We start from the raw sequence: 84,739 nt of genomic DNA on the forward strand, positions 1-84,739 counted from the left end.
AGAGACGCAAGCGTTTTTAAAATCTTAGTCAATCGGTTGTCTTCTTTTTAAACTTTAAGCCACCTAATCTACTGATTTATATAATTTAAAATTTATTCATTATCTTTAAAAGCAATTTAGTTGATCTAAACATTAATTCAACACACTGTTATTCAATGAATTTTTATTAATATTGCTTTAATTATCAGCTAAAAATCTTGTGGAATAGGTCTTTTATTTATCATTTCCCTGTTATTTATCTTTTTATAAAAGCTGTTTCCTGTAATTTCTTCGATTTAAATTTAAACGCTTAGACGAAAACAACGGCTTTGAATCAATCAAAACCGTTGTTCCAACTGGTTAAATGACAGCCATCTATGAAGAGGTTGTCGTTCTAACAATATTCAGGAAATAAAGATGACGTTCATATTGGTCAATAATGTCCTGAATCAAGTCCTCCTGGGTCCAGTCCATCACATCATAGTTTTGACCGCCTTCCCGTAAAAGCACTTCCGCCTGAAAATAGCTGGCCGCATCCTCATCCGCCCGCCCTAGCATAAAGCTTGGTGGCACAGTTTCATGTGAAACCACTTTATAGGTGAAGTTAATTTCATGGTGATGGTCAACATGCAGTTGCAGGCCCTGTTCAATCTCCCGAATATCAACCTCTAAATGACGGCGTTTAAATTCACGCTGAATACTTTCAAATGCCTGACGCACCTGTGTATTGATATACTGCCGCACTTCAGCCTCGGTATGCGGATAGTGCATGATCAGGCCCAAACGCTGCTGCCAACTTCGTGGATTATGAATCGCCCGTGGGGTAATCCGTGCCTCCTGAATGGCGTTCATCTTGGTCACATCAAGCTTCAGGGCTTTTAACAGGCCCCAGCTCATCAGCAGCATCACAAAAGTAAACGGTAAGGCGCTCATGATAATGGAGGATTGCAAGGCTGATAGACCACCGACCAGCAACAAGATAATCGCCAACACCGCCATCAGCACCGTCCAGAACAGTCTTTGCCATGTAGGTGAGTTTTCGGTTTTTGCGGTCAGGTAGTCAGTGACCAATGCGCCTGAATCTGCCGATGTCACAAAGAATAGCATCACCAATACGGTTGCAAGCAGGCTCATCACAGTTGAAAAAGGCAAATGGTTTAGAAATTCAAACAAGGCCACCGATGAATCGTTTTGTACCGCCTGAATCAGGGTAGTATTGTGTTCTTGCAGAATACTGAACAGTGCAGCATTGCCCAGAAAGCCCATCCAGATAATGGTAAAACCCGTTGGGATTAACAGCACACCAATGATAAATTCACGAATGGTTCGCCCTCGTGATACACGGGCAATAAACATCCCCACAAATGGCGACCATGAAATCCACCATGCCCAATACATAATTGTCCAGCCACCAATCCAGCCATTCGGTTGGTAGGCATACAGGTTAAATGTCATGCCAAACAGGTTGGATATATACGAACCCATGTTTTGAATGGTGGTCTGGAGTAAATAGATACTTGGGCCAGCAATAAAGACAAAGGCTAAAAGTAGCAGTGCCAAAATCAGGTTTAGTTCAGAGAGACGCTTTACCCCTTTATCCAGCCCAAGGAATACAGATAAGGAAGCCAAGGCACTGACAAAAATAATCAGGATAACCTGAACATTGCTGCTCTGTTCGATGCCAAACAGGTAGTGCAAACCTGAGTTGATCTGGGTCACCCCAAAACCTAAAGAGGTTGCGACACCAAAAACCGTACCGATGGTGGCAAAAATATCAATGCTATCACCCAAAGGCCCATAAATTTTCTTACCGATAATCGGATACAGGGCCGAACGGGTTTTTAAGGGCAGATTATGGCGATAGGCAAAATAGGCCAGGGACAGTCCAACAATCGCGTAAATCGCCCATGCATGCAGACCCCAGTGGAAAAAGGTGATGCGCAAGGCCTGCTGGGCCGATGCAACGGTTTCAGGGTCGCCACTGGGTGGGCTGACATAGTGCATCACGGGTTCAGCGACCCCAAAGAACATTAGGCCAATGCCCATGCCTGCGGTAAACAGCATGGCGAACCAGGAAGCATTGCTGTATTCAGGCTGGCTGTGATCGGGTCCCAGCTTGATTTTTCCACTGGCCGAACAGGCAATATAAATCAGCAAGATCAGGAACACCGCAACGGACAGGACATAAAACCAGCTGAAGGAATCGGTGATCCACTGCTTTAGCTGCTGAGTGAGAAATTCAAACGAACTGGGTGCGATAATGACAATTGCCAAAAAAATCGCAATGATAATCACCGTGCTTAAAAACACGTTTGGATTGACATTCGCAAACTGCGAAGTTGGTTTGGAAGGCATGGTTACCCCACGTTATTTTAATGATCATGGACAGACCCTAGAGGGTCAAACAAGACATTCACAAGGTGAATAAAAGCGAGTTCAGTACATGCAAAACTCGACATTTATTATAGGAAACGTGAAAAATAACGCAGTTGTAATGCTGTAACAGGGCTATTCCCTATGGCTGGACTGCTTGGGTAAATGGGCAATATATTGCAGTGCGATCAGGCGTGACACCACCACCGCAAGGTACATCACCCCACCAAACATTTGCAGCATCGCCAGTACCCGTGCGGCTGGGCTAAGTGGCATAAGATCAGACAATCCCGTGGCGGATTGCAGGCTGAAACTGAGAAACAGCAAATCCAGCCAGCTTTGCAATGGCTGTACCTGATTGGGATTTTGAAAGCTATAAGGCAGGACAAGCTGGCAAATAGCATATAAAAAGGCAAAGCCCCAGGCGATTAGGGTAAAGACCGCTCCCGCAGCAAATAGCTCATCCTTGGTGAGGTAACGGTCGGCAAACATATAACGCAGCAGTCCATAGGCGGCATAAAAATAGGCAAGCGCCTCAAAGCTATAGGCCGTGACCTGAATGGCTGGGCTACCGTAGCCAATAAAAATCAGGATGGAAAACAGGAAAGCGCCACTGACAAAAACCAGTCCCCAAAAGGTAAATACAGGGGTCTGGCGAATTACCTTGGCAATAATCAGTAGCGCCAATACACCCAATGACCAGGTCAAGGCACGGTATTCACTGTCACCCGATGTGAGCATATATAAAATCAACAGGGCCAGTTGTACCAGTAACAGCCATGCGGATGGGAGTAAACGAAACGTTTTCCAAAATTCCCTCAAGGTTTGCATGTGGTTTTCCCAAGTATTGTTATGGTTTTCATTATGTTTATAGCATCATACTGCATCCAGAAAGGAAACAATCATTTTGGACAGTTCTTGTTGCAGGCGCTGCTCCTGAATCAGGAAATTATTTTTGCTGACGTAACGCATCATGGTAAACAGGGTGCTGTTAATGATCACGAATGACTTATGCTTGAGTGTTTCAAAGTCCCAGTGTGGATAGTAACGCCCAAACAGGTACATCCCAATTTCCAGAAAATGTCTTTCCAGCACCTGTGCCGCATCCGAGTCACTGTAGGCATGCCAGTTCTTTAAGATTTCAATAAAAAAACCCTGATCAGACTTCAACGATTCAAAGCCAAAGGCAATGCTTAATGTGATGACGTCCTGAATACTGGTTTGCTGTTGCAGCATCACCAACTGTTTCAATGCCTGCCCCAGATCCTCACTTTTACGTAGCAGCAGTTCCGCCACAATCTGTTCCTTGTTTTCAAAATACTGGTAAATCGAACCAACACTTACTCCTGATTTTTCAGAGATTTTCGGTGTGGTGACATGCAACACGCCATACTCAGAAATGCATTTTTGTGTACCCTGCAAAATGCTTTCCACAATCATTTTGGCACGTTGCTGCTGTGGTCTTTTTCTCATGCTCAGCCTCAAGGAAAATGCGAATTGAATACGAATATTTATTCATATTAAGCTTTGATTAAATAACAATCAGGGGCTTTATGCAATGCAAAGCATCGTTAAACCTAAACGTCTGGCTGCATTTGAAGACATGATTCAGTCGAATGTGAAATCCAAAATATTAAGCTATATGACTCGTCAGAATGTTCAGCCGAGTTATGGGGACTATCTGGCATTGAATACCGCCCTGCAAAGTGGTGATGAGCCGATGGATCAGGTGTTGCGCTGGGTGCTGCAAAATCCAAAACAGCACCGCAAGTATTTTGAAACGGCACTACATGAGGGTTTGGACAAGCTGCCTCATGAGATTCCTGAACTCAGCAATTTTTTTCAGCTCATTGAGCAAAAACCCGTTTGGTACGATCAAGGCAAGATTGATGAGGCACTGAAATTTACCTATCGGCTGGGTGTGAACAACGGCCTCATCCTGAGAGATGTCTCCCTCATGACAGGTTATCTGTATCCAGGCTTTAACCAACCATTGGTGTTGACAGGCGCATTAAAGAAAGAGGCAGGCACCCGTTTGGCCGAAACCACCAAATGGTGGGTTGACATCACCGAACAAGATGGTTTTGAACGTTTTAGCAAGGGCTTTACCTCAACGATTTTTGTGCGCTTTATTCATTCACTGGTACGCCATCAACTGCAAAAATCAGAAAAATGGGATGCTGAAACCTGGGGGCTGCCCATCAACCAATATGATCAGGCCATGACCAATATTGCCTTTAGCGGTGTGGTATTGCTGGGTATTCGGGCTTTGGGGATTTTCCCAAGCAAGCAGGAAGTTGACAACTTTCTACATTTCTGGAAATACGCAGGCTGGTTGATGGGCATTGAAGAAAAATGGCTGGTGGATAAAGAAGCTGAGGGCTGGAAAATGATTTACTGGATGCAGTTTGCGCACCCCCAAGCTGATGCCACCAGTGTTTCACTGGGTTCCAGTCTATCAAAAGAACCATTTGAACGAAAATATCGCTATCTGCGCTCTTTCCAGCAAAAACTGGCCTACAAGCAGCATCTGGAAATTACCCAGTTCTTTATTGGACGTAAAAAAATGCAAAAGCTGGGCCTGGCACCGCAATCGGCCTCATGGTTTGCCTATTATCTGATTGGTCGGAATTTAGCGCTGTATACAGGTGCCAAACATATTCCAAAATTAAATCATTTCCTTGAACAGAATGGACGGCATTTACAGAAAATTGGTCTGTCATTGTATCGCAATCAATCACAGCAACTGGCAAGCATGCATCAATAAACCATAAAAAAGCCCTCAATCGATGAGGGCTTTTTTGATCAGGGGTAATTAGTGATCTGATGCGCCAGAAGCACCGATTCCTGTCATTGAGCGAACAAACTGTGCATCAAACGCCTTACGTTCTTTCTCTGCACGTGCTGACTTGTCAGTGACTGAGAACAACCAGCAACAGAAGAATGAAAGTGGCATTGCGAATAATGCTGGACCATTGAATGGGTTTGGCGCAGTTTCAGAAATCGCCAGTGTATCCACCCACACCGCCTTGGACAGAATGATCAGGCTCACCGCACCCACCAAGCCAACCACACCACCAATCACGGCACCACGTGTCGTCAAGCCTTTCCAGAACATAGACAATACCAGCACAGGGAAGTTTGCACAGCACGCCACTGAGAATGCCAAACCAACCATGAACGCCACGTTTTGTTTTTCGAACAGGATACCCAAGATCATGGCAAAGATCGCCAAGCCTAAAGTTGCGATTTTTGACATACGCAATTCAGACTGAGGGGTGGTTTGGCCTTTCTTGAATACGTTGGCATAAAGGTCATGCGAAATTGCTGACGCACCTGACAGGGTCAAACCAGCCACCACCGCAAGGATAGTTGCAAATGCCACCGCTGAAATGAAGCCCATGAACAGGTCACCACCGACAGCATCACTTAAATGCACCGCAGCCATGTTGTTACCACCCACCAACTCTAATTTACCTGTCACTGCCGCTTTGGCAAGATCAAGGAATTGAGGGTTGTTTGAAACAAACAGGATTGCACCGAAACCGATAATGAATGTTAAAAGATAGAAGTAACCAATGAAGCCTGTTGCAACCACAACTGATTTACGTGCTTCCTTTGCATCTTTCACGGTGAAGAAACGCATCAGGATATGTGGCAAGCCTGCTGTACCAAACATCAAGGCAAGACCAAGTGACAGTGCATCAATCGGGTTTGCGGCAAGCTTGCCTGGCCCCATGATTTTTGCGGCTTCATCCCAGCTCATGCTGTGTGCCTGACTATATACACCAATCGCCTGATTAAACATATTGGTGAAACTAAAGCCAACCGCTTTCATCACCATGAATGCCATGAATGTCGCACCACTGAGCAGCATCACCGCCTTGATGATCTGTACCCATGTGGTTGCCAGCATGCCACCGAAGATCACATAGGCCATCATCAACAGACCCACGATCACCACAGCAATATTGTAGTTCAGGCCGAAAAGCAGCTTGATCAACTGACCCGCACCCACCATCTGTGCGATGAGATAGAATGCCACCACAACCAGTGAACTGAATGCCGCCAGGGTACGAACTGGCTTTTCTTCAAGACGGAACGACACTACATCAGACAGGTTGAATTTTCCAAGGTTGCGTAGACGTTCAGCCACAAGGAACAATACGATTGGCCAGCCCACCATGAAACCCAGTGAATAGAGCAGACCATCAAAACCTGAGCTAAACACCATTGCGGAAATACCGAGGAACGATGCCGCTGACATATAGTCACCCGCAATCGCCAGACCATTCTGGAAACCACTGATCCCACCGCCTGCCGTATAGAAATCCGCAGTACTGGTGGTCTGCTTTGCCGCCCACTTGGTAATAAACAAGGTGAAGCCAACAAAGATCGTAAACATGATGATTGCATGCCAGTTGGTGGCCTGCTGTTCTGCCGCACCCAAATCTGGACTGGCAAATGCGAGACTTGAGCAACATAGGCTTGCAAACGCAAACACTGCCGCCTTGATTGATGTTCCATTCATCTCAGTGCATTCCTTTTTCATGTGCAATCGCCTCAACTTCCTTGAGGGCCTCTTCATTCAGTTGGTCAAGCTTGTTGTTGGCAATGTAGGAATACACACCACACAACACAAATGACAGCACAATAATGCCTAAACCGAGGGGCATCCCCCACGTGGTGATACCGCCGCTAAATGAACTTGCCAAAAATTCTTTGTTATAGCCAACCAAAAGCATAAAACCAACGTAGATAAACAGCATGATTGCTGTTAATGTCCAACTCAGTGTGCGTTTTTTGCTGACCATCTCTTGAAACTTTGGATTATGTAGAATTCGATCTACCTGTGAATCATCCATAACCAACTCCTTATTTTTGTGTCCAACCGTGGACCCCTTTTTCGAATGGGATTTTTCATTATTCAAATTAGCAAGATTCCACTTGACTCGTAACTTAGACTTTGGTCTCTAAATGTAATCTTGTTTTAACGCACGTTCCGCGCTTCGCGGTATGATAAAAAATGGGACTTGATCACGTGAGCAATATGAACAGTTGGCTGATTATTGGGGTACTTGCCCTGTATATTGTGGTGCTATTCGGCTGCGCGTTTTTCGGAGAGAAACACGCCAGCCGCCTTAGCCCGCGCGGCCGCATGTTGCTGTTCAGCCTGACCCTGGGTGTGTACTGCTCATCATGGACTTTCTACGGTGCCACAGGCGCAGCCGTCCGTGAGGGGGTGATTTTCCTGCCGATCTATCTGGGTCCGCTGTTGTTTATCTGGTTCGGTTATGACATCTGGAGACGGCTGGGCCGTATTCGCCAGCACCACGCCATTTCCTCGATTGCCGACTTTGTCGCGGCCCGCTACGGAAAAAGTGGCAGTCTGGCTGCGCTGGTCACCATCCTTGCCGTGATTGCCATTGTGCCCTACCTTGCCCTGCAACTCCGTGCCATTGCGCTGAGTGCATCAGTGATTCTTGAGCAAAATGCCCATATCCATACCACCACCAACAGTGTGCTGGTGCTGACAGGCGTACTTGCGATCTTGGCAATGATCTTTGGTACACGTCATATTGCCCATACCGAACAGCATGGTGGCCTGATGCTGGCGGTGGCGTTTGAATCTTTTGTCAAGCTGTTTGCTCTGCTCTGCGTCGCGGGTTTCTTTTTATTGCAGTCGCCTGAAAACATCAGGCAGGTCAGCAGTGATGTCAGCCAGCATTTTCATGACCTCCAGCAGCTTGGTGTACCTGAAACATTCTGGATTCAAACCCTGCTCGCCGCACTGGCAATGATTTGCCTGCCACGCCAGTTCCATGTGGCGGTGGTCGAGTTACGGGATGAAAAGCATATTCGTGGCGCACGGCGCTGGTTTGCAGCCTACTTAATCCTGACCATCATTGCGATTATTCCAATTGCCAGCTGGGCGCTACACTCGCTGCCTGAGTCACTGGGTACACCTGATGTTGCGGTATTGGCCCTGCCGCTCAGCTATCAACAGGACTGGTTGACCCTGCTGGCATTTCTGGGCGGTTTCTCCGCCTCCACAGGTATGCTGCTGGTGGCATCTGTTGCCCTCTCGATCATGCTCAGCAATGACCTGATCATGCCTGCGTTGTGGCGCTTTAAGATTATTTCCCGACAAGACCAGCAACTTCCCAGAGTGCTGAAACTGACACGGCGCTTCAGTATTGTCAGCGTGATGTCATTGGGGTTTTTATTCTTCCATTTCTTCAATGACATTAACCAGCTCTCGGTTTTTGGCCTACTGGCATTTAGTGCCGTTGCACAGTTCTCGCCAGCCTTGATTGGTGGTCTTTACTGGCGTGGCGCAAGCCGTCAGGGGGTTTATGCAGGCCTGTTGATCGGTTTTGCCATGTGGAGCTACACCTTGCTTTTCCCAACAGTGTTGCGCAGCCTGCCTGAGCATTATCAGGCTTTTGCCCAGCATTTGTTGATGTTTGGCCCTTTTGACATCAATGGCTTGCGTCCAGAAGCCCTACTCGGCTTTGAGTCCTTTGCACCCCTGACCCACGGGGTGCTATGGTCTTTGGGATTGAATGTGGTTTCATATATCTGGGTCTCACGCCTGTATCGTCCCAGTGTTGCTGAACAGATTCAGGCTGAAAGCTTTTTTTACTATGAAAGCAAGCCCCTGCCATCCGCCCAGTCCAATACCGACCTAACTGACCTGCACCAGAATGCGGCTCGTCTGAAAGTGGGTGACCTGCTGGCACTGGCAAAACGGATTACGGGGGACCGCCCAACCACACAGGCATTCCAGCAGTTCTGTGAGCAGAACCATGTCATCCTCAATGAAAACCATGTGGCAAATGGCATGTGGTGGCGTTTTACCGAACAGTATCTGGCGGGAATTATTGGCGCGGCCTCTGCCCGTACCTTACTCACGACTGCCATGATCAATAACGGCCTGGCTTTAGGACAGGTGGCGAATATTCTGGACCAGGCCTCCCAGTGGCAGCGCTTTAACCAAAACCTGTTGATGACCATGATTGACCATATGACTCAGGGGGTCAGTGTGGTGGATAAAAATATGTGTCTGGTGGCGTGGAACAATCAGTACCTGAAACTGTTTGATTATCCCAAAGATCTGGTTTATGTGGGATGCCCGATTGCTGATTTAATCCGTTATAACGCCGAACAGGGTGAATGTGGACCAGGTTCGGTTGAAGAGCATGTAAATAAACGGATTCACTGGATGAAAGTCGGCAGTGCGCATGAATTTGAACGGATTCGCAAGGATGGTCTGGTGATCCAGATGCGCGGCAACCCAATTGAAGGCGGCGGCTTTGTCACCACCTTTGCCGATATTACCGCGTTCCGTGAAAATGAGGCGGTGCTGGAAGAACGGGTCAATGACCGTACCCAGCAGCTTGCCAATGCCCTGACCGAACAGAAATTGGCACTGGAACAGGCCGACAAGGCCAACCAGTCGAAAAGCCGTTTCCTTGCCGCAGCAAGCCACGACCTGCTACAGCCCATGCATGCCGCACGCCTGTTCAGCACTGCACTGGAGCAGAGCGTCGAAAAAACTGAGGACATACAAACCTTGCAGCAACTGGACCGTGCCCTGTATGGCGCGGAAAGCATGCTGTCTGCCCTACTGGACATCGCACGTCTGGAGGGTGGAACCATTCAGCCAAAACGTCAGGCCTATTCACTGCATGACCTGTTAAATGATCTCGAACTACAGTTTAAGTCGATTGCCGCACAGCGCAATATCCAGTTGTCTGTTCACGACACCAGGTTCTGGGTAGATACCGACCCGCAATGGATGCGCCGCATTATCCAAAACTTTGTCAGCAATGCCCTGCGCTATACTGCACAGGGTCGTGTGGTGGTGGGTGTGCTGCGTTCGGCACAACGTCCAAAGCATATTCGGATCGGGGTTTGGGATACAGGCCCTGGGATTAATGAACAGCAACGCGTGAAACTGTTTCAGGAATTTGAGCGTTGCGGTCATACCTCGCCCTGGGGTGAGCAAGGTCTGGGATTAGGACTTGCAATCGTGCAGCGTATGACCAGCCTGCTGGATTTCCCAGTTCATGTCTATTCAGAACTGGGCAAAGGTTCCTGCTTTATCATTGAAGTGCCATTGGCTGAAGCGCCACAGCAACAAGCCCCTACCCCACAGTTGACCGCGCTGCAACACACTGCTTATAAAGTGCTGTGTCTGGACAATGATGAAACCATTCTGCAAGGCATGCGTACCTTGTTGAGCAAGTGGGGCTACCAGATTTTTACCGCGACTGAACCTGCGGAGGCGCTCAGGCTGATTGAACAGGAAGACATTCAGGTCTGGCTGATTGACCAGCATCTCAACAATGAGCAGCGCGGACTGGATTTCATTGAAAAATATCGTCCAGCCCATATTCCTGTTGCCCTGATTACTGCGGATTCCGATCCAGAACTTCCCCAGTGCCTAAAGCAACAGAATATTGTTTTGCTGAGAAAACCCCTGAAACCTGCTGGATTGCGCGCATGGTTATCAGGCTTAAAAATCATGCCAATGGGCTAGACAATCTGAACTCAACTTAAATATTCTTATAACTTTTGAAAATGATAAATATCTTTGTGGAATCTTGCCGAGTTCTCATCCAATTTCAGGATAAGCCGTCGGCTGGACCTACTTTTGTTTCGGCATGAGGAGCGAAGCTCCGCAAGGGCAACCATCTTGCGCAGCTACATCGCTGCTCACCGCAAAACTCGTTGACTACCATCAGCTAATGAATAAATCGCAGAAACAGTACCTTAATTAATGGCGTCCTGTCTCAAACAATTGCGGATGACGTTTCCGAGTATCACATTTCTTACCAAACTCAGGCTAAATAGCAAAATATTTTTCCTGATAGGCAAAAACCATCAAAACCACAGGATTTTCTGAATAATAAATTGACCAAAGTGCTCAAATGATTTTTGACTATGGCAAAAACGTTCACTTACATTAGTGAACGTTTGTACACTTACTTACAATTATACAATTCATTGTTTTTACTTATTATTTTTACCATAAAAAACCCACCTACAACTTTAGTCGTATTCTACTTGCATCCACAAACACGCAAAAATTGATCAACTTGATAGAAGCCGTTTTTCATGCGTTTAGGTTTCTAGCAAAACTATCACAAAGGACATTGATCATGAATAGTAGCCACTCCACCTCTGAGCATACCTCACAACAATTTTACCGCCAATACAGTGCCAACGCCTTATTACCAGAACTAGACTGGCAAAACGTCTTTGCGCAAAGCAAACTTAACGATACCCATTTACGCGCACTGAATACGATTTACCAAGCTGCTGTTCCACTTGCGTTGAATGTTTTCCATGAACTGAACTTTGATGTGTTCGCACCCGCCGCCTACCATCCGCAGGGTTTGGGGTTGTTCGAAAAACTGGCGCAGCAGGAAGAAAATTTCCTGAACATCCTTGAAACTGAGTCAGCACATCTGGACCATGAAACACGCCATCAAATGTGGAGCATGCTGTTACGTGGCGGTGCGGTACTGGTGTTCAAGGCTTGGCTGGGTCATGTAAAAACGGGCGGCAGCCAACTGGATAAAACCCAGTTTGATGAGCTTTCCGACCTGCTGTTCATTAAAACCCGTCCTGAGCAGTTAGCCCAGCGTTTAAAGGTGGACTCAAGTGCAACACTGCCGCATATTTTTCTGATGCATGAAAATGAGGTGTTTCTAGACCACTTCAACAGTCTGGAAACAGCCGCCCTATTCGTTGACCTGGGTGTATATGATGCGGCGTTCCTGAGTTTACGTGATGACCGCGTGGCTGAATATCTCAAGGCCAAGGGCTATGTCACCCAGGAACAGATTGATGATCTGCAATGCGCACTCAACCCTTTGTACTGCGACAGCTTAATGCCAAAACAGGATTGTTTGGCTTAAGGTGAATAAAACAAGGTGGATATCTCCACCTTGTTTCTCAAGATGATTTAGAACTTCATGCTCATCCGCATCCAGTAGTTGCGTCCAATATTGTTGAACTGCTCACTGGCCGCATAACCAAACATGGAGGCACCCGCCTTGTTTAAATGTTCGGTGTAGGTTTGATTCAGCACATTATCCACACCAACCGAAACATCAACAGCATCCGTCAGCTTATAAGTCCCATTCAGGGCCAAGGTGTTGAATGCCTTGCTTTCATTCATGTCATAACCGACCACATTGCCCTCATTCAGGCTAATGCGATCCTGTTTGGCAACCGCACGCCACAATAAACCTAGACTATATTTCTCCTCGACATAGCGCAGATTTACACGTGCCTCCAAAGGCGCAATCTGGGGAAGTGGACGGTCATCAGAGGTATTTTTACCCCATGCATACATACCTGACACGTCAGCCTGAACATGATCGCTAAATTGATAGCCAATGCCAGCCTCGGCCCCTGCAATCGTTGCATCCACATTACGTGCCAAAGGATAGCGCTCATTTGCCCCATTGTATTGCAGCAAAATAAAGTCCTTGATTAAACCTGCGTAAGCCGAAGCCCAAGTATTCCATGCACCATGCTCTGCCTGAAAACCAACATCCAACTGCGCAGTACGTTCATTGTTCAGGTTGTCCAGATTATCGAGCATGCGATAGGTGGTCATTCCCATCATGTCGGTTGAGCCAACACCACGATCTGTTGAGGTGCTATACAGTTCCCAGAAATCTGGGCTACGCTCCACATAACCCAGCCCTGCGTAAGTTTTGAAACCATGTTCAGGCAAGGTTTTTTCGATACGGATAAAACCACTTGGGTTGCTATCACTGCGACTCTTGCCATTTTTTAAACTGTCAATCTTGACCTGATCCACACGCGCACCCGCAACCCATTTTTGATCAGGATCAATGTTGTACGTCCATTCACTAAAAGCACCATAAGACTGGAACTTGAGGTCATTGGCAAATGGCGAGTTCATACTTGGCATTGCATACATGATCATGTTGCCACCATGTGTGTTGCGCTGGCTATCCACGCCAGACACCACACTGAACCTGTCCCAGTCCGTGGTTACCGCCAGACGTGAGTTTAAGGTACGGCGGGCAACCTCCATCTCCATTTTATTGGGTACGGTCATCTGCATACCATGCATATTCATTGTCGTCATGGGTGCGGCGCGCAAACGGAAATTATCCATGATGTGGTCGTTATAACTATAGTCAACCTGTGCTTCGACTTTCTTAATCACATCAGTCAGGTTTTTCTGTTCGGCATGTAGCCCCAGACTTTCACGTTTGAACTGTGAACCATCCATGCTGCGGCCTGCATAGGCAGCCTCACCATCACCCTTGCCAGCACGGAGTTCCAGCCATGAGTCGTCGGTTGGTTTCCAGCCCAGTGCAAGGTCAGCATTCCAGCGTTTCCAGTTTGAGTGAACCGACTGACCATCCCCATCCTGATAATCATCCGCCACAGAACGGTTGGCATTTAAACGGGCATATTTGCTTTCATCACCAATAGCAGCTTCCACATTGTGATCCAAACGCCCATAAGACCCAACAACGACACTCGCTTGTCCACGATAGGGCTTTTCCTGGGTTAACTTTTCAGGCTCGCGCTCAAAAACAACGGTTGCAGCCGAACCTGTATTGGCATATTGAACGGTCTGAGGTCCTTTAATCACTGTAATTTTGTCAAAGCTTTCAGGCTGAATATAAGAAGTGGGTGCATCCATACGCGCTGGACATGCACCCAGGTTTTCTGTGCCATCGGTGAGAATTTTAATGCGTGAACCAAACATGCCCCGAAAGGTGACATCCCCATTGGTTCCACCATTTTTAATGGCATTGAAACCCATGATACTTTGTAGATAATCCGCCCCATCCGTTGCGGGAATCGGCTGGATCGGTTGCTTGGGATCAGCCTGAATTACCAAGCCATTGCCTTGATTGGGCTGTTGTGCAGTAACCACGATGGGTGCAAGTGAAACATGCGCCTGCCCATGCTGAACAGGTTCTGCCCACACCATTATCGTATTTGAAGCAGCCAGGATCGCAACCGTCAGCGGTTGTAATAAAAATTTAGGTTGAGCCATCATCGGTCTCTCTTAAAACATAGATAGAACAGGGTCAGAGTTATAAAAAACCCTAACGAAAATAAAGTTTTAATTTATGCAAAGAGTGGCGGAGCTCGCCCTTGGGGCAAGAGGAACAACCGTTGCAGTGCAAAATAAACATGCTTAAAGGCTTGTTGATAAGCAACTAAACGGATTTGGATACGGACCAGCACCTCTTTCACACCAAATTCAGGCGGCAATACCAGATTGGCATAGACGGTACAGTACTGGCATTGATGGTTTGGATCGTGGTGGTCATGCTGTGGTGCCGAGCCATCGGCCTGTACAAGCTGATGTGTATGGTGATGACCATGATGCGCTGGACTTTCGACCATCTGGCTTTTAGGCAGCAACAATGCCTGGGTGATGGTCTCACAGACAGGTGCGATCTGGTATTGCTTCGGCAGCAGGGGTTGCAGGAAAACCGCAATCTGTAAACAGACCGCGGTAAATGCAAGCAACATTCCACAACGAAACAGGGATGGCATGTTCAAATGATCGTTACAGCCTAACGTTTGACCGCAACTTTCTCTTTTTCGCGCTGGCGCACCACCTTTTCCACTTTTTCACGTGCACGCTGTCGCTTTAATGGCGATAAATAGTCAACAAAAAGCTTGCCATTTAAGTGATCCATTTCATGTTGGATACAAACAGCGAGAAGTCCGTCAGCTTCCAGCTCAAACGCTTGACCTTCAAGGTTAATTGCCTCGATTTTTACGCGTGACGGACGCTCAACTTTATCGTATATTTGAGGCACGGAGAGACAGCCTTCTTCATAAGGCTGTGTATCTACAGTCAGTGGAGTGACTTTTGGGTTAATGAACACCAACGGTTGGTTTTTCTCTTCAGAGAGGTCCATGACAATAAGCTGGATATGTTGGTCAACCTGAGTCGCCGCCAAGCCTATACCTGGTGCCTCGTACATGGTTTCGAACATATCCGCTGCAAGCTGACGAATCTCATCAGTGACTTCTTCGACTGGCTTGGCAATGGTACGAAGACGGGGATCAGGAAAACTTAAAATAGGTAATAAGGCCATACTGTTCCTCACTTATGCCATTGATCAAAAAACCAACTGAAAGGAATGCTTGATCAAAAAATTGTGTGTAAAGTCGTTATTATAGCGCAACTACACAGATAATTTTTAGGAATTATGATAATGAAAAAGGTTTTAAACGGCATACAATCATTTCATGCCTTGGGGTTAAAAAAACAACTGATTGCCGCTGCAATTTGTGCTGGATTGGGCATGAGCATCAACCTGACCCATGCAGCAAGCCCGAATGTCAGCCCACCGTCCGTGAAAGCAGGCGCACCGCATGTCTATGTGGTGAAAAAAGGCGATACGCTTTGGGACATTTCAGGCAAGTTTTTAAGCAAGCCGTGGCGCTGGCCTGAAATCTGGGCAAGCAACAAGCACGTTAAAAACCCACACTGGATTTATCCAGGTGACAAACTGCTACTCTGTAGCCTGAACGGTAAACCTTTAATTGGTAAGGATGAGGGTGATGGCTGTGATGGCATTATCCGCCGCTATACAGGCAACAACGCATCCACCTTGCGCCCACAGGTGCGCATTGAGGCGTTGAACAACAGCGTTCCTGTCATTCCATTGGCCCATATCCAGCAATGGCTGGAACGCACCTCGGTACTTCCAGCCGATGCGATTGCCAACACACCGTATATTCTGGGTACAGCAGACAACCGTGTTCTTGCAGGCAAGGGCCAGAGCGTTTATGTCCGTGGTCAGGGTCTTGAAAATGGCCAACGCTATGGTGTGTTCCGTGAGGGTGAACCATATGTGGTGCTGGATGAGAAAGGCAAGAAACAGGTGCTTGGCCTTGAGTTGACCCAGGTGGCTTCGGGTGTCGCCATTCGCAACGAAAATGACATCACCACGGTTGAACTGACCGACAGCTACAATGGTGAAGTCCGTCGTGGCGACCGCGTCATGGCTGAACAGGATGCCATGCTGCCTACCCTGTTCTATCCAACCGATGCAGGTCAGGTCAAAGACGGCGGCAAGATCATTCGTGTCATGGGTTCAATTGGAACTGCTGCGAAAAACGGTGTGGTGACCGTAGACCGTGGTACGGCTGATGGTATTGAAATCGGACAGGTTTTCAGTACCTATCAGGATGGTGAAACTGTTCGTGACCCTAAAACCAAGGAAACCGTTAAACTTCCTGGACAATATGTAGGCAGCGTCATGATCTTTAAGAGCTTTGACCGTATCAGCTATGCCTATGTGCTGGAAAGTGAGCTACCAATCAAGATTGGTTCAAACATCAAGCCACCTCGTCTTGACGACTAAGTCCTAAAGACCCATGTTGGATCAATTATCACCTCAGCACTACGCCACTGTGTTGGTGTGGTATTTGGTTCAACATTCCCTCTCCAGTTTTCCAAAAATTCTTCATCACTTTGGCAGTTGTGAACAGGCAACTCAACCCAACCGCTTTGCAGAATGGCAGCAACTTGGCCTACATGCCAGTCATTTAAAACGTTTGCAGGAATTCCAGACTGCACAGGGACAGCAGCAGTTTGCACAGATCGTTCAACTCATTCAAAAACACAGTGACTTCATCTTAACGCCTGACGATATCGGCTATCCCACCCAACTATTGCCCTATTCAGACCACCCACCAATTTTATTTGGGCAGGGACAGGCATCAGCACTGCTGCAACCTCAAATCGCTGTAGTCGGTAGCCGCAAGCCTAGCCCCCATGGACGGCAAATGGCCTATGACTTTGGCTATTATTTAAGTGAAAAAGGCTTTTATATCAGCAGTGGTCTGGCACATGGCATTGATGAGGCAGCACATCGTGGTGGACTGGCGCATCAGCGAACCATTGCGGTGATGGGCACAGGGCTGGATACCATTTATCCTGCCCAGCATAAACAATTAGCTGAAGAAATTCGTCAATCAGGCGCAATTGTGACTGAGTTCTTGCCTGCCACCCTGCCTTTAGCCGCGTTTTTTCCACGGCGTAACCGTATTGTCAGTGGGTTGAGCCTTGGCGTGTTGGTGGTGGAGGCGGCATTAAAAAGCGGTTCCATCACCACGGCAAATGCAGCGGCAAATCAGGGCAAAATGGTCTTCGCCATTCCTGGACATATTTACAGCGAGCATCATCAAGGTTGCCATCAACTGATTCGGGAGGGTGCAACCCTGGTTGACCATCCTGAACAGATCATTGAAGACCTGGCTTTACCAACGCAATGGCAAGCCCAGCAACAACGTGTTGAAGAACCCAAAGAAACAGCACCTCCACCACCCAGCCTGCCTACGCACCTGATCGAACTCTATCAGATACTGGACTGGGTTGGACAAGACCTCGACCAACTTGCCCAGCGCTATTCAGCATCAATTGCTGATCTCACCGCCCAGTTAATGGAACTGGAATTGCTTGGTTTATGTATTCAGCAAGGTGGACGCTATTTACGTTGCCGCCCAATGCATTAAACTAGCAACATCCATTCCCTTAGTCTCAGTTTTCGCATGATCACATCCTCCATTTCCGAAGCGGCACAACTATTAAAACAGGGTGAAGTGCTTGCCTATCCCACTGAAGCGGTCTGGGGATTGGGCTGTGATCCATTCAATGAACAGGCGTTTCAGCACATTCTGGAACTGAAGCATCGTCCAGTGGAAAAAGGGGTGATTTTACTGGCTGGGCATCTTGATCAGGTTGAACACTTGCTACAAAGCTTAACAGCCGACATTCGCCAGCAAGTCATTGCAAGCTGGTCCGACCGTTTGCCGACAGAGCGTGCCACCACCTGGCTGCTCCCTGCCGATCAGCACATTCCAGACTGGATTAAGGGACAGCATCCCCTCGTCGCGGTACGTGTGACCACCCATCCCCTGTGTGTTGGGCTGTGCAACATCTTTGGTGGCTTTATTGTTTCAACCAGTGCCAATCCTGCGGGTTTAACACCTGCGCATAGCCTGCAACAGGCACAGGATTACTTTGCCTCATCGCTGCATTATTTAAAGGGTGATCTGGGACTGAGCCAGCAACCGAGCCGAATCTTAAATGCACTCACAGGCGAAGTGATTCGTGCTTAGTACATTAATCATGTAATTCGGTGAAGAGCAGACAAAAAAAAGCTCAGTTATATAGGGATAACTGAGCATAAAAAGGATGTGGATAATCACATCCAGAGGGTTCACAAATTCGGTAAGCAACTTCTTCATTCTCATAACGAATCAGCTTGCTGTGGGCGGTATTATGGAACAATTGTTCAACTTATACAAATATATTATTTATCTAACAAAAAATGTGAAAAGCGTACCATTTTTGTCACTTTCATTATTTTAATAAAATTATATTTCTATTTTTATTCAGCTTTTTTGAGATGACAAATTTAGTCACACTTTAAAATATATTTGTAAATCATATAGAAAGAATGATCATTAGATAAATTTTTTGGTGTGTTTGTTTTTATTTTCAACAAACACACCGCTTATTTGACCTTAATTGGCTGATTCAACCATTCTGGCTGGTGCTTTTACGGTTTTCTTCTGTGCCATCACAATACCCACCAGAATCATCACACCACCAATGCTATGGTAAATCGTCCATTGTTCAGACAACCAGAGGCTGGCAATAATCGCGGTAAACACAGGCATCAGGTTCATAAAAATACTGGTACGGTTTGGGCCAATCGCCTGTACTGCCAACATCCACAACAATGGTGCGATCAACGATGGAAAGATACCTGCATACAGTACACTACTGACATTACTGGCATTGATACTGTCCAGACCAAACCAGAGCACAAACGGCAGATGGTAAAGTAGTGCAAAGGCTATCTGGACATAGAGGCTGGTCATCAGTGGAACCTGTAGTTGCCACTTTTTCAGGAACACCCCATAAAAGGCATAGAATGTCACCGCAACCACCATCAGGGCATCACCCCAGTGTCCACCCTGTTGCAGCAGGCTCGACAAGTGTCCCTGGCTGATAATGTAAATCAGGCCAGCAAAGGACAATACGCTGCCCAGGATGGCAAACAGATTTGGCTTATCCTTTAAAATAAAGTAGGCAATAAAGATGGTGAAAATCGGCACAAAGGCATTCACGATTCCCATGTTGGTGGCCGTGGTGTAATGCGCTGCGGTATAGGCAAGACCCTGATACAGCACCATGCCAAAGGCACTGAAAATTGCCAGCTTACCCAACGACTGACGAATCAGCCCACGCTGCTGCCACACCTTTGGCAACATAAACGGCGTTAGAATAATAAAGGCGATCAACCAGCGGTAAAAGCTAATGCTCACTGGGGAAATATAGTCTGCAACGTAGCGGGTCACCGCAATGTTCAGTGACCAAATCAATACCGCGATCAGTGGCAATACAAATGCCCATTTCTGATATTTTGTTAACTGACCCATCATCATTCTCACAATATCTCAGCAATGTCCCTATTGTGAAAGATGTCCAAAATAATTGAAATATCGAATTTCAGACATTTATATCGCGGTTAAGACATGCCTGTTTTAAAACAGTTCCCAGACACGCATAGCATGTTCCACCACCTTATGCAGTTGCCCTGCTGTTGCTCCATCCCGTGCCTGTAGGGTGAGGCCCTGCACCACAGTGGCATAGAAATCCGCTATTTCTTGTATAGGCGCTGTGGTTGGCAAGTCGCCATCAGCAACGCCCTGCTGAAGTCGTTGCAATAGTTTTTGTTTGGTTTTCAGGCGCTTTTCCAGAATGTTTTGCTGTACCTCCTGTGCATTGTCGGAACAGTTCATGGTTGCCACAACCAGCATACAACCCGCAGGTTTATTGGGCTGGGCCAAACGCTTGACGTTGTCATACAGATAAAGCTCAAAGGCAACTTTCGCCGTTTTGGCCTCTGCAAAGATGGTTTCGATGGGACAGGCTTCATGGGCCAGATAATAATCAATACATTTATGGAACAGCCCTGCCTTATCCCCAAAGCTGCTGTACAGGCTCGGTGCGGTCAACCCAAGCGTCTGGGTGAGATCGCTCATTGAAGTGGCTTCATAGCCATGTTCCCAAAACAACAACATGGCCTTTTCCAGTGCCTGCTGCTCATTAAAGCACTTGGGACGGCCACGCTTCTTTTTCTGCGTGTCATCACAAGGGACGGCTAAAGACTCAGATGCATTTGTCATAAGGGTCACAATTATTTTCATAACGATCATTATTAAATTAATTGACGCAGCAATTTTTATCAACTATTTTATTTTATAGCGATCGTTATAAAATCTTAACCTATTCTTTAGCCCTTTTGCCAGATGATGGGCAAATCAGGAAATTATTATGGAACATTCTCCCACTTCCGAAATTCGACCCATAGATTCCACCCAGACACAGGGTAGCTGGTTTGCCATACTGGCAGTGGCTATTGGTGCCTTTGCACTGGTCACCAGTGAATTCCTGCCCGTTGGTGTACTGAATAGTGTGGCAACAGACCTGAACATTTCTGTGGGTACAGCAGGCCTGATCATCACCCTGCCTGGGGTGATGGCTGCAATTGCCGCGCCGCTACTTCCCATTTCAGTCAAACAGCTTGATCGCCGCTATGTGCTGATCCTGCTCACGGCGATTATGGTGATTGCCAATACCATCACCGCCTTTGCCGATAGTTTTCATGTATTGTTACTCAGCCGTCTGGTGCTGGGCATTTCAATTGGTGGATTCTGGGCCACCGCGATTGCCCTCAGTGGCAAGCTTGCACCCTCTCATTTACCCATCGCCAAAGCCACTGCTGTGGTGATGGCAGGTGTCACCTTTGCAACGGTTCTGGGTGTTCCGATTGGCACCTGGCTCAGTGAGTTCTACGGCTGGCGCAGTGCCTTTGGTATCACTGCGGGTATTGGACTAATTGTGCTGGTGCTGCAATTTATCTTTCTGCCTGAATTAAAACCTGATTCAGCCATCCACTTTCGAGACCTGCCTGCATTATTACGCACACCCAAGGCACGCAGTGGCATGCTGATCGTGCTGCTGATCGGCCTGGCGCATTTCTGTGCCTATAGTTATCTGGCACCATTCTTTAAAAATATTGCGGGATTCAATGGCACTACCATTAGCTCGCTGCTGTTGCTTTATGGGATTGCAGGTATTTTTGGCAATGCCTTTGCAGGCTATAGTGGCAACCTCAATGTGCGCTATACCCTGGCCTTTGTCAGCATCTGTTTTGCGATTGTGTTCTTTGGCTTCCCTGTATTTGCAGTACATGAATTTGGTGCGATTGTACTCACCGCCCTATGGGGCTTTGCATTCGGGGCTTTCCCAACAGCCGCCAACATCTGGATGTTTGTGCATGCACCACATGCCGTTGAGAAAGGCATGCCGCTGTTTGTGGGGATGTTTCAGGTGATGATTGCGACAGGCTCGTTACTGGGCGGATATGTGGTTGATCATTTCAATGAAAATATCTTAATTTATGGGGTAATCAGTTTTGTTGTCTTGGCCTTGATGAGTATCTTTACCCTGGCAAAAGGCCTGAACAACCCTAAAGTCACCTGTGAAAACTAAAAAGGCACCCAGATGAAGCATGATGATGCTGAGCAATTTCCCTTTCTGAATGGTATAGAAGTGCATGAATTTCTGTACCAAAAGGATGATATTGTCAGCCCACATTCCTCACTCTGGGGCGATTTCAATTTTAGTTTAAATGGTACGCTGGAATTTGACATTGAGGGGCAATACTATCTTTCCCCACCCAGTTATGGACTATGGTTGCCACCGCGTACTGAACATCAGTCGCTTCCCGTTGAACATGAAATCCACTACATCTGTATTCGTTTGCATCCAAAATTCGGACAATATTTAGGTGATGCGTGCCGTTGCTTTAGTATTGAACCCTTTTTCCGTGGCTTGGTGGTACAGATTCTGGAACAGCAGAAACAGGATACACGACCTGAATACCTTGAACACTTGCTACAGGTATTGTTTGACCAATTGAGGCAAGCGCCTGCTTATTCACATTATTTACCACAAAGCACCCATCCAGTTTTGTCGCCAATTCTGGAAAAACTCTCCAATCCCGATTTATTTAATGCCAGCCTCCAGCAGGTGCTACAGGACTTTGCCGTGAGTGAGCGTCATGTCTTGCGCCTAAGCCAGCAGGAGTTGCAGCTTTCGCTATCTGAATGGCGCAATCGGGCCAAGATCATCTTTGCCATTAACCAGATTCGTCAGGGCATGACCATCAAGCAACTGGCATTTGCCTTAGGCTACCACCACAGTTCCAGCTTTATTGAGTTCTTTAAACGCTATACAGGCCAGACTCCCATCCAGCTTAAAAACGCCTCCATTTAAAGAACGCCCTGTTTTCATGGATTATTTGTATGGATTCATCTCAACAGCATTGCACTCTGGCTGAATAGCAGTTAAAACAAACAGGTCTTGCACAACAACAAATTAGGATAATCACATGAGCCAATCGGTTTACCACATTCCAGTTAAGGACATTAAGGGTCAGGAGGTTGACCTTGATCAATATCAGGGTAAAGTCCTATTGATCGTCAACGTTGCGTCAAAATGTGGTTTGACACCACAATATGAGGGTTTGGAAAAACTTTATCAGGCCAAAAAAGATCAGGGTCTGGAAATTTTAGGTTTCCCTGCCAATAACTTCTTAGAGCAAGAGCCAGGCACAAACGATGAGATTGAACAATTCTGCTCTCTCAACTATGACGTGCATTTCCCACTTTTTGCCAAAATCTCTGTTGCAGGTGATGACAAGCACCCACTTTACCAGACACTGACTCAGGCGATTCCTGAACGTACGGGTGAGGGTCCTTGGTGGAAAGACCTTGTGGACTATGGTTTAACCCCAAACAACCCGCCTGAAGTGTTGTGGAACTTTGAAAAATTCCTCGTTAATAAAAATGGCGAAATCGTTGCACGTTTTGCACCAGACATCACTGCCGATGATGAACGTATTGTCAGTGCGATTGAAGCTGAGTTAGCCAAATAATTTTACTATTAAAGCGTAAAGCCTCGCCGATCAGGGCGAGGACATCAGCGACTGGCTAAGCCATGAAGCTGCCGTTAGATTTGGATACCATTTAAAAATTGGTCATCACATACGGCAATCATTGGTTTAGTCTTTGGAATAGCGACGGACTATCACAATACAGGGGCAAAACAGGCACTCCAAACCCACACAAAAGCTGAACCATTGCCCCATCAATCATAAATAAAAATAGATCAACATCAGGTTTTAACAGGCGAATTTCCATACCCGACAACAACTCCAGAATTTCCTGCACCAGCCATTCCCGATATTCAAGCACCACTTGATAGGCATGAGGATAAAGCTGTTCAATTTCAAAAATGGCTTTAAACAGAAGATGATAAGGGCTATTCAGGTCTGCATGTAAGAGATAAATTTCCCTGAGTTTATCGGCTGCCGTGAGGTGCTGGCATGAATACATAATTGCCCGCACCTCTTGTTTAAGCCGCTCTTTTTGTACAGTCATACATATTTCAATAAATCGTTCTTTAGACTGAAAATTATTATAAAACGTCATTTTGGCGATTTTGGTTTCTTGCAAAATAAAGTCGATGCCTGCCTTATGAAATCCATAGGTATCAAATAGCTGGATGGAGGTATACACCGCCTGTAATGCTTTTGGAGAAATTTTTAAATTTGACATATAGATACCATCCACTCATCTTTTTTGTTGTATTTAAATGAGATAAAAATGCCATTGCCCTTATGGTGGACGAAAAAAAGGCATGCAGAGGCCCTAAAAGACTGCCCTGTCGCATCTCAAGTTTTATTGTTGATTTGTTTTTAGTCGCAACGAACTAATGCCTGAACACCCAAAGGCGATCAAACCATGCGAAAGACTAATCTGGAGGTATAAGAATGAAATACATAGCCAACTCCTAAAATTCGGAATTCTGCCAATGCACTCATTAAGAATTATGGTGGCAGAACGAGAGTGGGTTGACCGACTGGGTAAGACACCAGCACACCCGAAGGTGTCCCACTCCCGTCCTACCGCTACGGGAGGAGACGAGAAGCTTACACATAAAACTATTCCTCAGAAAGAATAGCTCTGATGCGGTCTTACTACTCGGTCGGTCAAAACCGACTGACCATGTGGGTCAGCGTTTTAAGAATAATCTGTGAGTTGGCGGGTGTCAATGCAAGGGAATGACAAGCTATTAAATTTGTTAGCTTTAACCTAAGTTCAATATAAAATCTTCGATGAAATATGATACTCGGAAACGTCATCCGCAACTGTTTGAGGCAGGACTTCATTAATAAAGTGCTGTTTCTGCGATTTATTAAATGAGTTGGTGGTAGTCAACGAGTTTTGCGGATGACAATGGTTTTGCCTACTTTTCCCGAAAGAAAAGTAGGTCGTCGAAGACATATCCTGAAATTGGATGAGAACTCGGCAAGACTCTGCCCAGATAATTATTTCTCGATAGGTTAAAGAAATCCGAACTCAGGTTAGCTTTTAAATATGGTGGCAAAACGAAAGAGAGTTGACAGACCGTTTCCAATTCCAGTACACCCGAAAGTGTCTCTCTTCCGTTCTACCGTTACGAGAGCAAGGTAAAATGTTTATATAAATATATAAACAGAGCCCTGTCTCAAACAATTGCGGATGACATTTATAAATAGCATATTTCTTACTGAATTCAGATACAAGTTTAAGTATTTAACTAAAAAGAGAAATTTTGAGCCTATAACCTCAATAGCGCTCTTCTTTACATAAGCAATCTTAATGAATTACAAAAATCACTTTTTTATTCATATTTTTTCATTATAGTGACATTCTTCACATATTTTGGTGCAGTTCAGCCATGATGGAAAACCAGTCGATCAAAGCCATCCTTTCAGCCGTGACACTTGCTGCTGCATTTACACTGACAGGCTGTGATCAAGTTCCCCATGACAATGAGCAGGTGGAACAAGAATCTGAATTTGAACAGCCTGCTACAACAGCGAATCAGGATAACAGCACCGAAATGATCAAGGCGCAGGACACCCAAAACCTGAGTCGTGGCAATATGCTCAACATCGCACGCGATATTGCAAAGTTGCAGCTTGAGACCGATGATTATGTGGCCTTGTTAAAACAGTCACAAAGCAGCCTTGAACAGGCGATTCAGGATCAAAATGTTCAGCAACTGCAAAATACCACAGGTGAGCTTAAACAGGAATTACACGGACTGCATGACACTTTACTTTCACTGAACCTGAAAAGTAATGAGGTTGACCAGATTCGCCAGAGTCTACTGACGGCCAACCAGCAACTTCTAAGCATGCCCTTGCTACATGGTCAACTGGACATTGCCCAGCTAGACTTTGCAAAAATTGAAAAGCAGTTCAACACCATTCAAATGGATATGGTCAAACTCGCAACGCTGGTTCTGGGCAAGCAAGCCAGTTCTGACAACACAAACACCTAGAGCTATTGCACTGGATAGGCGGGTTTAAAATGATGACCCGCCTGTTTGCCCAGATTGGATAGCTGTAAGCCATGTTGGGTCATCTGCTTATATTTTTCCAGCTCAATATTCAACTGGGTCACACGCTGTTTGAGTTCAATCGACATAAACTGGTTTGACTGTGCCAAGGCCACCCATCCTGCCTGTACCCTTTGCTTTGGATTGTCATGGCTAAGCTGCTTTTGCATCCATTCATAAAGCTTCATTGCCCGTTGATGTGCTTCAAACTTATAGGCAAACAAGGTGGTGGAAATCGCTGCTTCTGGGATTTCTCCCATCAACTTCATTTCAATCTGCCTAAGCTGATAGGCATATAAATCAACACGGTACTTTAACAGGTTCTGGCTAAACCACTCCGCAAAATCAATCAACAGCTCCATGACCTGCTGACATTGCAGTAACAACTGCTGTTTTTCCTGGGCTGGCTTACGCTGCTCGATCTTCTGGACTCGCCATGTACGATACACTGCCAGTCCACCCACCACAAAAGCCCCGATTGAACCCGAAACAATTCCACCAATCGCCGCACCAATTGCCAGACTATTCTTCATGACTGAACCAGACGGCTTATACTGCAAATAAGGACGGGATATTGCCTTGCTTTGGGATGAACCAAAATTGCGATAAACCGCAAATCCAGTATTCATCAGAGGAATGGGCAGGAAATCATCCATGCCTGCCAAATGTTGTAGGCTGGCTTGGGCGGTTCTTTGTACCGATTCATAACTCAGCGCCAGATCGGCAAAAACCGAGGGATACTTTTCCTGTAGATGTGCCAGCTCAATATTGACCACAATGGCAATATGCGGATGGTTTTGTGCGAACTTCTCAATTGCCTCCACATCCATCGTGCATTTCACCTGCATCGGCGTGCCATCCACAATCAGGTCAAAACCTGCCAAATGTGAATGTTCCGCAAACTCAATGGTGTGTCCCTGCTGACTCAGGTTGTAGGCCACCTGCTGTTTGGCAAGATAGGACGAAACACGCGACAAGGCTGCCTCATGATCATAATCAGGCGCGGGGATCTGTTTTAGGTTATAGAATGCATCTGGATTTCCCTTTGATGCCGCAACCAGTGCATCCAGCACCAAGGGATTGATCTGTAAATAATTCCAGATAAAGCCCAGACTGTAATTGGCAGCATTCACCCCACTTACCAGTTTTAGCTCACGCCCTGTCAGGATACGCTGTAAAGCTGTATTAGCCGCCTTATGCCGATCCAGATGCATCACCACATCGTGGTTATTTAATAATTTTGGAGCAGACTCGATCACATGCTTGTAATAAGGAATGATAAATTCGCTGGCTGCCAGCCAGTGATTCAGGGAATACCCAACAAACTTTAGTTTTTGCTGTATGTCCAACAAGGGCTGGGTTGAATCAGTGAAGTTTGTCTGTAATGTCTCAGGCAACATTAAGGCAACTGTACGGCTGGTAAGCTGTTCATACCTTGCCTGTTGCTGGATATGATCCAACTGCCCTAAACGTTGCAATGCCTCAACCACATCACTATTACCCTGCTCATTCAGGTAACCATTTCGATTTAACAGGCATTCAATAAAATCATAATACACATGCTCAGGTTGTAACGACTGTTGCGCGAATAAAGCCTGATACATTTCAATGGCAACCGACCATTCTTCAAAATGTTGATACAGCTTAGCCAGCGCAAGTTTTATCTTGATGTCGTCATATTCATCATGCAACTGTTTCAGGATGCTCAGTTTTAGGGGACTATCCTTACACTTTGCCAGATGTGACAACAGCCCATCCAGAACCTGAGCATTATATTGCTCATCCGCATACTGCAAACTAAAGGCAAGGCCCTGTTCAAACCAGGCATAACGATGGGCATGTTGTAAATAGGCAGGAATAAACACCTGATTGATCAACTTGATCAGGCGCAGGGAGCAATTGATTTCTTCAGCCGTGTTGTGCGGAAAATCCCAGCTTTTAGGCAGGGCAATGTGGAATAGATGCGTGTATAAACCAGCGGTGAGCTCAGGCTGCTCAAGTGTTACAAGCTTCAATTGATCTTTGGCGGATAAATGATGTCCTTGCTGTTCAATGCGATCCAAACGCAACTTTAAGACATTGCTTGCTAACATACTTTTCCTAATCAATTTCTTATCAAATTTACTGGTTATCTAGAATTTAAATTGTCTTTAAATAATTTCTAAACATCCATCTTAGTATGTTTTCAAACAATAAAAAAGCCACCTTACGGTGGCTTTCTCAATGTCAAACCAGCAAATTACAATGCACGGTTTTTCATCTTACGGATGGTTTCAAGCTGACCTGAAATCTCTGATAGAGATGCCAGTGCAGCCGCTGAGTCCAGATCACTCTTTTGGTTTGCCAGCAATTGTTCAGCTTGTTTACGAGCTTCCATAATTGCTACTTCATCCAGGTTGTCAGCGCGGATTGCAGTATCTGCAAGCACGGTCACAACATGAGGCTGAACTTCCAACACACCGCCTGATACATAAACAATTTCTTCTGTACCATTTTCCAACTGAACACGGATTGGTCCTGGTTGGAGCAAGGTTACAAGTGGCGCATGTCCTGGCAAAATACCAAGCTCACCACCCGCACCTTTTGCGATCAACATCGTAACTTGTCCAGAGTAAATCGACTCTTTAACACTTACAACATCACATTGCATAGTCGCCATGAGAATCTCCTTAAATTAGAGTTGCTAATTAAAGTTTCTCGGCTTTAGCAATCACTTCGTCAATACCACCAACCATATAGAACGCTTGTTCTGGGATGTGGTCGTATTCACCAGCTAATAGACCTTTAAAGCCACGAATCGTTTCTTTAAGTGGTACTAGTTTACCAGGCGCGCCAGTAAACACTTCAGCTACGTGGAACGGTTGAGAGAAGAAACGCTGGATTTTACGTGCACGGTAAACAACCAGTTTATCTTCTTCAGCCAATTCATCCATACCCAAAATTGCGATGATGTCTTTAAGCTCTTTATAACGTTGCAATACGTTCTGTACAGAACGTGCAATTTCATAGTGCTCTTGACCAACAACCAATGGGTCTAGCTGACGTGAAGTTGAGTCAAGTGGATCAATCGCTGGATAAATACCAGAAGATGCGATGTCACGGCTCAATACAACAGTTGCGTCCAAGTGGGCAAACGTTGTTGCAGGTGATGGGTCAGTCAAGTCATCGGCAGGTACATATACCGCCTGGATCGAAGTGATCGAACCAGATTTAGTAGATGTAATACGCTCTTGAAGAACACCCATTTCCTCTGCAAGTGTCGGCTGGTAACCTACCGCAGATGGCATACGACCTAACAATGCTGATACTTCAGTACCTGCAAGTGTATAACGGTAGATGTTGTCGACGAATAATAATACGTCACGACCTTTACCATTTTCGTCTTTTTCATCACGGAAGTATTCAGCCATGGTCAAGCCAGTCAACGCTACGCGTAAACGGTTACCAGGTGGCTCGTTCATCTGACCGTAGACCATTGCTACTTTGTCAAGAACGTTAGAATCTTTCATTTCGTGATAGAAGTCGTTACCTTCACGAGTACGCTCACCAACACCAGCAAACACAGATAAACCTGAGTGAGCTTTCGCGATGTTGTTGATCAACTCCATCATGTTAACGGTTTTACCAACACCCGCACCACCGAACAGACCAACTTTACCACCTTTAGCGAACGGGCAAAGCAAGTCGATGACTTTAATACCAGTTTCCAAAAGGTCGGTAGAAGCTGCTTGTTCAGCATAAGAAGGCGCTTGACGGTGAATTGGCAAACGCGTTTCAGTCGCTACAGGACCTGCTTCATCAATCGGGCGACCTAAAACGTCCATGATACGGCCAAGCGTAGCTGGGCCAACTGGAACAGAAATCGGTGCATTTGTACTGGTTACATTAAGACCACGTTTAAGACCTTCTGTAGAACCCATTGCGATGGTACGAACAACACCATCGCCAAGCTGTTGCTGAACTTCTAGTGTAGTTTCAGTACCGTCAACTTGGAGAGCGTCATAGATCTTAGGAACGCTATTGCGCTCAAACTCGACGTCGATAACCGCGCCGATGATCTGAATGATACGACCGCTACTCATTGCTGTCTCCTCAATTCAAACTAATAATGTTAAACGGCAGCGGCACCGCCAACGATCTCGGAAATTTCCTGAGTAATCGCGGCTTGACGCAGCTTGTTGTAAATGAGCTGTAGGTCTTTAATCAATTGTCCTGCGTTGTCTGTCGCCGCTTTCATCGCGACCATACGAGCTGACTGCTCACATGCAACGTTTTCAATCACACCTTGATAAACCATAGACTCGATATAGCGAACCAACAAACCATTCAACAATACTTCTGCTTCTGGTTCGTAGATATAGTCCCAACCATAAGTACGGTTGAGATCATCGCCTGCTTGTGCTGGTGCCAAAGGAACAAGTTGTTCCACTTTAGGCTGCTGGGTCATCGCATTGACGAAACCATTTGACACGAGGTAGATACGATCCAGCTCGCCCTTGTCAAATGCGTCAAGCATCACCTGTACTGAGCCAGTCAACTGTTCCAGACTCGGCGCATCGCCAAGTTGGGTGGTTGCACCGAGCACCTTACCGCCGTAATTCTTAAAAAACGAAACCGCTTTTTGACCAATCAAAGCAAATTCAACTTCAATTGACTGCTGTTGCTGTGCTTTGACATGCTGCACAACTTTCTTGAACAAGTTAATGTTCAAGCCACCTGCCAAGCCACGATCTGAAGACACCACGATATAGCCAACGCGCTTAACTGGGCGGTCAACCATATAACGGTGTTTGTATTCAGGGTTCGCTTGTACCAGGTGAGCAATTACACGGCGCATATTATCGGCATACGGACGGCCCTGAGCCATGCGCTCTTGCGCACGACGCATTTTAGAAGCAGCTACCATTTGCATCGCGCGAGTAATCTTTTGCGTGCTCTTGATACTAGCTACTTTGGCGCGAATTTCTTTTAAATTTGCCATACGCTTAACCTAGTATTCGAAAGCCCTTTCGAGCTTCCGAAGGTTGATCCGTGAACCAAACTTAACTAAAGCTTAACTTAGTAAGTTTGAGTCGCTTTGAAGCTCTCAATACCTGCTTTGAACGCTGCTTCGATGTCTTTGTTGTAATCACCAGTTTCATCGATCTGTTGCATCAACGCAGCATGTTCAGAACGGAAGTAAGAGATTAACGCAGCATCAAAGTCTACGATCTTCTTCACTTCAACATCAGCCATGTAGCCTTCGTTAGATGCATATACAGAAACAGCCTGGTCAGCAATTGAGTATGGAGCATATTGTTTTTGCTTCATTAACTCAGTTACACGTTGACCATGCTCAAGTTGCTTACGGGTTGCTTCATCAAGGTCAGAAGCAAACTGAGCAAACGCAGCCAATTCACGGTATTGCGCTAAAGCGGTACGGATACCACCAGACAATTTTTTGATGATCTTGGTCTGAGCTGAACCACCAACACGGGATACAGAGATACCCGCGTTCACAGCAGGACGAATACCTGCGTTGAATAATGATGTTTCCAGGAAGATCTGACCGTCAGTAATCGAAATTACGTTGGTTGGTACGAATGCAGATACGTCACCCGCTTGAGTTTCAATGATCGGTAACGCAGTTAAAGAACCAGTTTGACCAGTTACTGCACCGTTCGTGAATTTCTCAACATAATCAGCTGAAACGCGCGAAGCACGCTCAAGAAGACGTGAGTGAAGATAGAATACGTCACCTGGATACGCTTCACGACCTGGTGGACGACGTAACAATAATGAAATTTGACGGTAAGCAACAGCTTGCTTAGACAAATCATCATAAATGATTAACGCATCTTCACCGCGGTCACGGAAGTATTCACCCATTGTACAGCCAGAGTACGGAGCCAAATACTGCATTGCTGCAGGATCAGCGGCCGCAGCTGCGACAACAGTTGTATACGCCATAGCGCCAGTTTCTTCCAGCTTGCGAACCACGTTTGCAATTGTTGATTGTTTTTGACCAATCGCAACGTATACACATTTAATGCCAGAGTTTTTCTGAGCGATGATCGCATCGATCGCCATTGCTGTTTTACCAGTTTGACGGTCACCAATAATCAACTCACGCTGACCACGACCTACAGGGATCATGGTATCAACTGATTTATAACCAGTTTGAACAGGTTCGTCGACAGATTGACGCCAAATTACACCTGGTGCCACTTTTTCAACAGCATCAGTCAGTTTTGCATCAATTGGGCCTTTGCCATCAATTGGGTTACCCAAAGCGTCTACGACACGGCCAAGAAGTTCAGGACCAACTGGAACTTCTAATACGCGACCAGTACAGCGAGCTTTTTGACCTTCTTGCAGGCTTAGGTAGTTACCTAAAACAACGGCACCCACTGAATCCTGTTCTAGGTTCAGTGCCATACCAAATAAGCCGCCGTCGAATTCGATCATTTCACCGTACATTGCATCCGCAAGACCGTGAATACGCACGATACCGTCAGATACCATGACGATGGTACCTTCATTCTTAGCGGTCGCGCTGGTGTCCAGATCGCCGATACGCTGTTTAATGAGCGCACTGATCTCGGATGGATTCAGTTGTTGCATTGCGCTATTCCTCAATCTTTTTTAAGTTCAGTCTTTTTGCTGTTAGGCAAGAAGACGAGTCCGCATTTTTTCAAGCTTGTTAAGCGCAGAGTCATCTATCACTTGGTCGCCTGCACGAATCACAACACCTGCGATCAACGCTGGATTAACGCTAACAGTCACATGAACGGTTCTGTTAAAACGTTTTTCAAGCGCATGAGCCAAAATATGCTCTTGTTTCGCATCAATTGGAAAAGCAGATTCAATCTCCACTTCCAATGTGTTGTTGTTCTGCGATTTAAGTAATTCGTATTCTGCTGCGATTTCAGGCAATAAAACCAAACGATCGTTGTCTGCAAGCAATGTCAAGAAATTAGACACCGATTGAGACTGATCCTCACCTAAAACCTTTGCAAAAAGACCTACTTGTTCCGCAGGAGTCAGCTCAGGGCGATTTAAATAAGCGGAAAATGCTTCGTCTTGCACCGCAGCACTGAGCAGTTGTAACGCATTTGACCAAGCGTCAGTTGCATTCTGCTCAGATGCATAAGCAAATGCTGCTTTGGCGTACGGGCGTGCTAACGTCAAGAGTTCAGCCATATTCGCCTCGCTTAAAGTTTAGCAGCCAGCTGATTCAGCATGGCATTATGAGCTTCTGCGTCAACTTGTTGGTTCAGAATTTTTTCTGCGCCAGCAACTGCCAAAGCAGCAACTTGTTGACGTAATTCTTCGCGAGCAGCATTGATGTCCTGATCAACAGTTTCTTTCGCCTGTTGACGGATACGTTCACCTTCAGCAGATGCCTGGGTACGCGCTTCTTCTACCAATTGTGCTGCACGACGGTTCGCTTGTTCGATCAATTGAGCCGCTTGTGCTTTCGCCGCATCCAGTTCCGCCTTAACCTGTGCTTGCGCATCGGCAAGGTCAGCCTTGGCTTTCTCAGCAGCGTTTAAGCCATCAGCAATTTTACGCTGACGCTCACTAATCGCATTGATTAGTGGTGGCCAAACAAACTTCATGCAGAATGCGACGAACATCGCAAATGCAATTGCCTGGCCAATCAATGTGAGGTTGATATTCATTTCGCTATTCCTCAATATGTGGATTTAGGAATTAAGCTATTAACCTACAAATGGATTAGCGAAGATGAAGAACAAGCCAATACCAACACCGATCATAGGCACAGCATCAAGAAGACCCGCGATTAAGAACATACGAGTTTGAAGTTGTGGAGCCAATTCTGGTTGACGAGCAACAGCTTCCAGGAAGCGACCGCCCAAAAGACCAAAACCAATCGCAGTACCTAAAGCACCGAAAGCGATCAAGATAGCAGATGCAATTGCAACTAGACCTAAAGTGAGTTCCATGAAAAATTCCTCAGAGGTTAGGTTATTACCAAATTAAACTAAAATTTAAGCCCAACCGTCAGGTGACAGTCAGGCAATACCATTAATGCTTTTCGCTTGCCATGCTCAAGTAAACGATGGTCAGCATCATAAAGATAAATGCTTGCAGCGTGATTACAAGAATGTGGAAGATAGCCCAAGGCACAGATAACGCCCACTGGATCCAGAACGGCAACAATGCGATCAAGATGAAGATCAACTCACCCGCATACATGTTACCGAACAGTCGTAGAGCCAACGAAACTGGACGAGCAAGGAAAGTTACTAATTCCAAAATCAAGTTCACTGGAATCAATAACGCTTTTGCAACTGGGTTACTTGGGTTAAATGGGTTAAGTGCCAACTCGCCAACGAATCCACCAATACCCTTTTCACGGATACTGTAGAACAAGATCAATACAAATACAGACAGGGACATACCTAGGGTAATGTTCGGGTCAGTAGATGGGACAACCTTGAAATAAACGTGGTGAGGGTCCATGCCAAACACACCTGCACCAATCTGTTGAGCTAGATAAGGAATCCAGTCAACAGGAATCAAGTCCATTGCGTTCATGAGGAAAATCCACACGAAAATGGTCAATGATAATGGGGCAATTAAACGTGATTTGCCGTGGAAAGTATCACGAACACTTGAGTCCACAAACTCGATGATCATTTCAATTGCTGACTGGAATCTGGTTGGAACACCTGCATTTGCAGCTTTCGCAACTGTCCAGAACAACAAACAGAAAATAACACCAAGTCCGATAGACCAACCCATTGAATCCAAGTGAATTGCAGTGAACCCCATCGATTGAGCTTCTTCAGCAGTCTCAGCCAATTTCCATGTACCGTCAGGCATTTTGCCATAGGTCATATTGGTCAAGTGATGCTTGATATACTCGGTCGAAGTCAGGGCATGTTCTTCAGCAGCCATAAATCACACCTGGTCAATGTCAATCATTAAAAAGAAGCGGAACGAATCCTGCGAACTGCAAAAATCTCGTACCCTCTTCCAAAAATCTCAAAAATGTGTTTCATTCTCGTTGCTGGAGACGTGACACCCAGAATGGTGCAACCCACGACATAGCCTGAACGAGGATAAATCCACAAAACAATGCCACCGCTGACAACGGTTTGACATTGCTCAAAATTAAAATAAAACCCACAATCACAATCGCAAACTTACCGAGCATTCCCCGATACATATTCAGCATGACCTGTCTTGACGCCCTTGCCCCAGCTGTCCTAAACGACTGCCAGGCAAAATAACAATGCGCCAACCAACAAACCAGTGCCCCAAGCGCAGCACTCAGGGCGGCAGTGGTGTCTTTTATCAACCATGCCAGCAACGCTGCCACAGGAATCATGCACGCCTGTAAGAAGACCAAAGCTTTTGCTAATCGTCGGTCAATCAAGCGACTAGTTCGGCTCATTTTTTACCCACTTACAGCATAACTGCTTGACAAGTTTTAATCATGATTGTTTTGAATCGCAGGCATTATAGAGTTACACCCCTGAACATGCAATCTTTTCTCGACTTAAGTCTGTTTTTTTCGTTAGCCCATTTTTTGACGATAGAGTCAATTGGTTTTTATTTTTTTCATCAATTTTGTGTACTTAATACGCATTTATCGGTTTTTGAAGCCAATTTTTTCCACGCTGTTACAAAATTGTCCTCACCACGCATGCTTTCATCCACGGGCTGGAAAACCACTGGGTTCAATTTTTGATACTGGCTGCTGCTGGCAGATGTTTCAGCCAATAGGCACATTTGTGCTTTAGGCCGATTGTCCATGAGATATTTAATCTGGGCAGCAGTCGGTGCAATATGCGGATCATCGGTTAATGCCCCTGCAAACTTCAGGTTCAGCGCCCGCTCCAGATACTGATAGGCATCATGATAAGACCAGTAGGGTTTGGATTTACTCGAACTTTCATATTGCTGGGATGCCTGTAGCATCTGCTGGGCAAAGTCCTTGGCATTGGCCAGATATTTCGCCTTGTTTTCTGGATATTGCTGTGAACGCAGGGTCGCAATAAAGAAAGCGATACGTACAGCATTGTTGGGATCTAGCCATACATGACTGTCCACTGTATTTGCCAGTGCAGTACCACGTAAGTTGCGTTGTGGCAAGGTGGTCAGGATTCCTGAATCAAGCAGTGCAATCGCCTTGCGGTTTTGATTGAGTAGCTTCTCCAAAGGCGCTTCATGCACTTTACCGAGCCATAACACCAATGAGGCATCCTGAATCGCCTTGCGATGGGCTGGGGTAAGCTGTACATCATGGCCTGTCTGGTCACCCAGCAACAGTACTGGTTCTTCCACACCATCGGTGACTTCTTTTGCAATCAGGTAAATGGGATGTGTTGAAACCACTAAACTTTGTGTCCAGCCCCATGTGCTCAACATTGACAACAAGACCAGAAAAGAAAGGCGCAACATCACAGGATTACTCAAGAAAGCGAAGCATGTTATAATATAACAAAAGTTAAAAAATGCCTATGTCTATTTTCAGGATTCATCACACTATCTATTACCCAGTCCATTTAATATAGATCGTTATAGATGAATTGCATGATATGATAGTGCGTCTGTTGGTACACCTGCGACACAGGTTATATATAGTCGAAATATCAATAGGCCCTACAAAAACAATGAGGTCAATTTATGAGTTCTTGTTCACACGAACATGACAATGCTTTACACGGTGTTCACGGTCATCACGATATTAAGGCGCGACTTGCCGAAGCAGAGATTTTATGTACTGCGGCGGGCGCTCGCCTGACCCCTTTGCGTAAAGAAGTGCTTGAACTCATTTTAAATGCCTCTACCCCAATGGGTGCCTATGACCTCCTGGCAAAAATCAAGGGACAGGCAGACCGCCCTGCCGCGCCACCTACAGTTTACCGTACCCTGGACTTCTTGCTGGAGAAAGGTTTAATCCATCGGCTGACCTCAATTAATGCCTATATTCCCTGCTGTCATCCACGTGAGGGGCATCAGGCCGCATTCCTGATTTGTACAGAATGTCACTCGGTTAAGGAGGCATCGGCACAGGGCCTGATTCAACAACTGGATCAACTTGCCGCCTCTGACCAATTTTCTGCTCAACACAGCATTATTGAGATTTCTGGAAAATGTCACCAGTGCAGCCTGCCTCAGTAACCCCTCCGCTGATCCTACTGGAGAATATCTCAGTTCGACGCGATGAACGGGATATCTTGCGTAACGTTGACTTTGCCTTGCAGGCAAAAGAGATTGTGACGCTGATTGGTCCGAATGGTGCAGGCAAGTCCACCCTGATCAAGGTCTTGCTTGGCATCATGCCACCCAATAAAGGCAAGGTTCATTTTTCCAAAAAGCTTAAAATGGCCTACGTCCCACAAAAGTTTAATCCATCTGCCAGCCTGCCTTTACGTGTACAGGACTTGTTGGACTTGGAAGTTTGCGAAGCCCATTTACGTGAAGAGATTATCCGTGATACAGGTATCCTGAAACTACAGCAGTCCAAGGTCCAGCAACTTTCAGGCGGTGAACGGCAGCGGGTGTTACTGGCACGTGCCCTGTTGCGCCAGCCAGACATTCTAGTGCTGGATGAACCGATGCAGGGTTTGGACATTCAGTCCGAGGCCGAGCTATACGACTATGTGCGCAGTTTACCTGAGCGTTATGGCTGTGCGGTGCTGATGGTTTCCCATGACCTGCAATGGGTCATGCAGGGTACACACCGTGTGGTCTGTTTAAATAAACATATCTGTTGCAGTGGTTTACCTGAAAGTATTCAGCAGCATCCTGAATATCAGGCGATTTTCGGTACGCAACGCATGTTTTACCAGCATCATCACAACCACTGCGGACATAGTGATCATGCTGAACCCTGTAGCCATGATCCACGCCCCCACATTCATCCTGAACCAAAGGCCTAAGCCATGATGGAATGGTTACAATTACTATTACCCGCTTGGATCATGGGCACATTGTTGGTGTTTTTAACTGCGCCACTGGGCTGTTTAATGTTATGGCGTAGAATGTCCTTTTTTGCAGATACCATGGCGCATGGCACACTGCTTGGTGTCGCTGTTGCAGGCATTCTGCATCTACCTTTCTGGCTGGGTGTTGGCTGTCTGGCAGCCTTGCTGGTTGCCATTCTATGGGTTTTGCACGACTCACGTTTACCGAACGATGCCCTGCTCGCCTTGTGTTCGGCAACCCTACTTTGCTCAGGCCTGTTATTAATTCAGCAAGTACCGAGTTTGCGTCCAGAACTGTTAAGCTATCTGTTTGGTGACCTGCTCAGTATTGAATGGGCCGATTTACCGATCTTTGCAATCGTAATCATCAGCGCCCTTATGGTGCTTTATCGCTCATGGTCGGCACAAATCCAGATTGCCATTGACCCCGATATTGCCATGAGCGAGGGAGTCAATGCCAACTGGCAACGCCTGATTTTCATGCTGTTGCTGGCCTTGTTTACTGTACTGGCATTACGTGCCGTGGGTTCACTGCTGATGGGTGCACTGTTAGTGATACCTGCCCTGAGTGCCCGTTTGCTGGCGCACTCACCTAAACAGATGGTGATCTGGGCATTCATACTGGCTCAATTTGGCGTTACAGTTGGGCTATGGTCAAGTGCGGCGCTCAACATTGCCACAGGTTTAAGTATTGTATTGTGTATGGCACTTTGTTTTGCCATCATTTTTATGGGACAGAAACTGAGTTCACATTCCCAATAAAATAGGTTAAATTTTTTCCATCGAAATGCTCACCCAGTACAAACTATAATGCTGTAAGGCAAACCCAAGGTGTGACGAGAATGTCCAATCATCCAGAGACACTCCAGACTAAAATGACAGAGAAGTTTGCACAGGAATACGTCACTGCGAACTACCGTTATATTTCAGCCTATAATGAGCTGAATGCCCGTACCTCACAACGCCAGCAGGCGCTGACGATTTTCATCACCTTTTTTATTGGACTTTTGGCTGCATTGATTGCAGCCCACAATGTAACCACCAGCCTAAACTCCCATATTGAATGGATCTTATTCGGCTTCCCTGTCGCTTCCGCCACCTTTGCATTCCTGAACTATAAATATGAACGCATCATCACCAATTTACGGCGTTTTCTCTCAAGTCTGGAACGTTATCACGATGCCCATCTCGACATTCCGAGCTACAATACCGATCAACAGTGGGTCAATGACTCCAACCATGCCCGACGTTTTCACGACTATGCCTGTGCTGTCTTGATTCTGGCATGCAACAGCATTGGGGTCAGTGCATTCTATGTCCTGTTCCCACAACATATCCAGCAGTCCTATTTCGTGATTTCATGTGTGGTGGCTGTGGCGATTTTAAGCGCGGGCCTGCACTGGTTTTTACCAAAATTTGGCTACCAGACCTCAAAATAGTAGTGATTGGGAATCATAGTAGCCAGCAATTTCTTCAACCCACACGCCTGATTTCAAACAATAGATGGTCCCATTCATCTAACTACTCCATTACAACTTTAATCAATCTCTTGCCAATTTGGTGAAAACCACAAAATTTGCTATATTTAGCGTTTTTCCGCGACACTTATTTCGGTAACTATGAATACGGCAATACAATCAGCGCTTGATCATGCGGTACAATCCCTTCAACAACAAGGGGTACTTCCTTCCGATTGGACCAATACGAGCCATTTAACCCGTACCAAAGACCGAAGTCACGGAGACTTCGCCTCAAATATCGCCATGATCGGCTCCAAGCCAGCTGGCATGAAACCACGCGATCTTGCTGAAAAAATTCTGGCGGCACTCCCAGAAGTGGCTGACATTAGCAAAGCAGAAATCGCTGGGCCTGGCTTCATCAACTTCTTTTTAAACGCAGACCAGCGCTTTGCTGTGCTTGACCAGATTCAAACACAAAAAGACCAATATGGCCGCAGCCAGGCCAATGCAGCCAAGAAGATTCAGGTGGAGTTTGTTTCCGCAAACCCAACCTCTAGCCTGCATGTGGGGCATGGACGTGGTGCTGCTTACGGTATGACAGTTGCCAATTTATTGGAGGCAACAGGTGCCACGGTTGACCGCGAATACTATGTCAACGATGCTGGCCGTCAGATGGATATCTTGGCGACCTCAACCTATTTACGTTATCTGGAATTACTGGGCCAGAAGCTGGTTTTTCCTAAAAATGCCTATCAGGGCGACTATGTTAAGGAAATCGCGCAAACGATTATTGATAAAGATGGTGATGCTTATGTACATCCTGTTGACCTTGATAAAGACTCCTTAACAGTAAAAGAAAAAGTCAAACTCCTTGCTAACTTTAATGGCGATATTTCTGTTCTAAGCGTCTATCAAAATGTACCAGAAGATGTGCAATATGCGGATGAACTGGATGCGGATGGCAACAAAGTGGTTCTTTCTGGTGACAAGGAAAAACATATCGATGGTTTGATTGCCAATTCACAACAACTGTTAGGTGCTGGTTATCGCGTTTTCCATCAAGCGGCTTTACATGCCATTCTGGATGACATCAAGGACGATCTCGCTGACTTTGGCGTGACCTTTGATGAATGGTTTAGTGAAGCATCATTAACCGAAAAGATTGATGAAGCACTGGCAACACTGGATCAACGTGGCTTCCTTTATGAAAAGGATGGCAACATCTGGTTTAAGTCAACCGAATTTGGTGATGAGAAAGACCGTGTGGTGAAACGTCGTAATGGTCAAACCACCTATTTTGCCTCAGACATTGCCTATCACCTGAATAAACTGCAACGCGGTTATACCGACCTGGTTGATATCTGGGGTTCAGACCACCACGGCTATATTTCACGTGTCAAGGCCGCGATTGATGCAATGGGTTATGACTCGAAAAAATTGACTGTTCTTTTGGTACAGTTCGTCAGCTTATGGCGTGGCGGTGAGATGGTGCAGATGTCATCACGTTCTGGTCAGTTCGTGACTTTACGTGACCTACGCAAAGAAGTGGGCAACGATGCAGCGCGCTTCTACTATGTCATGCGTAAGTCTGAACAACACATCGACTTTGACCTAGACCTTGCGGTTTCACAAAGCAAGGACAATGCGGTGTATTACATTCAATATGCACATGCCCGTATTTGCCGTATGCTGGAAAAAGCCGCTTCTACAGGCATCAATATTGATGCCGCAGCAGCACGTGAGCATGCCAACCGCCTAGAACTTGATGCTGAAACTGAAATCTTGTCCAAGCTTGCCGCGTATCCTGACATTCTGGTACGTGCGGCAAATGCCTATGAACCACACCAGATCGGCAACTATCTCAAGGAATTGGCCGCCCTGTTCCACGGTTGGTACAATGAACATAAGGTTTTAAGTGATGATGCATCACTTACACAAGCCCGCTTATTGCTTTCAATCAACGTACAGCAAGTGCTACACAATGGTTTAGAATTGCTTGGTGTGTCTGCTCCTGAGGCGATGTAAGCAAAGCACCTCTGTTTACGCAAAGTTGTCGCTCAGGAGACAAGACAAGGGCTATGCCAAAGCAAGACACTTGCGGAACAATGTTGCTTAAACTGCACAATATAAGATATACAGTAGGCATTACGGTAAACAAAGCATATGTTAGACATAATGCCTTGTTTACCGAAGATTCAAGTGACCCATAACATAATAGAATCAAGAGGAATTTCAGGTGTTTGGAAAAACGCAACGTGGTGTATCTGAACGACCAAACAAGCCAAAAAAACCACTCATTCCAAAATGGCTGGGGATGCTTGTCGCAATTCTGGCGATTCTATGCGTGGGTGTCATGTTGATGCTTTGGCAGCCGTGGCAACCTGTTCCTACCAAGACTCAGGTGACTTCTCCACATGATCAGGAAGAGGACACCAACAAGGACTACCGTTTCTATGACCTGTTGCCACAACAGCAGGTGACGCCAATTCCTGAACAGGCTGTGCCAGAAACCAAGCAGCAGGGCAATGTGGTCATTATTGAGTCACCAAAACCTGAAACAACCACAGTGGAAAACCCTGCAAATATCACGGCAACTGAAGAAACAGTTCCAGCCCGTCCAACTTATATTTTACAGGTACGCAGCTATCCTGATCCTGATAGTGCCGATGCCCGTCGTGCCGAAATTATCTTGAATGGCTTATCTGCCGATGTGGTTAAAACAGTGGAAAATGGCCAGACATGGTACCGTGTTTTCTCTGGTCCTTATGATAGTCAGGATGCGGCACTGGCGGCACAACAAACCCTGCAACATAGCGGCATTGATTCCATCGTGATCAAGCGTTAATAAATTTAGAATTAAAAAGGGGAAACGGTATGTTTCCCCTTTTTTCTATTTTATATCTGGCTTTAAGCACATTGTGAATGCAGGCTTTTCTGCTCAGCATGCTGAAACGCTGGACGCTGCTGAACACGCTGGACAAAGGCCTGAATATTGGGATATTTTCCATGCAGTCGATTTTGAATCGCAATCAGTGGAAAAGCCATTTGAATGTCCGCAAAGGAAAAATCGCCTGCAAAATATTCATGTTTCGCCAAATATTCTTCCAGGTAGAGAATATGCTCTTTTACCCGCGGGCGCACGAAGCCTGCCTTTACCCCATCAGTGATCTTCTGTGCAATCGGACGGATGACCCAGGGCACATGCTTGCTCACACTATTCATCACTAGCGTCATGACCAGCAATGGCATCAGTGACCCCTCTGCATAGTGCATCCAGTAGGAATACTGGCGCTGCTCTTTGGGATGTGGCGGCTTGAATTGCTGCTGTTCATCATATTCCTGCTGTAGATAATCCAGAATGACTGCCGACTCCACAATCACCTCATCATCATCGACCAGAATCGGGGCTTTTCCCAGCGGGTGGATTTTCTTTAAACTTTCAGGGGCGGCATAGCTGGATGTTCTTTGGTAGTACTCAACCTGGTAGTCCACACCAAGCTCCTCTAATGCCCACAGAATCCTGAAAGAACGTGAGCATTGCAGATAATGTAAGGTAATCATTTTTGTGCCTGCTTTGTGCGACGCAACTGCCGTGTTCATCCCTCTGACAATTGCGTTTAGAATTATATTTTGCTCAAGCACAATAGCACTTTAGTCTTAAACAATCATGGTCTGAATGTCTAAACTACGTAACAAAGTTTTAGTGACAGGCGTTTTACTACACACATTAAGAAGTTTTTCTTTTAAGTCTTGTGAAACAGGTTGTTTAAATATTACCCGACGTTCAATCCGTTCCTGTTGCTCACGATTGCTATGGAAGTCGACCTCCACGCTAAACTCGCCCAAATCGATTTCCTTATGCTTGGCATACATCCGCAAGGTGATCATGGTGCACGATGCCAAACTGGCGCTCAGGAAATCATAAGGAGCTGGACCTGTATCATGCCCACCAAACGCCTCTGGCTTATCTGTCAGATACTGGTGTATTCCACTGCTCACCTCTCCTTTCCAGGGTTCAGGCAATGCTTGAACGTTTGCACTGGCGATTATACTCATTTTGAAGCCCTCATTTGATCAGGCAAAGCAGGTGCTTCCAGTCGTTTACCTAGATAATCAGGAATTTCACCAAAACGCGCACTATGGTTGATCCAGTCCTCACGTGCCTGTTGTAAGTCCTCCATCGTGCGCCCAACAAAATTCCACCACAATAGAATTGGCGATTCGAATGGTTCACCACCAATCAACAACAGGCGATGGCCCTCAATCAGTTCGACCTCAATCTCAGTTAACCCTGTTTCCAGCACCACCATATTATCGGTATTCAGTTCATGTCCATTGACCCGAGCAGTACCCTCAAGTGCCATAAAGGCATACTCAAACTCTGGATTAAGGGGGATACGGGTTCTGGTGTTGGCCTGTGCGGTCAAGTCCACACCCACCAATGCTGTATGCACCTGAACAGGCGACACGGTTTGTAAAAACTCCCCCACAAGCACCGTAAACTCAACCTGATCCTTGCTGACCACAGGTAATTCTGGATAATGCTCAAACTTGGGCTGCATATCGCGCTTGGCATCAGGCAAGGCAATCCACAATTGTGCCGCGTGCATTTTGGTTTCAGTATCAGGCGCCACCTCAGTATGCGAAATCCCATGCCCCGCTGTCATCAGGTTGACCTGTTTTGGACGAATCAACTGCTTTGAACCAAGGCTGTCGGTATGCATCATGGTACCTTCAATCATCCATGTGAATGTCTGCAAACCGATATGTGGATGAGGTCCAACATCCAAGCCATCACCCGCAGGAAAACTGACAGGCCCCGCATGGTCAAGGAAACACCATGCACCCACCAGACGCTTGTGGCGGCTAGGCAGGGCACGCTTGATGACTGTCCCCTTGCCAATTTCGGCTGAACGTATGGTGAATTCCTGAATAAATTGGTTGATGTAGGTTTCACAGTCTTTTGAATCAGAAATATCGTAATCATTATTATTGCTCATGATATCGCTCTCTTTTACCTATGCTATTGCAATGAGTTGTTTTATTGATCTTAGCAACACAAACCCCATTCAATATAGTCTTTTGGTAATACGCAGAGTGTTATGCATGGGACAATCCTGACTCAGGACTGATAATCAGCATTCTTTCGCTCAGTGGGGTGGCATCTCCACAATCAGGCCCGTTAGGCGTCGCACCAATGGCAAGAAAACCAGCACCACAGGATAGGCAATCGCCCAGGAAAACATCCAGGTGGCAAGCCATTGGTTGATAAAGCCTGTGTTAAAACCCATATTCATAAGCAGGTTAATGAATGATATGGTTCCACTCATTAAACATGACAAGAGTAAAGGTATAATCCAGCCCGCATACTTTGCTGGCAGCTTGGCCATAAATCGTTTTTTTGTTGTCAATTTTGACCTCCCCATTTTCTGTTACCATTCATCATCATGCTGATTTCCTCACCTGCTGTTTTAGGTTTTTCATAAACTGGCCAAACTGAGGGAAAAATTCTTCAAATAGGGGATGATCACGATTTTCCAGCATGACCTCACTAAACAGTTTCAGACCAACCGCAAATGATGTGGTGGTTTGATCGTCAAAAAACTCCGCTTTCTTCAAACGTTCGACGATCTCAAAAATGTCATCATGGTTGCCCGTATAAAATTCCAGACGCTCTGTGTAGGTTGAAGCCAGCCCTTTCGGGTCCTTTAAATGCTGTACGGTGACATGGTATTGATGTTGTTTCATAATGTTCTCCAATATGCCTTTTTAAGCACTTTCCTTAATTTCGACCTGCATCAGGTCAACTTGATATTGCTTAAACACAACTTTCAGCGACTGTAAAAATTGTGCCTGCTTTGCTGTGGTTAAATCTGTGCAACGAATTTGCAGCAGTTGACTTTTAGACAAAGTGGGGAGGTTAAATTTCGTCTCGGCACGATGAAACTGATCACTGGCAAGCAAACCTGCCACCACCAAATCACTGACCACACGATAGACCGTTGCCAAACTTAACTGCTGTTTTTGCGCATGCAATTGCTGGTAGATTTGCTTCACCGTAAGGTCTTCTGTTTGCTGTGCCAATAAGGACAAAACCGCCATACGTGGATGTGTTACCCTTAATCCTGCCTGCCTGATTTTTTGTTGTAGCTGTAACATCGCTTGCTCCCAACTTATAGGCGCCCAATCGCAATTGCAGCCTGATCAATCTTTTCAGCAATTTGATAAATCTGCTCCTGTTGCAAATCCGCAATATTCAACTTTAAACGCAGTGCGGTTTTTAAATTCTCCATCGCACGATGAATCTCAATCAGTTGGTCATTGTTGTGAATCTCACGTCGCAGTCGCAGCTTTTCCAGTAATCCATCCAGCATCTCCTGCTGCTCTTTCAGGTAAGCCTCGCCATATTCGGTCACCTGATATTGCTTACGTTCAGCATCAAGTAGTGAAATAAAATTCATTTCCTCCAAACTGGTCAGCGTTGGATAAATTGTGCCTGCACTCGGGCTATAACCATCCCCCACCAGGTCACTAATTTCCTTAATAATTTCATAACCATGTTTTGGACTTTGCTGAATCAAATGTAAAACCAAAAGCTTCATTCGCCCTGATTCAAACAAGCGTCCACGACGGCCTGTTCGGTGATGCTCCCGATGATGTGTATCACGTTCGCTTTCATGATGATCTGATGAATGGTTCATCTTTATTTTTCTCATATTGCTTAATTTACGCATATTAAGATATATCTTAATATATCTTTTATCAAGTTAAGATATATCTTTAAATTTTAATATTTTGATATTTATTAAGTTATTTATTCTCAAAAGAACTTTTGGAGGGTTACGTAATAAGAAAGAGTGCGTAGGCACTCTTTTTTTGGTAACAAGTATCGAATTTCATTTCAAAACAACCGAATCATTTTAAATATAATCTTTGCATCTAGGTTGCTGATTTAAAACTAAAATAATTGCTTTCAATATTATTTAAAAAATAATGTTTGTTGTGTTAAACAAAGGGATTTTCACTTTCCCATGGTTGGTTTTTAAAAATAATCTGACCATTTTCAACACAAAGAATCCATGTATAGAAATATTCATCCCCAAGCCCTCGACATTCAAAATTTTTTCCAGAAAATAGCGTTGATATTTTTTCTATTAATTCTAAACAATAAACAGGATCAATATTGATGCTTTCTTCACCATGATTAAAGGCATTAACTAGGTCACTATAGACATCTTCATGAATTCCATCATTCGCTAATATTTCTAAAATTTTATTCTTTTGAAATGAAAGATCAACTTCATCAAAATCAGTATATCTAACTTGTAGTTTTGTGGAAAAACTCATTTTACACCTCTATATTATTTTCGATAATATGTTCACATTATAAATATCAATTTAATTATTACAGAATAAACCTTATTCGAAATTGATATTTAAAAGAAAATATCATCATAAAGAAATAAAAAGAGTGCTCAGGCACTCTTTTTTACGACCTTGAATACGATTAAGACCGCTTCGTATAGTTCACAAACAAACGGTCTTCACCAAAGTCATTGCCATGCTTGATCTTGTAATCAGCACGCAGATATTGAAATGTTTATTATTTATGTATTTTTTGTTTTAAAAGCACTTTTATTTTCATACTAAGGAAATCAACAACAGGACCTAAAGCCTGATGCTGTTGTTGCCAGTTTTGCTTGCCTATCTCACCTTTATATTCTTGGATCATTCGCTGCAAAACGGGTTGATGCTGCGGCGGTAACTGAGTCATTACCCAGTGTGCGGCTTGATCTTTAGGCACAATCTCCTTCGTCACCAAGCTAAAATAAATACGGCATAAGGCCAAAATCTGATTACGTTCATCGGCATCCTCATCCCAATGCGCCACAATTGATGGATAGGTGTCAGCCATTGCCTGCCAGAGTTGCTGTTCAGGAATCGCCGTTGACCACTGTGTCAAACTTGGCCCGAACAAAGTCCGATGATGCATTTGTGCTTTCTTCAGCAAAATGCTCAGATCTGGGTCTGCATGTTCGCTAAGTATATCACCTTGGCTTAACTCATCCCGTAACCACTCCCCGAACTGTAGTTCGTAACTGAGAGGATAACTTCCTGAAACAACATGATCTTTGCGTACGATGGTGACTTCAAGTGCACGCTGTGCAGCACCAATCGGATGCGAAATGTGTAATAAGGTTTCTGCCAGTTGCTGTCGTTGCTGGAGTGTCAGTGCTTGACTCACCACAACCAAAACATCCAGATCACTTTCTGGACCTAACCCGCCATCAACAGCTGAACCATACAGATAAATGGCAAACAGGGACTCACCCAAAAGCTGCTGTAGAGATGCTGTTAACTGTTCGAGTTGCAAGGTTTCGGACATGCTTTACCTCTTTGTCAATCGCATAAAAAAGGCAGGATTTTCATCCTGCCTTTGGTCTTATTCCCACTCAATCGTTGCTGGTGGTTTAGATGACACGTCGTATACCACACGTGAAACATCTTTAATTTCGTTCATGATACGGGTTGAGATTTTATCAACCAATTCATACGGTAAGTGCGCAAAACGAGCTGTCATAAAGTCAACCGTTTCAACGGCACGAAGCGCAATCACCCATGCATAACGACGACCATCACCAACGACACCCACAGATTTCACGGGCTGGAACACTGCAAAGGCTTGCGCAGTCTTGTCATACCAACCACTCACACGAAGTTCCTGCATAAAGATGTCATCAGCAAGACGAAGAATGTCAGCATATTCTTTCTTCACTTCACCCAAGATACGCACGCCCAAACCTGGGCCTGGGAATGGATGACGGTAAATCATGCTATGCGGTAAACCAAGTGTTGTACCTAGTTTACGCACTTCATCCTTAAACAGGTCACGCAATGGCTCAACCAGATCAAAAGCCAGGTCTTCTGGCAGACCACCCACATTGTGGTGTGACTTGATCACGTGTGCCTTACCCTGTTTGCTTGCAGCAGATTCGATCACGTCTGGATAAATCGTACCTTGTGCCAAGAATTTCACGCCATCAAGCTTACGTGCCTCTTCTGCAAACACTTCGATAAATTCACGGCCAATAATTTTACGTTTTTTCTCAGGATCAACTTCACCCGCCAACGCAGTTAAGAAACGTTCTTCAGCATCAGCACGGATCACTCGGATTCCCATGTTGTCCGCGAACATCTGCATCACCTGATCGCCTTCGTTTAAACGAAGCAGGCCATTGTCCACAAACACACAGGTAAGCTGGTCGCCAATCGCCTTATGCAACAATGCGGCAACCACAGATGAGTCCACACCGCCAGACAAGCCCAACAGAACCTTTTCATCACCAATTTGTTTACGTAATTGTTCCACACGTAAGTCGATAATGTGTTCTGGTGTCCAAAGACCACGGCAACCACAAATTTGATGCACGAAATTAGAAAGAAGTTCCGCACCTTTCGCGGTGTGAGTCACTTCTGGGTGGAACTGCACACCATAGAAACGGCGTGTTTCATCACTGACCGCAGCAAATGGGCAGCTTGGTGTACTTGCGGTCACCTTGAAACCCTCAGGAATTGCGCTGACCTTGTCACCATGACTCATCCAGACATGAAGCTGGTTTTCACGATCCTGCAAGTTGCCAATCAACTGGTCACGCACCAGAATGTCAACCTCGGCATAGCCAAACTCATGTACCGTACCTGGCTCCACCTTACCGCCAAGTTGCTCAGACATGGTTTGCAGTCCATAGCAAATACCCAGTACTGGCACACCCAACTCAAACACCACCTGAGGTGCGCGTGGGCTACCCTCCTGATGCACGCTCTCAGGGCCACCTGACAGAATAATCCCGTTTGGATTAAATGCGCGAATATCCTCCTCAGACATATCGAACGCATACATTTCAGAGTAGACACCCGCTTCACGTACACGACGTGCAATGAGCTGGCTATATTGAGAGCCGAAATCCAGAATCAGGATACGATCTTCAGTAATTTGAGTATTGGTCGTCATGGCGAATCATTAAAGGCAAATGAATTAAGCGCCATATTCTAGCATTTTTCACGCTTTGACGCACCGCAATTCATCATCTATCTTATTTTTTAGCTGTGGTTGTCAATCAGGCCTGATATTTAAACCAAAATCTCAGCCGAACATGCGGATAAAAGAGAGTTAAATCAACAATTCTTGCCCATTCTGCTCAACACAAAGCAAAAATTGGTGCTAAGATGTTGAGTTAGAGATGCGTTACCATGGAAAGGTATTCAATCGACTACATCGTTTCCTTTTTATAGAGTGGCGATGTCCTTGAGCAAAGGAAAATTAAAAAGCCTATAAGGGAAATTGGTGCATCGCCAATGTCCTAAAATATTTCACTATCATCTATGGCTTGCCCATTCACGGGCAACAATTAGGACTTGAAGGACCAATACAATAATGTTTCAAGAAATGATTGCGGATTTTCAACAGAATTTCTGGTTATATATTTCAATCCCGTTTATCAGTGGTTTTATTGGCTATGTGACCAAAGTGATTGCAATTCAAATGATGTTTGCACCACTTGAATTTAAGGGATTAAGGTTATTTGGTCTTCCAATTGGATGGCAAGGGATTGTTCCCCGCAAGGCTGAAAAGATGGCAACCACTGCCGTTGAGCTAATGACCTCCAAGTTGATTAAACCACAGGAAATTTTTGCCAGACTCGACCCCAAACGTATCGCCCAGGAAATTGAAAAACCCCTGATGGCCGCTGCCGAAGACATTACCCGCGAGGTTGCACAGGAATACCATCCTGGTTTATGGGAAGGCATGCCAGAGTTTGCCCGCAAAAAGCTGATCAAGCGTGTGCAGGACAAAGCACCTGAAATTGTTGAGCATATCATGGGCGAGGTGCAAAAAGATGTCATCAAATACTTTGATATTAAACACATGGTCGTGAGCAACCTGCTCAAGGATAAACGGCTGCTCAACGAGATCTTTAAAAAAGTTGGCAGGCAAGAGTTTAAGTTCTTTAGCAATATTGGCTTTGTGTTTGGCTTTGCGATTGGTGTGGTGCAAATGGCGGTGTGGGTCGTCACCCAGGGGAAATATCCTTGGTTACTGCCAATGTTTGGTGGTTTCGTCGGCTTCTTTAGTGACTGGATTGCTTTACATTTGATGTTTAGACCACTATACCCAAAAAAAATCATGGGTTTTACCATGCAGGGTTTATTTATTAAACGTCAGAATGAGGTCGCTGCTGATTATGCAGCATTGATTTCCAAACAGTTGCTCACCTCCCGCAACATGATGGAAGAGCTGTTTTCTGGCACACACTCAGACAAGGTGATTGAACTGGTCAGCCGCCATGTTAAGCAGGAAATTGACTTACAGGCAGGTATTGTTCGCCCACTGGTGGTGTATGCGATTGGCGGTGAAAAATATCAAAACCTTAAGAGCGAAGTGGCTGAACGTATTTTACAGCAACTGCCAGAAACCATGCGTTATGTGGAATCCTATGCTGAAGATGCCATGAACATCCGTAACACCCTGATTGAACGCATGCAACAACTGAGTCCTGAAGAGTTTGAGGGAATGCTCCGACCTGCATTTAAAGAAGATGAATGGTCGTTGATCATTGTAGGTGCGGTGCTAGGTTTCCTTGTTGGGGAAATGCAGATCCACTTTATGCTGTAAATCTAAAATCCGTACAATTAAAAATAGGGAGCAATTGGCTCCCTGTTTTTTTATGATTTAAAAATTAATGAGCATGCGTAACCTTTTCAATGCTGATCACCTCAACATCGGTTGGTTTATAGCGATGTGTATCCACCTCACCCACCAGACGCACATGGTCACCTACTTTCAAACCTGCCTTACGCCAGATGTCATCATCCACCTCAACGTTGATTGAACCACTTGCATCCTTAAATTCGTAATGGTCACTCTGAAGATGCTTCACAATCTGGCCCGTTAAGGTTACCCCTGTTTCATCAGCCAGCTTGGCCGCCTGAGTGGCTGTAACCACATTTTTGGCCGCTTCCTGCACAATGGCTTGGTCAGGTTTACCAGCCCAGGTGGCCGTTGATAAAGCTGTCAACAACACAATGCCACAGCCCGCAATCATTTTTTTCATTTTTACCTATCCTGTATTAAACTCTTATGATCTAAACAGAAATTTATTGTTCTGTCGGCTTAAGTTTGTAATCAACAGTAAACTTTATTTATGTATATACCTAACCCCGCTAACAAAAGCGGGATTGCTGTTCACTACTTTTCAATTACATGGTCAAGACTCAAACGACCTGCGCCATACAGCATCACATAAAGTAGCCCACCCGCCATGACAACATTCTTCATGAAATTAATCTGCTGGCTGTGATCCGTTGAATCATGGAACAAGAAAGCCGTTAAGACACTAAAAACTGCCAAGCCAAAGGCAGCAAAGCGTGCCTGAAAACCGAACAATAGGGCTAGGCCACCACCAAACTCAACTAAAATGGTGAGGGGTAACAGTGCAGCAGGTACCCCCATCGATTCCATATACTGTGCAGTTGCAGCATAACCTGTAATTTTACCCCAGCCAGAAATCAGGAAAATTTGTGCAATCAAGATACGCGCCACCAGCGTCACAATATTCTCAACGCTCGGCTGTGTGACGATATTTTTTACAACGACATTCGGATTAAACATGATCAGCTCCACACTGTTTATTTTTTAACATGACAACAGTGTAGGAATGTTTTATTTTGCAATAAACAGCATATTTGTGAATACATCATTCCATATTTGCAACAAAAAAGTCTTTTTCACCTCAATCCATCATTTTTCAATCACATTGTAAAGTTACCAATAATTTTGCTTTTTATACTGACTTTCCCTAAAGGCACTGCTAGGATTTAGCTCAAATTTATTGTATTCACATTTTATGGAACTCATTGATTTTATTCTGCACGTTGACGAACATCTTTTAGAGTTCATTACCAATTATGGCATATGGATTTATGCCATTCTGTTTTTAATCATCTTTGTTGAAACTGGTTTGGTGGTGATGCCATTTTTACCAGGCGACAGCCTGTTGTTCGCTGCGGGTGCGCTGGCTGCGTCAACGGGTGCCATGGACCCATGGGCACTCGGTATCCTGCTGTTTATCGCAGCGGTATTGGGTGATACCGTCAATTACCATATTGGCCGCTACATTGGCCCACGTGTATTTGAAATCAACTCACGTTTTATCAATCAGCAGCACTTGATCAACACCCAGCAGTTTTTTCAGCGTCACGGTGGAAAAACCATTATCTTTGCTCGTTTTGTGCCATTTGCACGCACCTTTGCACCTTTTGTTGCGGGTGCAGGCAGCATGAACTACAAGTTTTTCCTGACCTATAATGTGGTTGGCGCTTTCTGCTGGGTTGCCTCTTTCATTACCCTCGGTTATTTATTTGGAAACATGCCAATTGTGAAAGACAACTTCACCCACCTCATTTTTGGTATCATCATTATCAGTATCCTGCCAGGTGTGATTGGTTTTATTCGCCAAAAACTGAATAACCGTAAATCACAATAATTCAATGTCTGCCTAGAAGAAACGAAAGATCATTGGCAACATACACATCAGCAGCAGCATGGCCGATCCTTTATATAAATGGTCGGCCTTGATTCCAACCAGACTACCTGCCAGCAAGGCACGGCCAAACACCATCCAGAAGATTGAAACAGGGATCAGCACCACACTGAACACCGCAAACACCAGAACTGTATTCTCTACCGAGTCCCATGTTTCGCTGGGAAAAATCCCTGCCGCCAGCAGCAAGGTTTTAGGGTTTCGCAAGGCCGAGATAAACAACTGCGGTGTTCGGATATGTGGGTGATGCTGGTCATGTTTTTGCAGGTGTGAACTTTTCCATAAATGAAAGGCCAGCCATAACACATAAGCCACACTGGCAACATGCAGAATGTGGGTGAGTGCTGGCCAGATGGGATGGAACAGATGGATAAAGAGTGCCCACAACCCGATGCCATAGACATAACCCAACCATTCCATAGGAATAAACGGCAGGGTTTTCAATACACCTTGTTGATGGGTTGAACTGGCGAGTAAAGCATTGGTCGGCCCAGGAATCAATAACACCGCGATCATCGCAAAAACAAAAAACCAACTCTCAATCATAGACATACCGAATAACCCTACACGCCCGCCACCTTAAACGAATTTGGGACAAGAACACAAATTTTAGGATGTTGTCTGAGAGGGAAAATACGCAGGATCAGTGCTTTAAAATTTACAATATATTGATTTTATTAGTCATTTATTGAAACATTTTGCTAAAATTTAGTTATATGCCACCGTGGCAAACCACGGTGACAGAAGATCAACACTTATGATTTTGGACGTTGCTTCACAATAATTGGACACCCCTTGAACTGTGCCGCCTGCACAATGGCATCCTGCTGTCCAAGCACGTTGGCAAGCTCGGTATTCTTGGTGTTCATTGACTGCCCCATATTGACCGAGATGGATGGACCAAAGCCCCATCCGCCCTTGCCCCAGCCACCACCGAGTCCAACACCCACGCCCACACCTGTACGTTTTGGTGTCTGCACGCCATTGTCGATATACTGCTGGATACGGTTGTACTCTGCCTGCAACTGCTGGCAATTGAGCGACTGGTACTGGGTGGGTGACACGTAGGCTGGTTTAACCGTCGATGCACAGGCACCCAACAACATACTCGCTGCCAACACAGGCATCCAATATAAGCGTTTCATAAGATTCTCTTATTTCTTTGACTCAATCTCATTGAACAGCGTGACATAAGCAACGGTCAATTTATGTTCAGATGCCAAATGAATCAAGGGTAAATTCTTCTGATGTGATTCTTTCATCAATACTGATGGCGGCAACATGCTTTCCAGCACGGGTAAACCATCATCCTTTAACTGCTGAACCACTTCACGGGGAAGTTTTGCCTGAGACTGGAACTGATTGACCACAATCCCTTCAATCTCCAAGCGATCATTATGATCATCTTGGGTTTCGATCACATTTTCAATCAAAGTTTGTAACGCACGTTTTGAGAACACATCACAGTCAAATGGAATCAGCACACGGTCTGCCGAGATCAGCGCAGACAGGGTAAAGAAGTTAAATGCTGGTGGTGTATCAATAAAGATACGGTCATAGCGGGCGCTGAGCGCCTGAATCGAGTCACGTAATTTATAAATTTTATGCTTGCTCTCCAGCGCATGCTCCAGCGCACCCAGGCTTGGGCTGGCAGGAATCACATCCAGATTTGCGAAAGCGGAACGGTGCACATAGCTGTCCAGTCCCTTGCCGCGTGGCGCTTTTAGGATCGAACCAATAGCATTACCAATCAAACCCTTTTGCTGTGCGGTTCCCAACACATCCTCAAAGAAGTTTTCAATGTTTGGCTCCAATGCTGCCTTATCGGCAGAATAGGTGGCATCTTCACCCAAAAGGTACTGGCTTGAGTTTGCTTGTGGATCAAGGTCAATCACCAGGGTTCTTAAGCCCTGCTGCGCACTAATTGCAGCCAGGTTGACTGCAATACTTGATTTCCCCACACCACCTTTTTGGTTAAATACCACACGAGTTAACATGATTTCCCTCTAACAAGATTTTTGTAAACTGCACGCAGTTTAACCTAGAGCCAAAACAATTACTAAAACAATGTCAAACAATTACGCAAAAACTGGTTTAATGATGACCAGCCCCAGAATCCCCACCAGCGCCACCGTACCGATCAATAAACCAGCACGCCGCTGCACCAGCAAGATACTGTCATCTTTCTTGTAGGTTTTGATCAGGGAAGACCACAACACAAAAAATAGAATGATCTTGGCATAAAACCATGGCTGTACATCAAATTTATTCATAAACAGTAGAACCGCACCCGTCACAATAATCAGGGTGAGGGATAGATGCTGTAATGCCACAAAACCTTTACGCGCATGGCTGTTGGGCTGCTGGTCCCTGACACCCATATATAGGGTTGCCGCACGGGTAAAAAATACCAGAATCAGTAAACTTACAGCCGACATATGAACAATTTTAGTGAGTAAATGTGCGTCCATCATTGATCCTTAGTTTTTTGGTGCATGGGCACATTCAGGGCTTGCAGGTGCCTGCCCCTGCCATTCCGCTGGAATATAGGCGTGAATTGCCAGTGCGTGAATCTGCCCAGGACTCATCAACCCTGCCGCAACGGCATAGACCTTTTGATGGCGCTGTACCAGACGCAGCCCCTGAAACTCCTCACTCACCACAATCACCTTAAAGTGGGATTCCTTGCCTGGGAAATATCCCCCATGCCCTGCCGACTCATTGATCACCTCAAGATGGATAGGTGCCAAGGTTTGTAAACGTTCAATCAACTGTTGTTCTAAATTCATCGGTCACTCTGTCAGGTCAGATTGAGATAGTTGCCAAGTATACATGACTGAAAGTGGTGGGTCTGTTGAGATTTCACAGCGACTTCGATGTCTGAATCACCCAATCCTGAGTAAAAGTGCGTTTTTCCTAGTTTTTAGGCTGAAAATGCTTTTATTTTATGCAATTAAGCAATTTCTTTGCATAAAGTTATTGACCGTTGTTTTGCTTAATGTATTATAGCTGGCACGCGGGAATAGCTCAGTTGGTAGAGCATAACCTTGCCAAGGTTGGGGTCGCGAGTTCGAGTCTCGTTTCCCGCTCCAGATTGGTTTTTTTAAGTGTAAGTTTTAGTAAAAACTGCTCAATATGCGGGAATAGCTCAGTTGGTAGAGCATAACCTTGCCAAGGTTGGGGTCGCGAGTTCGAGTCTCGTTTCCCGCTCCAAATTTAAAAAGCCCTAGTCAAATGATTAGGGCTTTTTTCTTGTTTTAGAAACTTTAAGTGAATGCAAATTTTGAAATGACTGTATTATTTCTGTGCTGCAATGACCGCAATCTCAATTAACCATTTTGGATTGACCAGATCAGCCTGGATTGTGGCGCGCGAGGGTGCAACATGCCCCTTTAACCAGTCTACCCAGATCGCATTCACAACTGGAAAGTCTGAAAGATCCTTTAAAAATAGCTGGGCCGACAGTAAACGAGATTTATCGGTATCTGCTAAAGCCAAAAGCTGCTCAATGGTTGCCAGTACTTCTCGGGTTTGCCCCTCAATATCCAAATCGGCATTTTTAGGCACCTGCCCTGACAAATACACCACCTCGTTAAATACCGTTACGGCACTCATTACTTCAGTGGTGTTGATTTTCTGAATATCTGAATTTGACATCATGACGTCCTTATTGCTGGTTTATAAATGTGACACGCGCAGTGACACCACACATCAGTTCATAGCCCACTGTGCCTGATGCTGCCGCGACCTCGTCAATTGCGAGAACTGTTCCTGTACGGGATTTACCCCATAGCACCACTTCACTGCCCACCTCAGCATCAGTGACTGGGGTAAGGTCAACCGCCAGCATGTCCATGCTGACACGGCCAATGGTCTGGGTACGGATACCATTGACCAGCACGGGTGTACCTGTTGGTGAAATACGCTGATACCCATCCGCATAACCGCATGCGACAATGCCAATGGTCATGGCTTGGCCCGCCACAAAACTTGAACCATATCCCACACTTTCATTGGCATTCAACCGCTGGATGGCAATGATCTCACTGCGCAGACTCATGGTTGGCACAAGTCCCCAGTCCTGTATGCTGTGTCTTGGATAGTCTGGCGAGCTTCCATACAGCATGATGCCGCCACGGACATAATCCGACTGAATCTGATGCGGATATCTTAGGATGGCGGCACTGTTACTAACCGACCTTTCACCTGGCAAGCCCTGAATGGTGGTTTCAAACTCCGTCAGTTGATAGTCAATCCCCTGATCTCCAAAACGGTCTCCATCCGCATCCGAGAAATGCATCATATGGGTGATCGTGGCAACATGGGCGGACTGGCTCAACTGCCACCAGATTTCACGGTATTGCTGTGGCTTAAACCCTAATCGGTTCATTCCACTGTTCATTTTCAGGAAAATATCAAACTGGGCTGGGTAGATATGCTGCTGCAACCATGCAACCTGCTGCTCACTATGCATGGTAAAGCTCAGTTGATACTGTGCACAGTCAAACAGGTCCTGAGGCGAGAATATCCCTTCAAGCAGCAAAATTGGACCCGCCCAGCCCAAGGCACGTAAACGCTTTGCCTCATCAATATCGAGCAAGGCAAAACCATCTGCTGTCTTGAATGATTCATAAACGCGTTCAATGCCATGCCCGTAAGCATTGGCTTTCACCACAGCAAAAATCTTGCTCTCTGGCACAGACTGCCTGATCACTTTCAGGTTTTGACACAGTGCCTGGGTATGAATCACTGCAGTAATTGGACGTGGCATAGTAAACTTCCTTGTAGGGGGCCATTACGCCGCGTGTGAATAACGCTGGATTGACAGGCCATCGGTACTGATGTCTGGACGATGATTAAGTACCAGATCGCTCACCAGTTTTCCTGAACCGCATGCCATGGTCCAGCCTAGAGTGCCGTGGCCCGTATTCAGGAACAGATTCTTGTATTTGGTTGCGCCAATGATCGGCGTGCTATCTGGCGTCATTGGACGCAAACCTGTCCAAAATGATGCCTGCTTCAAGTCTCCGCCTGGGAACAGGTTCTGGGTGACCATTTCCAACGTCGCACGACGGTCATCATTCAAGCCCAGATTAAAGCCACTTAACTCCGCCATGCCACCGACACGGATCCGCTGGTCAAAACGGGTAATCGCAACCTTGTAGGTTTCATCCAGCACGGTGGACTGTGGGGCAAATTTTGGCTCAACAATCGGAATCGTTAATGAATAGCCTTTAACAGGATAAACAGGCAAATTTAATTCCAGCGGTTTAAGAAAATCACGTGAATAGCTGCCAAATGCCAGCACAAAACGGTCTGCGGTCAGGATAGCGCCATTGACCATCACCCCCTTGACCTCATCCCCCTCAACGATCAGTTTCTCGACATTTTGATCAAACTTAAACTCAACACCCAAGTCTTGGGCAACTTTTGCCAAAGCATTGGTAAATAGATAACAGTCACCTGTTTCATCATTGGGCAAATGTAAACCACCCACCAGTTTATCGGTGTGGGCCAGTGCAGGTTCAACACTGCCAAGCTCTTCGGCATTGAGTAAATTAAAATCCACACCACATTCTTTCAATACCTGAATGTCGCGTTGTACCGCCTCAAGTTGCGCATCACTACGAAAAACCTGTAGCGTCCCTTTAGAACGGTTTTCATAGTGAATACCCGTTTGTGCCCTTAAATCACGTAGACAGTCACGGCTATACTCCGCAACACGCATCATGCGTTCCTTGTTCACCGCATAGCTGTGTGGATTACAGTTTTTTAGCATCTGTGCCATCCACTGCAACTGCCACATACTGCCATCAATATTGATTGCCAACGGTGCATGATGCTGGAACATCCACTTGACGGCCTTAAATGGGATACCAGGTGCTGCCCATGGAGTTGAATATCCAGGGGAGATTTGGCCCGCATTGCCAAAACTGGTCTCCCTGGCAGGACCTGCCTGACGGTCAAGCACTGTCACCTGCGCACCTTGCTGTGCAAGATAATAGGCACTTGCCACACCAATGACGCCACTTCCTAAAACGATTACGCGCATAATGCTTCCCTCGCGCCCACACTAGTTTATTTAACTAGTATATTTTTGCATCAATAGTTTTTTTCACTATTTTTATGACTATAATCCAGGTAATTTCATATTTTCATCACGAAAAAATTAAAATAAAAGGGAATACTCTATGCGTAAACTGGACCGTATTGATCGCCTGATTTTAGACATCCTGCAACGTGAAGGGCGCATCGCGATCAGTGAACTTGCCTCACGTGTTAACCTGTCAACCACTCCCTGTTCAGAACGGGTCAAGCGCCTGGAGCGTGAGGGTATCATCATGGGCTATTATGCCCGACTTAATCCTGCCCACGTTGACCGCAACCTGCTGGTGTTTCTGGAGATCAAGCTTTCCGCCAAATCGGGTGATGTTTTTGATCAGGTGGCACGAGATTTAGTGGACATTCCAGAAGTATTGGAGTGTCACCTGATCTCAGGCGAGTTTGACTATCTGGTCAAGGCACGCCTTAAGGAAATGAGTGCCTATCGTCGACTGCTTGGAGATTTATTAAAAAAACTCCCCGCTTCAGCTTCATCACATAGCTATGTGGTGATGGAGGAAGTCAAGGAGTCCTTATATTTAGATATGGGAATATAAAACAATTACTTTTGGCTATTTCATCCAGAAGTGCTTGCCGTAATACGCACCATTGAGCTGCGTGACCTGAATCAGGCTTTCCCGAAACAAATGAAAGTAATCTTCATCTGGCGTGGGAGGTGCCTGCCAGAACTGATCTAAATCCATCTGCGCCGTAAGCCGAGGTAAATCATATAGGGACTGCCCCAAAGTTTTGACTGGGATATGGTGGTAAAGTGCCTGAATGCCTGTCGTGCTATTAATCGTAACTAATCCCAAACTGTGCTTCAGCAAAGTTGGTAAATGCACATCACAAAAATAATGCACACGGTCTTGAATGCCATGCTTTTTTGCCAACCGCTGAATGAAACGACCATAATGTCGATAACCCCGATCCATTGGGTGATGTTTAAAAACCAAGTGATGCTCAGGATGTGCATTAACAGCAAAAGAAGTAATCACTTCAGTAATACAGTCTCGGATATCCTGATAGTGACTATGCACCCGAACCTGAGAATCATTATGCACCTGGAGAGTAAAAACAAAATAATTGTGATCTTGTTTAACGATCAGGTTCTCAAAAGATGGGGGTTCTATAAGGGAATTTTTGATTTTACGTATGGCTGAAATTAGCCAATAATAACATTCCATCACTGGCCCATAACCACGATGATGTAAATAAAAAGGGTATAACCAGAAAAATAGGGTCCAGAATAAATAGTACTGGAAACCACTCCATACCATAAGAGAATATTGATTGTCACTATTCGTTAACTTATTCTTTGGTTTATCGACTACTGACTGACTTAAAAAATCCTGCGAAAAACTGGAATAATTATTGACCCCATTCTTCTCAAAAGTAATGTAATCAGGGCGAATATAACCCTCTTCAAATACATAAAACTTTTTATTGAGTGACTGGGAAACCAATTTGGCCTGTTTATGATAAAAACGGCAATCACCAAAGCAAATAATTGCATCAATTTGATTTTCTTTAATTTTATTAGTCAACCACTGATCAAACTGGTCCGCCTTGGCCCGATAGTGCCAAATATTTGGCCGAGCAGCATAGTAACGCCAATCACCAGCATTAAAATTAACTTTAAAACATTCAACGTCTTTAGAGATTAACCAATCAGCTAAATCAGCAAAAAAAGGACCAACTGGACCTTGTAGCAGCAAAACTCGATGAGCTGCTAATAATTCATCTAAAAATTTAGACAATGCATCTACCTTAAAACTGTATTTTTTAACTGGCGTAACCTTGTAAATAGCCATGACCCCCGATATGTAGGTTGCATAGACCTCACCTGTTGTAGATGAAGCATATGTTGTAATACATGCTCTGGTGTCACCAATGGAATTTGCATTTTTCGCGTATGCGGCAAATTATAGGTTGGATACTCAATCAAGGTGGTATACGCCAACTCCTCTAACATTAACTTACGGTTCCGCCTTGGACAATGATGACGGTCAACGGTCAATCCCCACCCTGCATAAAAAGGAATTCCATAACAGTATACTTTAAGCCCCCTCAAAAGTGCTTCAAATCCCGATAAAGAGGTTATTGTGTGAATTTCATCAACATATTCAAACAGTGTTATAATGGAAAGCTTGGCTTCAATATGATCAATATGTGCATTCATCACGTCCTGACTAACTTTACCCTTACGTAATCCTGTCTCCACATCTGGATGAGGCTTATAAATGATATAAGCTTCTGGATTGTTTGCCCTTACCTCTTTAATCAGGGCTTCATTGGTTTTAATATCAATCCCACCAAATTGTACAGATAAATCATCTTCGACCTGTCCAATAACCAATAATACTTTTTTATTCAAAGCAATTTGTGGAAGTTTTGTAGGTACAACTTCACCAACATTATATTTCGTCAACTTCTGTTGCACAATTTCTTGTATCAGCCATTGAATACGTTTTGTCTGCTCCACGGTCAATTGTACCTGGTTCAGCAAAACCTCTAATCGTGAGGGTGCTGTTACATCGTAATAAATTCCTAAGTCATCAAAAACCAATGAAAAAGGGCGAATTAACTTAGCACCCAGACCCAAAGAACGCAAAAAACCATCCTCAACTGTCCATACATGTTGATAACCAGATTGTTTTAATGTTTTTGCTTTTCCTCCCCAAGCAACCACATACTGATTTTTTTTAGGTTTTCGCCACTGCATAAATCTTAAGTTAATCGATGGAAATCCAAGATAATCAGCAATAAATTGACGTTTCCAACGACTAAACCCATAAACCACAATATTCTGGTGCACCAATCGTTGTTGAAATTGTAAATTTGGTGCAAGAATATCCAGTATTTCTTCCAACTCACATAATTGATGGGACACAGGAGAAACATACTTTGCATATTTTAAATAAGCACATGTAAACAAATGTTCCAGGGAACGTGGCTCAACTCTGCGATTAAGAACAGCATCAGGGAGTGTTATGTGATCCTGAGTTAAGCCCCAGCCTGCATACCAAGGGATACCAAAGCAGTGAACAGGCTTGCCACACAATAGTGCTTCAAAGCCAAGTTGTGAACTAACTACATAGACCTCTGCCATCATCTGACATAATTCGATTGGATTATAATTTTCTGAAATAAAGCGAATTCTATGATTCTTATTCAATGATGAGGGAAAATGTCCTTTTGCTTTTCCAACAATCACATCAGGATGAGTTTTAATCCAAATCGTAGCATCAGGATGATGTGAACAGGCATGTTCCAGCATCTGCTGAAAAGAGTCTTCCGATGCCAGAGCATACTGAATCGACTGGTCTCCAAAAGTTTGGTCTACAATCAGGATATTTTTCTGAGTATTAAATAAAGTAACATCCAAAGAAATAAAGTATTGATTATATTTGGTTACTTTAAGTTCAAGAATCTTTTCAATTAAATGTCTTGCCCGAATATTCTGCTGTACTTGTTCTGGTTGATTAATTAACTTTTCCAGATCAGAACACATAGAAGCATCAAAGTAGATTCCAGCCCTATCCATCACCAATGATAGAGGCGGTACATTCAGTTTTCCTAAACCCAGTGATCGAATAAATCCATCCTCTAAGCAGATACATGAGGTATTATATTTTTTGGATAATTTTTTCGCTCGAAAAAAACTTTTTTTTCGTCCCCATCCTACATAGGTGTTTTTATCCAGATTGAGCAAAAATTGATCTATAAATAATATCTTTCGTATTCCAGAGGGTATATTTTCCATTAATTACTCACAAAAATCAATAATTTAAATACTTACATTTTTAAATTACACTTAGAATTATACCACTAGAGAAGCTGCACCATTCCAACTCATTATAATGTGCCTAATAATATTGTTAAGAATTTAGAGCTAAAAAAACATGGTTTAGGATTGAAATTAAAACGTAAACCAATTTATTTTGTTTATATTTATTGTATCTTTGCCAACATGGATTATTTTTCTTAGAATCTATACATTGTCTTTTTAGCTATTTTTACTTATAAAATTTGAATAAGTAGTCTTTAGAGGGTAGTCAAATGAATAAATCAAGCAAATATATGGTTGATTTTAAAGAAAGTGCTTTAAGAACTTTAGAAATCGAAAAGCAAGGTCTAGCTCATCTTGCAACACAAATAGATGATCGTTTCATCAAAGCATGTGCTTTAATTCTAAATTGCCAAGGCAGACTGGTGATTACAGGGGTAGGTAAATCAGGGCATATTGGTCGAAAAATGGCAGCAACCTTTGCTTCCACAGGTACACCCTCATTTTTTATGCATCCAGGTGAAGCAGGTCATGGTGATCTTGGCATGTTAGTTGCTGGTGATATATTAATTGCCATATCAAATTCTGGCAAAAGTGATGAAATAATGATGCTAATGCCTTTAATTAAACATTTAAAAGTCCCATTGATTACAATTACAGGAAATAATCTGGGCACTATGCCCAAATATGCAGATGTAGCCCTTACTTTAGGTGGTCTAAAAGAAGCTTGCCCTCTCGGCTTAGCACCCACATCTAGCACAACAGCCACATTAGCTCTGGGTGATGCATTAGCTGTAGCCTTACTTGAGGCACGTGGTTTTACTTCTGATGACTTTGCGCGATCTCATCCAGCTGGCGCTTTAGGAAAACGACTACTTTTAAAAGTGGAAAACTTGATGGCAAAAGAAAATAATATTCCCAAAGTTTTTTCTGACAGCTCTTTAGGTGATGCTCTTTTTGAGATTAATACCAAACGTTTAGGTTTGACAACAATTGTAGACCAAAATAATATTTTATTAGGTGTTTTCACTGATGGTGACCTTAGAAGATTAATTGAAAAAAATCCAACCTTTGATATCTCGACACCTATTTCAGATTTAATGTCTAAATCACCTCTTACAATTCTTAAAGATGCTCGCGCTGTTGATGCATTAGAGCAATTACAAAGTAAAAAAATAAATCACTGTATTATTACCAATGACTGTAATCAAGTCATCGGGATTTTAGATATGCATCTTTTAATGCAAGCAGGTATTGCATAATGGGTTTACTCTCTTTTACGACAAAAGCTCAAGATATTCAGGCACTGGTCTTTGATGTAGATGGTATTTTAAGTGATGGGTTTGTTACATTTACTAATAATGGGGATGAAATAAAGTCATTTGATATTCGTGATGGCCTAGGTATGAAACTTGTTCAGAAAGCTGGACTCAAAGTGATCATTATTACAGGACGCCAAAGCCATATCGTTGAGAAACGCATGTCTGATCTGGGGGTCGACCTTGTTTATCAGGGAAGAGAGGATAAAGGCCGTGCTTTATCTGAAGCATGTAAGATATTAAATATACTTCCTGAAAGCTGTCTTTATATGGGAGATGACTGGCCAGATCTTTCAGCTTTTAAGATAGCTGGTGTTAGAGTCACCGTTCCCAACGGACACGAAGAAGTCCGCAATCGGGCAGATCTTATTACTCAGGCATTTGGCGGACGGGGGGCTGTAAGAGAAATTTGTGATATTATTTTAAAATCCAAAGGAGTTTACGAAAACTTTTTAAACGAGTTTTTGGATTAAAAAAGTAGTGTTAATGATCATTTCAAAACCTTTTTGATCTAAATTTAACTGTATACATTTAATTTTCATAATCTTTTTGTACTATATAGGGAAAAATATGCCGCATTTGAAGCCCCAAGAAGTTGTAAGTTTAGGCGATATACAAATGGCAAATCATTTGCCATTTGTATTATTTGGCGGAATGAATGTACTTGAGTCAAAAGATTTAGCGTTTGAGATTGCTGAAACTTATATTGATATCTGTAAACGATTAAACATTCCTTATGTGTTTAAGGCGAGTTTTGACAAAGCCAACCGTTCCAGCCTGAACTCGTTTCGTGGGCCTGGCCTGGAAAAAGGCATCGAATGGCTGGGAGAGATTAAAAAACAGTTTAATGTCCCAATCATTACTGATGTGCATGAACCGTATCAGGCAGCACCTGTTGCCGAAGTTGCCGACATTATTCAGCTTCCCGCATTCCTCAGTCGCCAGACTGACCTTGTTGAGGCAATGGCAAAAACCCAAGCCATTATCAATATCAAAAAAGCACAGTTCCTTGCACCGCATGAAATGCGCCATATCCTGCATAAGTGCCTGGAAGCGGGGAACGATAAACTTATCCTTTGTGAACGTGGTTCAGCATTTGGCTATAACAACCTTGTTGTCGATATGCTGGGCTTTGACATCATGAAAGAAATGAATGTGCCCGTATTCTTTGATGTGACCCACGCTTTACAAACACCAGGTGGACGTGCTGATTCCGCTGGTGGTCGCCGTGCCCAAATCACGACTTTGGCGCGTTCAGGTATGGCAACGGGCTTGGCAGGATTATTTCTTGAAGCACATCCAGACCCTGAACATGCAAAATGCGATGGACCATGTGCCTTGCGTTTATCACAGCTTGAGCCATTCTTGGCGCAATTAAAAGAATTGGATACCTTGGTTAAAGGATTTAATAAATTAGATACATACTAACTTAATCATCAATGGTTCATAAAATGTATTATATGTTATAATATATAAGTACTATTGAATCATCAATACTTTTATGTTTTATCATTAAAAGTAATGTTTTCTTAATATTAATTAAAAGGCTATTAACTATGCGACCTAACCATCAAAACTCAAAATCCTCTGATATTGAAATTGAGAAGAATAAGCTTTTAATTGCTAAATTAGAGGTTTTAGCGAGAATCAGTTCATCTCCAACATTTGAAAAATCAGAAAATATTAGAAATCAAGTCAAAAATAAAATTTCCGAATTAATTGAGCAACTTTAATTCTATTAAGCACGGTTTAAAAATTACTTTCTAAACCGTGTATTTTTTAATATATTTTATTATTTACCCCATTATTAATTATCTTGGATTTATCAATGTCATCTCCTCCTAAAAATAATTTATTATTTTTCCCATTTAATATAATATAAGGTAATATCTGCTCATTTTTAGTCTTATTTAATATAATAAGTTTAACTAAACTTCCACTCCCATTTAACTTTAACAGAAGATTATTTTTAGCAGAATTTGGCATACGTATTACAAAAGCTTGATTAATAGAAAACCCATTAAAGCTATCAATTCGCACAGCATCTAAAGGTTTAGTATTCTTACAATCACTTGCCGCAGTTGGTATACAATATCCATTAGCATGAACATCTAACATATCAATCCCCCCCCAAGTACCTTGGCTTATGAGCACCCCCCCCCTATTACTTTCAGATACCAAATGCGAAATCTTAACCCGAGGTTTACCAACTGTTGTGAACCCTACACCGTTAAAAACACCATAAACATGTAGAAAATTTATTTCAATATTTTGTTTTATTATTACTCCATCATACCCAGCATAATTATTTGTAATATTCTTTGGCTTCATGCCACAATTACCGACCACACCTTTTTCAAGTAAAATATCACCAGGCCCATTAAAAATAATGCAACTTTCACCTGAAACTTTTCCAGATATTTTTATATTACTATCAACTTCTAAACCATTACGATTACCATTAGCCTCCACATATAGCATATTTTGCGCACAGTTGTTTGTTTCAATATCTATATCAAATCTAGAAGCATAAAGAGATATACAATTCCCCTTACTATTAAGAATTTTTGCTTTTCCTGAGTTCCATTTGTCATTTAAATAGTTTCCATCCAAGCTAATATTTTTGATTATTATATTTTTAGGTGCTTGTGTTATTAAAGATGAACCTTTAAATTTATTAAAATTTTGACTTTGTATTAAATCCTTATTAACACCTGCTTTTAATTTAACAGTAGTAATCCCCTTACCTGCACCTATCAATATAGAACCATCAGGTATAATTACAGTTCCATCTACTACAAAAACACCTGATGGAAAAACAAATTTCTTTTCATTTTGAAGTTTATTGTTGATCAAAGCACTTGAAATAGGAATTTCATTAGAAGCCTGAGCATGTGCTATATTTATCAAACAAAAAAGATATATAAAAAATATACAGATAAAATTTTTCATTTTTTCCAACCATAGCAAAATCTATTGAAATATAATAAACACAGAAAATCAAATTTCCTACCAAGTGCAATAATTTTAAAAATTTCACCAGCTCAAACTTAAAATCTACACCTAACACTAAGTGTTTTATCAAAAAACTACATTAAAAAACATTTCATATCAAGTCCGAAATCGCGAGATCCTTTATAAAAGAAATAGAAAAACTATCTACAATCTTTCAAGAGATTATCTCTTTACTCTGAGTCAAAATTAGTTGTTTTATATTAAAACCTGTAGTATTCTAGTAATAATTAAATGTAATTTATTACAGCACTTATATGATAAAGAAAATAGATATCAAGTTAAGTATGTTAACCTCCTAATTCCCTTATCTATAACAGTGGAAAATATTTATATACATTCTATCTATACCATTTACATCATGTAACAATAACACTTCAGAGAATATACTCTTTCAATGATTTTTTTGTATAGAGAATTCAAACAGCAAGTGTAACAGTATACAAACCTGTTATCACTTAGCCACGAGCTCGCTAGTCCAAAGAATTTCTAGGGCAATGATTTAAAACATCTTCAATTTTTCGAATTTTTCCTTACCTAATATACTCTTTGAACAATGATGATTCTGGCAGATACTGATGAATTAAAAATTTGTATTCTCATTCTTCGCCCATTGATTTGAACGGTAGGACATCAGCAAAATAAGTAACCATAGACATGGCTAATCTTTAATCGCCCTGTACAATGATCTATCGTTTCGGATAAGGTTCATTGCGCAAGATATACACAATTTGGATATATAAAAACTAGACAACTAGACAACTAGACAACTAGACAACTAGACAACTAGACAACTAGAGTTAAAACAGCTTCCTATGATATTATCAATCACAGTATCACGCTCAAAATTGCTTACTTGTTGTCTTTACTCAATGATGGCATCTCGGCAATGAATACTTTTTCTATTCACGAGCTTTTGAGCCTATCAAGATTCTTAGCCCCATGTTTAAGATAGGTTTTTTATGACGTAATGATTTATGCAAATCCTCGCCTTTGTCTTTATCCTAATAAATGATAAACATAGCAATGATCTATTCGTGAGGGGGCTGGTTAACTTCGTTCAGTTAAGGCCTTTGCAATCTGCTCAGGTGACCAATTTTTCGAATGAGATAAAAGACAAAGTCTATGAAAGACGGCGTCTACGATAATACTACTATGTTAAAAACTCATGTGCCAGCTTTGCCCGATAGCTTCATTGCCCTTGATTATACCTGATTTCTCGTGAAATAGTTGAACTTGAACATTTAAAGATTTTAGTGAGTCAGGCTGTGAAGTTTTAACTTTCAATACTGCATAAATTTCGTATATTTCTTCTTGAAAAATTGGGCATATTGCTTCATTGTATACTTTGCCACTGCGAGTTGAAAAAATCAGAATGTAATTAATCCACTCCAACGTTCGTTCTTAACCATTTACAAATGTGTTGCGCTTCTTTATTGAATTCACCTATTGAAAGAATAGTATTATATTTGAGAAAAATAAGGTGTGTATATCAAAATTATTTTAGAATTGGGTTAGTTTATAATTAAAAAATTAGCAAAGCAATTTTGCAATATTTAGCTTGATATTTATTAATTTTTTTTAATTTCTGATTTTGTATAAATATACATTGGCGGTTGAAAAGATTTATCATAATTATTAATATTTTTATCAACACTTAAAAAAATTAATTTATTTTCTAGATAATCAATACCAACCCGATATACAAAAGTAAAAAAATTCAAAAGAATACGATGTGCTTTATCAAAATATTCAGGATAGAGTTCAATTTGTAAAGTATGTAATTTTTCAAACGCCAGATGTGATATCGCACCTTCAAGAAAATCAACTTCAGAACCTTCAACATCAATTTTCATAAAATTAAAATGTGCATCTAAAAACATCTTATCAAGCTGTACTACCTCCACTAGCTGAGTTTTAGGCTTCTGACCAAAAACCTTAGGAAAATGCTCAATCATTTCCTTTTTTAATGTACTCCCCTGTCTATGAGTAGTAGATAAAAATATCTCAGATATAGTATTTTCATTTCCTAAAGCTAAATTATATTTTAAAATCTTTTCTGTTTTAAGCTCTATCAGTCGATTGTAGTGTTCTACTACGGGTTCAAATGCATAGACTCTATCAGCTCCATTTAATAAATAATGTAAAGCAGTATAGCCAATATTAGCACCAGCATCTAAAACAACATCACCAATCTTAATAAATTCTTTTGCGATTAATGCATCTATACCATACCGCTTATTATTTTCAGAAAAGAAATAATTTCTTTCATGTAAATTATTAAAATCAAGTGTAATGTCAATCTCAGCAACCTTAACATATACTGGCAAAAACTTATTATCAGTTAATAGTTCAATATTTAAAAAATCGACATTACGAATTTCTTTAGATGAAACCAAGTAGTTATTTAAAAAGTTAACTTTTTCACCATTTCTTATATTATAATAAATTTGATCTATTGCTTGATACACATTATCAAACTTAACATTATCTAATACAAAAATATCATAAGCCCACCACCTTAAATCTAGAATTTTACTTATAACCTCAGGAGAGAAACGAAAACCAATTATTTTCCCAGGATTTCCTTCAACAATTGCATAAGGTGGAACATTGTCATAAAGAACAGAATTAGCCCTAATAATAGAACCATGACCTATGGAAACTCCACGATGAACGATAGTGCCACAACCAATAAAAACATCATGCCCTATTACAATTTTATCATTACTCACTGAAGAGAAAAATTGCTTCTGAGCATCTAAAATATTATCAACATTATTTTCAAAAAATTTATTTTCTAATTTTTCAAGTGTGCTCTCATTTCTAAAATGAAAACTTGAAGTAATAAAATTTTCTGGCGCAACAACCATACCAATATTGACATTTCTTTCAATAGTAGTAAAACGACCAATACTCTTAGTATGTGTAATTAATGAATTACCACCACCAATTTTAGAAAACCCACCAATAAATTCAATATCAAAAAGACCGTTATTAATTTGTACGTTACTCTCAATTACAAATCCTTTTGATCCATTAACAATTGAAGGAAAAAAAGATTTACGTGAAATTTCAATATTATAATTCAGCAGTAAATTTCTATCCATAATTAAATATCCCGTGAAACATAAGAACTTATAATAGTATTAAGTTTTCTATAGCATTCATCAGTAGGATGAATACTTTTATCAACAATAAATTTTTCAATATTTAAAAAATCTGTTGATACATCAATAGTTACACTCTGATATCTTTTGACTAAATCTGTATAATTCCAAATTGGATGCGAATAAGCACCATTACCATTAATAAATTTATTATCTAACTTATTTAAGGATTCTCTACCATAAAGACACCAGAAAATAAATTTAACTTTCTTTAATAGCTGGTATTGATCAAGTCTATTTAAACCAATTCTAAATGACTCTATATCATTTTCATTAGATATACTTTCTGGCTCAATAAACCTACCATCATGAATATTAGAAAAAGTAGTCACATTACCAATACGAAAATCTGGTACAAATAAAATCACATTATCAAACCAATCAACCCACCATTTAATTAAATTCTCAGATTGATTACTCATTAACGACATAGCAGGTATAGGTAACAAATAAAAATCATCAACATCAAGTTTACTCTCAAGCCATTTTTTATGCCATATTTGAATATGAGATGGCCCTACAACACACGTATTAATTTTATTTAAACAATAATCTCCCCTTATAGTATTCAAATAAAATTTATTTTTAGATAAATTTTTTAAATCCTCAGAAATAACTTTCTCAATTAGTTCATTATTATTTATATAATTAATAATACCTTTAAAATTTTTTATTATCTGAGAAAAATCATACTTCCACCATTTTTTAATTAAGAGTTGTTCAATTATATCTTCTTCAAATCTAAAACCAATAATAGTTGCTGGCGAACCAGCAACTATTGAATAAGGTGGAACATCTTCATCAACATAACTATTTGGATATATAATCGCCCCATCACCAATAACCACACCTTCAGTAATTACAGAATTCTGCCCTACTACAACATCACTACCAATAAAAGAAATTTTATCTTTTTCATAAAAGAATCTATTAGTCTTAATCAGTGAGTAGTAACTATCTTTAAAATTATTATTGATTGTGTCTCCATAAATAAAAGGATGATTACTCAAAGCACTTCTATACTTTTTTCTACCTATATAACAATTTCTCTCTATTATGGTAAATCTACCAATATACGCATTATTACATATAGCACTAAAATCTATTTGTGAATAAGCCCCTAAATAAAATCTACCATTTAATTTTCCTCTGATAACAGCACACTCTTCTACAAATCCCTCTCCAGAAAAGTTTTTATCAGAATATTGTAAACCATATTTACTCTGAAGATCTTGAAAAATTTCATTATTCATAACCATTTTTTAAGTCCTTTCCCAACCAAACGCGCAGCGATCGATGAACTATCTTCAAAAAATGCTTTTGGATTCCGATGCAATTTTTCCAATTTTGATGCGCTTAATAAGCCCATTTCATTAGCTTTTTCAGCAACCATTTCTAACATTCTTACCGTATATTTATCTGAACTAGAATCTGATGGAGCACACAAACTTAATAAATCAGCTCCTTCTTTCCAGATTGGTGATTCACCTAAAATATTTTCCACAACTGCTCTATGAGAACGACCACTGTAATAGTTTTCAAATAAAACTCCTTTAAATATTTCTACATCAATAATTGCTGGTTCTTTAAGAAATTGAATATAAGGATTTATTAATTCCATTCCATTAAAGTCATACTCTATAATCTTAGACCCTAATAAATTTAATACATCACGTAAAAAATCTAAACTACCTTTATGAATTTCCCTAATCATTTCTATTCTATTTTCTTCACCTATAAGTGGTAACTTTATAGGGATATAATTTTTTCCATCATAGCTCATCTTCACAAATGAGCCTTGGTCATTAAGAAATAACATTTCAAACATTAATATAAAACGTACATACGGATGATCTGTATTTTTATGATTAAGCATTTCTGCTAAATAGCCCTTACCCCATATATTATTTTTTGATAAATCTTTAATACCATCATAGGTAACAAAATAATAACCATTTATCAAATTATTAGAATTATTACATAAATTCATAATTGATTTTTGCATGGTTCCATTATGACCAATATCTACAATTGCTTTCTTTGTTTCTGCTTTAAACAATCCTTGATCATTATAATATTTAACTAAAATTTCTCTTTCAACCTTAGCACTATCTAAAATTAAATCAGAAATTTCAGATATAAACTCCTTAAGAATTTTATTATCTTCTTTGAATCGCACACGATGTTTAATATTATCTTTGAATCCATATTTTTGGTAAATTTCGTTATTAATAATATTTCCTTTAATACCAAATCTTTGCTCGAGCAATAAACCTATAGGCATTGGTGTAAAATTCACATCCAGAAGATCAATAATATGCTCTTTAGAGGTAATTGCAGGAATATTAACACCTCGTCTAGATCCATATAAATATGAAAAAGTAGGTAGATCGTCAATATATTCTTTAAATAAATCACAAGCTTTATTTACTATATCTCCATCCCTAGATAAAAAATAAAGGTGATCTATATTATCTTTTTTACTTGTTTCAATAAGCCATTTTGAAAAACCTAAAAGTATAGGCCCAAAGAAAGCATAACCAAAATTATAAAAATTACCATTTACATAACTCGGACTCTGTAAAGTTAAAGGATTATCACTAATTTTATTAGCAATAAGTCCCTGAAAAATAGATCTTATAAGCACTGAATTATGTTTAATTTGCTTCCCTAATAAAGATTTTTTTTCAAAATTTTTAACTGTTGAATCTAAATGTAATGTTGAAATTTCATATTTATTAGCATTGACGATATCGACAGCATGGTTATCGCCTATATGTAAAATTTTAGATGGTTTTGAATTTAGTTTTTTTAATAAATAAGGATATACATTACCAGTAGCTTTTAGAAGTCCATGTTGTGAAGATACAAATAAGAGGTCATATCCTTTTATACCATTCATAGATAAAACTTGTTCAATAAATGCTTTTTCAAAGAAGGTATCTGAAGTAATAATTACTTTTTTACCTAATCTTTTAGCCTCATTAAATAAATCTACAGCTATTTTCCTAGGTCTTAAAATCTTTTTTTCTGTTTCTAATTCTAAATTATAGAGTGCTATTACTTGCTCATTAGATAAATCATAATTACGTCCTAAAGCCACATATCGCGCAAATAAAGGCACTTCTTCACCAATATGCTCTTCTGGATGAACAAATTTTTTAGCTTCAAGTCTAATTTTACGAAAGTCAGATAAATTACTTGATATTTTATCAACTTCTGGCTGCATATAAATAAACATATCATCTGGCTTAGCAAATGGCCTCACAAGAAGAGTATCAAATATATCAAAACTAATAATATCGTGCTTCTTAATTTGATCAACTAATTTATTTTTAACATTTTTTTCATCTATTCGTTCAATCTGAATTTTCTTTTTAACTTTATTTTCCAATAAAGTCTCTTTACCGTTACGAATCTTTTGAACAATATTATCTACAGCATTCAACTGCTTTCTTATCATTTCTACTTTATCTATTGTTCCATAACTCCAATAAAATGCGAGCATATCTCTAAGCTTGTCTTTCCCATCAAGATAAGCAAGTTTAGGAGCTTCTTTAGTTTGAACAACGGGATTAAGAACATTTGACCAAAAATGAGGCGAAATAAACTCTTGATAAACAGAAATATAGTTATTTATCGAATATTCAGCATTTAAGTGAAAAATTGGCTTGAATAAAAATTTTGTTTTTTTGTTAAATGCTTTAGCTTCATGTACAACTGAACTTGATACCGAAAATACATAACGTAAATTATCTGAAGCAAGCATATTATAAATTGGCCAATCAACGATCTCTACAAATGGTAAACTTTTCAAATATTTAATAATGTCTTCATCTCCAGATTTTACATATGGATGACGCGAATAATAAATTTTACTATATAGTTTACCAGCAGTTTCAAACTCATCTTTGAAATCTAAAACTGTTAACATTTTGCCATTCTTACATATTGCTTTGTCCAATAAAGTTTGACCAACAAATAATGCTGAATTTGGTGCAATATTTAGCTCATTCCTTTTAAAACCTTTATAAGTTTGAATTTTTAATCTATCAGCATATAAACCATATAAATTACTATCTAAATTATATTCTTTCAATTTCTCGAAAATTTCAGTATTATTACTCGAAAAACCAAATAAAATATCATCCATAAATCTGATTGGATGCAACCATATATCTATATAAATTATATTTGCTTGAGTAAGTATTCTTCTTGTTTGTTCAGATAATTCATAACCTACTATTAAATTACCCTCACCAAGAAAATCCTTAAGATAACCTATTGAATCACTAGAAATTTTTTTAGAATCAAAATAAAATTGCAACTCATTTACATCTAACTGAATATTGGACTTATCAAAGAATTTAATTCTACTAAAATAATCTTCTTTAGTTAATGAACTTATAAACTTAATTGGCTGTTCATTTAAAACTTGTGATATAGGTCTTCTTAAAAGATCCCAAAACCAACGTAGATTATTAAATTGCTCTTTTTCTTTAGTCATTAAGAAATCTGAGGAGATATAAACTTTCATATAAATAAACCTATAACCTTTTTACAAATCTAATGTAACTTTAGCCGCTATCACAATTCGATAGGGAGTCTATGTATTCCTACTGTCAGCTCGACTACGTTAGTTTGAGCTTTTGATCTCACCAATATATCCATCTTTAACCCACCTAACCAACATGTTGATTTTCATTTAGATTTTCCAAATGAAACAGAGTAAATTTTGTCCAAAATTTATTGACAAAATTCTTTATTCAGCTCTATAATATTAATGTTCAATATGCACATTTAAAACTTTAACCTTAGTTTTTCATAAATTAATTGAACATATCTCTTTAAAAAAGTAGATATATCATATCTACTTTTTATCCATATTAAATTTCGTCTTACAAATCCAACGCAACTTTAGCTGCTATCGCAATCTGATAGAGAATCTGTGTGATTCCACGTGTTAACTCAACACCCTTGGTTTGTACTTTAGGTAAAACCAAAATTTCATCTCCTCGCTGAATTCTATAACGGCTACTGACTAACTCAGACTCGCCATTTTGATGAATTACAACAAGCTTGGATTTATTAGATTTTTGAGTATAACCGCCCACCTGTTCAATATAAGACTTGGCTGACATATCAGGTTGCCAAATTACACCATTTGGAAATGTAACCTCACCATGAACCATAATAACGGATGTTTTTTCAGGAATATTTAAAATATCTCCATTTTCCAAGATAACATCATCAAAGTCTTTGGCATTTAAGACCACTTGTCCTTTTGGCTCAATCAGACGTGCTTTAGCAATAAACTGCTTAACCAGCTCTGCATCTTTAACCCTTAAATTCGCTTCTTCCTGAGTGGTGGAGCGTACTGAAAAAGTTGCCTCTTCAAGCTTGTCTAGAGAAACATTTAGCATTTCTTTTTGTCGCTTTGCGACCGATGGGCGAAAGAGCTGTAAAGCTTTTATTTCAGAAAGAACATTAGGCTGGATTTGCTTTAATACTTCAGAGAGCTTGGAACCATAAGGTAAAACAACAGCGTGCGCCCCATTGTGTGCACCTTCAATCCGTACTTGAATTGTTCCCGCATAACGATCAGCAGTAACTGTTAGAACATCACCGTCTTCAATTACAACATTATTTGCGGCCGAAAGCGGATAGTATTCACTACGATACTCACTTCCCTGACGGCGCATGATACTGACATTCGTAGCCCCAGGTTTCAACTTCGCCACAGATAAAGCCTGTGCAACAGTGACTTCTGGCATATTAAACTCAAAATCATAGGCATTAAAGACTTCCCCTCCTACAGAGAAAGTATGGCTTCGAGGTGCAACTACAATCACATCACCATCCTTAAAACTAAATGGTTGTAATTTCCCTGCGATTAAAAAGTCATATAAATTCACATACTGTTTAAGTTGACCATTCCGCATAATTCGAATATCAACATAACTTCCACGTTGTGCATCTACACCGCCAGCCCGATCCAGATAGGCCAATACACTGTCATTGGCGACACCACCATAGGAACCTGGCTGATTTACGAAGCCAGTCACCATCACCTTGACAGGTTGTGACTGTACCAATGCTGCATATACTCCAACGTTTGCAACATAGATTTTACGTACGTAACGTTCAATTAATGACTGCAAACCTCCATTGGTTGTGCCTGCAACTTTTACTGGACCCACATTTGGAATAAAAATATTGCCTTGAGGGTCAACCGTTAAGGTTCCTGCAAACTGATATGCTCCCCACAAACGCAGATTAATATTATCGCCAGGGTTGAGTACATAACTGTCATTAAAAGTTGAACCTGCCGTACTTGCAAAAGCACCTTTAAACAATTGCTCACCAAACATTCTTGTTGGGGTTGAATATTTTTGGGAATTACTTGGTGAAAGACTGACAACAGATTGGCTAGGTAAAATTGTATTATCGGTATTTTCCGCAGGTTGGTTGATATTAGTAGCTAAATCCTGAGGTAATAAACTATTGGTCTCTATTGCAAAGCTGTTGATTGAATAGAACGCAAGCATACTGGTTAATACTATTTTTTTCATTTTATTACTCCTTATGCTCACGAATAATTGAATAAATCAACATGGCGATTCCAAATAAAATATTTAATACTAGGAAATATGTGGCAATCAAATATAACGTACGTGGATAGAGAGCATCTTGTGCCAATTCTGGCGTCGAAACCACAACCAGTTTCTTTAATTTACGTGATGCTTCCAAACGAGCTTTCTCAAGTGAAGCCAAAGACAGTTTATAAAGGTCAGTCGAAAACTCAACATTAGCTTTAAGGGCCTCAAAATCAGCCACACTTTTATTGAGTTTGCTGGTATTCGGTGAAGTCAATTTCGCTTTTTCGTCATTAACTTGTTTTTGTACAGACTCGATTTGACTACGTATTGCAACCACTTGTGGTGCTTCTGGATTAAGGTAGCTTAATAAGGTTCTCTCTTCAGTACGGAGTTGGGCCAGATTTGACTCCAAGCCTGCGACCAACGTGGCAATGGCCTGTGCCTGTGCCTGTGGATCATACATTTGATTATTATTTTGATACTCAAGTAAGGTATCACGGGCATCAGCTAATTGTTTTTTAGAATCGTTGAGTTGATTTTCCGCGAACTTAAGCTGTTCTTCAGCGATTTGTTGAGACAAACCATTAATAAAAGTTTCACTGCTTTTTAAAATTTCCTGATTAAGCAGCAATGCAAAATTTGGAGTAAAACCCTGAGACGATATGGTCATCATCATGGTTTTTTCATCCAAGTCAACTTTGACTCTTTGATTAAAATATTTGACTAAATCCTCAACGGAGGCATCTGAGTTTAATCCAAAAACTGGATCATTATGTGCAATAAATGCTTTACGCAAACTCAACTTCTTATCAAGCTGTTCAACCATATTTCGTGAATTGATATACGCAGTCAAGATATGCGCGTCTTCGCTACTGGTATTACTGACCCCTAAAAGTGTACTTAATCCACTTGAGGCAGACACATCTGAAACCTCGCCCACTTGTTTAACCAACAAAGTAGATTGGGATACAAAGCGTTCCTGAGCAAAAAAGCAAAGATACCCAATAATCAGTAATAGAGGTAAAATGACGATGACAATATAGCTAATTGCCAAGCCTTTATTTGTTATTGACCGCATATGCTTTATATACCTCTATTGCTTGTGCAACATCTTCAAAATATTCAGCTTGACCATCACGCATTAAAAAAGCCACGTCACAATTCCGCGTTAAATCATTTAAATCGTGAGATACCATAATGATGTTTGATTTCTGCTTTAATTCATCCAGTAAAGCCTGACTTTTTTTCCTGAAATTGGCATCACCAACGGCCCCTGCCTCATCCAGCAAATAATAGTCAAAATTAAATGCCATACTGAGCCCAAAACCAATTCGCCCGCGCATACCAGATGAATAGCTCTTGATTGGCATATCGAAATACTTTCCAATATCTGCAAATGACTCAACGAAATCAATCACCTGATCAACTTCATCCTCACTACTAAGATAGAGCCTTGCAACAAAACGTACATTTTGCCGAGCTGTTAAACTTCCTTGAAAACCACCAGACAATGCTACTGGCCATGAAATGGTTTTATTGGTAATGACCTTACCACTATCAGCAAAATCTATGCCACCTATAATTCTTAATAAGGTACTTTTACCTGCACCATTTTTCCCAAGAATCGCAATACTTTTATTTTCAGGTAAAATTGCATTTAGATCCTTGAAGACATAATGTCGCCCTTTCGGAGTGACATAGGATTTAGTTAAGCCACGAAGTTCTATCATTTTGACTTCACCATACGTTGCTCAAATCGGGTATAAAGTAATAAGCCTAATAGCAATGACCCCAAGAGCCATATCATGACATACCCTAGAGAAACACCTGAAACAAGAGGATAATTCGGAGCAACAGCATGACGCATCAATTCAAAAATATGTATTAATGGATTCCAAAGCAAATACCCCTGATATTCGACTGGAATGACATGAATTGTATAAATAACGCCTGATAATAAATATAAAATAAAAAAGAATGTAGAGATAAACTTATTAATTTCTGGTGAGATATCACCAACCACTAGGAAAATCAGCCCCATACTGGTGGTTAAGATAAAGAGTAAGAACCAATATCCCAATAATTGAGGAATAGCATCAATACTGATGTGATATCCAAACCAAAGTAAGACCAGACTAAAAAATAGATAGGCTGTAAAATGCAATAGAAGTTCCAGGAAACTACGGGCGAGCAAGGCATCAATTGGTTTTACAGGTTTATAACTAAATAGTCCTTTATTCGCTGATATAGCATTTAAAGATTGTGTCGAAATTTGTCTAAACATAAAAAATGGCAGAATGCCATTGACCAGAAAAACTTCATAATCTATGCCAGGCGTTGTACGAGAACTTATACTTCCAAACAATATCAGCATAAACCCAATATGCAGAGCAGGTTCTAAGAGTATCCAAAAGTAGCCAAGACGGTACTGACCAAAACGTGTTTGTAGTTCACGCAAGAAAAGTGCACGAATTGCAGCATACATCACCTTTAGTCCACCACGGGACTTAAGCCGTGGTAGTGCCCTTAAACTGGTCGATTGCTCATCCATCTTCCCCCCTGAGGCGCATACTTTGTTCAATATGCCTTATAATATTTGCAAGCGAAGCTTAAAGTATTTTTTTAATAATTTAAAGTTTCAAAATGTTCAATATCACACATTACAAGAAAGTTCATCTATTAAAAAATGATACGAATACAACACGTATTAAACTAGTATAGTAGAATACCCGATCACAAATTTTTTTTAAACAACTACATTTCAATGGGTTATAAATTTAAAAATCAATTCCCCACCCTATAGCAGGGAATGAAAAGAATGTATTTATTTGTTAATTCAACAACAATTCACGTAATTAATTTTACTCATCTTCGTCGTAAATATAACTCATACACCCCCAACCATCATATTCACCATCAAACTCTTGGGCAATACGTGTGATCCACTCTTCCAAATCTTCAATATCTGCATATTCTGGGATCATATTAACATGGATGTTCAATACCCACAGGTCTGAACCATCTGAGTGTTGTTCTTCCTGATAGAGTGAAATTTTTTGCTCTTGGTGCAAAAGATGCAAGGCACATTTTTCAGCCTGTTCCTGCTTTTCAAAAACAATCGAGAATTCAACCTCATGTGGTTCACCTAGGTCATTCCCATCCTCGACCATTTGCCACAGTACATTGCCATTGTCGTTATCTGGAAATTGGTCATAGTCACGTGTCATATCAGTATCCTTTGTTATGTTTTAAATTGATAATTTGGCTATAGATTAACCTATTTTTATGTCAGTTTTTAGACACGTTAATATAATTATTGTAGTTAAGAAATTACCTATCTGTATAACTCACCCAAAGACAATATAAAGCACCACTTGGTCAAGACAGCGAATCCCATTTTCATAGAGTGGTTTAGGGTAATCTTTAAAGGCATCACGCTCGATATGTAACATGCGAAAACCACATTTCTGGTAAAGTGCCAACTGATCAAGACTGGAGTTGCCTGTTTTCACCCACAAATTTGTGATTTTAAGGTGTTTGGCATTCTCAATAACCTGCTGAATTAATACTTTAGCAAAGCCCTGCTTTTGATATTTTTGATCTACAGCCAGATTCTTAATCTCGGCCCGATCGTTATTTTGCAATAGGCAGAGTTGGGCAATGATATTGTCTTGGTGATTCAAGAGAATAAAGATATTTGCCTGTGATAGATAAGTGGAAACCTGCTCCCAACTTGGGTCTGCCTCCAGTAAAAGTAGCTTTAACTGGTCTTGTTGTGATTTTTGTAATACCATCCATCTTACTTGCTGGATCGAATATATTTCTTTCGTATTCATATGCTTAGAATTCAACATCTAAATATAGTTCAATATCATGCATTTTCAAGGGATGCTGGAATGCCAAATATGCTGCATGTAAAGCCATGCGTTTTAAATAAAAACTGGCTGGATCAGGATGGTAGAGTTTATCTCCCATAATCGGATGACCAATATGCATCATATGGACTCGGAGTTGATGTGACCGCCCTGTAACAGGTTCCAAACGGACTCGACTTTGATCTGTTTCCGTATCATATTCCATCAGCTGAAACAGGGTTTTGGCCTGTTTACCCAGTTCAAAATGTACCATTTGACGCGGACGATTTTCCCAGTCAGTGATCAAGGGAACTTCAACACTGCCCTCAGCCTGAATTTGCCCCTGTACCAAAGCAACATAATATTTTTTAACTGTACGTGCCTGAAACATCTTGCTGACCGCAACCTCAGCATCGCGGTGTTTGGCAAATATCAACAAGCCAGAGGTGGCCATATCTAGGCGATGAGTGACTTTAGCTGTTGGAAATTTTTCCAAAATCCGCAAATAGGCACTGTCCTGATGTTCAGGCAAGCGTCCCATTACCGACAATAATCCAGCAGGCTTATTGACTACCACCAGATCTTCATCTTCATAAATGATTTCAAGCGGTTCCTGCGGTGGCGTATAGATAAAGTCGTTATTTAAGGGCATGGGCAACAGGCAGCCTGAATAAACGCAAATTGGCAAAGATTATAGTTCTGCCAAGGGGTTTAGCAAGAGTTCTTAAGCTTGATGGTTTAAGAACAATTAGGAATTTTTACTGCTCTTGGCTAAATTCTCTTTATACATCTCTTCCAGTATCGCAATTTCACGATTAAGAAAAGCAATCAGGTAGTCTTTTGCCCGTGCCAAACTCAGTTGCCTGAATGAAACCATATCCTTGGTTTTACGTGTTACCAGTCCAAATACATCTTTTTTAGGAATGATTACGGGAATGTCACTCTCTAGCTTAAATTCAAGCTGTTGCGACTTGGCAAAGGCATCCAGCGTAATCGAGAGTGTTTGTCCCGAATAGCCATCAGTGACAATAAAGCTGGTATCTGATCCATTGAGCTGTAGTTGACGAATAAGTTGCTGACGCCATGCCATTTCGTCAAATTTCGTTAAAATAGTCGCTAAATCAAATGCACCCAAATGATCGATTTCATTTCGGTTGACATGATGTGGATAGCGTATTTTAAGCTCAAACTCATTCATTATTGTTCTGACCTATTTCCTGTGATCATCTTTTGGTTTTACCTATTGTTCCAATTATATCATTTTGTTTTTTAATATAAAAACATCGACTTATATTCAAAATAGCAAAGCTTTACGGATTAACCTCACATTTATATTAGATTTTATTGATATGGTTTTTATTATTTAAGTCTGATTGGTCATATTCTATTTCATTAAATTTTTCAGGGTATCAAGGGAAAACATGTTGTTTACTTCAACACCTATAACTTTGTAAGTTATAACCTCTGCCTATAAACTTTTGATCTATAGCGTTCTAAGCCGAATCGAGACCTTTTGGGTAAGTACACACTTGCTTTATAAGCTTCGGTGCATGCTGCTCTTTTCGATCCCTTTCACACCCTTGAGACATAGTTTAGGCAGATTGCTGTGGGATTGTTTTCCTAAAAATTACTATTTTGAGCCAGTCATGAAATAATTTTGCATATCCAGTTTTATAATTGGAATTATTTTCCAAATACAGTATAGATTTACCACTTATCTTCCGATATATCCTGCTTTAGCCGTGTATTTTTTCATTAAAAAACAGATTAGGCCCAAATCACCATAATTGCGGCCACAATCACCAGCCACAAACCCAAATGATCGGTTTTGGCGAGCTTCTCTTTAAAGAAAAATGCTGAAATCAGTAGGCTAAATAATATCTCGACCTGTCCCAAGGTTTTGACAATTGCCACAGTTTGCATACTCATGGCACTAAACCAACCAACTGAGGCGAGAAAACTACAGATGCTCACGCGCAGGGTTAGGCCAAGACGCTGCCAGATTTTATAAAGTGTTTTTCGGCTAAAAATCCCTAGGTAGAGTAAAAGTACAATACACTGAAAGCTGATCAGGCTACAAAGTACCCATCCTGCACGATGCAGGAACGGCAACATGGTCAGTTCCAGACTGGCTTCACGCACCAGTAATGAGGTGATGGCAAAACATAAACCACTCCCCAAACCAATCATTAAGGTTTTAAGTGACAGTTCAGTATGTTGACGACCTTTACTTAGTAGAAAGACTGCCACTGCACCAATCAATACTCCCACCCAGCCCCAGGCTGTTAAATGCTCCTGTAGAAACAAAACACCGACTAAAGCCGCCAAAATGGCTTCACTTTTGGCCAGCCCGACACCAATGGCATAGTTCTTTTGCTGAAATAATTTGACCATTAATGCTGTGGCATAAATCTGGCTAATGCCTGCAATTACCACATAGAACCAGAATTTATGGGAGAAATGAACCTGCGCTGTGACAGGTTGGTGCAGATAGAGAAACGCCAGATAACTAAAGGCAAAGATGGGCGAAAATAGAAATCGAGCCAGCGTCGTTCCATAGACATCAACTGTGGTACTGAGTTGTTTTTGAAATGCGTTGCGCCACGCCTGCATGAAAGCGGCCATGAGGGTAAAGAGAATCCAGGTGATTGCCATAGGCTGAAACGCAAAATCCAAAAGTGGAGGTAATTTACTCTGTTTTAAACTGTTTTTCGATGGTCAATATATCCATTCATTATACTGAGCGCTAAAAATATGTTTCACCTATGATGTTTTTTAAACTAACCAAGCCCATGTTCTCTCCTTGTCTTTAGTAAGCTGACTGATCAAGATTATTTTGTCTTTTTTTCTGTATCCAACGTGCGACCACAATCACTAAAACAATCACCAACACCGTAATCAGCACAGGCATAATAAATGCCAAAATCGACAACTAGACCGAGCCAATCAACTCACTTGTTGCTATTACAAAATTACCCAGTCCACCTGTGGTTGCAGTCGAGACACCACGTGCCGCAACGGTACTCATTTGCACCACGCCTGCCGTGCCGCCGCCAACAATAATCGCAGCCGCCCAAGTCGCAAACTGAGACATTTCCCCGCTACTGACTGCCATTGTGGTCAGTGTTCCAGCAACCACTGCCGCAGGCATGGCGATAGTATCCAAAAGATTATCAACCCAAGGCACATAGTAGGCAGCGATTTCACAGAGGGTGGCAAAGCCAAATGCAGCACACACGGCGGGCAATGCCAACCACTCAAAGCCTTTTGCTGGTTCATACCATCCCATGAGAGTTGCAATACTCATCACCAACAAGGGAACAAAGACACGAAAACCACAGGCTGCACTTAATCCTACACCAATACAAAGTCCTAATATTGTTTCCATCTGGATTTTCCTTATTTTTGCTTGAGGCATATTTCTTGTTATTTCATATTTTAAAGTAACAAAAAAGCCCTATCGAGTGACAGGGCTTTCATCAAAACAGTGGGTAACTGTTTGGTGTTTGCGGCTTAGGCATTCTTACTGTTGAATTGATTGCCAAGGCATTTGGTACACGGAGGTAGACGATCAGTACCAATTTCTAAATAGGTGCGGTGTCCGCATTGAATACAAAAATAGAAGCCTGTTCCAGGTTTTTCGCCAGCAGTTACCATCTTTGTTCTCCATAGATTTTAGAAATGGTACATATACTATAACGTGATAGTCTTGATTATTTATTGACCTTTCTGACGAATGGTAGTGGCTGAAAGGTGAAGAGAGGAACTTATACATTCCTCTCTAAAAATGATTTCATGAAATACGGCACAAATCATATATGAAACATTTCAATAGGAATGTCAGGCATTCTATACAGCATCATCCCCCCAGTTATAAAAAACGTCATATTCATCTGTATATTTACTTATTATATCTTTTATTACTCTAACCTGAATCACGGATAAGCCATAGACTTGAAAAAGAGAAAG

General features: G+C 42.3%; 81 protein-coding genes, 2 tRNA genes and 2 pseudogenes. 25 read left to right on the top strand and 60 right to left on the bottom strand.

The window, feature by feature from the left end:
- Positions 1 to 354: 354 nt before the first annotated feature.
- From betT to N5J47_RS13520, 3 genes are all read right to left on the bottom strand, one after another.
- A complete protein-coding gene (gene betT, locus N5J47_RS13510) occupies positions 355 to 2,334 on the bottom strand; it encodes a choline BCCT transporter BetT (protein WP_279960342.1) in 1,980 nt (659 codons plus the stop codon).
- 153 nt (positions 2,335 to 2,487) lie between these two features.
- Positions 2,488 to 3,183: an ion channel gene (locus N5J47_RS13515; RefSeq protein WP_279960343.1), complete on the bottom strand. Its 696-nt coding sequence runs from the start codon at positions 3,181 to 3,183 to the stop codon at positions 2,488 to 2,490.
- Between the two features lie 45 nt (positions 3,184 to 3,228).
- Entirely contained in the window at positions 3,229 to 3,825 is a 597-nt protein-coding gene (locus tag N5J47_RS13520; protein ID WP_267981771.1) for a TetR/AcrR family transcriptional regulator, read from the bottom strand.
- Positions 3,826 to 3,910: 85 nt separating this feature from the next.
- Between N5J47_RS13520 and N5J47_RS13525 the strand changes: the two genes are divergently transcribed.
- Positions 3,911 to 5,119, top strand: coding sequence for an oxygenase MpaB family protein (locus N5J47_RS13525; RefSeq protein WP_279960344.1), 1,209 nt, complete (start codon positions 3,911 to 3,913; stop codon positions 5,117 to 5,119).
- Between the two features lie 48 nt (positions 5,120 to 5,167).
- On the opposite strand, the gene N5J47_RS13530 is transcribed toward N5J47_RS13525, so the two are convergent.
- Together N5J47_RS13530 and N5J47_RS13535 are read right to left on the bottom strand one after the other, a co-directional pair.
- On the bottom strand, positions 5,168 to 6,883 hold the full coding sequence (locus N5J47_RS13530) for a cation acetate symporter (RefSeq protein WP_267981899.1): 1,716 nt from the start codon (positions 6,881 to 6,883) through the stop codon (positions 5,168 to 5,170).
- 1 nt (position 6,884) lies between these two features.
- Positions 6,885 to 7,217 carry a DUF485 domain-containing protein gene (locus tag N5J47_RS13535; protein WP_267981773.1) on the bottom strand — a complete coding sequence of 111 codons (333 nt, stop codon included), beginning with the start codon at positions 7,215 to 7,217 and terminating at the stop codon, positions 6,885 to 6,887.
- A 185-nt stretch (positions 7,218 to 7,402) separates the two neighbouring features.
- Between N5J47_RS13535 and N5J47_RS13540 the strand changes: the two genes are divergently transcribed.
- Together N5J47_RS13540 and N5J47_RS13545 are read left to right on the top strand one after the other, a co-directional pair.
- Positions 7,403 to 10,897, top strand: a complete 3,495-nt coding sequence (locus tag N5J47_RS13540) for a PAS domain-containing hybrid sensor histidine kinase/response regulator (RefSeq protein ID WP_279960401.1) — start codon at positions 7,403 to 7,405, stop codon at positions 10,895 to 10,897.
- A 622-nt stretch (positions 10,898 to 11,519) separates the two neighbouring features.
- Positions 11,520 to 12,281, top strand: a complete 762-nt coding sequence (locus tag N5J47_RS13545; protein ID WP_279960345.1) for a hypothetical protein — start codon at positions 11,520 to 11,522, stop codon at positions 12,279 to 12,281.
- Positions 12,282 to 12,328: 47 nt separating this feature from the next.
- Here the strand turns inward: N5J47_RS13545 and N5J47_RS13550 are convergent, their stop codons facing one another.
- The 3 genes from N5J47_RS13550 to def form a co-directional block, all read right to left on the bottom strand.
- Positions 12,329 to 14,416, bottom strand: a complete 2,088-nt coding sequence (locus tag N5J47_RS13550; RefSeq protein WP_279960346.1) for a TonB-dependent copper receptor — start codon at positions 14,414 to 14,416, stop codon at positions 12,329 to 12,331.
- 74 nt (positions 14,417 to 14,490) lie between these two features.
- Positions 14,491 to 14,925: a DUF2946 family protein gene (locus N5J47_RS13555; RefSeq protein ID WP_279960347.1), complete on the bottom strand. Its 435-nt coding sequence runs from the start codon at positions 14,923 to 14,925 to the stop codon at positions 14,491 to 14,493.
- A gap of 20 nt (positions 14,926 to 14,945) precedes the next feature.
- Entirely contained in the window at positions 14,946 to 15,476 is a 531-nt protein-coding gene (def, locus tag N5J47_RS13560) for a peptide deformylase (RefSeq protein ID WP_267981776.1), read from the bottom strand.
- Positions 15,477 to 15,596: 120 nt separating this feature from the next.
- Between def and N5J47_RS13565 the strand changes: the two genes are divergently transcribed.
- From N5J47_RS13565 to N5J47_RS13575, 3 genes are read left to right on the top strand one after another with little or no spacing between them, the layout of a single operon-like run.
- On the top strand, positions 15,597 to 16,751 hold the full coding sequence (locus tag N5J47_RS13565) for a LysM peptidoglycan-binding domain-containing protein (protein ID WP_279960348.1): 1,155 nt from the start codon (positions 15,597 to 15,599) through the stop codon (positions 16,749 to 16,751).
- A 13-nt stretch (positions 16,752 to 16,764) separates the two neighbouring features.
- Positions 16,765 to 17,904, top strand: a complete 1,140-nt coding sequence (gene dprA, locus N5J47_RS13570) for a DNA-processing protein DprA (protein ID WP_279960349.1) — start codon at positions 16,765 to 16,767, stop codon at positions 17,902 to 17,904.
- A gap of 36 nt (positions 17,905 to 17,940) precedes the next feature.
- The gene (locus tag N5J47_RS13575) at positions 17,941 to 18,510 is read left to right on the top strand and encodes a Sua5/YciO/YrdC/YwlC family protein (RefSeq protein WP_279960350.1); all 570 of its coding nucleotides are present in this window, start codon (positions 17,941 to 17,943) and stop codon (positions 18,508 to 18,510) included.
- Between the two features lie 408 nt (positions 18,511 to 18,918).
- Here N5J47_RS13575 and N5J47_RS13580 read toward each other — a convergent pair whose 3' ends face one another.
- Both N5J47_RS13580 and N5J47_RS13585 read right to left on the bottom strand, forming a co-directional pair.
- Positions 18,919 to 19,839 (bottom strand): DMT family transporter, encoded by a 921-nt coding sequence (locus N5J47_RS13580; RefSeq protein ID WP_279960351.1) that lies wholly within the window; start codon positions 19,837 to 19,839, stop codon positions 18,919 to 18,921.
- 105 nt (positions 19,840 to 19,944) lie between these two features.
- On the bottom strand, positions 19,945 to 20,589 hold the full coding sequence (locus N5J47_RS13585) for a TetR/AcrR family transcriptional regulator (protein WP_279960352.1): 645 nt from the start codon (positions 20,587 to 20,589) through the stop codon (positions 19,945 to 19,947).
- Between the two features lie 148 nt (positions 20,590 to 20,737).
- Here N5J47_RS13585 and N5J47_RS13590 point away from each other — a divergent pair, with 148 nt between their 5' ends.
- The 3 genes from N5J47_RS13590 to N5J47_RS13600 all read left to right on the top strand — a co-directional run bounded on the left by N5J47_RS13590 (position 20,738) and on the right by N5J47_RS13600 (position 23,405).
- A complete protein-coding gene (locus N5J47_RS13590) occupies positions 20,738 to 21,958 on the top strand; it encodes an MFS transporter (RefSeq protein WP_279960353.1) in 1,221 nt (406 codons plus the stop codon).
- Between the two features lie 12 nt (positions 21,959 to 21,970).
- Entirely contained in the window at positions 21,971 to 22,744 is a 774-nt protein-coding gene (locus N5J47_RS13595; protein WP_279960354.1) for a helix-turn-helix transcriptional regulator, read from the top strand.
- Positions 22,745 to 22,859: 115 nt separating this feature from the next.
- Complete coding sequence (locus N5J47_RS13600; protein ID WP_279960355.1) at positions 22,860 to 23,405, top strand: glutathione peroxidase; 546 nt, start codon at positions 22,860 to 22,862, stop codon at positions 23,403 to 23,405.
- 118 nt (positions 23,406 to 23,523) lie between these two features.
- On the opposite strand, the gene N5J47_RS13605 is transcribed toward N5J47_RS13600, so the two are convergent.
- On the bottom strand, positions 23,524 to 24,087 hold the full coding sequence (locus N5J47_RS13605; RefSeq protein ID WP_279960356.1) for a TetR/AcrR family transcriptional regulator: 564 nt from the start codon (positions 24,085 to 24,087) through the stop codon (positions 23,524 to 23,526).
- Between the two features lie 1,165 nt (positions 24,088 to 25,252).
- Between N5J47_RS13605 and N5J47_RS13610 the strand changes: the two genes are divergently transcribed.
- The gene (locus tag N5J47_RS13610) at positions 25,253 to 25,861 is read left to right on the top strand and encodes a hypothetical protein (RefSeq protein ID WP_279960357.1); all 609 of its coding nucleotides are present in this window, start codon (positions 25,253 to 25,255) and stop codon (positions 25,859 to 25,861) included.
- A 2-nt stretch (positions 25,862 to 25,863) separates the two neighbouring features.
- Here the strand turns inward: N5J47_RS13610 and N5J47_RS13615 are convergent, their stop codons facing one another.
- From N5J47_RS13615 to N5J47_RS13665, 11 genes are all read right to left on the bottom strand, one after another.
- On the bottom strand, positions 25,864 to 28,011 hold the full coding sequence (locus N5J47_RS13615) for a hypothetical protein (protein ID WP_279960359.1): 2,148 nt from the start codon (positions 28,009 to 28,011) through the stop codon (positions 25,864 to 25,866).
- A 146-nt stretch (positions 28,012 to 28,157) separates the two neighbouring features.
- Entirely contained in the window at positions 28,158 to 28,577 is a 420-nt protein-coding gene (locus tag N5J47_RS13620; protein WP_267981790.1) for a F0F1 ATP synthase subunit epsilon, read from the bottom strand.
- 28 nt (positions 28,578 to 28,605) lie between these two features.
- Complete coding sequence (gene atpD / locus N5J47_RS13625) at positions 28,606 to 30,000, bottom strand: F0F1 ATP synthase subunit beta (protein ID WP_267981791.1); 1,395 nt, start codon at positions 29,998 to 30,000, stop codon at positions 28,606 to 28,608.
- Positions 30,001 to 30,029: 29 nt separating this feature from the next.
- Positions 30,030 to 30,899 (bottom strand): F0F1 ATP synthase subunit gamma, encoded by an 870-nt coding sequence (atpG, locus tag N5J47_RS13630; RefSeq protein WP_004674080.1) that lies wholly within the window; start codon positions 30,897 to 30,899, stop codon positions 30,030 to 30,032.
- Between the two features lie 77 nt (positions 30,900 to 30,976).
- Positions 30,977 to 32,521 carry a F0F1 ATP synthase subunit alpha gene (gene atpA / locus N5J47_RS13635; RefSeq protein ID WP_004656522.1) on the bottom strand — a complete coding sequence of 515 codons (1,545 nt, stop codon included), beginning with the start codon at positions 32,519 to 32,521 and terminating at the stop codon, positions 30,977 to 30,979.
- A gap of 42 nt (positions 32,522 to 32,563) precedes the next feature.
- On the bottom strand, positions 32,564 to 33,100 hold the full coding sequence (locus N5J47_RS13640; protein ID WP_267981792.1) for a F0F1 ATP synthase subunit delta: 537 nt from the start codon (positions 33,098 to 33,100) through the stop codon (positions 32,564 to 32,566).
- 11 nt (positions 33,101 to 33,111) lie between these two features.
- On the bottom strand, positions 33,112 to 33,582 hold the full coding sequence (locus N5J47_RS13645; RefSeq protein WP_267981793.1) for a F0F1 ATP synthase subunit B: 471 nt from the start codon (positions 33,580 to 33,582) through the stop codon (positions 33,112 to 33,114).
- Positions 33,583 to 33,621: 39 nt separating this feature from the next.
- Complete coding sequence (gene atpE, locus N5J47_RS13650; protein WP_000424060.1) at positions 33,622 to 33,867, bottom strand: F0F1 ATP synthase subunit C; 246 nt, start codon at positions 33,865 to 33,867, stop codon at positions 33,622 to 33,624.
- Positions 33,868 to 33,949: 82 nt separating this feature from the next.
- The gene (gene atpB, locus N5J47_RS13655) at positions 33,950 to 34,825 is read right to left on the bottom strand and encodes a F0F1 ATP synthase subunit A (protein WP_267981794.1); all 876 of its coding nucleotides are present in this window, start codon (positions 34,823 to 34,825) and stop codon (positions 33,950 to 33,952) included.
- Positions 34,826 to 34,925: 100 nt separating this feature from the next.
- A complete protein-coding gene (locus tag N5J47_RS13660) occupies positions 34,926 to 35,324 on the bottom strand; it encodes an ATP synthase subunit I (protein ID WP_010589287.1) in 399 nt (132 codons plus the stop codon).
- 170 nt (positions 35,325 to 35,494) lie between these two features.
- Positions 35,495 to 36,334 (bottom strand): metal ABC transporter substrate-binding protein, encoded by an 840-nt coding sequence (locus N5J47_RS13665; RefSeq protein WP_279960360.1) that lies wholly within the window; start codon positions 36,332 to 36,334, stop codon positions 35,495 to 35,497.
- Between the two features lie 225 nt (positions 36,335 to 36,559).
- Between N5J47_RS13665 and N5J47_RS13670 the strand changes: the two genes are divergently transcribed.
- From N5J47_RS13670 to N5J47_RS13695, 6 genes are all read left to right on the top strand, one after another.
- Positions 36,560 to 37,057, top strand: a complete 498-nt coding sequence (locus N5J47_RS13670; RefSeq protein WP_279960361.1) for a transcriptional repressor — start codon at positions 36,560 to 36,562, stop codon at positions 37,055 to 37,057.
- Positions 37,030 to 37,818, top strand: a complete 789-nt coding sequence (gene znuC, locus N5J47_RS13675) for a zinc ABC transporter ATP-binding protein ZnuC (protein ID WP_279960362.1) — start codon at positions 37,030 to 37,032, stop codon at positions 37,816 to 37,818. Before N5J47_RS13670 ends, znuC begins: the two co-directional genes overlap by 28 nt.
- A gap of 3 nt (positions 37,819 to 37,821) precedes the next feature.
- Entirely contained in the window at positions 37,822 to 38,625 is an 804-nt protein-coding gene (gene znuB, locus N5J47_RS13680; RefSeq protein ID WP_279960363.1) for a zinc ABC transporter permease subunit ZnuB, read from the top strand.
- An 80-nt stretch (positions 38,626 to 38,705) separates the two neighbouring features.
- The gene (locus N5J47_RS13685; RefSeq protein ID WP_279960364.1) at positions 38,706 to 39,302 is read left to right on the top strand and encodes a hypothetical protein; all 597 of its coding nucleotides are present in this window, start codon (positions 38,706 to 38,708) and stop codon (positions 39,300 to 39,302) included.
- A 180-nt stretch (positions 39,303 to 39,482) separates the two neighbouring features.
- On the top strand, positions 39,483 to 41,348 hold the full coding sequence (argS, locus tag N5J47_RS13690; protein WP_279960365.1) for an arginine--tRNA ligase: 1,866 nt from the start codon (positions 39,483 to 39,485) through the stop codon (positions 41,346 to 41,348).
- Between the two features lie 211 nt (positions 41,349 to 41,559).
- Positions 41,560 to 42,168, top strand: coding sequence for an SPOR domain-containing protein (locus tag N5J47_RS13695; RefSeq protein WP_267981801.1), 609 nt, complete (start codon positions 41,560 to 41,562; stop codon positions 42,166 to 42,168).
- A 62-nt stretch (positions 42,169 to 42,230) separates the two neighbouring features.
- Here N5J47_RS13695 and N5J47_RS13700 read toward each other — a convergent pair whose 3' ends face one another.
- The 11 genes and pseudogenes from N5J47_RS13700 to guaA form a co-directional block, all read right to left on the bottom strand.
- Entirely contained in the window at positions 42,231 to 42,884 is a 654-nt protein-coding gene (locus N5J47_RS13700) for a glutathione S-transferase (protein WP_267981802.1), read from the bottom strand.
- Between the two features lie 96 nt (positions 42,885 to 42,980).
- Positions 42,981 to 43,379, bottom strand: coding sequence for an OsmC family protein (locus N5J47_RS13705; protein WP_279960366.1), 399 nt, complete (start codon positions 43,377 to 43,379; stop codon positions 42,981 to 42,983).
- Positions 43,376 to 44,323, bottom strand: coding sequence for a pirin family protein (locus tag N5J47_RS13710; RefSeq protein WP_279960369.1), 948 nt, complete (start codon positions 44,321 to 44,323; stop codon positions 43,376 to 43,378). Before N5J47_RS13710 ends, N5J47_RS13705 begins: the two co-directional genes overlap by 4 nt.
- A 150-nt stretch (positions 44,324 to 44,473) precedes the next feature.
- Positions 44,474 to 44,749 carry a DUF2798 domain-containing protein gene (locus N5J47_RS13715; protein ID WP_267981805.1) on the bottom strand — a complete coding sequence of 92 codons (276 nt, stop codon included), beginning with the start codon at positions 44,747 to 44,749 and terminating at the stop codon, positions 44,474 to 44,476.
- 19 nt (positions 44,750 to 44,768) lie between these two features.
- The gene (locus tag N5J47_RS13720; RefSeq protein ID WP_279960370.1) at positions 44,769 to 45,071 is read right to left on the bottom strand and encodes a DUF3861 domain-containing protein; all 303 of its coding nucleotides are present in this window, start codon (positions 45,069 to 45,071) and stop codon (positions 44,769 to 44,771) included.
- A 21-nt stretch (positions 45,072 to 45,092) separates the two neighbouring features.
- A complete protein-coding gene (locus N5J47_RS13725) occupies positions 45,093 to 45,482 on the bottom strand; it encodes a transcriptional repressor (RefSeq protein ID WP_279960371.1) in 390 nt (129 codons plus the stop codon).
- A gap of 14 nt (positions 45,483 to 45,496) precedes the next feature.
- Positions 45,497 to 46,024 carry a PadR family transcriptional regulator gene (locus tag N5J47_RS13730; RefSeq protein ID WP_279960372.1) on the bottom strand — a complete coding sequence of 176 codons (528 nt, stop codon included), beginning with the start codon at positions 46,022 to 46,024 and terminating at the stop codon, positions 45,497 to 45,499.
- 304 nt (positions 46,025 to 46,328) lie between these two features.
- Positions 46,329 to 46,670 carry a hypothetical protein gene (locus tag N5J47_RS13735; RefSeq protein ID WP_279960373.1) on the bottom strand — a complete coding sequence of 114 codons (342 nt, stop codon included), beginning with the start codon at positions 46,668 to 46,670 and terminating at the stop codon, positions 46,329 to 46,331.
- 160 nt (positions 46,671 to 46,830) lie between these two features.
- A pseudogene (locus tag N5J47_RS13740) lies at positions 46,831 to 46,917 on the bottom strand (hypothetical protein); the annotation flags it as partial.
- Positions 46,918 to 46,926: 9 nt separating this feature from the next.
- Positions 46,927 to 47,709, bottom strand: coding sequence for an ANT(3'')-II family aminoglycoside nucleotidyltransferase (locus tag N5J47_RS13745; protein ID WP_279960374.1), 783 nt, complete (start codon positions 47,707 to 47,709; stop codon positions 46,927 to 46,929).
- A 57-nt stretch (positions 47,710 to 47,766) separates the two neighbouring features.
- Positions 47,767 to 49,335: a glutamine-hydrolyzing GMP synthase gene (guaA, locus tag N5J47_RS13750; protein WP_267981810.1), complete on the bottom strand. Its 1,569-nt coding sequence runs from the start codon at positions 49,333 to 49,335 to the stop codon at positions 47,767 to 47,769.
- Positions 49,336 to 49,770: 435 nt separating this feature from the next.
- Here guaA and N5J47_RS13755 point away from each other — a divergent pair, with 435 nt between their 5' ends.
- Positions 49,771 to 50,997, top strand: a complete 1,227-nt coding sequence (locus N5J47_RS13755) for a DUF445 family protein (protein WP_267981902.1) — start codon at positions 49,771 to 49,773, stop codon at positions 50,995 to 50,997.
- A gap of 64 nt (positions 50,998 to 51,061) precedes the next feature.
- On the opposite strand, the gene N5J47_RS13760 is transcribed toward N5J47_RS13755, so the two are convergent.
- Both N5J47_RS13760 and N5J47_RS13765 read right to left on the bottom strand, forming a co-directional pair.
- Complete coding sequence (locus tag N5J47_RS13760; protein ID WP_279960375.1) at positions 51,062 to 51,436, bottom strand: NirD/YgiW/YdeI family stress tolerance protein; 375 nt, start codon at positions 51,434 to 51,436, stop codon at positions 51,062 to 51,064.
- Positions 51,437 to 51,570: 134 nt separating this feature from the next.
- Entirely contained in the window at positions 51,571 to 51,993 is a 423-nt protein-coding gene (locus N5J47_RS13765) for a DoxX family protein (RefSeq protein WP_267981812.1), read from the bottom strand.
- 235 nt (positions 51,994 to 52,228) lie between these two features.
- Between N5J47_RS13765 and N5J47_RS13770 the strand changes: the two genes are divergently transcribed.
- Positions 52,229 to 52,867: a DedA family protein gene (locus N5J47_RS13770; protein ID WP_279960376.1), complete on the top strand. Its 639-nt coding sequence runs from the start codon at positions 52,229 to 52,231 to the stop codon at positions 52,865 to 52,867.
- A 12-nt stretch (positions 52,868 to 52,879) separates the two neighbouring features.
- Here N5J47_RS13770 and N5J47_RS13775 read toward each other — a convergent pair whose 3' ends face one another.
- The 5 genes from N5J47_RS13775 to N5J47_RS13795 all read right to left on the bottom strand — a co-directional run bounded on the left by N5J47_RS13775 (position 52,880) and on the right by N5J47_RS13795 (position 55,713).
- Positions 52,880 to 53,470, bottom strand: a complete 591-nt coding sequence (locus tag N5J47_RS13775; RefSeq protein WP_279960403.1) for a LysE family transporter — start codon at positions 53,468 to 53,470, stop codon at positions 52,880 to 52,882.
- A 209-nt stretch (positions 53,471 to 53,679) separates the two neighbouring features.
- Positions 53,680 to 54,069: a hypothetical protein gene (locus N5J47_RS13780; protein ID WP_267981814.1), complete on the bottom strand. Its 390-nt coding sequence runs from the start codon at positions 54,067 to 54,069 to the stop codon at positions 53,680 to 53,682.
- Positions 54,070 to 54,078: 9 nt separating this feature from the next.
- A complete protein-coding gene (locus tag N5J47_RS13785) occupies positions 54,079 to 54,921 on the bottom strand; it encodes a ParA family protein (protein ID WP_279960377.1) in 843 nt (280 codons plus the stop codon).
- An 81-nt stretch (positions 54,922 to 55,002) separates the two neighbouring features.
- Positions 55,003 to 55,395 carry a SirB2 family protein gene (locus N5J47_RS13790; protein ID WP_279960378.1) on the bottom strand — a complete coding sequence of 131 codons (393 nt, stop codon included), beginning with the start codon at positions 55,393 to 55,395 and terminating at the stop codon, positions 55,003 to 55,005.
- Between the two features lie 9 nt (positions 55,396 to 55,404).
- Entirely contained in the window at positions 55,405 to 55,713 is a 309-nt protein-coding gene (locus N5J47_RS13795) for a BolA family transcriptional regulator (protein WP_279960379.1), read from the bottom strand.
- A 227-nt stretch (positions 55,714 to 55,940) separates the two neighbouring features.
- Between N5J47_RS13795 and N5J47_RS13800 the strand changes: the two genes are divergently transcribed.
- Positions 55,941 to 56,016, top strand: a tRNA-Gly gene (locus N5J47_RS13800).
- Between the two features lie 45 nt (positions 56,017 to 56,061).
- Positions 56,062 to 56,137, top strand: a tRNA-Gly gene (locus N5J47_RS13805).
- Between the two features lie 84 nt (positions 56,138 to 56,221).
- Here the strand turns inward: N5J47_RS13805 and N5J47_RS13810 are convergent.
- The 3 genes from N5J47_RS13810 to N5J47_RS13820 are packed head-to-tail and all read right to left on the bottom strand — an operon-like array spanning position 56,222 to position 58,976.
- The gene (locus tag N5J47_RS13810) at positions 56,222 to 56,581 is read right to left on the bottom strand and encodes a RidA family protein (protein ID WP_279960380.1); all 360 of its coding nucleotides are present in this window, start codon (positions 56,579 to 56,581) and stop codon (positions 56,222 to 56,224) included.
- Between the two features lie 10 nt (positions 56,582 to 56,591).
- Positions 56,592 to 57,695 (bottom strand): alanine racemase, encoded by a 1,104-nt coding sequence (gene alr / locus N5J47_RS13815; protein ID WP_279960381.1) that lies wholly within the window; start codon positions 57,693 to 57,695, stop codon positions 56,592 to 56,594.
- A 24-nt stretch (positions 57,696 to 57,719) separates the two neighbouring features.
- On the bottom strand, positions 57,720 to 58,976 hold the full coding sequence (locus N5J47_RS13820; protein WP_279960382.1) for a D-amino acid dehydrogenase: 1,257 nt from the start codon (positions 58,974 to 58,976) through the stop codon (positions 57,720 to 57,722).
- A gap of 139 nt (positions 58,977 to 59,115) precedes the next feature.
- Between N5J47_RS13820 and N5J47_RS13825 the strand changes: the two genes are divergently transcribed.
- Positions 59,116 to 59,583 (top strand): Lrp/AsnC ligand binding domain-containing protein, encoded by a 468-nt coding sequence (locus N5J47_RS13825; protein ID WP_279960383.1) that lies wholly within the window; start codon positions 59,116 to 59,118, stop codon positions 59,581 to 59,583.
- 15 nt (positions 59,584 to 59,598) lie between these two features.
- Here N5J47_RS13825 and N5J47_RS13830 read toward each other — a convergent pair whose 3' ends face one another.
- Together N5J47_RS13830 and N5J47_RS13835 are read right to left on the bottom strand one after the other, a co-directional pair.
- The gene (locus tag N5J47_RS13830) at positions 59,599 to 60,786 is read right to left on the bottom strand and encodes a capsular biosynthesis protein (RefSeq protein WP_279960404.1); all 1,188 of its coding nucleotides are present in this window, start codon (positions 60,784 to 60,786) and stop codon (positions 59,599 to 59,601) included.
- Between the two features lie 5 nt (positions 60,787 to 60,791).
- Complete coding sequence (locus N5J47_RS13835) at positions 60,792 to 62,792, bottom strand: capsular polysaccharide biosynthesis protein (RefSeq protein WP_279960384.1); 2,001 nt, start codon at positions 62,790 to 62,792, stop codon at positions 60,792 to 60,794.
- Between the two features lie 296 nt (positions 62,793 to 63,088).
- Here N5J47_RS13835 and N5J47_RS13840 point away from each other — a divergent pair, with 296 nt between their 5' ends.
- The 4 genes from N5J47_RS13840 (at position 63,089) to N5J47_RS13855 (ending at position 65,868) form a co-directional block, all read left to right on the top strand.
- On the top strand, positions 63,089 to 64,078 hold the full coding sequence (locus N5J47_RS13840; RefSeq protein ID WP_279960385.1) for a KpsF/GutQ family sugar-phosphate isomerase: 990 nt from the start codon (positions 63,089 to 63,091) through the stop codon (positions 64,076 to 64,078).
- Positions 64,078 to 64,608: an HAD hydrolase family protein gene (locus N5J47_RS13845; RefSeq protein WP_279960386.1), complete on the top strand. Its 531-nt coding sequence runs from the start codon at positions 64,078 to 64,080 to the stop codon at positions 64,606 to 64,608. Before N5J47_RS13840 ends, N5J47_RS13845 begins: the two co-directional genes overlap by 1 nt.
- A gap of 97 nt (positions 64,609 to 64,705) precedes the next feature.
- Positions 64,706 to 65,563, top strand: a complete 858-nt coding sequence (gene kdsA / locus N5J47_RS13850; RefSeq protein WP_279960387.1) for a 3-deoxy-8-phosphooctulonate synthase — start codon at positions 64,706 to 64,708, stop codon at positions 65,561 to 65,563.
- A 128-nt stretch (positions 65,564 to 65,691) separates the two neighbouring features.
- Positions 65,692 to 65,868, top strand: coding sequence for a hypothetical protein (locus N5J47_RS13855; protein WP_279960388.1), 177 nt, complete (start codon positions 65,692 to 65,694; stop codon positions 65,866 to 65,868).
- Between the two features lie 46 nt (positions 65,869 to 65,914).
- Here the strand turns inward: N5J47_RS13855 and N5J47_RS13860 are convergent, their stop codons facing one another.
- From N5J47_RS13860 to N5J47_RS13930, 15 genes and pseudogenes are all read right to left on the bottom strand, one after another.
- Complete coding sequence (locus tag N5J47_RS13860) at positions 65,915 to 67,087, bottom strand: glycosyl hydrolase family 28-related protein (protein ID WP_279960389.1); 1,173 nt, start codon at positions 67,085 to 67,087, stop codon at positions 65,915 to 65,917.
- Positions 67,088 to 68,718: 1,631 nt separating this feature from the next.
- Complete coding sequence (locus tag N5J47_RS13865) at positions 68,719 to 70,257, bottom strand: FkbM family methyltransferase (protein ID WP_279960390.1); 1,539 nt, start codon at positions 70,255 to 70,257, stop codon at positions 68,719 to 68,721.
- A gap of 2 nt (positions 70,258 to 70,259) precedes the next feature.
- A complete protein-coding gene (locus N5J47_RS13870) occupies positions 70,260 to 71,576 on the bottom strand; it encodes a hypothetical protein (RefSeq protein ID WP_279960391.1) in 1,317 nt (438 codons plus the stop codon).
- Positions 71,567 to 74,854, bottom strand: coding sequence for an HAD family hydrolase (locus N5J47_RS13875; RefSeq protein WP_279960392.1), 3,288 nt, complete (start codon positions 74,852 to 74,854; stop codon positions 71,567 to 71,569). Before N5J47_RS13875 ends, N5J47_RS13870 begins: the two co-directional genes overlap by 10 nt.
- Before the next feature lie 361 nt (positions 74,855 to 75,215).
- Positions 75,216 to 76,889 (bottom strand): polysaccharide export protein, encoded by a 1,674-nt coding sequence (locus tag N5J47_RS13880; RefSeq protein WP_279960393.1) that lies wholly within the window; start codon positions 76,887 to 76,889, stop codon positions 75,216 to 75,218.
- A 4-nt stretch (positions 76,890 to 76,893) separates the two neighbouring features.
- On the bottom strand, positions 76,894 to 77,994 hold the full coding sequence (locus N5J47_RS13885) for a capsule biosynthesis protein (RefSeq protein ID WP_279960394.1): 1,101 nt from the start codon (positions 77,992 to 77,994) through the stop codon (positions 76,894 to 76,896).
- Complete coding sequence (locus tag N5J47_RS13890) at positions 77,975 to 78,646, bottom strand: ABC transporter ATP-binding protein (protein ID WP_279960395.1); 672 nt, start codon at positions 78,644 to 78,646, stop codon at positions 77,975 to 77,977. Before N5J47_RS13890 ends, N5J47_RS13885 begins: the two co-directional genes overlap by 20 nt.
- Positions 78,643 to 79,467: an ABC transporter permease gene (locus tag N5J47_RS13895; RefSeq protein ID WP_279960396.1), complete on the bottom strand. Its 825-nt coding sequence runs from the start codon at positions 79,465 to 79,467 to the stop codon at positions 78,643 to 78,645. The genes N5J47_RS13890 and N5J47_RS13895 overlap by 4 nt, the downstream gene beginning before the upstream one ends.
- A gap of 310 nt (positions 79,468 to 79,777) precedes the next feature.
- Positions 79,778 to 80,143, bottom strand: coding sequence for a ribonuclease E inhibitor RraB (locus N5J47_RS13900; RefSeq protein WP_279960397.1), 366 nt, complete (start codon positions 80,141 to 80,143; stop codon positions 79,778 to 79,780).
- Positions 80,144 to 80,263: 120 nt separating this feature from the next.
- A complete protein-coding gene (locus N5J47_RS13905; protein ID WP_279960405.1) occupies positions 80,264 to 80,737 on the bottom strand; it encodes a GNAT family N-acetyltransferase in 474 nt (157 codons plus the stop codon).
- 19 nt (positions 80,738 to 80,756) lie between these two features.
- Complete coding sequence (locus N5J47_RS13910) at positions 80,757 to 81,422, bottom strand: pseudouridine synthase (protein WP_279960398.1); 666 nt, start codon at positions 81,420 to 81,422, stop codon at positions 80,757 to 80,759.
- A 96-nt stretch (positions 81,423 to 81,518) separates the two neighbouring features.
- The gene (locus N5J47_RS13915; protein WP_279960399.1) at positions 81,519 to 81,968 is read right to left on the bottom strand and encodes a hypothetical protein; all 450 of its coding nucleotides are present in this window, start codon (positions 81,966 to 81,968) and stop codon (positions 81,519 to 81,521) included.
- A 569-nt stretch (positions 81,969 to 82,537) separates the two neighbouring features.
- Positions 82,538 to 83,425, bottom strand: a complete 888-nt coding sequence (locus N5J47_RS13920; protein WP_279960400.1) for a DMT family transporter — start codon at positions 83,423 to 83,425, stop codon at positions 82,538 to 82,540.
- Positions 83,426 to 83,579: 154 nt separating this feature from the next.
- Positions 83,580 to 84,158, bottom strand: a pseudogene (locus tag N5J47_RS13925) (DUF4126 domain-containing protein).
- 125 nt (positions 84,159 to 84,283) lie between these two features.
- Complete coding sequence (locus N5J47_RS13930; protein ID WP_199949998.1) at positions 84,284 to 84,427, bottom strand: zinc ribbon-containing protein; 144 nt, start codon at positions 84,425 to 84,427, stop codon at positions 84,284 to 84,286.
- Positions 84,428 to 84,739 lie beyond the last annotated feature (312 nt).

This window comes from Acinetobacter sp. GD03645, from assembly GCF_029845285.1.
Taxonomy (GTDB): Bacteria; Pseudomonadota; Gammaproteobacteria; order Pseudomonadales; family Moraxellaceae; genus Acinetobacter; species Acinetobacter corruptisaponis.

Coding starts and splice junctions, on each gene's coding strand:
- dprA (WP_279960349.1), top strand. CDS start 16,765: ATGTTGGATCAATTATCACCTCAGCACTACGCCACTGTGTTGGTGTGG.
- guaA (WP_267981810.1), bottom strand. CDS start 49,335: ATGACGACCAATACTCAAATTACTGAAGATCGTATCCTGATTCTGGAT.
- znuC (WP_279960362.1), top strand. CDS start 37,030: ATGTCACCAGTGCAGCCTGCCTCAGTAACCCCTCCGCTGATCCTACTG.
- N5J47_RS13640 (WP_267981792.1), bottom strand. CDS start 33,100: ATGGCTGAACTCTTGACGTTAGCACGCCCGTACGCCAAAGCAGCATTT.
- N5J47_RS13900 (WP_279960397.1), bottom strand. CDS start 80,143: ATGACACGTGACTATGACCAATTTCCAGATAACGACAATGGCAATGTA.
- N5J47_RS13910 (WP_279960398.1), bottom strand. CDS start 81,422: ATGCCCTTAAATAACGACTTTATCTATACGCCACCGCAGGAACCGCTT.
- N5J47_RS13535 (WP_267981773.1), bottom strand. CDS start 7,217: ATGGATGATTCACAGGTAGATCGAATTCTACATAATCCAAAGTTTCAA.
- N5J47_RS13595 (WP_279960354.1), top strand. CDS start 21,971: ATGAAGCATGATGATGCTGAGCAATTTCCCTTTCTGAATGGTATAGAA.
- atpG (WP_004674080.1), bottom strand. CDS start 30,899: ATGGCAAATTTAAAAGAAATTCGCGCCAAAGTAGCTAGTATCAAGAGC.
- N5J47_RS13620 (WP_267981790.1), bottom strand. CDS start 28,577: ATGGCGACTATGCAATGTGATGTTGTAAGTGTTAAAGAGTCGATTTAC.
- N5J47_RS13525 (WP_279960344.1), top strand. CDS start 3,911: ATGCAAAGCATCGTTAAACCTAAACGTCTGGCTGCATTTGAAGACATG.
- alr (WP_279960381.1), bottom strand. CDS start 57,695: ATGCCACGTCCAATTACTGCAGTGATTCATACCCAGGCACTGTGTCAA.
- N5J47_RS13540 (WP_279960401.1), top strand. CDS start 7,403: ATGAACAGTTGGCTGATTATTGGGGTACTTGCCCTGTATATTGTGGTG.
- N5J47_RS13770 (WP_279960376.1), top strand. CDS start 52,229: ATGGAACTCATTGATTTTATTCTGCACGTTGACGAACATCTTTTAGAG.
- N5J47_RS13555 (WP_279960347.1), bottom strand. CDS start 14,925: ATGCCATCCCTGTTTCGTTGTGGAATGTTGCTTGCATTTACCGCGGTC.
- N5J47_RS13545 (WP_279960345.1), top strand. CDS start 11,520: ATGAATAGTAGCCACTCCACCTCTGAGCATACCTCACAACAATTTTAC.
- N5J47_RS13890 (WP_279960395.1), bottom strand. CDS start 78,646: ATGATAGAACTTCGTGGCTTAACTAAATCCTATGTCACTCCGAAAGGG.
- N5J47_RS13840 (WP_279960385.1), top strand. CDS start 63,089: ATGAATAAATCAAGCAAATATATGGTTGATTTTAAAGAAAGTGCTTTA.
- N5J47_RS13610 (WP_279960357.1), top strand. CDS start 25,253: ATGATGGAAAACCAGTCGATCAAAGCCATCCTTTCAGCCGTGACACTT.
- atpE (WP_000424060.1), bottom strand. CDS start 33,867: ATGGAACTCACTTTAGGTCTAGTTGCAATTGCATCTGCTATCTTGATC.
- N5J47_RS13795 (WP_279960379.1), bottom strand. CDS start 55,713: ATGAATTTAGAACAACAGTTGATTGAACGTTTACAAACCTTGGCACCT.
- N5J47_RS13825 (WP_279960383.1), top strand. CDS start 59,116: ATGCGTAAACTGGACCGTATTGATCGCCTGATTTTAGACATCCTGCAA.
- N5J47_RS13845 (WP_279960386.1), top strand. CDS start 64,078: ATGGGTTTACTCTCTTTTACGACAAAAGCTCAAGATATTCAGGCACTG.
- atpB (WP_267981794.1), bottom strand. CDS start 34,825: ATGGCTGCTGAAGAACATGCCCTGACTTCGACCGAGTATATCAAGCAT.
- N5J47_RS13835 (WP_279960384.1), bottom strand. CDS start 62,792: ATGGAAAATATACCCTCTGGAATACGAAAGATATTATTTATAGATCAA.
- N5J47_RS13745 (WP_279960374.1), bottom strand. CDS start 47,709: ATGTCCGAAACCTTGCAACTCGAACAGTTAACAGCATCTCTACAGCAG.
- N5J47_RS13895 (WP_279960396.1), bottom strand. CDS start 79,467: ATGGATGAGCAATCGACCAGTTTAAGGGCACTACCACGGCTTAAGTCC.
- N5J47_RS13710 (WP_279960369.1), bottom strand. CDS start 44,323: ATGAGCAATAATAATGATTACGATATTTCTGATTCAAAAGACTGTGAA.
- N5J47_RS13715 (WP_267981805.1), bottom strand. CDS start 44,749: ATGGGGAGGTCAAAATTGACAACAAAAAAACGATTTATGGCCAAGCTG.
- N5J47_RS13575 (WP_279960350.1), top strand. CDS start 17,941: ATGATCACATCCTCCATTTCCGAAGCGGCACAACTATTAAAACAGGGT.
- N5J47_RS13785 (WP_279960377.1), bottom strand. CDS start 54,921: ATGTTAACTCGTGTGGTATTTAACCAAAAAGGTGGTGTGGGGAAATCA.
- N5J47_RS13520 (WP_267981771.1), bottom strand. CDS start 3,825: ATGAGAAAAAGACCACAGCAGCAACGTGCCAAAATGATTGTGGAAAGC.
- N5J47_RS13685 (WP_279960364.1), top strand. CDS start 38,706: ATGTCCAATCATCCAGAGACACTCCAGACTAAAATGACAGAGAAGTTT.
- N5J47_RS13705 (WP_279960366.1), bottom strand. CDS start 43,379: ATGAGTATAATCGCCAGTGCAAACGTTCAAGCATTGCCTGAACCCTGG.
- N5J47_RS13645 (WP_267981793.1), bottom strand. CDS start 33,582: ATGAATATCAACCTCACATTGATTGGCCAGGCAATTGCATTTGCGATG.
- N5J47_RS13760 (WP_279960375.1), bottom strand. CDS start 51,436: ATGAAAAAAATGATTGCGGGCTGTGGCATTGTGTTGTTGACAGCTTTA.
- N5J47_RS13765 (WP_267981812.1), bottom strand. CDS start 51,993: ATGTTTAATCCGAATGTCGTTGTAAAAAATATCGTCACACAGCCGAGC.
- N5J47_RS13600 (WP_279960355.1), top strand. CDS start 22,860: ATGAGCCAATCGGTTTACCACATTCCAGTTAAGGACATTAAGGGTCAG.
- N5J47_RS13590 (WP_279960353.1), top strand. CDS start 20,738: ATGGAACATTCTCCCACTTCCGAAATTCGACCCATAGATTCCACCCAG.
- def (WP_267981776.1), bottom strand. CDS start 15,476: ATGGCCTTATTACCTATTTTAAGTTTTCCTGATCCCCGTCTTCGTACC.
- N5J47_RS13775 (WP_279960403.1), bottom strand. CDS start 53,470: ATGATTGAGAGTTGGTTTTTTGTTTTTGCGATGATCGCGGTGTTATTG.
- N5J47_RS13870 (WP_279960391.1), bottom strand. CDS start 71,576: ATGGTTATGAATAATGAAATTTTTCAAGATCTTCAGAGTAAATATGGT.
- N5J47_RS13790 (WP_279960378.1), bottom strand. CDS start 55,395: ATGGACGCACATTTACTCACTAAAATTGTTCATATGTCGGCTGTAAGT.
- N5J47_RS13755 (WP_267981902.1), top strand. CDS start 49,771: ATGATTGCGGATTTTCAACAGAATTTCTGGTTATATATTTCAATCCCG.
- N5J47_RS13860 (WP_279960389.1), bottom strand. CDS start 67,087: ATGAAAAATTTTATCTGTATATTTTTTATATATCTTTTTTGTTTGATA.
- N5J47_RS13735 (WP_279960373.1), bottom strand. CDS start 46,670: ATGAGTTTTTCCACAAAACTACAAGTTAGATATACTGATTTTGATGAA.
- N5J47_RS13880 (WP_279960393.1), bottom strand. CDS start 76,889: ATGAAAAAAATAGTATTAACCAGTATGCTTGCGTTCTATTCAATCAAC.
- N5J47_RS13730 (WP_279960372.1), bottom strand. CDS start 46,024: ATGAACCATTCATCAGATCATCATGAAAGCGAACGTGATACACATCAT.
- N5J47_RS13585 (WP_279960352.1), bottom strand. CDS start 20,589: ATGACAAATGCATCTGAGTCTTTAGCCGTCCCTTGTGATGACACGCAG.
- N5J47_RS13660 (WP_010589287.1), bottom strand. CDS start 35,324: ATGAGCCGAACTAGTCGCTTGATTGACCGACGATTAGCAAAAGCTTTG.
- atpD (WP_267981791.1), bottom strand. CDS start 30,000: ATGAGTAGCGGTCGTATCATTCAGATCATCGGCGCGGTTATCGACGTC.
- N5J47_RS13930 (WP_199949998.1), bottom strand. CDS start 84,427: ATGGTAACTGCTGGCGAAAAACCTGGAACAGGCTTCTATTTTTGTATT.
- N5J47_RS13605 (WP_279960356.1), bottom strand. CDS start 24,087: ATGTCAAATTTAAAAATTTCTCCAAAAGCATTACAGGCGGTGTATACC.
- argS (WP_279960365.1), top strand. CDS start 39,483: ATGAATACGGCAATACAATCAGCGCTTGATCATGCGGTACAATCCCTT.
- N5J47_RS13700 (WP_267981802.1), bottom strand. CDS start 42,884: ATGATTACCTTACATTATCTGCAATGCTCACGTTCTTTCAGGATTCTG.
- N5J47_RS13855 (WP_279960388.1), top strand. CDS start 65,692: ATGCGACCTAACCATCAAAACTCAAAATCCTCTGATATTGAAATTGAG.
- N5J47_RS13550 (WP_279960346.1), bottom strand. CDS start 14,416: ATGGCTCAACCTAAATTTTTATTACAACCGCTGACGGTTGCGATCCTG.
- N5J47_RS13580 (WP_279960351.1), bottom strand. CDS start 19,839: ATGGGTCAGTTAACAAAATATCAGAAATGGGCATTTGTATTGCCACTG.
- N5J47_RS13810 (WP_279960380.1), bottom strand. CDS start 56,581: ATGTCAAATTCAGATATTCAGAAAATCAACACCACTGAAGTAATGAGT.
- N5J47_RS13725 (WP_279960371.1), bottom strand. CDS start 45,482: ATGTTACAGCTACAACAAAAAATCAGGCAGGCAGGATTAAGGGTAACA.
- N5J47_RS13720 (WP_279960370.1), bottom strand. CDS start 45,071: ATGAAACAACATCAATACCATGTCACCGTACAGCATTTAAAGGACCCG.
- N5J47_RS13530 (WP_267981899.1), bottom strand. CDS start 6,883: ATGAATGGAACATCAATCAAGGCGGCAGTGTTTGCGTTTGCAAGCCTA.
- N5J47_RS13820 (WP_279960382.1), bottom strand. CDS start 58,976: ATGCGCGTAATCGTTTTAGGAAGTGGCGTCATTGGTGTGGCAAGTGCC.
- N5J47_RS13875 (WP_279960392.1), bottom strand. CDS start 74,854: ATGAAAGTTTATATCTCCTCAGATTTCTTAATGACTAAAGAAAAAGAG.
- N5J47_RS13515 (WP_279960343.1), bottom strand. CDS start 3,183: ATGCAAACCTTGAGGGAATTTTGGAAAACGTTTCGTTTACTCCCATCC.
- atpA (WP_004656522.1), bottom strand. CDS start 32,521: ATGCAACAACTGAATCCATCCGAGATCAGTGCGCTCATTAAACAGCGT.
- N5J47_RS13865 (WP_279960390.1), bottom strand. CDS start 70,257: ATGGATAGAAATTTACTGCTGAATTATAATATTGAAATTTCACGTAAA.
- N5J47_RS13780 (WP_267981814.1), bottom strand. CDS start 54,069: ATGAAACGCTTATATTGGATGCCTGTGTTGGCAGCGAGTATGTTGTTG.
- N5J47_RS13885 (WP_279960394.1), bottom strand. CDS start 77,994: ATGCGGTCAATAACAAATAAAGGCTTGGCAATTAGCTATATTGTCATC.
- N5J47_RS13915 (WP_279960399.1), bottom strand. CDS start 81,968: ATGAATGAGTTTGAGCTTAAAATACGCTATCCACATCATGTCAACCGA.
- N5J47_RS13565 (WP_279960348.1), top strand. CDS start 15,597: ATGAAAAAGGTTTTAAACGGCATACAATCATTTCATGCCTTGGGGTTA.
- N5J47_RS13920 (WP_279960400.1), bottom strand. CDS start 83,425: ATGGCAATCACCTGGATTCTCTTTACCCTCATGGCCGCTTTCATGCAG.
- kdsA (WP_279960387.1), top strand. CDS start 64,706: ATGCCGCATTTGAAGCCCCAAGAAGTTGTAAGTTTAGGCGATATACAA.
- N5J47_RS13665 (WP_279960360.1), bottom strand. CDS start 36,334: ATGTTGCGCCTTTCTTTTCTGGTCTTGTTGTCAATGTTGAGCACATGG.
- N5J47_RS13615 (WP_279960359.1), bottom strand. CDS start 28,011: ATGTTAGCAAGCAATGTCTTAAAGTTGCGTTTGGATCGCATTGAACAG.
- betT (WP_279960342.1), bottom strand. CDS start 2,334: ATGCCTTCCAAACCAACTTCGCAGTTTGCGAATGTCAATCCAAACGTG.
- N5J47_RS13670 (WP_279960361.1), top strand. CDS start 36,560: ATGAGTTCTTGTTCACACGAACATGACAATGCTTTACACGGTGTTCAC.
- znuB (WP_279960363.1), top strand. CDS start 37,822: ATGATGGAATGGTTACAATTACTATTACCCGCTTGGATCATGGGCACA.